Source organism: Variovorax sp. GW821-FHT09D07, from assembly GCF_059416345.1.
This window is the reverse complement of sequence record NZ_JBWKOY010000001.1, coordinates 226,672-336,263: the sequence shown is the minus strand read 5'-3', so window position 1 is coordinate 336,263 and position 109,592 is coordinate 226,672. Positions and strand designations below refer to the sequence as shown.

At 67.9% G+C, this 109,592-nt stretch carries 107 protein-coding genes and 2 tRNA genes (2 of these 109 only partly in view); 46 read left to right on the top strand and 63 right to left on the bottom strand.

The window, feature by feature from the left end:
- A protein-coding gene (gene kce, locus AC07OX_RS01565; protein WP_495262556.1) for a 3,5-dioxohexanoate:acetyl-CoA acetone transferase crosses the window boundary here: on the bottom strand, nt 1–852 show its 5' portion. Its footprint begins 81 nt before the window's first position; only the first 852 of its 933 coding nucleotides appear in the window; it begins with the start codon at nt 850–852; the stop codon falls past the left edge of the window.
- 47 nt (nt 853–899) lie between these two features.
- On the bottom strand, nt 900–1,682 hold the full coding sequence (locus tag AC07OX_RS01560; protein WP_495262555.1) for an SDR family oxidoreductase: 783 nt from the start codon (nt 1,680–1,682) through the stop codon (nt 900–902).
- Between the two features lie 99 nt (nt 1,683–1,781).
- Here AC07OX_RS01560 and AC07OX_RS01555 point away from each other — a divergent pair, with 99 nt between their 5' ends.
- The gene (locus AC07OX_RS01555) at nt 1,782–2,543 is read left to right on the top strand and encodes a GntR family transcriptional regulator (protein WP_495262554.1); all 762 of its coding nucleotides are present in this window, start codon (nt 1,782–1,784) and stop codon (nt 2,541–2,543) included.
- A 3-nt stretch (nt 2,544–2,546) separates the two neighbouring features.
- On the opposite strand, the gene msbA is transcribed toward AC07OX_RS01555, so the two are convergent.
- A complete protein-coding gene (gene msbA / locus AC07OX_RS01550; RefSeq protein ID WP_159271700.1) occupies nt 2,547–4,331 on the bottom strand; it encodes a lipid A export permease/ATP-binding protein MsbA in 1,785 nt (594 codons plus the stop codon).
- A 163-nt stretch (nt 4,332–4,494) separates the two neighbouring features.
- Here msbA and tolB point away from each other — a divergent pair, with 163 nt between their 5' ends.
- The 5 genes from tolB (at nt 4,495) to AC07OX_RS01525 (ending at nt 8,144) form a co-directional block, all read left to right on the top strand.
- Entirely contained in the window at nt 4,495–5,811 is a 1,317-nt protein-coding gene (tolB, locus tag AC07OX_RS01545; RefSeq protein ID WP_095745431.1) for a Tol-Pal system beta propeller repeat protein TolB, read from the top strand.
- A 36-nt stretch (nt 5,812–5,847) separates the two neighbouring features.
- Nucleotides 5,848–6,366 (top strand): peptidoglycan-associated lipoprotein Pal, encoded by a 519-nt coding sequence (pal, locus tag AC07OX_RS01540; protein ID WP_062470142.1) that lies wholly within the window; start codon nt 5,848–5,850, stop codon nt 6,364–6,366.
- Nucleotides 6,366–7,118 (top strand): tol-pal system protein YbgF, encoded by a 753-nt coding sequence (gene ybgF, locus AC07OX_RS01535; protein WP_062470144.1) that lies wholly within the window; start codon nt 6,366–6,368, stop codon nt 7,116–7,118. Before pal ends, ybgF begins: the two co-directional genes overlap by 1 nt.
- An 80-nt stretch (nt 7,119–7,198) precedes the next feature.
- Nucleotides 7,199–8,017: a tRNA threonylcarbamoyladenosine dehydratase gene (locus AC07OX_RS01530; RefSeq protein WP_235926844.1), complete on the top strand. Its 819-nt coding sequence runs from the start codon at nt 7,199–7,201 to the stop codon at nt 8,015–8,017.
- A 51-nt stretch (nt 8,018–8,068) separates the two neighbouring features.
- Nucleotides 8,069–8,144: transfer RNA gene (locus AC07OX_RS01525), tRNA-Lys, on the top strand.
- 79 nt (nt 8,145–8,223) lie between these two features.
- Here the strand turns inward: AC07OX_RS01525 and AC07OX_RS01520 are convergent.
- Both AC07OX_RS01520 and AC07OX_RS01515 read right to left on the bottom strand, forming a co-directional pair.
- Complete coding sequence (locus AC07OX_RS01520) at nt 8,224–9,081, bottom strand: type 1 glutamine amidotransferase domain-containing protein (protein WP_495262553.1); 858 nt, start codon at nt 9,079–9,081, stop codon at nt 8,224–8,226.
- Nucleotides 9,082–9,096: 15 nt separating this feature from the next.
- Nucleotides 9,097–9,804 (bottom strand): type 1 glutamine amidotransferase domain-containing protein, encoded by a 708-nt coding sequence (locus AC07OX_RS01515; RefSeq protein WP_495262552.1) that lies wholly within the window; start codon nt 9,802–9,804, stop codon nt 9,097–9,099.
- Nucleotides 9,805–9,926: 122 nt separating this feature from the next.
- Here AC07OX_RS01515 and AC07OX_RS01510 point away from each other — a divergent pair, with 122 nt between their 5' ends.
- A complete protein-coding gene (locus tag AC07OX_RS01510; protein ID WP_495262551.1) occupies nt 9,927–10,829 on the top strand; it encodes a LysR family transcriptional regulator in 903 nt (300 codons plus the stop codon).
- A gap of 15 nt (nt 10,830–10,844) precedes the next feature.
- Here AC07OX_RS01510 and AC07OX_RS01505 read toward each other — a convergent pair whose 3' ends face one another.
- The 3 genes from AC07OX_RS01505 to AC07OX_RS01495 all read right to left on the bottom strand — a co-directional run bounded on the left by AC07OX_RS01505 (nt 10,845) and on the right by AC07OX_RS01495 (nt 13,511).
- Nucleotides 10,845–11,909, bottom strand: a complete 1,065-nt coding sequence (locus AC07OX_RS01505; protein ID WP_095948642.1) for an asparaginase — start codon at nt 11,907–11,909, stop codon at nt 10,845–10,847.
- Nucleotides 11,910–12,011: 102 nt separating this feature from the next.
- Nucleotides 12,012–12,245, bottom strand: coding sequence for a hypothetical protein (locus AC07OX_RS01500; protein ID WP_095948641.1), 234 nt, complete (start codon nt 12,243–12,245; stop codon nt 12,012–12,014).
- A gap of 540 nt (nt 12,246–12,785) precedes the next feature.
- Nucleotides 12,786–13,511 carry a helix-turn-helix domain-containing protein gene (locus tag AC07OX_RS01495; RefSeq protein ID WP_083259139.1) on the bottom strand — a complete coding sequence of 242 codons (726 nt, stop codon included), beginning with the start codon at nt 13,509–13,511 and terminating at the stop codon, nt 12,786–12,788.
- A gap of 70 nt (nt 13,512–13,581) precedes the next feature.
- Here AC07OX_RS01495 and AC07OX_RS01490 point away from each other — a divergent pair, with 70 nt between their 5' ends.
- Entirely contained in the window at nt 13,582–13,812 is a 231-nt protein-coding gene (locus AC07OX_RS01490; RefSeq protein WP_062470169.1) for a helix-turn-helix domain-containing protein, read from the top strand.
- Between the two features lie 28 nt (nt 13,813–13,840).
- On the opposite strand, the gene AC07OX_RS01485 is transcribed toward AC07OX_RS01490, so the two are convergent.
- The 11 genes from AC07OX_RS01485 to AC07OX_RS01435 all read right to left on the bottom strand — a co-directional run bounded on the left by AC07OX_RS01485 (nt 13,841) and on the right by AC07OX_RS01435 (nt 27,280).
- Nucleotides 13,841–14,353 carry a hypothetical protein gene (locus tag AC07OX_RS01485; protein WP_139701662.1) on the bottom strand — a complete coding sequence of 171 codons (513 nt, stop codon included), beginning with the start codon at nt 14,351–14,353 and terminating at the stop codon, nt 13,841–13,843.
- A 90-nt stretch (nt 14,354–14,443) separates the two neighbouring features.
- Nucleotides 14,444–16,450, bottom strand: coding sequence for an ABC-F family ATP-binding cassette domain-containing protein (locus tag AC07OX_RS01480; RefSeq protein ID WP_495262550.1), 2,007 nt, complete (start codon nt 16,448–16,450; stop codon nt 14,444–14,446).
- 141 nt (nt 16,451–16,591) lie between these two features.
- On the bottom strand, nt 16,592–17,473 hold the full coding sequence (gene prmB / locus AC07OX_RS01475; protein ID WP_495262549.1) for a 50S ribosomal protein L3 N(5)-glutamine methyltransferase: 882 nt from the start codon (nt 17,471–17,473) through the stop codon (nt 16,592–16,594).
- Nucleotides 17,470–18,657 (bottom strand): succinyl-diaminopimelate desuccinylase, encoded by a 1,188-nt coding sequence (gene dapE, locus AC07OX_RS01470; protein ID WP_495262548.1) that lies wholly within the window; start codon nt 18,655–18,657, stop codon nt 17,470–17,472. The genes prmB and dapE overlap by 4 nt, the downstream gene beginning before the upstream one ends.
- Before the next feature lie 25 nt (nt 18,658–18,682).
- Nucleotides 18,683–19,831 carry a PilT/PilU family type 4a pilus ATPase gene (locus AC07OX_RS01465; RefSeq protein ID WP_062470184.1) on the bottom strand — a complete coding sequence of 383 codons (1,149 nt, stop codon included), beginning with the start codon at nt 19,829–19,831 and terminating at the stop codon, nt 18,683–18,685.
- Nucleotides 19,832–19,919: 88 nt separating this feature from the next.
- Nucleotides 19,920–20,753 carry a 2,3,4,5-tetrahydropyridine-2,6-dicarboxylate N-succinyltransferase gene (gene dapD, locus AC07OX_RS01460; protein ID WP_095745420.1) on the bottom strand — a complete coding sequence of 278 codons (834 nt, stop codon included), beginning with the start codon at nt 20,751–20,753 and terminating at the stop codon, nt 19,920–19,922.
- A 49-nt stretch (nt 20,754–20,802) separates the two neighbouring features.
- Nucleotides 20,803–22,014: a succinyldiaminopimelate transaminase gene (gene dapC, locus AC07OX_RS01455; RefSeq protein WP_495262547.1), complete on the bottom strand. Its 1,212-nt coding sequence runs from the start codon at nt 22,012–22,014 to the stop codon at nt 20,803–20,805.
- Nucleotides 22,015–22,072: 58 nt separating this feature from the next.
- The gene (locus AC07OX_RS01450; RefSeq protein ID WP_495262546.1) at nt 22,073–23,068 is read right to left on the bottom strand and encodes a DUF3829 domain-containing protein; all 996 of its coding nucleotides are present in this window, start codon (nt 23,066–23,068) and stop codon (nt 22,073–22,075) included.
- Nucleotides 23,069–23,189: 121 nt separating this feature from the next.
- Entirely contained in the window at nt 23,190–23,837 is a 648-nt protein-coding gene (locus AC07OX_RS01445; RefSeq protein WP_495262545.1) for a LysE family translocator, read from the bottom strand.
- 31 nt (nt 23,838–23,868) lie between these two features.
- A complete protein-coding gene (gene argA / locus AC07OX_RS01440) occupies nt 23,869–25,215 on the bottom strand; it encodes an amino-acid N-acetyltransferase (protein ID WP_062470199.1) in 1,347 nt (448 codons plus the stop codon).
- A gap of 43 nt (nt 25,216–25,258) precedes the next feature.
- On the bottom strand, nt 25,259–27,280 hold the full coding sequence (locus AC07OX_RS01435; protein ID WP_495262544.1) for an AAA family ATPase: 2,022 nt from the start codon (nt 27,278–27,280) through the stop codon (nt 25,259–25,261).
- Between the two features lie 352 nt (nt 27,281–27,632).
- Here AC07OX_RS01435 and hrpA point away from each other — a divergent pair, with 352 nt between their 5' ends.
- A complete protein-coding gene (gene hrpA, locus AC07OX_RS01430; RefSeq protein WP_495262576.1) occupies nt 27,633–31,598 on the top strand; it encodes an ATP-dependent RNA helicase HrpA in 3,966 nt (1,321 codons plus the stop codon).
- A 46-nt stretch (nt 31,599–31,644) separates the two neighbouring features.
- On the opposite strand, the gene AC07OX_RS01425 is transcribed toward hrpA, so the two are convergent.
- From AC07OX_RS01425 to lptF, 8 genes are all read right to left on the bottom strand, one after another.
- The gene (locus AC07OX_RS01425) at nt 31,645–31,803 is read right to left on the bottom strand and encodes a DUF3309 family protein (protein WP_070060790.1); all 159 of its coding nucleotides are present in this window, start codon (nt 31,801–31,803) and stop codon (nt 31,645–31,647) included.
- A gap of 99 nt (nt 31,804–31,902) precedes the next feature.
- Nucleotides 31,903–32,352, bottom strand: coding sequence for a DUF3592 domain-containing protein (locus tag AC07OX_RS01420; protein ID WP_495262543.1), 450 nt, complete (start codon nt 32,350–32,352; stop codon nt 31,903–31,905).
- Nucleotides 32,353–32,363: 11 nt separating this feature from the next.
- A complete protein-coding gene (locus AC07OX_RS01415) occupies nt 32,364–32,738 on the bottom strand; it encodes a rard protein (RefSeq protein WP_495262542.1) in 375 nt (124 codons plus the stop codon).
- Nucleotides 32,739–32,766: 28 nt separating this feature from the next.
- The gene (locus tag AC07OX_RS01410; protein ID WP_095745413.1) at nt 32,767–33,948 is read right to left on the bottom strand and encodes a pyridoxal phosphate-dependent aminotransferase; all 1,182 of its coding nucleotides are present in this window, start codon (nt 33,946–33,948) and stop codon (nt 32,767–32,769) included.
- Between the two features lie 31 nt (nt 33,949–33,979).
- Entirely contained in the window at nt 33,980–34,921 is a 942-nt protein-coding gene (locus AC07OX_RS01405; protein WP_062470216.1) for a CysB family HTH-type transcriptional regulator, read from the bottom strand.
- A gap of 63 nt (nt 34,922–34,984) precedes the next feature.
- Nucleotides 34,985–35,356, bottom strand: coding sequence for a sirohydrochlorin chelatase (locus AC07OX_RS01400; protein ID WP_307588461.1), 372 nt, complete (start codon nt 35,354–35,356; stop codon nt 34,985–34,987).
- A complete protein-coding gene (lptG, locus tag AC07OX_RS01395) occupies nt 35,353–36,459 on the bottom strand; it encodes an LPS export ABC transporter permease LptG (protein ID WP_062470221.1) in 1,107 nt (368 codons plus the stop codon). The genes AC07OX_RS01400 and lptG overlap by 4 nt, the downstream gene beginning before the upstream one ends.
- Nucleotides 36,456–37,601 (bottom strand): LPS export ABC transporter permease LptF, encoded by a 1,146-nt coding sequence (lptF, locus tag AC07OX_RS01390; protein WP_062470224.1) that lies wholly within the window; start codon nt 37,599–37,601, stop codon nt 36,456–36,458. The genes lptG and lptF overlap by 4 nt, the downstream gene beginning before the upstream one ends.
- Before the next feature lie 21 nt (nt 37,602–37,622).
- Here lptF and AC07OX_RS01385 point away from each other — a divergent pair, with 21 nt between their 5' ends.
- The 4 genes from AC07OX_RS01385 (at nt 37,623) to AC07OX_RS01370 (ending at nt 41,392) form a co-directional block, all read left to right on the top strand.
- Nucleotides 37,623–39,182, top strand: a complete 1,560-nt coding sequence (locus AC07OX_RS01385; protein WP_495262541.1) for a leucyl aminopeptidase — start codon at nt 37,623–37,625, stop codon at nt 39,180–39,182.
- Nucleotides 39,179–39,622, top strand: a complete 444-nt coding sequence (locus AC07OX_RS01380; RefSeq protein WP_095948627.1) for a DNA polymerase III subunit chi — start codon at nt 39,179–39,181, stop codon at nt 39,620–39,622. Before AC07OX_RS01385 ends, AC07OX_RS01380 begins: the two co-directional genes overlap by 4 nt.
- Nucleotides 39,622–40,050 carry a hypothetical protein gene (locus AC07OX_RS01375; protein WP_139701649.1) on the top strand — a complete coding sequence of 143 codons (429 nt, stop codon included), beginning with the start codon at nt 39,622–39,624 and terminating at the stop codon, nt 40,048–40,050. Before AC07OX_RS01380 ends, AC07OX_RS01375 begins: the two co-directional genes overlap by 1 nt.
- A gap of 136 nt (nt 40,051–40,186) precedes the next feature.
- Entirely contained in the window at nt 40,187–41,392 is a 1,206-nt protein-coding gene (locus tag AC07OX_RS01370) for a branched-chain amino acid ABC transporter substrate-binding protein (RefSeq protein WP_062470234.1), read from the top strand.
- A gap of 104 nt (nt 41,393–41,496) precedes the next feature.
- Here AC07OX_RS01370 and AC07OX_RS01365 read toward each other — a convergent pair whose 3' ends face one another.
- On the bottom strand, nt 41,497–41,886 hold the full coding sequence (locus AC07OX_RS01365; protein ID WP_070060783.1) for a response regulator: 390 nt from the start codon (nt 41,884–41,886) through the stop codon (nt 41,497–41,499).
- A 103-nt stretch (nt 41,887–41,989) separates the two neighbouring features.
- A complete protein-coding gene (locus tag AC07OX_RS01360; protein WP_070060782.1) occupies nt 41,990–42,355 on the bottom strand; it encodes a hypothetical protein in 366 nt (121 codons plus the stop codon).
- Nucleotides 42,356–42,583: 228 nt separating this feature from the next.
- Between AC07OX_RS01360 and AC07OX_RS01355 the strand changes: the two genes are divergently transcribed.
- Nucleotides 42,584–43,822, top strand: coding sequence for an EAL domain-containing response regulator (locus tag AC07OX_RS01355; RefSeq protein ID WP_495262540.1), 1,239 nt, complete (start codon nt 42,584–42,586; stop codon nt 43,820–43,822).
- Between the two features lie 7 nt (nt 43,823–43,829).
- On the opposite strand, the gene AC07OX_RS01350 is transcribed toward AC07OX_RS01355, so the two are convergent.
- Both AC07OX_RS01350 and AC07OX_RS01345 read right to left on the bottom strand, forming a co-directional pair.
- Nucleotides 43,830–46,862, bottom strand: coding sequence for an ATP-binding protein (locus tag AC07OX_RS01350; RefSeq protein ID WP_495262539.1), 3,033 nt, complete (start codon nt 46,860–46,862; stop codon nt 43,830–43,832).
- Between the two features lie 29 nt (nt 46,863–46,891).
- Nucleotides 46,892–47,170, bottom strand: coding sequence for a hypothetical protein (locus AC07OX_RS01345; RefSeq protein WP_495263366.1), 279 nt, complete (start codon nt 47,168–47,170; stop codon nt 46,892–46,894).
- A gap of 172 nt (nt 47,171–47,342) precedes the next feature.
- Between AC07OX_RS01345 and AC07OX_RS01340 the strand changes: the two genes are divergently transcribed.
- From AC07OX_RS01340 to AC07OX_RS01330, 3 genes are all read left to right on the top strand, one after another.
- Nucleotides 47,343–47,495, top strand: a complete 153-nt coding sequence (locus tag AC07OX_RS01340) for a hypothetical protein (protein ID WP_495262538.1) — start codon at nt 47,343–47,345, stop codon at nt 47,493–47,495.
- 73 nt (nt 47,496–47,568) lie between these two features.
- On the top strand, nt 47,569–47,967 hold the full coding sequence (locus AC07OX_RS01335; RefSeq protein ID WP_495262537.1) for a helix-turn-helix domain-containing protein: 399 nt from the start codon (nt 47,569–47,571) through the stop codon (nt 47,965–47,967).
- Nucleotides 47,968–48,087: 120 nt separating this feature from the next.
- Nucleotides 48,088–48,765, top strand: a complete 678-nt coding sequence (locus tag AC07OX_RS01330) for a response regulator (protein WP_070060780.1) — start codon at nt 48,088–48,090, stop codon at nt 48,763–48,765.
- A gap of 13 nt (nt 48,766–48,778) precedes the next feature.
- On the opposite strand, the gene AC07OX_RS01325 is transcribed toward AC07OX_RS01330, so the two are convergent.
- The 5 genes from AC07OX_RS01325 to AC07OX_RS01305 all read right to left on the bottom strand — a co-directional run bounded on the left by AC07OX_RS01325 (nt 48,779) and on the right by AC07OX_RS01305 (nt 54,494).
- Nucleotides 48,779–49,486 carry a response regulator gene (locus AC07OX_RS01325; protein ID WP_062470253.1) on the bottom strand — a complete coding sequence of 236 codons (708 nt, stop codon included), beginning with the start codon at nt 49,484–49,486 and terminating at the stop codon, nt 48,779–48,781.
- 311 nt (nt 49,487–49,797) lie between these two features.
- A complete protein-coding gene (locus tag AC07OX_RS01320) occupies nt 49,798–52,827 on the bottom strand; it encodes a hybrid sensor histidine kinase/response regulator (protein WP_495262536.1) in 3,030 nt (1,009 codons plus the stop codon).
- Nucleotides 52,828–52,953: 126 nt separating this feature from the next.
- Nucleotides 52,954–53,044: transfer RNA gene (locus AC07OX_RS01315), tRNA-Ser, on the bottom strand.
- A 35-nt stretch (nt 53,045–53,079) separates the two neighbouring features.
- Nucleotides 53,080–54,009: an SPFH domain-containing protein gene (locus tag AC07OX_RS01310; RefSeq protein ID WP_056580537.1), complete on the bottom strand. Its 930-nt coding sequence runs from the start codon at nt 54,007–54,009 to the stop codon at nt 53,080–53,082.
- A 59-nt stretch (nt 54,010–54,068) separates the two neighbouring features.
- Nucleotides 54,069–54,494, bottom strand: coding sequence for an NfeD family protein (locus AC07OX_RS01305; protein WP_495262535.1), 426 nt, complete (start codon nt 54,492–54,494; stop codon nt 54,069–54,071).
- Nucleotides 54,495–54,710: 216 nt separating this feature from the next.
- On the opposite strand from AC07OX_RS01305, the gene AC07OX_RS01300 reads away from it, so the two are divergent.
- Nucleotides 54,711–57,011: an Orn/Lys/Arg family decarboxylase gene (locus tag AC07OX_RS01300; protein WP_495262534.1), complete on the top strand. Its 2,301-nt coding sequence runs from the start codon at nt 54,711–54,713 to the stop codon at nt 57,009–57,011.
- Nucleotides 57,012–57,143: 132 nt separating this feature from the next.
- On the opposite strand, the gene AC07OX_RS01295 is transcribed toward AC07OX_RS01300, so the two are convergent.
- Both AC07OX_RS01295 and fabI read right to left on the bottom strand, forming a co-directional pair.
- Complete coding sequence (locus AC07OX_RS01295) at nt 57,144–57,992, bottom strand: DNA ligase (protein WP_495262533.1); 849 nt, start codon at nt 57,990–57,992, stop codon at nt 57,144–57,146.
- A gap of 31 nt (nt 57,993–58,023) precedes the next feature.
- Entirely contained in the window at nt 58,024–58,806 is a 783-nt protein-coding gene (gene fabI / locus AC07OX_RS01290) for an enoyl-ACP reductase FabI (RefSeq protein ID WP_495262532.1), read from the bottom strand.
- Between the two features lie 37 nt (nt 58,807–58,843).
- Here fabI and AC07OX_RS01285 point away from each other — a divergent pair, with 37 nt between their 5' ends.
- The 12 genes from AC07OX_RS01285 to AC07OX_RS01230 all read left to right on the top strand — a co-directional run bounded on the left by AC07OX_RS01285 (nt 58,844) and on the right by AC07OX_RS01230 (nt 75,061).
- Entirely contained in the window at nt 58,844–60,676 is a 1,833-nt protein-coding gene (locus AC07OX_RS01285; RefSeq protein WP_495262531.1) for an extracellular solute-binding protein, read from the top strand.
- Nucleotides 60,677–60,692: 16 nt separating this feature from the next.
- Complete coding sequence (locus AC07OX_RS01280; RefSeq protein ID WP_062479827.1) at nt 60,693–61,706, top strand: microcin C ABC transporter permease YejB; 1,014 nt, start codon at nt 60,693–60,695, stop codon at nt 61,704–61,706.
- Nucleotides 61,699–62,742, top strand: a complete 1,044-nt coding sequence (locus tag AC07OX_RS01275) for an ABC transporter permease (RefSeq protein WP_495262530.1) — start codon at nt 61,699–61,701, stop codon at nt 62,740–62,742. Before AC07OX_RS01280 ends, AC07OX_RS01275 begins: the two co-directional genes overlap by 8 nt.
- A gap of 5 nt (nt 62,743–62,747) precedes the next feature.
- Nucleotides 62,748–64,382, top strand: a complete 1,635-nt coding sequence (locus tag AC07OX_RS01270) for an ABC transporter ATP-binding protein (RefSeq protein ID WP_495262529.1) — start codon at nt 62,748–62,750, stop codon at nt 64,380–64,382.
- Between the two features lie 19 nt (nt 64,383–64,401).
- A complete protein-coding gene (locus tag AC07OX_RS01265; RefSeq protein WP_307693528.1) occupies nt 64,402–65,610 on the top strand; it encodes a YbfB/YjiJ family MFS transporter in 1,209 nt (402 codons plus the stop codon).
- A 187-nt stretch (nt 65,611–65,797) separates the two neighbouring features.
- A complete protein-coding gene (gene rimP, locus AC07OX_RS01260) occupies nt 65,798–66,427 on the top strand; it encodes a ribosome maturation factor RimP (RefSeq protein WP_495262528.1) in 630 nt (209 codons plus the stop codon).
- A 17-nt stretch (nt 66,428–66,444) separates the two neighbouring features.
- On the top strand, nt 66,445–67,929 hold the full coding sequence (gene nusA, locus AC07OX_RS01255) for a transcription termination factor NusA (RefSeq protein WP_062479821.1): 1,485 nt from the start codon (nt 66,445–66,447) through the stop codon (nt 67,927–67,929).
- Nucleotides 67,930–67,952: 23 nt separating this feature from the next.
- Complete coding sequence (infB, locus tag AC07OX_RS01250; RefSeq protein ID WP_495262527.1) at nt 67,953–70,940, top strand: translation initiation factor IF-2; 2,988 nt, start codon at nt 67,953–67,955, stop codon at nt 70,938–70,940.
- Nucleotides 70,941–70,961: 21 nt separating this feature from the next.
- Entirely contained in the window at nt 70,962–71,333 is a 372-nt protein-coding gene (rbfA, locus tag AC07OX_RS01245) for a 30S ribosome-binding factor RbfA (protein WP_070060772.1), read from the top strand.
- Nucleotides 71,334–71,335: 2 nt separating this feature from the next.
- On the top strand, nt 71,336–72,292 hold the full coding sequence (gene truB / locus AC07OX_RS01240) for a tRNA pseudouridine(55) synthase TruB (RefSeq protein WP_492726914.1): 957 nt from the start codon (nt 71,336–71,338) through the stop codon (nt 72,290–72,292).
- Complete coding sequence (typA, locus tag AC07OX_RS01235) at nt 72,289–74,124, top strand: translational GTPase TypA (RefSeq protein ID WP_062479817.1); 1,836 nt, start codon at nt 72,289–72,291, stop codon at nt 74,122–74,124. The genes truB and typA overlap by 4 nt, the downstream gene beginning before the upstream one ends.
- A 19-nt stretch (nt 74,125–74,143) precedes the next feature.
- Nucleotides 74,144–75,061, top strand: a complete 918-nt coding sequence (locus AC07OX_RS01230) for a DMT family transporter (RefSeq protein WP_495262526.1) — start codon at nt 74,144–74,146, stop codon at nt 75,059–75,061.
- A gap of 13 nt (nt 75,062–75,074) precedes the next feature.
- Here the strand turns inward: AC07OX_RS01230 and AC07OX_RS01225 are convergent, their stop codons facing one another.
- The 6 genes from AC07OX_RS01225 to smpB all read right to left on the bottom strand — a co-directional run bounded on the left by AC07OX_RS01225 (nt 75,075) and on the right by smpB (nt 78,650).
- The gene (locus AC07OX_RS01225; RefSeq protein WP_495262525.1) at nt 75,075–75,752 is read right to left on the bottom strand and encodes a hypothetical protein; all 678 of its coding nucleotides are present in this window, start codon (nt 75,750–75,752) and stop codon (nt 75,075–75,077) included.
- 100 nt (nt 75,753–75,852) lie between these two features.
- A complete protein-coding gene (locus AC07OX_RS01220; protein ID WP_062479812.1) occupies nt 75,853–76,248 on the bottom strand; it encodes a COG4315 family predicted lipoprotein in 396 nt (131 codons plus the stop codon).
- Between the two features lie 77 nt (nt 76,249–76,325).
- Nucleotides 76,326–77,150, bottom strand: coding sequence for an anti-sigma factor family protein (locus AC07OX_RS01215; protein ID WP_495262524.1), 825 nt, complete (start codon nt 77,148–77,150; stop codon nt 76,326–76,328).
- A gap of 16 nt (nt 77,151–77,166) precedes the next feature.
- Nucleotides 77,167–77,673 carry a sigma-70 family RNA polymerase sigma factor gene (locus AC07OX_RS01210; protein ID WP_495262523.1) on the bottom strand — a complete coding sequence of 169 codons (507 nt, stop codon included), beginning with the start codon at nt 77,671–77,673 and terminating at the stop codon, nt 77,167–77,169.
- Between the two features lie 24 nt (nt 77,674–77,697).
- Nucleotides 77,698–78,078 (bottom strand): COG4315 family predicted lipoprotein, encoded by a 381-nt coding sequence (locus tag AC07OX_RS01205; protein ID WP_495262522.1) that lies wholly within the window; start codon nt 78,076–78,078, stop codon nt 77,698–77,700.
- Between the two features lie 95 nt (nt 78,079–78,173).
- Nucleotides 78,174–78,650 carry an SsrA-binding protein SmpB gene (gene smpB, locus AC07OX_RS01200; RefSeq protein WP_062477854.1) on the bottom strand — a complete coding sequence of 159 codons (477 nt, stop codon included), beginning with the start codon at nt 78,648–78,650 and terminating at the stop codon, nt 78,174–78,176.
- A gap of 62 nt (nt 78,651–78,712) precedes the next feature.
- Here smpB and AC07OX_RS01195 point away from each other — a divergent pair, with 62 nt between their 5' ends.
- Both AC07OX_RS01195 and AC07OX_RS01190 read left to right on the top strand, forming a co-directional pair.
- On the top strand, nt 78,713–79,159 hold the full coding sequence (locus AC07OX_RS01195) for a type II toxin-antitoxin system RatA family toxin (RefSeq protein WP_062477851.1): 447 nt from the start codon (nt 78,713–78,715) through the stop codon (nt 79,157–79,159).
- Nucleotides 79,159–79,506 carry an RnfH family protein gene (locus tag AC07OX_RS01190; protein WP_062477848.1) on the top strand — a complete coding sequence of 116 codons (348 nt, stop codon included), beginning with the start codon at nt 79,159–79,161 and terminating at the stop codon, nt 79,504–79,506. Before AC07OX_RS01195 ends, AC07OX_RS01190 begins: the two co-directional genes overlap by 1 nt.
- Before the next feature lie 18 nt (nt 79,507–79,524).
- On the opposite strand, the gene AC07OX_RS01185 is transcribed toward AC07OX_RS01190, so the two are convergent.
- Nucleotides 79,525–80,043, bottom strand: a complete 519-nt coding sequence (locus tag AC07OX_RS01185) for a DUF4124 domain-containing protein (RefSeq protein WP_495262521.1) — start codon at nt 80,041–80,043, stop codon at nt 79,525–79,527.
- A 128-nt stretch (nt 80,044–80,171) separates the two neighbouring features.
- Between AC07OX_RS01185 and guaB the strand changes: the two genes are divergently transcribed.
- The 4 genes from guaB to guaA all read left to right on the top strand — a co-directional run bounded on the left by guaB (nt 80,172) and on the right by guaA (nt 84,029).
- Nucleotides 80,172–81,641, top strand: a complete 1,470-nt coding sequence (guaB, locus tag AC07OX_RS01180; RefSeq protein WP_062477841.1) for an IMP dehydrogenase — start codon at nt 80,172–80,174, stop codon at nt 81,639–81,641.
- A gap of 77 nt (nt 81,642–81,718) precedes the next feature.
- The gene (locus tag AC07OX_RS01175) at nt 81,719–81,967 is read left to right on the top strand and encodes a type II toxin-antitoxin system Phd/YefM family antitoxin (RefSeq protein WP_070060762.1); all 249 of its coding nucleotides are present in this window, start codon (nt 81,719–81,721) and stop codon (nt 81,965–81,967) included.
- Nucleotides 81,964–82,398: a type II toxin-antitoxin system VapC family toxin gene (locus AC07OX_RS01170; RefSeq protein WP_070060761.1), complete on the top strand. Its 435-nt coding sequence runs from the start codon at nt 81,964–81,966 to the stop codon at nt 82,396–82,398. The genes AC07OX_RS01175 and AC07OX_RS01170 overlap by 4 nt, the downstream gene beginning before the upstream one ends.
- Nucleotides 82,399–82,409: 11 nt before the next feature.
- Nucleotides 82,410–84,029 (top strand): glutamine-hydrolyzing GMP synthase, encoded by a 1,620-nt coding sequence (gene guaA / locus AC07OX_RS01165; protein ID WP_159276901.1) that lies wholly within the window; start codon nt 82,410–82,412, stop codon nt 84,027–84,029.
- Between the two features lie 61 nt (nt 84,030–84,090).
- Here the strand turns inward: guaA and AC07OX_RS01160 are convergent, their stop codons facing one another.
- Entirely contained in the window at nt 84,091–84,702 is a 612-nt protein-coding gene (locus AC07OX_RS01160) for a porin family protein (RefSeq protein ID WP_495262520.1), read from the bottom strand.
- A 335-nt stretch (nt 84,703–85,037) separates the two neighbouring features.
- Here AC07OX_RS01160 and AC07OX_RS01155 point away from each other — a divergent pair, with 335 nt between their 5' ends.
- Nucleotides 85,038–85,493 (top strand): 2'-5' RNA ligase family protein, encoded by a 456-nt coding sequence (locus AC07OX_RS01155; RefSeq protein ID WP_495262519.1) that lies wholly within the window; start codon nt 85,038–85,040, stop codon nt 85,491–85,493.
- On the opposite strand, the gene AC07OX_RS01150 is transcribed toward AC07OX_RS01155, so the two are convergent.
- Complete coding sequence (locus tag AC07OX_RS01150) at nt 85,490–86,410, bottom strand: LysR family transcriptional regulator (RefSeq protein ID WP_062477812.1); 921 nt, start codon at nt 86,408–86,410, stop codon at nt 85,490–85,492. The genes AC07OX_RS01155 and AC07OX_RS01150 overlap by 4 nt on opposite strands.
- Before the next feature lie 133 nt (nt 86,411–86,543).
- Between AC07OX_RS01150 and AC07OX_RS01145 the strand changes: the two genes are divergently transcribed.
- From AC07OX_RS01145 to AC07OX_RS01115, 7 genes are all read left to right on the top strand, one after another.
- Complete coding sequence (locus AC07OX_RS01145; protein ID WP_495262518.1) at nt 86,544–87,533, top strand: 2Fe-2S iron-sulfur cluster-binding protein; 990 nt, start codon at nt 86,544–86,546, stop codon at nt 87,531–87,533.
- A gap of 28 nt (nt 87,534–87,561) precedes the next feature.
- The gene (locus tag AC07OX_RS01140; RefSeq protein WP_495262517.1) at nt 87,562–88,821 is read left to right on the top strand and encodes an aromatic ring-hydroxylating dioxygenase subunit alpha; all 1,260 of its coding nucleotides are present in this window, start codon (nt 87,562–87,564) and stop codon (nt 88,819–88,821) included.
- Nucleotides 88,818–89,300: an aromatic-ring-hydroxylating dioxygenase subunit beta gene (locus AC07OX_RS01135; protein WP_095745369.1), complete on the top strand. Its 483-nt coding sequence runs from the start codon at nt 88,818–88,820 to the stop codon at nt 89,298–89,300. Before AC07OX_RS01140 ends, AC07OX_RS01135 begins: the two co-directional genes overlap by 4 nt.
- A gap of 9 nt (nt 89,301–89,309) precedes the next feature.
- Nucleotides 89,310–89,678, top strand: a complete 369-nt coding sequence (locus AC07OX_RS01130; protein ID WP_495262516.1) for a chorismate mutase — start codon at nt 89,310–89,312, stop codon at nt 89,676–89,678.
- Nucleotides 89,675–90,640, top strand: a complete 966-nt coding sequence (locus tag AC07OX_RS01125) for a Bug family tripartite tricarboxylate transporter substrate binding protein (RefSeq protein WP_495262515.1) — start codon at nt 89,675–89,677, stop codon at nt 90,638–90,640. Before AC07OX_RS01130 ends, AC07OX_RS01125 begins: the two co-directional genes overlap by 4 nt.
- Nucleotides 90,641–90,656: 16 nt before the next feature.
- Nucleotides 90,657–90,977, top strand: coding sequence for a non-heme iron oxygenase ferredoxin subunit (locus AC07OX_RS01120; protein ID WP_056580656.1), 321 nt, complete (start codon nt 90,657–90,659; stop codon nt 90,975–90,977).
- An 86-nt stretch (nt 90,978–91,063) separates the two neighbouring features.
- Entirely contained in the window at nt 91,064–91,555 is a 492-nt protein-coding gene (locus AC07OX_RS01115) for a RidA family protein (RefSeq protein WP_495262514.1), read from the top strand.
- A gap of 1 nt (nt 91,556) precedes the next feature.
- Here the strand turns inward: AC07OX_RS01115 and AC07OX_RS01110 are convergent, their stop codons facing one another.
- From AC07OX_RS01110 to AC07OX_RS01040, 15 genes are all read right to left on the bottom strand, one after another.
- Nucleotides 91,557–92,066, bottom strand: a complete 510-nt coding sequence (locus tag AC07OX_RS01110) for a DinB family protein (RefSeq protein WP_495262513.1) — start codon at nt 92,064–92,066, stop codon at nt 91,557–91,559.
- Between the two features lie 71 nt (nt 92,067–92,137).
- The gene (locus AC07OX_RS01105; RefSeq protein WP_354342060.1) at nt 92,138–93,418 is read right to left on the bottom strand and encodes an amidohydrolase family protein; all 1,281 of its coding nucleotides are present in this window, start codon (nt 93,416–93,418) and stop codon (nt 92,138–92,140) included.
- A gap of 28 nt (nt 93,419–93,446) precedes the next feature.
- Nucleotides 93,447–93,911 (bottom strand): hypothetical protein, encoded by a 465-nt coding sequence (locus AC07OX_RS01100; protein ID WP_495262512.1) that lies wholly within the window; start codon nt 93,909–93,911, stop codon nt 93,447–93,449.
- 7 nt (nt 93,912–93,918) lie between these two features.
- Nucleotides 93,919–94,842 (bottom strand): ABC transporter permease, encoded by a 924-nt coding sequence (locus AC07OX_RS01095; protein WP_495262511.1) that lies wholly within the window; start codon nt 94,840–94,842, stop codon nt 93,919–93,921.
- A complete protein-coding gene (locus tag AC07OX_RS01090) occupies nt 94,839–95,903 on the bottom strand; it encodes an ABC transporter permease (protein ID WP_495262575.1) in 1,065 nt (354 codons plus the stop codon). The genes AC07OX_RS01095 and AC07OX_RS01090 overlap by 4 nt, the downstream gene beginning before the upstream one ends.
- Nucleotides 95,903–97,492 carry an ABC transporter ATP-binding protein gene (locus AC07OX_RS01085; RefSeq protein ID WP_495262510.1) on the bottom strand — a complete coding sequence of 530 codons (1,590 nt, stop codon included), beginning with the start codon at nt 97,490–97,492 and terminating at the stop codon, nt 95,903–95,905. The genes AC07OX_RS01090 and AC07OX_RS01085 overlap by 1 nt, the downstream gene beginning before the upstream one ends.
- Complete coding sequence (locus AC07OX_RS01080) at nt 97,489–98,235, bottom strand: alpha/beta fold hydrolase (protein WP_495262509.1); 747 nt, start codon at nt 98,233–98,235, stop codon at nt 97,489–97,491. Before AC07OX_RS01080 ends, AC07OX_RS01085 begins: the two co-directional genes overlap by 4 nt.
- A complete protein-coding gene (locus AC07OX_RS01075) occupies nt 98,226–99,197 on the bottom strand; it encodes a 5'-methylthioadenosine/S-adenosylhomocysteine nucleosidase (protein WP_217493452.1) in 972 nt (323 codons plus the stop codon). The genes AC07OX_RS01080 and AC07OX_RS01075 overlap by 10 nt, the downstream gene beginning before the upstream one ends.
- On the bottom strand, nt 99,197–102,016 hold the full coding sequence (locus AC07OX_RS01070; RefSeq protein WP_495262508.1) for a polysaccharide deacetylase family protein: 2,820 nt from the start codon (nt 102,014–102,016) through the stop codon (nt 99,197–99,199). The genes AC07OX_RS01075 and AC07OX_RS01070 overlap by 1 nt, the downstream gene beginning before the upstream one ends.
- Nucleotides 102,017–102,049: 33 nt before the next feature.
- Complete coding sequence (locus AC07OX_RS01065) at nt 102,050–103,051, bottom strand: BMP family protein (protein ID WP_495262507.1); 1,002 nt, start codon at nt 103,049–103,051, stop codon at nt 102,050–102,052.
- Between the two features lie 184 nt (nt 103,052–103,235).
- A complete protein-coding gene (gene upp, locus AC07OX_RS01060; protein ID WP_062477764.1) occupies nt 103,236–103,865 on the bottom strand; it encodes a uracil phosphoribosyltransferase in 630 nt (209 codons plus the stop codon).
- 50 nt (nt 103,866–103,915) lie between these two features.
- On the bottom strand, nt 103,916–105,313 hold the full coding sequence (locus tag AC07OX_RS01055; RefSeq protein WP_495262506.1) for a URC4/urg3 family protein: 1,398 nt from the start codon (nt 105,311–105,313) through the stop codon (nt 103,916–103,918).
- Entirely contained in the window at nt 105,310–106,635 is a 1,326-nt protein-coding gene (locus AC07OX_RS01050) for a GTP cyclohydrolase II (protein ID WP_062477758.1), read from the bottom strand. The genes AC07OX_RS01055 and AC07OX_RS01050 overlap by 4 nt, the downstream gene beginning before the upstream one ends.
- An 82-nt stretch (nt 106,636–106,717) precedes the next feature.
- Nucleotides 106,718–107,185 carry a DUF6152 family protein gene (locus AC07OX_RS01045; protein WP_495262505.1) on the bottom strand — a complete coding sequence of 156 codons (468 nt, stop codon included), beginning with the start codon at nt 107,183–107,185 and terminating at the stop codon, nt 106,718–106,720.
- A 14-nt stretch (nt 107,186–107,199) separates the two neighbouring features.
- A complete protein-coding gene (locus tag AC07OX_RS01040; protein WP_495262504.1) occupies nt 107,200–107,619 on the bottom strand; it encodes a hypothetical protein in 420 nt (139 codons plus the stop codon).
- Between the two features lie 86 nt (nt 107,620–107,705).
- On the opposite strand from AC07OX_RS01040, the gene AC07OX_RS01035 reads away from it, so the two are divergent.
- Both AC07OX_RS01035 and AC07OX_RS01030 read left to right on the top strand, forming a co-directional pair.
- Complete coding sequence (locus tag AC07OX_RS01035; RefSeq protein WP_062477750.1) at nt 107,706–108,290, top strand: sigma-70 family RNA polymerase sigma factor; 585 nt, start codon at nt 107,706–107,708, stop codon at nt 108,288–108,290.
- A complete protein-coding gene (locus AC07OX_RS01030) occupies nt 108,287–108,928 on the top strand; it encodes an NrsF family protein (RefSeq protein WP_495262503.1) in 642 nt (213 codons plus the stop codon). Before AC07OX_RS01035 ends, AC07OX_RS01030 begins: the two co-directional genes overlap by 4 nt.
- Before the next feature lie 10 nt (nt 108,929–108,938).
- Here the strand turns inward: AC07OX_RS01030 and AC07OX_RS01025 are convergent, their stop codons facing one another.
- Nucleotides 108,939–109,592, bottom strand: the 3' portion of a protein-coding gene (locus tag AC07OX_RS01025; protein WP_495262502.1) for a helicase HerA-like C-terminal domain-containing protein. Its footprint extends 858 nt past the window's final position; the window shows 654 of its 1,512 coding nt (coding positions 859–1,512); the start codon falls outside the window, past its right edge — the gene reads right to left on this strand; it ends in the stop codon at nt 108,939–108,941.

Genomic DNA, 109,592 nt, shown 5'->3' with positions numbered 1-109,592 from the left:
CTCCAGCACGGCGCGGATGCGCAGCACCTGTTCGGCGCTTGACGCGGCGAGCCGGCCCGGGCCGATCCACAGCGAGTCTTCTAGCCCGACGCGCACGTGCGCGCCCATGGCCGCGCCGATGGTGGCCAGCGGCAGCTGGTTGCGGCCGGTGCCGAGGATCGACCACTCGAAGCGGTCGCCGAACAGCCGCGCGGCGGTGCGTCGCATGTGCATCAGGTCCTCGGGATCGGCACCGATGCCGCCCAGGATGCCGAAGACCGTCTGCACGAAGACCGGCGCCTGCACCAGCCCGCGGTCCAGGAAGTGCCGCAGGTTGTTGAGGTGGCTCACGTCGTAGCACTCGAACTCGAAGCGCGTGCCGTTGGCGTTGCCGAGCTTGAGGATGTTCTCGATGTCGGCGAAGGTGTTCTTGAAGATCAGGTTGCGGCTGTTCTCCAGGTGCTCGCGCTCCCATTCATGCGCGAAGGACTTGAAGCGCTCCAGCATCGGAAAGAGGCCGAAGTTCATCGAGCCCATGTTGAGCGAGGCGAGCTCGGGCTTGAAGGTGGTGGCCGGGCGCATGCGCTCTTCGACGCTCATGTGCGGGCTGCCGCCGGTCGTGATGTTGATCACCGCATCGGTTGCAGCCTTGATCTTCGAGAGGAAGGGGCGGAACAGGTCCGGGTCCTGCGACGGGCGGCCGTCCTTCGGGTCGCGCGCATGCAAGTGCAGGATCGCGGCGCCGGCGCGGGCGGCTTCGATCGAAGCTTGCGCAATCTCGTCGGCCGTCACGGGAAGGTGCGGCGACATGCTGGGCGTGTGGATGGCGCCCGTGGGAGCGCAGGTGATGATGGCTTTGGGGCGTTGGGCCATGAGGTGTCCGGAAAGAAGAAGAGGGAAAGAAAGGGCGTGCGAGCGGATCAGCTCAGTGCTTGCGTGTGGCCGTCCACCACGAGCTCCTGGCCCGTGACGCTGGCGGCCAGGTCGCTCGCGGCGAACAGCACCATGTTGGCGATGTCCGCGGCCGTCACCATGCGGCCCAGTGCGGCCTGCGCGGTGTAGGCACGCGTCACTTCGTCGAGCGGCTTGCCCAGCGCCTCGGCCTTGGCGGCGATCACCGCGCGGATGCGCGGACCGTCGACCGCGCCTGGCAGGATCGCGTTGACGCGGATGCCGTCGGCCCCGAGCTCGAGTGCCAGCGTTTTCGTGAAGCCGATGACGGCCCACTTCGAGGCGGAGTAGGGCGAGCGCCCCGGCATGCCCAGGTGCCCGGCGGCCGAGGACAGGTTGATGATGGCGGGCAGGCGGCCCTTGCGCAGGCGCGGCACGGCCAGTCGCACGCAGAGGAACTGGCCGGTGACGTTGACGGCCATCGTGCGTTCCCAGTCGGCGAGCGAGACGGTCTCGACCGGGCCGGTGGGGCCGGCCACGCCGGCGTTGTTCACCAGCACGTCGAGGCCACCGAGTTCGCGGTCGACGGCCTCGAAGAGGCGGGCCACGTCGTCCTCGTTGGACACGTCGGCAACGCAGCGGCCCACCTCGGGCAGTTCACGCGCGAGCTGGTCGAGGCTGGCAGCCTGCACATCGCAGACGAAGACCCTGGCGCCCGCCGCGGCGAAGCTGCGCACGATGTCCAGGCCGATGCCGTTGGCACCGGCGGTGACGAGCACGCGCCGGCCGGCGAGGGAGTTGTTGTTCCACATGCTGAAGAGATCCTTGAGGTCGATTTCGGAATGATGGGGATCGTATATCTGTGATCACAGATAATTCATAGGGAATACCCCGGCCATATACTTCGACGCATGAGCCTCACCGATCTCGTCACCCCCCTGAAGCGCCAGACGCTCAGCGCCAACGTCTACGACCAGTTGCGCGACCTCGTGATGAGCGGGCAGATGATGCCGGGCGAGCAGATTTCATTGCGCAGCGCGGCCGAGGCGCTGGGCGTGAGCGTGATGCCGGTGCGCGAGGCGATGCAGCGCCTGGTGGCCGAGCAGGCGCTCGAACTCACGCCCAGCCGCACCTTGCGCGTGCCCCGGATGACGGCGGCGCAGTTCAAGGAAATCACCACCATCCGCACCAACCTCGAAGGCCTGGCCACGGAGCTGGCGGCCTCGGCGTCGGGCGCGGTGGCGCTGCGCGACATCACGCGCTGGCACGACGAGTTCGCGGCCGAGATGGATGCGGCCAGCCCGGACGGCTCGAAGCTCGTCACCTTCAACAAGGAGTTCCACTTCGCGGTCTACGCCGCCGCCGACATGCCGGTGTTGCTGCAGATGATCGAGGCGCTGTGGCTGCGCATCGGCCCCATCCTCAACTACGACCTGCGGGCCGGCTCGCGCCGCGTGGGGGACAAGGTGGCGATGTCGCACCATGCGGCGCTGCTGGCCGCGCTGAAGCGCCGCGATGGTGCCAAGGCCCGTGCCGCGCTGCAGGGCGACATCGAAAGCGCGGCGGAGTTCATCCTGTCGACGGGCGTGCTCGTGTCCGATGGCACGCTGCCGCCGCAGAACGCCGCACCAGCGGCGAAGAAGGCGCGCAGCGCGGCGGGCACCGCGCGCTGACGGTCAGAGCGTCGGGTCCTGCCCCGGCGCCGCGCTGCGCACCGCCAGCGTCTGCAGCCGCGCATAGAGTCCGTCGCGCGCCATGAGCTGTTCGTGGCTGCCTTGCTCGGCGATGCGGCCTTGCTCCATCACGATGATGCGGTCGGCGTGCTGGATGGTCGACAGGCGGTGCGCCACGATCAGCGTGGTGCGGCCTTGCATCAGGCGCTGCAGGGCGTCCTGCACCAGCCGTTCCGATTCGGTGTCCAGCGCCGATGTGGCTTCGTCGAGCAGCAGCACGGGCGCGTTCTTGTACAGCGCGCGGGCAATCGCCAGCCGCTGGCGCTGGCCGCCCGACAGCTGCGTGGCGTTGTGGCCCAGCACAGTGTCGATGCCCTGCGGCAGGGTTTCGACGTGCGTGCTCAGGTTGGCCGCCTCGAGGCAGGACTGCACGCGCGCGATGTCGATGTCGCCGCCCAGCGCCACGTTGGCGGCGAGTGTGTCGTTGAGCATCACCACGTCCTGGCTCACCATCGCGAACTGGGCGCGCAGGCTCTTGAGCTGCCACTCGCTGGTGTCGTGGCCGTCGAGCAGCACCTGGCCGCCGCTGGGCTGCACGAAACGCGGCAGCAGGTTGACCAGCGTGGTCTTGCCCGAGCCCGAGGGGCCGACGAAGGCCACCACCTGGCCTGGCTCGATGACGAGGTTCACGCCGTCGAGCGCGCGTTGTTCGTCGTCGCCGCGGTAGCTGACCTGCACGTTGCGCAGCTCGATGTGGCCTTGGGCGTGCGCGATGCTGAAGGCGCCCTGCGATTCGGGCGCGACCTCGTCGATGAGGATCAAGCCGCGCTCCAGCGCTGCGAGGCCGCGCGTGATCGGCCCGGCCACTTCTGCGAGGCGGCGGATCGGCGCGATCAGCATCAGCATGGCCGTGATGTAGGCGACGAAGCCGCCCACCGTGAAGCCCTGCTTGCCGCTTTGCCACAGCGCGATCATCACCACCACCGACAGCGCCAGCGAAGCCATCATCTGCGTCAGCGGCGTGGTGGCGGCCTGGGCGATGGTCGATTTCACGGCCAGGCGGTTCAGGCGCTGGCTCAGTTGTTCGAAGCGGCGCTCCTGCGCCTGCTCGGCGCCGTGCAGGCGTACCACGCGGTGGGCCAGCACGTTTTCCTCGACCACGTAGGCCAGCTCGTCGGTGGCTTGCTGGCCTTGCTGCGTGAGCTTGTACAGGCGCTTGGAGAACACCTTCATGATCCAGGAGATGCTGGGCACCAGGAAGGCGACGATGAGCGTGAGCTTCCAGTTCAGGTAGACCAGGTAGCCCAGCAGCGCGATGAGCGTGAAGCCGTCGCGCGACAGCCCGAGCAGCGCCTGCACCAGCAGCATGGCGCCGGTCTGCACCTCGTACACCACCGTGTTCGACAGCGCGCTGGCCGACTGCCGCGCGAACAGCGCCAGCTCGGCGCCGAGCAGTCGCTCGAACAGCACGCGGCGCAGCTTCTGCATGCCTTCGTTGGCGATGCGCGAGAGCGCGTACTGCGAAATGAATTGGGCGATGCCGCGCACCGCGAACAGCAGCAGCACGGCGGCCGGAATGAACCACAGCGGCATCTCGCCGCGCGTGAAGCCCCGGTCGAGCAGCGGCTTGAGCAGGGCGGCCATGAGCGGCTCGGTGAGTGCGGCCAGCAGGGCGCCGATCAGCCCCACGGCCCACCATTGGCGCGAACTGCCGAACCAGGTCATGAGTCGCGCCAGCCGGCGCATGAGGGGAGGGCGGGCGCTCTCGCTGCCGGGGGATGCTTGCATATGGCGGCGGATTTTACGGGGCCGCTCCGACCGCCTTTTTGAGGGGCTGTAGGACCATTTCGCCGGATAAACGTTTTGTGACGGCGGGTTCAACCCAGTGTGTAACATGTGGCCCGTGAAACGCCGGGGAGAAACTTTTTACCCGGAAACCTCTCCGAACCGCATGAACAAGCCGTTGCCAGATCTTTCCCCAACTCCTTCTTCATCGTTGATTGCACGCCGCAGCCTCATCGCGGCCCTTGCTGCCTCTCCCATGCTTCCCGCCATGGCCCAGTTCCGGGTCGAGGTGTCGGGCGTGGGGCTGACGCAGTTGCCGATCGCGCTCGTGCCTTTCCGGGGGCAGGACGCCTCCCCCCAGAAGATTTCCGACATCGTCCAGGCCGACCTCGAACGCAGCGGCCAGTTCCGCGGCGTCGATGCCTCGGGCCAGGCGCTGGACGAGTCCTCGCGCCCCGACCTCGCCCTGTGGCGCCAGCGCACCGCTGACTCGCTCGTGGTGGGCAGCGTCAGCCGGCTGGGCGACGGCCGCTATGACGTGCGCTTTCGCCTGTGGGACGTCGTGAAAGACCGCGACCTCGGCGGCCAGAGCTACACCGTGCCGCAGGGCGACCTGCGCCTGGCGGCCCACCGCATCGCCGACTACGTGTACGAGAAGCTGACCGGCGAGAAGGGCATCTTCTCGACCCGCATCGCCTACGTCACCAAGGGTGGCAGCCGCTATTCGCTGTGGGTGGCCGATGCCGACGGCGAGAACGCGCAGGCTGCGCTCGCCAGCCCCGAGCCGATCATCTCGCCCTGCTGGTCGTCCAACGGCCAGCAGTTGGCGTATGTGTCCTTCGAGTCGCGCAAGCCCGTGGTCTACGTGCACAACGTGGCCAGCGGCCAGCGCCGGCTGCTCGCCAACTTCAAGGGCTCCAACAGCGCCCCGGCTTGGGCACCCGACGGCGGCTCGCTGGCCGTCACGCTCAGCCGCGATGGCGGCTCGCAGCTGTACACCATCCCGGCCAGCGGCGGCGAACCGCGCCGCCTGACCCAGAGCTCGAGCATCGACACCGAGCCCGTGTACTCGGCCGACGGCAGCACGATCTACTTCGTGAGCGACCGCGGCGGCGCGCCCCAGATCTACAAGATGAGCGCCAGCGGTGGCAACCCGACGCGGGTCACCTTCAGCGGCACCTACAACATTTCTCCATCTGTCAGCGGCGATGGCCGGTGGTTGGCCTACATCTCGCGGGTCGGCGGTGCGTTCAAACTCCACGTGATGGAGTTGGCCAGCGGCAATGTCGCCGCGATCACCGACACCACGGCCGACGAGAGCCCGAGCTTCGCACCCAACAGCAAGCTGATCGTCTATGCCACGCACCTGCAGGGCCGCGAGGCGCTCATGACGACCACGCTGGACGGAAAGATCAAGGCCCGCCTCGCGGGTCAGGCGGGAGACATCCGTGAACCGGACTGGGGTCCGTTTCAGAAGCAATAAGCATTGACCAGATAAATTTACTTGAGGAGTTCGCAAATGTTGAAACGTACGATCTATTCGCTCGCCATCGTGGCGCTCATCGCCGGTTGCTCGTCGGGCACCAAGCTCAACGAAACGCCGGTCACCGACCGCAGCGGCACGGCCGGCGGCCAGCAAGGCGGCGCAACCGCCGTGGCCCCGGTGACCATCGACCCGAACGCCAACACGGCGCAAGGTCCGGTCGGCGTGGCACGCATCGTGTACTTCGACTACGACAGCTACACGGTCAAGCCCGAGTTCCAGTCGGTGATCGACGGCCACGCGCGCTTCCTCAAGGGCGCCACGCAACGTCGCATCTCGATCGAAGGCCACACCGACGAGCGCGGCGGCCGCGAGTACAACCTGGCCCTCGGCCAGAAGCGTTCCGAAGCCGTGCGCCGCGCGCTCACGCTGCTGGGCGTGAACGACAGCCAGATCGAAGCCGTGAGCTTCGGCAAGGAAAAGCCCGCGGCCCAAGGCTCGGGTGAAGAAGTGTGGGCGCAGAACCGCCGCGCTGAAATCCGCTACACCCGGTGATGCAACCACGTGCCCTGTGGCGAGGCGCGGCCCTCGCCGCCGCCTTGTTCTGCGCGTCGGCCGGCTCGCAGGCGGCGCTGTTCGAGGACGACGAGGCGCGCCGCGCCATCCTCGACCTGCGCCAGCGCGTCGAAGCCATGCGCCAGCAGACCGACCAGCGTCTGGCCGACGAAAACGGCCAGCTGCGTCGCAGCCTGCTCGACCTGCAAAGCCAGATCGAGCAGATGCGCGGCGAACTGGCACGCATGACCGGCCAGAACGAACAGCTCACGCGCACGCTGAGCGAAATGCAGTCGCGCCAGACCACCATCGACGACAAGCTCAAGCAGAACGAGCCTTCCAAGGTCTCGATCGACGGGCGCGAGTTCAATGCCGATCCGAAGGAAAAGGCCGACTTCGAAGCCGCCCTGGGCGTCTTCCGCTCGGGCCAGTTCGCACAGGCCCAGACCGCCTTCGCCGAGTTCGTGAAGCGCTACCCGCAAAGCGGCTACAACGCGTCCGCGCTGTTCTGGCTCGGCAATGCGCAGTACGCCACGCGCAACTACAACGAAGCCATCGCCAATTTCCGCTCGATGCTCTCGCTCGCGCCCGACCATGCCAAGGCGCCCGAAGCCGTGCTGTCGATCGCGAACTGCCAGATCGAACTGAAGGACACGCGCGCCGCACGCCGCACGCTGGAAGACCTGACCAAGGCCTACCCGCAGTCGGAAGCCGCACAGGCGGGCCGCGAGCGTCTGTCGCGCCTGCGTTGACGCAATGACCGTTTCGACGGAGTATTCCGCTTGAGAGTGCTTCGATGACGCCTTCGGCTGAAGAAGCCTCGTCCCTCCCCATGGCCGCCGCGGATGTCCTCACCGACACCGCGGCGCCTGACTTTGCGCGCCGCTTCGGCGGCCTCGAGCGCCTGTACGGCGTGGCCGGTGCCGCGCGCATCCGTCACGCGCATGTGCTCGTCGTCGGCATCGGCGGCGTGGGCTCGTGGGCGGTGGAGGCGCTGGCGCGCAGCGGGGTGGGGCGACTGACGCTCATCGACCTCGACCACGTGTCGGAGTCGAACATCAACCGCCAGATCCACGCGCTCGACTCGACCGTCGGGCAGGCCAAGGTCGAGGCCATGCGCGAGCGCATCGCGCAGATCAACCCCGACTGCCAGGTGCTCGCCATCGACGAGTTCGTCGAGCCCGACAACTGGGCGTCGCTGCTCGAGACCGCGCAGGCCGCCCACGGGCCGGTCCATGCCGTCATCGACGCCTGCGACCAGGTGAAGGCCAAGCTCGCCATGGCCGCCTGGGCGCGCACCGTGTCGCGCAGCACCGCGTTCATCACGGTCGGTGCGGCGGGTGGCAAGCGGCAGGCGCACAAGGTCGACATCGACGACCTGTCGCTCGTCACCCACGACCCGTTGCTGGCCCAGCTTCGCCAGCGGCTGCGCAAACTGCACGGCGCGCCGCGCGAAGGTCGCAAGATCGGCCTGGCCTGCGTGTTCAGCCGCGAGAGCGTGGCACCGCCCGATGCGTCCTGCCAGATCGACGCGGGCGACGGTTCGCTCAACTGCCACGGCTACGGATCGGTGGTCAGCGTGACCGCCACCTTCGGTCAATGTGCGGCAGGGTGGGTGCTTGACGAAATTGCGAGAAACACCACGCTATAATCCAAGGCTTTGCTGGATTCAACGTCGGCAAGAAGCAAGAAAAATGGTTCCGGGACGTTAGCTCAGTTGGTAGAGCAGCGGACTTTTAATCCGTTGGTCACTGGTTCGAATCCAGTACGTCCTACCACCGAGCCATGCGAAACATGAAAAGCCAGCTGTCAACCTGACAGCTGGCTTTTTTCTTGGGTCCGACGCCAGGCAGGCGGTCAGGACGCCGGCTGTTGCCTGAGCCGCTTGAGCAGTTCGCGCCCCACACCGATCGCCGACGCCGGGTTCTGCCCGGTGATGAGTTCGCGGTCCATCACCACGTTCGGCGTGAACGGCGCCTGGTTGCTGCTGTAGGCACCGCCGGCTTGCTGCAGCGCGGTCTGCGGATAGAACTTCATCGTGCCGCCCTGCAGCGCCGCCTTCGCAAGCTCCTCTTCCTGGTTGCTGATCACGGTCATGCGGTAGCCGGCGTAGATCCAGTCGGGGCGTTGCTCGACCGTGCCGCCCGCTGCGAGCCGGTTCGTGAAGCCCTGTGCGTCGGGCAAGGTCGAGAGCAGTGCGATCGGGCCGTGGCACACGAGGGCCGTGGTCTTGTGGCGTGCATGAAAGTCCGCGAGCAGCCGGCCCAGCGCGGGGCTGGTCAGCAGGTCCTGCATGGGCGCATGGCCGCCCGGCACATAGACGGCGTCGAAGCGGGCGTAGCCGATCTGCGCCACGCGCGACAGGCTGATCACCGGCGAGTCCGTGCGCGAGGTGAGCTTCAGTTTGTCGAGCAGCGCCTTGTGCCGCTTGAGGGCGGCTTCGTCGCCATCGAAATACATCTTGTCGACCGACGACGCGTCCACGGTGGGCGCGTTGCCCAGCGGCGTGGCGAAGGTCAACTGGTGACCGGCGTCGAGCAGCAGCTTTACAGGCTGCATCAGCTCGTTCAGATAGAAGCCGGTGGCGAAGACCTTGCCGTCCTTCAGGTCGAGGTGGTCGGCATCCGACAGCACGACCAGCACGTTGGCGGCCTGCGCGCCGAGCGCGGCCATGCCGAGGGCCGCGACGGCGGCGAGTTTGTGGAGAGCGTTCATGGAAGTTCTTTCCTTTCAGTTCTGGCGCAGCAGCAGCTCGCGCATCGCCGCGCCGACACCCGCGGCCGACTGCGGGTTCTGCCCCGTGACGAGCCGGCCGTCGACCACGACCTGCGCCGTCCAGTCGGGCGCCGGGTGGTGGTGCGCACCGCGTTGCACGAGCGTGGTGGCGAGCAGGAAGGGCACGGTCTGCGCGAGGCCGACGGCGCGTTCTTCGTCGTCGGTGAAGGCGCTGAGGTTCTTGCCCGCGACCAGGTAGGCGCCGTTGCCCAGCGTCACGTTGACCAGCGCTGCGGGGCCGTGGCACACCGCGCCCACCACGCCGCCCGCTTCGTAGACCTCGCGGGTCACGCGCGCCGCGTCGGGGCTGGTCGGAAAGTCCCACATCGCGCCGTGTCCGCCGGCAAAGAAGATCGCGCTGTACTTCGAGACGTCGACATCGCCCAGGCGCTGCGTGTGGCGCAGGGCCTCGCGAAAGCCGCTGTCGTTCCAGTAGCGCGCATTGACCGCATCGCCGAGGTCCAGGCCATCGACCGGCGGTTCGCCGCCCTGGATGGACGCGAGTTCGAATGCAATGCCGGCCGCCTCGAGCTCGGCCAGCGGGTGGGTCAGTTCGCCGAGGTAGAAGCCCGTCGGCTCACCGCCGGTGGCGCCCTTGGTGCCATGGCTGGTGAGCACCATCAGGACGGGGCGGATCGACGGGGCGGTGGTGGTGGAAGTCATCTGTAGCTCCTGGAGAAAAGGTGAAGAGGCAGGGCCCTGCGGCCCTCGAGATCGAATGTATTGATTGCCTCTTCGGCGATAAACTGGCCAATCGGGAAAACATTTGTTCTTCAGGAGACAAGATGAGCCGCCGATTCGATCACCTCGGGGATGTGGAAACCTTCGTCACCGTGGTCGAGAAGGGCTCGATGACGGCCGGTGCCGTGGCGCTGGCGACGACGCCCTCGGTGCTCAGCCGCGCGATCACGCGCCTGGAGGCGCGGCTGGGCGTGCAGCTGCTGCGCCGCACGACGCGGCGCCTGAGCCTCACCGAGCAGGGGCGGCTGTACCTGGAGCAGTCGCGTGCGGCCTTCGCGCTCATCGACGATGCCGAGCGCGCGATGCAGGGGCAGGGCGACGAGCTCACCGGCAGCGTGCGCCTGAGCGTGCCCACCACCTACGCCCATCACCGGCTGCCGGCGCTGTTGCAGCCTTTCTGCACCCGCCACCCGCAGGTGCGCGTGGAGCTGAACATCACCAACCGCAACGTCGACCTCGTGGCCGAGGGCTACGACCTCGCGATCCGCATGGGTCCGTTGCCCGACAGCGGCCTGGTCGGGCGCAAGCTCGAGGACGCGCCGATGTGCCTGCTGGCCGCGCCGGACTACATCGCGCGCGCAGGCGTGCCGGCGCGCATCGGCGACCTCGCGCAGCACGCCTGCCTGCCTTTCGTGATGCCCAGCACCGGCCGCGTGGCGCCGTGGATTCTTCAGGAGGACGGGCGCGACGTGGACTGGACGCCGCACGGCAGCCTCCAGGTGTCGGACGATGTGCTGGGCGTGGTTGCGCTCGCGCTGAGCGGGCTCGGGATCTGCCAGACCTACGACTTCATCGCGCGCCCGCTGTTCGTGCAGGGCCGCGCGGTGGAGGTGCTGGCGCCGGCGTGCGGGCGTTCGCGGCCGGTGTCGGTGATTTATGCGCCGCACCGGCGGCTGTCGTCCGCCTCGCGCGCCCTGATCGATGCGTTGGCCGGCGCGCCGGCCTGACGCGGTGCGCGGGGCTCAGCGGTCGAACGCGGCCTGCAGCTCGGCCTTGCCAGTGACGCCGCGGTGCAGCTGGAGCATGAGCAGCAGGCGTGCCTTCTGCGGGCTCAGGTCGCCGGCCATCACCGCGCCGGCCTCGTCGCTGGTCTTGCCGCCACCCACGAAGCCGTAGACCGGGCGCGTGCGGCCGTTGTGCACGCGCGTGGAGACGACCACCGGCACGCCCTTGGACAGCGCGTACTTGAGCGCCTCGAACATCGAGACGTTCATGTTGCCCATGCCCACCGCCTGCACCACGATGCCCTTGGCGCCCTGGTCGACGGCGTAGCGCATGAGCGAGCCGTCGGCGCCGCCGAACATGGCGACGATTTCCACGCGCGGCATCTCTGCGCTGCCGATGTCGATGTGCTGGCGCCGCAGCGGCGAGCGGGTGAAGACGACCTTGTCGTCCCACACCTCGCCCAGGAAGCCGAAGTCGCCCGAATTGAAGGTCTCGACGTTGGCGGTGTGCGTCTTGGTGACGTTGCGTGCCGCGTTGATCTGGTTGTTCATTGCCAGCATCACGCCCTTGCCGCGCGCCTCGGGCGTGGTGGCGATGCGGATGGCGTTGAGCAGGTTGCGCGGGCCGTCGAAGTCGGGCGACGAGGCATTGCGCTGCGCACCGATGAGGATCACCGGCTTGTCGGACTTGACGGTCAGGTCCAGCCAGTAGGCCGTTTCTTCCATGGTGTCGGTGCCGTGCGCAATGACCACGCCGGCCACCTCGGGGCGCGCGAGCGCATCGTCGACGGCCTTGGTCAGGCGCGTCCACCATTTCGCCTCGATGTAGTTGGACGACATGGCCGAGAAGTTGTTGACCTCGATGGTCGCGTACTTGCCGGCATCGGGCACCGTCTGCATCAGGTCGTCGCCCGAGATCGCGGGCACCACGCCCTTGGTGACGGGGTCGATCTTCATCGCGATGGTGCCGCCCGTGGCGATGAACTGCACGACGGGTCGCGCCTGCGTCTGTGCCTGCGCCGACGTGGCCACGGCTGCCAGGCCGATCGTCGCAAGTGCGAGTGTCCTCTTCAGAGTCTTCATGGGTTTCCTTGGCGGTGTGAGGGTGCGCGCCGATGCTACGCGACGGCTGCGCCACACCGTGGACGCCAAGGAAGATGTGCCCCATCGGGCACGCAGGCAGGGCTACGCCGGGGCGTGCCAGTCTTGCGTGGTCTGCGGCGAGAGGTTCACGGCGCCTTCGTTGCAGGGCTGAACCTCCAGGGGATCGCACGGGCTGCTGATCTGGCGCCCGTCGAACTTGATGCGGATGTGCGAATTGCTCGCGCCGGCGACGGTGCCGAGCCGGCCGCCGCAGATGACGCGGGCTCCTCTTTCGAAGCTGACGCCGTAGCGTTCGCGGATGTCCCTGAGACTCATGTGATTCCCTTTGTTCCCTGTGCTGACAGTGAACGAATCGTCTCTTGGGCCTGCGTGGTACTGCGTAGGTCGCATTCCGTTACACCGTGTAGGAAAGAAGAGGGGTTGACGGAAGGCGGACGCCTCGGGGCCACTGGCGCGCAGAAATGAAAAAGCCCTCGCGAGGAGGGCTTTTGTCGGAATGTGGTCGTGAACTCTTACGCGGTCCACGCTACGGCAAAGATTCGTTTGCGGAAGTCATTGTTGTTTTTCTCGTCGCTATGACTTCGACGCGCTGGTATGAGATTCAGCTTGCCTGGCCAGGCAAATGCCCGATCGTTTCGGGCAACCGCGAATTATATACCAGAAAGAATCGACCCCATCAAAAGCCGCCGCCCGGCGCGCAGCGGTGCAGGCAAAAAAACAGCCCGCACGAGGGCGGGCTGGAAGGTGACTTGCTGGAGGAGGGAGGATCAGAGGTGCAAGCCACCGGGAGAAACCTCACTGTGCCCGGCGAATCTGTACGCAACCTGACCTCGCGAAAAGAGGCCCTTTGGGCCTTCAGTCTTCGTCTTCCCACTTGCCGATGACGGTGCCCAGCACGGTGAAGGGCACGCGCACGGCCTCGTGCGCGGGGTTCAGCGGCAGCAGCCAGCGGCGGCCCGCGTCTTCCTTGTAGACCTTGAAGGTGACTTCGCCACGGATGTCGTCGTCCAGCTTGGCGACCACGCGCTCGCCGTCGTCGGGCGTGGTGTGCTGCGGGTCGACGAAGACGATCGATCCGGCCGGGTAGCTCTTCAGGTGCCCGTGCGGCGAGGTCATGCTGTCGCCGCGCACGCGCAGCGCGTAGGTGCCGGCGCTGTGGTGCGCGATGCAGGGAATCCAGCGTTCGGCCAGCGTGGGCCGGGGCGGCGATTCGGCGCCGCGCCATTCGCCGGCCTGCTCCCACGAGATCAGCGGCACGGTGCCGGGCGTCTGCGGCGCGAAGGCCGGGCCGACGGGCGCGATGCGGGTGACGCGGTAGGGGCCGGGCGGCTCGTGGGCGTTGTCGCGTGCCAAGCGTATCTGCACCTCGTCCCACGGGGCGGGGCCGTCGCCGGTGTCGAGCCAGTTGGGGTCGGCGCGGTAGGCGCGTGCCAGGGCGAGCACGCTCATCGACCGGCTGGTGTCGCCACGCTCGATCTTCGAGATGCTCGACTGCTTGACGCCCGAAGCGGCCTCGGCCTGCTTCTGCGTCATCTTGGCGAATTTGCGTGCGGCCAGGGCACGTGAAGCAATAGTCTCCATGGGGTGGAGATTCAAGCGCAGATGAATATTCGTATTGGACTCTAAAATAGGAAAAAAAGGGAGGATCGATATGAAGCCACGCGAATTGGTGCAGGCGCTGCGGGCGCTCGGATTGACGCAAAAGCAGATCCAGGAACGCACGGGCATTCCGCAGCCCACGGTCAGCAAGATCGGGCTGGGGCGGGTGAGCGACGTGATGTCGCGCCACTACGTCGCGCTGCTGGCCGCCTACGAGCAGCGCATGAAGGAAGAGGCGCTGCGGCCGGCCCCGCACTACGGGCCGCCGCCAGCCGGCGACTGAGCCGGCCACTGAGCCGGAAGTGGCCGGATCAGGCCGGCTTGAGCCGTTCGGCGGGCTCGGGCGGCGTCAGGGCCAGCGTGGTGCTCACGCGCACGCAGTCCTTGATGTGCTGTTCGCCCAGCGCGCGCAGCGCGGCATAGCCGAGCGCGGCCGACACGACCTGCCCGGCGATGGGCACGTACTTGGTGGCCTGCTTGGCGGTGAGGCGGATGCCGGCGTGCCGGGCCAGCTTCATGAGCAGCTCGCGCGTGACGAGCCGCCCCACGAGCAAGGCGCCCAGCGTGGTCGCGGCCTTCTGGATGCGCTCGCGCTGGTGCGGCGCGAGCTTTTCGACCTGGGTGACCGAGAGGCCGAACTCGGCGCTGATCTGCGGCACCAGGCGCGACAGCAGCGCCGCGTCGGCCATCCAGTCGACGCCGGGCAGCGGCACGGCGCTGGCGGCGGCGGCCATGAGGGCCTTGCGGCCGATCAGGCGCCGGCTGCGGTGGATGGCCGCGATGAGTTTTTCATCGCCCCGGGCGAGTTCGATCGAAGAAGGCATGCAGCGTGGCTCCTTGGCGGGTTCCCTGAGCGTGCCATGCTACCCGGCCCGCGCCGGTGGAAGCCGGCCGGGCCGTGCGGGCGCAAGGGGTTATGCCGCCAGCGCTTCGAGCTGGTCGGACAGCGCCAGCCAGCGCTCTTCGAGCTGCGCGATCTCGTCGTTGAGCGCCTTCAGCCTCTTGCCGGCATCGGCGATCTCGGCGGGCGGCAGCGGTTCGGCCAGCCGGGCTTCGAGCGTGCTGCGCTCGGTGCTGGCCGCGGCCATGCGCTCGTCGATCTTCGCGATCTCCTTCTTCAGCGGTTTGGCCTGCTCGCTGCGCTGCTGGCGCTCCTGGGCGTCCTGCTTGCGCTGCTCGGGGGTGTTGCTGCTCTTCACTGGCGCTGCAGCAGCAGCGGCGGCCGCAGCAGCCGCCGCCACGGCGTCCGCTTCGCGCACGGCCACCTTGGCCTCTTCGCGCAGGCGCTTGGATTCGTCGAGCAGGTAGCGCTGGTAGTCGTCCAGGTCGCCGTCGAAGTCGGCAACGACACCGCGGCCCACGAGCCAGAACTCGTCGCACACCGAGCGCAGCAGCGCACGGTCGTGGCTCACCAGCATCAGCGTGCCTTCGAACTCGTTGAGCGCCACGGCCAGGGCCTCGCGGGTGGCCAGGTCCAGGTGGTTGGTGGGCTCGTCCAGCAGCAGCAGGTTGGGACGCTGCCAGACCATCATCGCGAGCACGAGGCGGGCCTTTTCGCCGCCGCTCATGGTGCCCACGGGCTGCTTGACCATGTCGCCGCTGAAGTTGAAGCTGCCCAGGAAGCCGCGCAGGGCCTGCTCGCCGGTGGCTTCCTTGGCATTGCTGCCCAGTTCGCGCGCCATGCGCACCATGTGCTCCAGCGGGTTGTCCTGCGGGCGCAGCACGTCGAGTTCCTGCTGCGCGAAGTAGCCGATGTTCAGGCCCTTGCCTTCGGTGACCTGGCCGGCCAGCGCGCCCATTTCGCGCGCGATGGTCTTCACCAGCGTCGACTTGCCCTGGCCGTTGGCGCCCAGGATGCCGATGCGCTGGCCCGCCAGCACCGAGCGGCTCACGCCGCGCAGGATGGTCTTGGGCGCTTCGCCTTCAACCTCGTAGCCGAAGCTGGCGTTGTCGATCGAGAGCATCGGGTTCGGGATGTTGCCCGGCTCCTTGAACTCGAAGGTGAAGTCGGCCTCGGCCAGGAGCGGCGCCACTTTCTCCATGCGCTCCAGCGCCTTGACGCGGCTTTGCGCCTGCTTGGCCTTGCTGGCCTTGGCCTTGAAGCGGTCGATGAACTTCTGCAGGTGGGCGATCTTGTCCTGCTGCTTGCTGAAGGCCACCTGCTGCTGCTCCATCTGCAGCGCGCGCATGTCCTCGAACTTGCTGTAGTTGCCGCCGTAGCGCGTGAGCTGGGCGTTGGCGATGTGCAGCGTGACGTCGGTCACGGCGTCGAGAAACTCGCGGTCGTGGCTGATGACGATCATGGTGCCGGCGTACTTCTGCAGCCAGGCTTCGAGCCAGACGAGTGCGTCCAGGTCCAGGTGGTTGGTCGGTTCGTCGAGCAGCAGCAGGTCGCTCGGGCACATCAGCGCGCGGGCCAGCTGCAGGCGCATGCGCCAGCCGCCCGAGAAGCTGTTGACGGGCTCGTCGAGCTCGTGCGACTTGAAGCCCAGGCCGAGCACCAGCGCCTGCGCGCGCGGCACGGCGTCGTGCTCGCCGGCATCGGCCAGGTCGGTGTAGGCGTGGGCCAGCTCCATGCCGATGTCGGCGTCGTCGGGGTTCTCGGCGTAGGCGGCCTCGATGGCGGCCAGCGTGGCGCGCAGCTCGGTCAGGCGGGTGTCGCCGCCGACCACGAAGTCGGTGGCCGACTCCTCGGTCTCGGGCATGTCCTGCGCGACCTGGGCCATGCGCCACTGCTTGGGAATGTAGAAATCGCCGCCGTCTTCGTGCAGCGTGCCGTTGAACAGCGCGAACAGCGACGACTTGCCGGCGCCGTTGCGTCCCACCAGGCCGACCTTTTCGCCGGGGTTGAGATTGACGGTGGCGCCGTCCAGCAGTTTCTTGGCGCTGCGGCGAAGAATGACGTTTTTGAGAGTAATCATGAAATAGGAACCGTAGGGGGGATTATCCCGTCCGGCCTTCAGCGAGCCGGCGCGAAGGGGCAAAGGCGGACATCACCCGATGAAAGGGGGCACAGCCCGGAGGCTGCGTGCAAGGCGGTGAAGCGGGGGCGGCGGGCGTCGCTAACGCACGCCGGCGCCGGCCAGCAGCGCCGTCCGGGTGACCAGCAACACCTGGTCTTCGCCGGCCGAGGTTTCGAGCCAGACCACCTCGAGCTGCGGAAACGCCGCCTCGAAATAATCGCGCTCGTTGCCGATTTCCAATACCAGCACGGCCTGCTCGCTCATGCGGGCGGGCGCGTCGGCGAACAATTGCCGCACGAAATCCATGCCGTCGGTGCCGCCGGCCAGCGCCAGCTCGGGCTCGGCGCGGTATTCGGCGGGCAGCGCGGCCATGCTGGCGCTGTTCACGTAGGGCGGGTTGCACAGCACGAGGTCGTACGTGCCGGGCACGTTCTTCAGGCCGTCCGATTCGATCAGCGTGACGCGGGCGTCGAGCGCGTGGCGCGTGACGTTGATGGCGGCGACTTCGAGCGCTTCGGTCGACAAGTCGGCGGCATCGACCGTCACATCCGGGTAGGTGAGCGCCGCGAGCACTGCGAGGCTGCCGTTGCCGGTGCACAGGTCGAGCACGCGCTGCGTGTGTTCGCCCAGCCAGTAGTCGATGCTGCCATCGGCGATGAGCTCGGCAATGAAGCTGCGCGGCACGATGGCGCGCTCGTCCACGTAGAAGGGCACGCCCTGCAGCCAGGCTTCTTTCGTGAGGTAGGCGGCGGGCTTGCGCGTGGCGATGCGCTCGTCGATGAGGGCCGCCACCTTGGCGGCGTCGGCCGGCGACACGGGGGTGTCGGCCACGGCGTCGATGTCGTCCAGCGGCTGCTTCAGGCGCCACAGCACGAGCCAGGCGGCTTCGTCGAAGGCGTTGGCGGTGCCATGGCCGAAGGCCACGCCGGCCTCTTCGAGCCGCTTCGCGCCGGCTTCGATGAGTTCGATGACGGTGCTCATCGGGCGCCTTGCGCAAGCGCCGCGTCGAGCCCGCGCAGCGTGCGCAGGTAGATGTTCTTCAGCGTCTCGATCTCGGCCACCTCGATGTGCTCGTCGATCTTGTGGATGCTGGCGTTCACCGGGCCGCACTCGACCACCTGCTTGCAGATCTTGGCGATGAAGCGCGCGTCGCTGGTGCCACCGCTGGTCGACAGCTCGGTGTCCAGGCCGGTTTCTTCGCGGATCGCCGCCTGCACGGCCGTGACGAGCTCGCCCGGCGTGGTCAGGAAGGGCAGGCCGCCGACGGTCCAGGCCAGCGTGCAGTCGACGCCGTGCGCGTCGAGCACGGCGTTCACGCGCTGCTGCAGCGATTCGGGCGTGGACTCTGTCGAGAAGCGGAAGTTGAAGTCGATCACCGCGCTGCCCGGAATGACGTTGCTCGCGCCGGTGCCCGCGTGGAAATTGCTGATCTGCCAGCTGGTCGGCTGGAAGTAGGGGTTGCTCTGCGCGTCCCAGCCACCGGCGGCGTTGATCGCCACCAGTTCGGCCAGCGCGGGCGCCACCGCGTGCACCGGGTTCTTCGCCAGGTGCGGGTAGGCGATGTGGCCCTGCACGCCGTTCACCGTGAGCTTGCCGCTCATGGTGCCGCGGCGGCCGTTCTTGATCATGTCGCCGCAACGCGCGACTGAGGTGGGCTCGCCGACGATGCAGTAGTCGATGGTTTCACCGCGTGCGGCCAGCGCGTTGCAGACGATCACGGTGCCGTCGACGCCCGGGCCTTCCTCGTCGCTGGTCAGCAGCAGCGCCAGCGTGAGGGTCGGGTCGGGCTCGCCCTGCAGGAATTCTTCGATGGAGGTCACGAAGGCCGCGACCGAGGTCTTCATGTCACAGGCGCCGCGGCCGTAGAGCTTGCCGTCGCGATGCGTGGGCGTGAACGGGTGGCTGCTCCACTGGTCGAGCGGGCCGGTGGGCACCACGTCGGTGTGGCCGGCGAAGACCAGCGTCTTCGTGGCCTTGCCGTTGGTGGGGCGGCGCACGGCCCAGAGGTTGGTGACCCGGAAATCGGCCGGGCCGCTCTCGATGGTTTCCAGCGTGAAGCCCAGCGCGGCGAGGCGTTCACCCAGGATCTGTTGGCAACCCGCGTCGTCGGGGGTGACGGAAGGGCGCGAGATCAGTTGTTCGGCGAGCTGGAGCGTACGGGACATCGAGGGAGCGGGGATTAAGGGGCGGTCAGAACTTCACGTCTAGCGTGATGTCGGTGAAAGTCGGTTCGTCGAGCTGGTCGGTCAGGTCGCGATCCTCGGCCTGCTTCTTGGGCGCGTCGCGGTTCTGCAGGCGCCACATCAGGTTGGTGGGCGAGTCGGCGTTGGCCAGGCCTTCTTCGCGGGTCACGCGTTCCTCGGTGATGAGGCGGGCGATGTCTTCCTCGAAGGTCTGCGAGCCTTCGGCCATCGACTGCTCCATGGCTTCCTTGACGCCGGAGAAGTCTCCCTTTTCGATCAGGTCGGCGACCAGCGCGGTGTTCAGCATCACTTCGAGCGCGGGCACACGCCCGCCGGCCGGCGTGCGCAGCAGGCGTTGCGACACCACGGCGCGCAGCGCCGAGCCCAGGTCGCCCAGCAGGGTGGGGCGCACCTCGACCGGGAAGAAGCTCAGGATGCGGTTCAGCGCGCGGTAGCTGTTGTTGGCGTGCAGCGTGGCCACGCACAGGTGGCCCGACTGCGCATAGGCGATGGCGGCCGTCATGGTGTCGCGGTCGCGGATTTCGCCGATCTGGATCACGTCGGGCGCCTGGCGCAGCGCGTTTTTCAGGGCCACCTGCAGCGAGGTGGTGTCGCTGCCCACGTCGCGCTGGTTCACCAGCGATTTCTTGTTGGTGTAGGTGAACTCGATCGGCTCCTCGACCGTGAGGATGTGGCCGCTGGCGTGCTCGTTGCGGTAGTCGAGCATCGAGGCCAGCGTGGTCGTCTTGCCGGCGCCGGTGGCGCCCACCATCAGGATCAGCCCACGCTTTTCCATGATGAGCGACTTCAGGATGTCGGGCAGGTTCAGGTCGTCGAAGCTGGGGATGACCGAGGCGATGTGCCGCACCACCACGGCGTAGCTGCCGCGCTGGCGCATGGCGCTGATGCGGTAGTTGCCGGCGCCTTCGAGGGCGACGGCCATGTTGAGTTCGCCCGTGTTTTCCAGTTCCTGGATGCGGGCTTCGGGCACCACTTCCGACAGCAGCGCCAGCGGCGCGGTCGGCGGCAGTACCTGCGCATTGATGGGCAGGCAGTTGCCGTTGATGCGGATCATCACCGGGGAGTGGGCCGAGAGGTAGATGTCGGAGGCCTTGCGCTCGGCCATCAAACGAAGAATCCGTTCCATCATGTTCATCGGTCTCTCTCCTCGGTGCTGTTTTTTCTCAGGGAAGAAGCGAACCGGCCGCGCGCGTTGAAGCAGGCGGCCGGTGGTGGGTGCGTTTTCAGTCGCGCAGCAGGTCGTTCAGGCTGGTCTTCGAACGCGTCTGCGCGTCGACCGTCTTCACGATGACTGCGGCGTAGGTGCTGTAGTCCTGGCCCGACTTGGTCTTCTTGGGCAGGCTGCCGCTGATGACCACGCTGCCGGCGGGCACGCGGCCGTACGAGATCTCGCCGGTGTCGCGGTTGAAGATCGGGGTGCTCTGGCCCAGGTACACGCCCATGCCCAGCACCGAGTTCTCTTCGACGATCACGCCTTCGACGACTTCGGAGCGCGCGCCGATGAAGCAGTTGTCTTCGATGATGGTCGGGTTGGCTTGCAGCGGCTCGAGCACGCCGCCCAGGCCCACGCCGCCCGACAGGTGCACGTTGGCACCGACCTGCGCGCACGAACCGACGGTGGCCCAGGTGTCGACCATGGAGCCTTCGCCCACGTAGGCGCCGATGTTCACGTACGAAGGCATCAGGATCGCGCCCTTGGCGATGAAGCTGCCGCGGCGGGCCACGGCCGGCGGCACGATGCGCACGCCCGATTCCTTCAGCTCGGCGGCCGACAGGTGCGAGAACTTGGTCGGCACCTTGTCGTAGAAGCCCAGCGAGCCGGCCTGGATCTGCTCGTTGTCCTTCAGGCGGAACGACAGCAGCACGGCCTTCTTGATCCACTGGTGCACGGTCCACTGGCCCACGCCCTGGCGGGTGGCGACGCGCAGCTTGCCGTTGTTCAGCTCGGTGATCACGTGCTCGACGGCGTCGCGCACTTCGGCGGGGGCGGCGGTGATCGAGATGTTGGCGCGGTCTTCCCACGCGGCGTCGATGATTTGTTGCAGTTGCTGTGTCATGGAGAGAGTCTCGGGTGAAAAAGGGGCAGGGAAGCGGGGCGACAGGGGGTCAGCGGCGGCCGTCTTTGACGAACCGGACGATGCGCTGGGCGGCCTCGACGCACTCGGCCGTTTCGGCCACCAGCGCCATGCGGATGCGACCGCGGCCCGGGTTGGCGCTGTGGTCGGTGTCGCGCGCCAGATAGCTCCCCGGCAGAACCGTGACATTGTATTGAGCGTAGAGCGCGCGGGCGAAGGCTTCGTCGTCGCCAGCCCACACTTCGGGCACGCCGGCCCAGAGGTAGAAGCTGGCGTCGGGCAGGCGCACGTCGAGCACGGGTTCGAGCAGCGGCGTGACGGCAGCGAACTTGGCGCGGTACTGGGCGCGGTTGTCGACCACGTGCGACTCGTCGCCCCAGGCCGCGATGCTGGCGGCGGCCACGGCGCCGCTCATGGCGCTGCCGTGATACGTGCGGTAGAGCAAAAAGCCCTTGATGAGGGCCGCGTCGCCGGCCACGAAGCCGCTGCGCAGGCCGGGCACGTTGCTGCGCTTGGACAGCGAGGTGAGCGCGATCAGGTTCTTGAAATCGGGGCGGCCGAGCTTCATCGAGGCTTCCAGGCCGCTCAGCGGGGGCTCGTCGCGGAAGTAGATCTCGCTGTAGCACTCGTCGGCGGCGATCACGAAGCCGTGGCGGTCGGACAGCGCGAAGAGCTTCTTCCACTCGTCCAGAGACATCACCGCGCCCGTGGGATTGCCCGGCGAGCAGACGAACACGAGCTGGGTGCGGGCCCAGACGTCGTCCGGCACGCTGTCCCAGTCGACGGCGAAGTTGCGCGAGGGTACGCTGGGCACGTAGTACGGCTCGGCGCCCGAGAGCAGGGCCGCGCCCTCGTAGATTTGATAGAACGGGTTGGGCGACATCACCACCGGCTTCGGGTGGGCGCTGGCGTCGACCACGGTCTGGGCGAGCGAGAACAGCGCCTCGCGCGAGCCGTTGACCGGCAGCACCTGGGTGGCCGGGTCGAGCGTCAGGCTGTAGCGGCGATGCAGCCAATGGGTGAAGGCGGTGCGCAGTTTCAGCTCGCCGGCGGTGGCCGGGTAGGCGGCGAGGGCGCCGAGGCCGGCGCTCAGCGCATCCTTGATGAAGGCCGGCGTGGCGTGCTTGGGCTCGCCGATGCCCAGGCTGATGGGGGCGAATTCGGGAGCGGGCGTGCCGCCCGCGAACAGCTGCTTCAGCCGCTCGAACGGGTACGGCTGCAATTTGGCAAGCAAGGGATTCATGCCCCGGATTATCGGCGACGGGGCGGGCGGCCCGCACGCCCCGTGCCCCTTGGCCCGCTCAGCAAAGCGGGCGGTTGAACTGGCCGATCATGTTGGCGAAATTCTGGTTGTAGCGGTTGGCCGCGTCGACGATGGCCGAGCGGCCCATGCGGGCCATCGCACCGGTTTCCTTGCGCTTGAACACGCCGTCTTTGGCGTCCTTGATCACCGAGCGCGACTGGCCGATGAACTCGTTGATCTGCAGCATACCGCCGCTGCAGCTCTTGCCGTTCTGGGTCGACTGCTCGCTGGTTTTCTTGCTCCAGCCTGCGGCCGAGTCGGCCACCAGCGCCAGCGAGGCCTCGAAGGCGGCCAGCGCCTGCGGGTCGTTGGGCGCGGCGAACAGCGCCATGGCGTCGGCGTGGTTGAGCTTGCCGTGGTAGATCAGGCCGGCGCGGTAGTAGGCGGCGGTGTCCTTGGGCGCCTTCTCGAAGGCTTCCTTGGTGAGCGCTCGGTCGCGGGCGCTCAGGCCCTTGTCGAAGGCCGCTTCGGCCTGCGCGACGGAGGTGAGCGCGGCCAGGTAGTCGGCGCTCATCTGGCGTGCCTTGTCGCCGTTGTCGGCGAGGTAGCCCTTGGAATTGGCGTAGTCGTTCAGCTCGCGGCTCAGGGGCGACAGCACCTTGAGCGCGGCCGAGAAGGCCTTGGCCGATTCGTCGATCTCGGGCAGCGGCGCGGCGATGGCGGCGGCGGCATCGAGCTTCTTGGCCGAGCGGTCGACCAGGATGTCGTTCTGGATGCGCAGGCTGGTGAGCGGCGCCTTGGCCTGCAGCAGCGGCACCTGGCCGGTCACGTAGCTTTCGCGGGCTTCCTGGAACGAGGTGCGCAGGTTGTTCGACACGTCGACGTAGAGGTTGTACTTCTCGACGAGCTGCTGCTGGTCGTTGCCGGCCGGGGCGGCCGGCTTGGCTTCGGCGGAAGCGGGCGGGGCGGTCTTGTCCGCCTTGTCGCCACAGCCCGCGACGAGCGCCGACACGGCGACGAGGGTGGCACCCAGCAGGGTCTGGTAGTTCTTCATTCTTTCATTTCCTCCGTTGAAAAAAACAGCACGGGCAGGCCGCGGGACGGCGGTTTGCCGGAAAAACATCGTGGGGAGGAGCGCCGCTGCCTGAGGACAGCGGTCGAGGGGGCGGGATGGGTCAGACGGCGGTGGCCGCGCTGCGCCGGTAGAAAGCGAGCGAGCCTGCCAGCGCCAGCAGCATGCCGCCGCAGGCGCGGTCGATCCAGCGCGTGGCCGACACCGTGAGCAGCCGGATCGCGCGGGCGCCGACGAAGGCGTAGGCCAGCATCACCGCCATGTCCAGCCCCGCGAAGATCAGCGCAATGATCAGGTACTGCGGCGCCTGCGCGGCGGTCGGGTCGATGAACTGCGGCAGCAGCGCCGAGCAGAAGATGTAGCCCTTGGGGTTGGTCACCGCCACCAGGAACGACTTGAAGAAGATGCGCCGGCTTTCGACCGCAGTGACGGTGGCCGCGGCGTCCGCGCGCGGCAGCTGGAAGCCGCCCTGGGAGCGCAGCATGCGCAGCCCGAGCCAGGCCAGGTAGACCGCGCCGACCCACTTCAGCATCGAGAACCAGAACTCCGAGGCCGCGAGCAACGCGCCCAGGCCGAGCGCCACGGCACCGACCAGCACGAAGTCGGACAGCACCGCGCCGAGCATGCCCGGCAGCGCCCGTCGCACGCCGTGGCGCGAGCCGTTGCTCAGGGCCAGCAGCACCGTGGGGCCGGGCGTGGCGATGGCGGCGAAGGCCACGATGGCGAACAGCAGGGCGGTGGCGAGCGTCATCGGGGCGTCTTTCTTCGGATGGGTTTCTTCTTCAGATCTTCTTGACCAGCACCTGGCTCTTGCGGTCCCAGTTGTACTTGCGCTTGCGCGCCTCGGGCAGCCAGTCGGGGTTGACTTGCTGGAAGCCGCGCTTGAGGAACCAGTGCATCGTGACCGTGGTGAGCACGAAGATGCTCTCCAGGCCCATGGCCTTGGCGCGGTGCTCGATGCGCTTGAGGATGCGTTCGCCGTCGCCCTGCGACTGCGATTGCGGCGACACCGTGAGCGCGGCCATCTCGGCGGTCTTCGCCTCGGGGTACGGGTACAGCGCCGCGCAGCCGAAGATCACGCCGTCGTGCTCGATGACCGTGTAGTGGCCCACGTCGCGCTCGATCTCGGTGCGATCGCGCTTGACCAGCGTGCCGTCGCGTTCGAAGGGTTCGATGAGCTGCAGGATGCCGCCGATGTCGTCCACCGTGGCTTCGCGCAGGCTCTCGAGCTTCTCGTCGATCACCATGGTGCCCACGCCGTCGTGCACGTAGATCTCGAGCAGCAGCGATCCGTCGAGCGCGAACGGCAGGATGTGGTTGCGCTCCACGCCGCCCTTGCAGGCCTTCACGCAGTGCTGCAGGTAGAAGGCGGTGTCGGTCGGCTTCTGCGCGGGCGGCAGCGAGGCCAGCAGCTTCTCGGCGGCGGCCAGCGGCAGTTCGGTGTCGATCGGGTTGTCCTCGCTCTCGGGCAGTTCGCTGTCCACGCGGATGCCCGGCACTTCGGTCAGGAAGATCAGCTTGTCGGCCTGGATCGAGATGGCCACGCTGGTCGCCACTTCTTCCATCGTCAGGTTGAAGGCCTCGCCGGTCGGCGAGAAGCCGAAGGGCGACATCAGTACCATGGCGCCGAAGTCGAGCGTGCGGCGGATGCCGGCCGCGTCCACCTTGCGCACCAGGCCCGAATGCTTGAAGTCCACCCCGTCGACCACGCCCACGGGGCGCGCGGTGATGAAGTTGCCCGAGATCACGCGCACCGTCGAGCCGGCCATGGGCGTGTTGGGCAGGCCCTGGCTGAAGGCGGCCTCGATCTCGTAGCGCAGCTGGCCCGCGGCCTCCTGCGCCGAGTCCAGCGCCACGGCGTCGGTGATGCGGATGCCGTGCGAGTACTTGGCCTCGTGGCCCTTGGCCGCCAGTTGCTCGTTGACCTGCGGTCGGAAGCCGTGCACCAGCACGATCTTGACGCCCATGCTCTGGATCAGGGCCAGGTCCTGCGCGATGTTCTGCAGCTTGCCCGCCGCGATGGCCTCACCCGCGAGCGCGACCACGAAGGTCTTGCCGCGGTGCGTGTGGATGTAGGGCGCGACCGAGCGGAACCAGGGCACGAAGGTGAAATTGAAGACGGTGGACATGGGGCGTGATTGTGCATTCTTGGCAAGGTTTTGGTGCAGCGCGTCATGCCAGGGCGCGCAGCAGCCGGCCGGCCCCGGCCGCGGCGGGCGTGCCGCGGGCCTTGAAGGCCTCGAGCTGGTCGGCGTAGGCGTCCAGCGGCTCCACCGCCGCCTCGGCCGCACCCGCCGGCGCGGCCGGTGCCAGCGGCAGGCCGAGCAGTCCGGCGAGCTCATCCGGTGCGATCGAACCCTGCGCCATCAGCGCATCGACCACTGCCATGAAGGCGGTGGCGTGCGCTTCGAGCAGGCCCAGCGCGCGGGTGTGTTCGCGCGCCAGGATGGCCTCGATCTCGCGGTTGGTGGCTGCCACGTCGGTGTTGAGGTTGTCGTTCGCATCGGTCGTCACGTCGGTGCGGCTCCAGCGGGTGCCGAAGCCCAGGTGGCGCACGTGGCGCGCTGCCGTGGCGGTGGCCTGCATCAGGTCGCGCTCGGCGCCCGTGGTGCAGCCCGATTCGCCGAACACCAGCCGCTCGGCCGCGCGGCCGGCCAGGCTCACGCACACGCTGTCCAGCAGGTTGCGCTTGGACCAGGCCTTGCGCTTCACGTAGCTGTTGTAGCCACCCTCGAACGAGGCCACGTTGATGCGGATCTCCTGCGGCGCGCGGCCGAAGAGCAGGGCGTACACCAGGCCATGGCCGGCCTCGTGCACCGCGAGCAGCGCACGGAAGTCGGCGTTGGCGCGCTGCTTGAGCCGGTTCAGCTCCAGCGCCACCGGGAACTCGCGCCGCGCCAGCCGGAAGCGCGCGACCAGGCGCGGGCCGCCGGGCGTGACCTCGCCGGGGTCGAGCATCAGCCACACGGGCTCGCTGCCGTGCGCGCCCTGTTCGAGCGCCCACAGCGCGGCGTTGACCAACGTCGCGCTCAGGATCGCGTGGATCGACGAGAACAGCGGGCGCGTGCCCTGCGCCGGGAACACGGCGTTGGCGTAGATCTGTTCGTACACGCTCGCGTCGAGCACGAAGCGCACGCCCGAGCTTTCCTGGATCTCGCCCACGTAGCGGTCGCAGATCGACAGGATCAGGCGCACGTAGGTGGCGCGGCTGAACGAGGGGTAGATCACGTGGTTGTTGCCCAGCCGCGCGACCTGCTCGGGCTTGAAGCGTTCGGCCAGCGCCTTCTTCACGTCGATGAGCGAGAGCTTCTTCGTCAGCGCGTGGAAGATGTCGGCGTCGGTGTCGCAGTCTTCCACCCGCTTGGCGGTCTCGGCGTACATCTCGTCGAGGTTGCCCGAGACGAAGACCAGCAGCTTGGAGTAGTCGGTTTCCCAGTTGTCCTGCGAGGCGCGAAAAGCGCGCAGCCGCGCCTGGATCTCGTCGGGCTTCCAGGTCATGATGTCGAGCAGCGACTCGCGCAGCTTCAGGCAGCGCTTGAACTCCTGCGCTTCCCAGGGCGAGAGCTGCAGGCGGCGCTTGCGCTTGGTCTTGCCGGCCTTGGCGCCGTCCTCTTCGTCTTCCTCGTCGTCGTCATCGGTGCGGCGGTCCTGGTCGTACTCGGCCCAGGCCAGTGACGACTCGATCTCGCTGAGCACCGACAGCGACGGCGGCAGGCGGCCGTCCGAAAGCAGCGCCCACACGTCCTGGTAGCGCTCCACGCGCGCTTCCTTGCCGCTGGCGTCCACGGTGCGAAAGCGCTGGAACTCGTCGAGCACGAGGATGCCGGGCGCGCCCTCGGCGATGCCCGACTCGGCCAGCATGGCCGAGATCGAGCCGGCGGTGCGGTGCCCCGAGCCGTGGCTGAAGCCGTCCATCTGCACTTCGATGAAGCGGTCGTAAAAGCCCAGGTGCTGCGCCAGGCGCCGCACGAGCTGCGTCTTGCCGGTGCCGGTCAGGCCCCACAGGCAGATGACGACCGGGCGGCTGATGAGCTGCGGCAGCACGTACCAGGCGCGCAGCGAATCGATCACGCGATCGATGATCTCGTCGATGCCGAACAGCTCGGCCTTCAGCGAATGGGCAATGGCCTGCAGGTGGCGCGTGCGCTCGGCCAGCGTGGTGTGCAGGTCACGGGAAATGTCTTGTTGCGACATGAGGTTCTTTTTTTCTTCGAATGATTCGGGACACGGAAACAGGAATGCGGCCGCTGCTCCACGCGAGATGCGGGGAGGGCGGTGGTGCAGGCGCTGTGCGGGTCAGGCTGGCGCGCTTCGACCGAAGTGAAGCGCGAGCGGTGGGCGTTCAGTTCCGCGAAGGAAGCTGAAGCCGGCGCGCGGGCTTCGTCAGGCCGGGCGGGTCGCCTTGACCCCGCCGCGTGCAAGGACGCGGCTTGCGCAGCGGATGCGCATCGAAAGGGGGGCAAGGAAGGAGGTCATGGCCGCGATCGTAGCGGCGGCATGCGGTAGAGTAAAGAGTCTTTACGAAATTTTCTGCGCCACCTGCTGCATGCGGCCTCGCTGTGGATGCCATGCAACAGCGCCGGGGCCCCGCGATAATTGGCGGTTTGCCCGCCTGCCGCCGCGCGCAACGACCGACGACTGCCTTGCCTTGACGACCCTCACACCTCCCGCCCCCCTGCGCATCGAGTTCCCCGAATCGCTCCCGGTCTCCGGCCGGCGCGAGGAGATCATGGCCGCCATTGCGGCGCACCAGGTTGTGATCGTCTGCGGCGAAACGGGCTCGGGCAAGACCACGCAGCTGCCGAAGATCGCGCTGGCGCTCGGGCGCGGCAAGCTCAATGCCGAACCCGGCAAGGGCCGCCTCATCGGCCACACGCAGCCGCGACGCATTGCCGCCAGCTCGGTCGCCAAGCGCATCGCCGAAGAGCTGAAGACGCCGCTGGGCGACGTGGTCGGCTTCAAGGTGCGCTTTCAGGACCGCCTGAGCCGTGACGCGTCGGTGAAGCTGATGACCGACGGCATCCTGCTGGCCGAGACGCAGACCGATCCGCTGCTCAAGGCCTACGACACGCTCATCATCGACGAGGCCCACGAGCGCTCGCTGAACATCGACTTCCTCCTGGGCTACCTGCGCGAGATTCTTCCGCGCCGGCCCGACCTGAAGGTGATCGTCACCTCGGCCACCATCGATGCCGACCGCTTTGCGCAGCACTTCGCTTCGGCCAAGGGCCCCGCGCCGACGATCATGGTGTCGGGGCGTACCTTCCCGGTCGAGCAGCGCTACCGCCCGTTCGAGGAGTCGCGCGAGCACGACCTGAACGACGCCATTGCCGACGCGGTCGACGAGCTCTGGCGCGATCCGCACAACGCCGGCGACATCCTGATCTTCCTGCCCGGCGAACGCGAGATCCGCGAGGCGGCCGACCACCTGCGCCGCCACGTCAGCCACCAGCCGCTGCTTCGCAGTGCCGAGGTGTTGCCGCTGTTCGCCCGGCTCTCGGGCCCCGAGCAGGACCGCATCTTCGAGAGCCACCACGGCCGCCGCATCGTGCTGGCCACCAATGTGGCCGAGACCTCGCTCACCGTGCCGGGCATCCGCTACGTGATCGACACCGGCACGGCGCGCGTCAAGCGCTACAGCTTCCGCAGCAAGGTCGAGCAGCTGCTGGTCGAGCCGATCAGCCAGGCCGCGGCCAACCAGCGCGCGGGCCGATGCGGGCGCGTGGCGAACGGCATCTGCATCCGCCTGTACGACGAGAAGGACTTCGCGGGCCGCCCGCGCTTCACCGATCCGGAAATCCTGCGCTCTTCGCTCGCGGGCGTGATCCTGCGCATGAAGTCGCTGCGGCTGGGCGACGTGGCGCGCTTCCCGTTCCTCGAAGCGCCGTCGCCTCGCGCGATTGCCGACGGCTACCAGCTGCTCAACGAGTTGGGTGCGGTCGACGATGCCAACGAACTCACCGCCACCGGCGCCGAGCTGGCGAAGCTGCCGCTCGATCCGCGCGTGGGCCGCATGATTCTCGAAGCGCGCACGCGCGGCGCGCTCGAGGAAGTGCTCGTCATCGCCTCCGCACTCAGCGTGCAGGACGTGCGCGACCGCCCGATGGACGCGCAGCAGCAGGCCGATCAGGCGCACTCGAAGTTCGACGACGAGAAGAGCGAATTCAGCGGCTACCTGCGGCTGTGGAAGTGGATTGCTGACGCGCGCGGCGGCCATGGGGACACGCACAAGCTCAGCAACCGCCAGTACGAGCAGCTGCTGCGCCAGAACTTCATCAACATCCGCCGCGTGCGCGAATGGCGCGACATCCATTCGCAGCTGCTCACGGTGGTCACCGAGCACAAGTGGCGCATCAATGCCACGCCGGCCGGCTACGAGCCGCTGCACCTGTCGATGCTCGCGGGCCTGCTCGGCAACGTCGGCTGGAAGCTGGAAGACGACGAGGCCTACCTGGGCGCGCGCGGCATCAAGTTCTACAAGCACCCCGGCGCGCACCTGAAGAAGAAGCCGGGGCGCTGGATCGTCGCGGCCGAACTGGTCGAGACCACGCGCCTGTTCGGGCGCGGCATCGCCAACATCGAGCCGCAGTGGCTCGAACAGGTGGCGGGGCACCTGCTGAAGAAGCAGCTGCTCGACCCGCACTGGGAAAAGAAGGGCGCGCAGGTCTCGGCGCTGGAGCGCGCGACGTTGTACGGCCTCGTGGTGTACAGCGGGCGGCGCGTCGATTTCACCAAGGTCGATCCGGTCTCGGCGCGCGAGATCTTCATCCGCGAAGCGCTGGTCGGCGGTCAGTGGGAAAGCAAGTTCCCCTTCCTCACGGCCAACCGCAAGCTGGTGCGCGAGGTCGAAGGCCTGGAGCACAAGGCGCGCCGGCAGGACGTGCTGGTCGACGACGAACTGATCTTCGCCTTCTACGACGCGCAGCTGCCGGCCGACGTGGCCAGCGGCATCACCTTCGAGAACTGGTACCGCCACGCCTCGAAGGACCAGCCGCGCCTGCTGTACCTCACGCGCGACGAGCTGATGCGCCACCAGGCGGCCGGCATCACGACGCAGTCGTTCCCACCCACGCTGCGCCTGGGCGGTGTTGATTGCGCCGCGAGCTACCTGCACGAACCGGGCGACGCGAAGGACGGCCTCACGGTCAGCGTGCCGCTGTTCGTGCTCAACCAGGTGAACGAAGAGCGTTGCGAATGGCTGGTGACCGGCATGCTCAAGGACAAGATCCAGGCGCTGCTCAAGAGCCTGCCGCAGCGCCCGCGCTCGCGGCTGGTGCCGCTGCCCGAGTCGGCCACGAAGCTGGCGGACGAGCTGTCGGCGCCCGAACTCTTCGGCACCGGCTCGCTCACCGACGTGCTGCTCAAGCGCGTGCGCGACCTGACCAGCATCGATGTGAAGCGTGCCGACTTCAAACTCGACATGCTGGCGCCGCACCTGTTCATGAACCTGCGCATCGTCGACGAGCACGGCCGCCAGCTGGGCATGGGCCGCAACCTCGGCGCGCTGAAAGCCGAGCTGGGCGCGCAGGCGCGTGGCGCGTTCCAGGCGCTCGCGGGGCTCAACGTGAAGGCGTCGCCGGCCCCCAAGGCCGCGCCTGCGAACGGGGCCCAGGCCCCGGCGAAGAACGCCGCGCCCGAGAAGGCCGCACCCACGCTGCCCGCCGGCCAGCGCTACACGAGCTGGACCTTCGGCGAGCTGCCCGAGCTGATGGAAGTGCGGCGCGGTTCGCAGTCGCTCGTCGGCTTCCCGGCGCTGCGCGACGAAGGCGATGCCGTGACCATCGAGGTGTTCGACGAGCCCGCCGTGGCGGCCGCGAAGCACCGCGCCGGCCTGCGCCGCCTGTTCGCGTTGCAGCTGAAGGACGCGCTCAAGTACCTCGAGAAGAACATCCCCGACCTGCAGAAGATGTCGGTCGCCTACATGCCGCTGGGCACGTCGGAAGAACTGCGCACGCAGATCATCGACGTGGCGATCGACCGCGCCTTCCTGCAGGAGCCGCTGCCCACCGACGAGTTCGTCTTCAAGAAGCGGCTCGAAGAAGGGCGCGGGCGGCTCACGCTGATCGCCAACGAAGTGGCGCGGCTCGCGGGCGTCATCCTCGTGGAGTACGCAGCGGCGGCGCGCAAGATCAAGGACACGAAGGTCCAGCCCGAGGCGGTGCAGGACGCAGCGCAGCAGCTGCAGAAGCTCGTGGGCAAGCGCTTCATCGCCGACGCGCCGTGGACACAGCTGCAGCACTTCGCGCGCTACCTCAAGGCCATCGTGCTGCGCCTGGACAAGCTGCGCGCCGACCCCGCGCGCGACACGGCCAAGCTGGCCGAGCTGAAGCCGCAGGAGCAGCGCTACTGGCGCCTCGTGGCCGAGCGCAAGGGCGTGGTGGACGAGCGCATGCTCGAATTCCGCTGGCTGCTCGAGGAGTTGCGCGTGAGCTTCTTCGCGCAGGAGCTGCGCACGCCGCAGCCGGTGAGCGTGAAGCGGCTCGACAAGGCCTGGGCGCAGCTTCAGGCGTAAAAAAAAGCCCGCGACGACGCGGGCTTTTTTCATGATGGCGCGGGCGCTATATGCGGCCCATGAGCACGAGGATCACCAGGATCAGCACCACGAGCCCGAGGCCGCCGCTGGGTCCGTAGCCCCAGGACCGGCTGTAACCCCAGCTCGGCAGCGCGCCGATCAGCAGCAGGATCAGGACGATCAGCAGAATGAACGAGAGGGACATGTTTTTTCTCCTGGGACGTTGTTGTCACGAGCCTCCATGCTCGTCGTCCCGGGGCGCCGCGAGCGCCGGAGAGCCGCCCCTGACGCGGTCAGGACTGTCCTACCGTGGGCGTCGGCGCTTTACCGGTGCGCCTGCCAGCAGGAAGTGCATGGCCACGCCCACCGCCAGGAAGATGGCGCCCAGACCGCCGACGATGGCGGCGCCGCCCCACAGGTCGAAGAAGCCGTCGAGTCGGGCGTCCTGCGGGTTCGCGGGGTTGAAGAACACGCCGACGACTTCGCCCTTGTCGTAGGCCGGCGGGTTGCTGCTGCTCGACGGCGAGAACTCGACGATCGCGCCCGACGGCAGGGTGAAGCGCACCAGCGGGCGCCACGTCGGCGAATTGCTGCGGCTCGAACTTCCCGCGGACTGCAACGCGATCACCTCGCCCTGCGCCTTGCCGGCCGATGCGATGAACTTGGCGGTGTTCTGGTAGAGCAGCCAGCCGCCGAGGAGCATGAGCGCGCCGACGAGCGTGAAGATGCGCGTGATGAGGCGGGTGGGGTTCATTCGGGCGGCTTTCAGTTGCGCATCCACTCGACCGACAAGGTGCCCACCGCAGCCAGCACCAGGCTCGACACCAGGAAGCCCGCGGCCCCCAGCGTGGCCAGCAGGGCCCGTCGCCAGGGGCGCGTGCGAAAGAGATAGACCGGAATGCCCAGCAGCGGAAAGATGCCTGCGAGCAGCGCCGAGCGACCAGGCGCGGGCACGCCGCGCGCGAGGCCGTCGGCCCTGCACCACGTGTAGCACAGCGCCGAGATGAGGAACACATGCGCCACGTCCAGCGCGGTGTAGTCCTTGCCGCGCAGCGGCGGCAGGAACGCGTCGGCGATGCCCACCACGAGGAACGAGAGGGCCAGGGCCAGCAGGATCCAGCGCGGCCGGTTCATCGTCATCGCTGCCCCCGGAGCGTGGCCGCTGGCGTCAGAGCTTCGCGAGGCGGTCGAGCGCGGCGAGCAGCGTCTCGTCCTTCTTGGCGAAGCAGAAGCGCACCACGCGCTGGTCGAAGCCGTCGCCGTAGAAGGCCGACAGCGGAATCGCCGCCACGCCGATCTCGCGCGTGAGCCAGAGGCAGAAGTCGGCCTCCGACAGGTCGCTCACGGCCGAGATGTCCACGCACTGGAAGTAGCTACCTTCGCTGCGCAGCAGCTTGAAGCGGGTCTTCTCGGCCAGGCCGGCCGCGAACAGGTCGCGCTTGCGCTGGTAGAAGGCCGGCAGCTCCAGGTAGGGCTCGGGCCGCGCCATGTACTGCGCGAGCGCGTGCTGCATCGGCGTGTTCACCGTGAACACGTTGAACTGGTGCACCTTGCGAAACTCGGCCATCAGCGGCGCGGGCGCGGCCACGAAGCCGACCTTCCAGCCGGTGACGTGGTAGGTCTTGCCGAAGCTGCTGACAATGAAGCTGCGCGCCGCCAGGCCGGGGAAGCGCGCCACGCTTTCATGGCGTGCGTCGTCGAACACCATGTGTTCGTAGACCTCGTCGCTGATCACGAACACGTCGGTGGGCGCGAGCAGGTCTTCGAGCTGGCGCATCTCGGCCTCGGTCCAGACCGTGGCGCTCGGGTTGTGCGGCGTGTTGATGATGATCGCGCGCGTCTTCGGCGTGAGCGCGGCGGCGATCTTGTCGAAGTCGGGGCGGAAGGTGCCGGGCACGAGCGGCACGCGCACGACCTTGCCGCCGGCCAGGTCGATGTTGGGCACGTAGCTGTCGTAGCAGGGCTCCAGAACGATCACTTCGTCGCCGGGGCGCACGATGGCCAGGATGGCCGTGATGATCGCCTGCGTGGCGCCGGCCGTGACCGTGATCTCGGTTGCGGCGCTGTAGCTGCGGCCGTAGAGCGCCTCGATCTTGGCGGCGATGGCGTCGCGCAGCGACGGAATGCCCGGCATCGGCGGGTACTGGTTGTGGCCGGCCGCCATGGCGGCGGTCACGTCTTCGAGCAGCTTCGGATCGCAGTGGAAATCGGGGAAGCCCTGGCCGAGGTTCACGGCGTTCTTCTCGGCCGCGAGCGTGGACATCACGGTGAAGATGGTGGTGCCGACAGCCGGCAGCTTGGTGGTGATCTCGGGCGTGCGGGGAGAAGACGAAGGGGTGGCGGTGCTCATGGTCGGTCGTCGCGGGGGAAAAAGCGAAAGGTCAGAGTTCGTAGTCTTGTTGGTGGCCGCTGAGGGCCTTCGCGATCAGGTTGCGGTCGAGGCGGTCGGAGAGCAGCTCGGCGAACTTGAAGACGAAGTTGCGCAGGTAGGCGCTGCGCTTGAAGGCAACGCGCGCGATGTTCTGGCCGAACACGTGGCCCATCGGGCGCACCACGAGGTCGGCGTTCGACTCGTCGCGCACGGCCATCTCGGCCACGATGCCGACGCCGAGGCCCAGGCGCACGTAGGTCTTGATCACGTCGGAATCGATGGCCTCGAGTGCGATGCGCGGCGTGAGCTTCTTCTGCGCAAACGCATGGTCGATGCGCGTGCGGCCGGTGAACGACGGGTGGTACGTGATGATCGGCTCGCTCGCGAGGTCTTCGAGCGACACGCGTTCCTTGGCCGCCAGCGGATGGTCCTTGGGCAGCACCAGCACGTGCTGCCATTCGTAGCAGGGCAGCGTGACCAGCTCGGCATAGCCGTCGAGCGATTCGGTGGCGATGCCGATCTCGGCGATCTCGTCGATCACCATGCGCGCCACCTGGTCGGGCGAGCCCTGGTGCAGGCTCACGTTGACCTTCGGGTAGGCCTCGCGCAGGTTGGCCACGGGCACCGGCAGCACATAGCGCGCCTGGGTGTGGGTGGTGGCGATGGAGAGGGTGCCGCTGTCCTGCGCACTGAACTGTTCGCCGATGCGCTTGAGGTTGCCCACCTCGCGCATGATGAGTTCGATGCTGGCGATGACGTGCTGGCCGGGTTCGGTGATGCGCTTCAGGCGCTTGCCGTGGCGGGCGAAGATCTCGACGCCGAGCTCTTCCTCGAGTTCGATGATCGCCTTGGAGACGCCGGGCTGCGAGGTGTGGAGCGCCTTGGCCGCCTCGGTGAGGTTCAGGTTGCGCCGCACGGCTTCCTGAACAAACTTGAACTGGTGCAGATTCATATCAAATTCCGTCTGATTGCGGAATTCATTATGCCTTTGAAGTCTATAAAAATGACCGGGAGTTCAGGATTTGATGGCAATCCGGGCCAGCAAAGCGACCAGTTCGGGCGATTCGCCCACGATCGGGGCCAGCGAGAAGGCCACGTCGGGCCAGCGCTGGCGCAAGGCGTCGAGCTGCAGCGGCAGGTCTTCGCGGGCGTGCTTGCCCATGCCCAGGAACAGCGGCACCACATGCACCGCGGTGGCGCCGTCGGCGATCAGCGCGGCGGCGGCCGTGGGCAGGTCGGGCGCGGCCAGTTCCATGTAGGCGCAACTGACCCGCACCGTGGGGTCGTCTTCGCGCATGCGGGCGGCGACCGCCTCGATGGGCTCGCGCCAGCGCGCGTCGCGCGAGCCGTGCGCGAGCAGCACCGTGCCCGGCACCTGCGTGGTCATCGCCTCAGGACCAGCCAGCTGAAGGCTGTGAGAGACAGCACCGAATAGATCAGCCCCGGCGCGGCCGCCGTGAGCCAGGGCGACCAGTTGCTCAGGTTGCCCAGGTAGCCGAACACGTTGTTCAGCAGGAAGAAGCTGATGCCGATCATCACGCCGCCGAACACGTAGGTCGTGATGCCGGCCTGGCGGAAGTGCAGGTAGGCGAAGGGCAGGGCGAGCACCACCATCACCAGGCACGAGAGTGGATAGAACACCTTGCGCCAGAACTCGATCTCGTAGCGCTGCGCGGTCTGGCCGTTGGCGTTCAGGTGCCGGATGTAGTCGAACAGGTCGATGGTGCTCATGCGATCGGGCCGCAGCAGCGCAACCGACACCATTTCGGCGGTGAGCGAGGTGGGCCAGTCCATCTTCTCGACATGGGTGGTCGTGATGCGGGCCTTGTCGGCGGTGCGGGTTTCGTAGTCCTGCTGCTCGACCTCGGAGAGCACCCACTTCTCGTCGAGGATGCGGGCCGACTTGGCCATGAGCTGCTTGCTCACGTAGCCGTTGCCGTCGAACTCGAAGATGCGCGTGTTCTGCAGCGAGCCGTCGCGCGAAATCGACAGCACATTGACCGCATACGAGGTATCGCCGCGCTTTTCCTTCAGCCAGGCGCCGGTGTTGCCCACCAGCGAATAGGTGCCCTGGTAGCGCGACTTGAGCAGCTGGCCGGTGCGTCCAGACAGCGGCGCGATGTAGTCGCCGATGGCAAAGGTGAGCACGACGAAGCCCAGCCCCAGCAGCAGCAGCGTGCGCAGCGCGCGCCACGGGCCCAGGCCGCTGGTGCGCAGGATGGTGTATTCGGAGCTTTGCGCCAGCCGCGCCATCACGAAGATGCAGCCGATCAGCACCGTGATCGGCAGCAGTTCGTACAGGTGGCTGGGCACCAGCAGCAGCACGTAGATCAGCGCCTGCACCGGGCCATAGGCCAGGCTTTCGGGCTTGCCCACGGACTGCAGCTCGTCGACGAAGTCGAAGAAGAAGAACAGGCTCAGGAAGCCGAGCGTCACGAAGGCCACGGCCTTCAGTGCCTCGACGTAGATCAGTCGGCGGATGGTTTTCACGAGGTCGGGTCGATCCGGGAAGGCGGTACGGCCGGCAGGGCGCCGGCCGTGGCGGCGCTGGCGCGGGCCTGGCGGCGGGCCGACCAGTTGTTGTTGCGCAGCGTGAGCCAGGCCGTGGCGAAGAGGAAGACGCCGCCGTGCAGCAGCAGCATGAAGGAGCCCATGCCGTAGCGGCCCGAGCTGATCCAGCTCTGGCCCAGGTTCAGCAGGTTGTAGTAGACGACGAAGGCGAACAGCGCAAACACCAGGTTGCCGCTGCGCCCCACGCGCGGGTTGACGCTGGACACCGTCAACGCCAGCAGCACGAAGTTGATGGCGGCCAGCAGCATGCCGAAGCGCCAGCCCAGCTCGCCCAGGCTGGCATCGCTGCGGTCGCGCAGCAGCGAGAGCGTGGAGCGCGCGCGCGTGGGCGTGCTGTCGCCGGTGGCGTTCGAGCTGCCGCCGGCGCGCGTGCCGTAGGTCTTGAACTCGCTGATCTTCAGGCCCGATTCCGTGAACAGCGGGCGCTCCAGGCGCTGGCCGTTGCTCAGCAGCAGGAAGCGGTGGTTGTCGATGTCCTCGATGCGGCCGCTGCGCGCCGAGGTGGTGATCTGCAGGCCGCGCTCGACGGCCCAGATGAACACATTGGTGGCGGTGGCGCCGTCGGGCGTGTCCTTGTCAATGAAGAACACGCGCAGCCGGCCCGAGGACTCGCGGAACTCACCCGGCGTGACGCGCTCGATGTCGCTGCGCTGCTCGTACTGCTGGCGCATGCCGATGGTCTGCGAGTTGGCCCAGGGCCAGCCCACCAGCGCCATGGCGGCGATGAGCAGCAGCACAGGCCAGGCGAAGCGGAACAGCGGCTGGACGAAATCGGCCAGGCCGCGCCCGCTGGAGAACCAGATCACCATTTCGCTGTCGCGGTACATGCGCGAGAGCGTGCCGACGATGGCGATGAACAGGCTCAGGCTCAGGATGGTCGGCATGTAGCCGAGCACCGTGTACGCCATCACGAGGAAGACCTCCTGCGGGTTCACGCTGCCCTTGGACGCCAGCCCGAGCGTACGGATGAGCATCATGGTCATCACGATGGTGACCAGGACGACGAGGGTCGCTCCGAAGCTGCGCGACAGCTCCTTGCGTAGGGAAGAATGGAATAACATCGTTCGAGGAAAAAAAGGATTATGGACTTTCAACTCAAGACCCTCACCGTCGCCCAGGCCGCCGCCGAGAAATCCGACCTCCTCATCGTGCTCGTCGGCAGCGCTCTCCCCACCGCCAAAGACCCCGTTTCCGTGCTCGCCGCCAGCGCCCGCAAGGCCGGCGACCTGCCTGACAAGGCCGGCAAGCTGCTCGCGCTGTACCGCCCCGAGACCGTGGTGCCCTCGCGCGTGTTGCTGGCCGCCATCGGCGACGGCAAGGCCGCCTCGGTGCGCAGCGCCGTGAGCGCGGCGGTTGCCGCCGCCAAGGCCAACGGCCCCAAGCGCGTCGTGATCGTCTTCGCGCAGCCGGCCGACGCCGCCGCGGTGGCCGCCGCCGTCACGGCCGCGGCCGATGCCAGCTATGTCTACACCACGACCAAGTCGAAGGCCGAGCCGCGCAGCATCCGCCACCTGACGCTGGGCGTGTCCGAGGCCGCCAGCCCCGCCGTCGCCAAGGCCTTCGACGACGCCCGCGCCACGGTCGCCGGCATCGAGCTGGCCAAGGAATGGGGCAACCGTCCCGCCAACCACGCCACGCCCACGCTGCTGGCCGAAGCCGCCAAGGGGTTGGCGAAGCTGCCGCGCATCAAGTGCGAAGTGCTGGGCCCGAAGGAAGTCGAGAAGCTCGGCATGGGCGCGTTCGCCGCCGTGGCCCAGGGCTCGGCCGAACCGCTGCGCTTCATCGTGCTGCGCTACCAGGGCGGCGCCAAGGACGAGGCCCCCGTGGTGCTCGTGGGCAAGGGCATCACCTTCGACACCGGCGGCGTTTCGCTCAAGCCCGCGGCCGAGATGGACGAGATGAAGTTCGACATGTGCGGCGCGGCCAGCGTGCTCGGCACCTTCCGCGCGCTGGGCGCGATCCAGCCGGCGATCAACGTGGTCGGCCTGATTCCTTCGTGCGAGAACATGAACGACGGCAAGGCCGTCAAGCCCGGCGACGTGGTCACCAGCATGAGCGGGCAGACCATCGAGATCCTGAACACCGACGCCGAAGGCCGGCTGATCCTGTGCGACGCGCTCACGTACGCCAAGCGCTTCGACCCGGCCGCCGTGATCGACATCGCGACGCTCACAGGCGCCTGCGTGGTGGCTCTGGGCGGCGTGCGCAGCGGCCTGTTCGCCAGCGACGAGTCGCTGGCCTCCGCGCTCGAATCGGCCGGCGAGGCCTCGCAGGACCGCTGCTGGCGCCTGCCGCTGGACGACGACTACGCCGAAGGCCTCAAGAGCAACTTCGCCGACGTGGCCAACATCGCCGGGCGTGCCGGCGGCGCGATCACCGCGGCCAAGTTTTTGCAGCGCTTCACGGCCGACTACGCCTGGGCGCACCTGGACATCGCAGGCACGGCCTGGAAGAGCGGGGCGGCCAAGGGCTCGACCGGCCGGCCCGTCGGCCTGCTGGTGTCGTACCTGACGAATCGGGCGGGCAGCAGCAACGCCGCTGCCGCCGCGCCGAAGGCAGGGAAGGCTGCCAAGCCTGTGAAGAAGGCCGCGTCGCCCAAGACCCCGGCCAAGCCGGCCCGAAAGGCCCGGTCCGCGCAGTGACCGACATCGGCTTTCACTACAACGCGCCCGACAAGCTCACCTACGCTTGCCGGCTGGTTCGCAAGGCCGTGAACACACGCGGCCTGCGCGTGGTGGTGGTGGGCGATGCGCGCGCGCTCGACACGGTCGATGCCGCGCTCTGGCAGCTGTCGCCGGTCGACTTCGTCGCGCACTGCCGCGCCGATGCGCCGGCCCATGTGGTGGCGCGCTCGCCCGTGATCCTGTGCGCCGAAGGTTCGGACGCAGCCTCGCTGCCGCACCGCGAGATGCTGGTCAACCTGGGCCTGGAGGTGCCGGCCGGCTTCGAACGCTTCGAACGCATGATCGACATCGTGAGCGACGAGGCCAACGACCGGCAGGTCGGCCGCACCCGCTGGCGCCACTACGCCGACCGGGGCTACACGATCCAGCCGCACGATTTCGCAAGGAGCGCTTCCTGATGGCCAGCACGCTGCGCACGCCACCCCGGTTCGTCCCGACGCTGACGACCGTGCTCGAGATCCCGGCCGAGCCCGTGCCGGTCGCCGAGACGGTGCGACCCACGGGTGCGCCGGTGTCGCAGCCCCCGCCGCCGGACCCTGCGAGCGCCGTGGCGTTGCCGCCGTCGGTGTCGCTCACGCCGGCCGAAATCGTCAGCCTCGAAGAGCAATTGCTGCACCGCGTGCTGCAGCGCGTCGACCTGTCGCTGGAGGAGCGATTGAGCGACGCCGTGTCAGCTGCCGTTCAGCATCAGCTCGACGAAATGGTGCCGCGTCTGCGCGGCGAAATCGAGGCCGTGCTGCGCGCGCTCGTCATCGAATCCATGGCCGCTGAACTCTGTGAAAACACAGGGGAAAACACAGGGTCTACGCCAACTTCCGGCGCATAAATCCTCGGCTAAACTGCGCCGCAGGTCGGAATGGCGTGAGGGTGCCGCTGGTCTGCGGCGCGAAACTTGCGAGGTCTGAACGCCCGGATCGAACGACCGGTTTTTATATCTTTTCATCCAAGTTCTGGAGGTTCTCATGCAATTGAAATGGACTGCGGTCGCACTGGCTGCACTCACGCTCGTGGCTTGCGGCAAGAAGGAAGAAGCTGCTGCTCCGGCGGCACCGGCACCCACGGCTGCGGCTCCGGCCCCTGCTGCGCCTCCTGCTGATGCCCTGGTCGTCAAGATCGGCCACGTCGGCCCGACCAGCGGTCCCATTGCCCACCTCGGCAAGGACAACGAGCTCGGTGCCAAGATGGCCATCGAAGACCTGAATGCAAAGGGCTTCAAGATCGGCGACAAGGTTGCCAAGTTCGTGCTGGTTCCCGAAGACGACGCTGGCGATCCGAAGCAAGGCACCGCCGTCGCCCAGAAGCTGGTCGATGAAAAGGTCAACGGCATCGTCGGTCACCTGAACTCGGGCACCACGATCCCCGCTTCCAAGCTGTACAGCGACGCCGGCATTCCGCAGGTCTCGCCGTCGGCCACCAACCCCAAGTACACCCGCCAGGGCTTCAAGACCACGTTCCGCGTGGTGGCTGACGACACGCAGCTGGGCGGCACGCTCGGCAAGTACGCCGTCGAAACGCTCAAGGGCAAGAACATTGCCGTGATCGACGACCGCACGGCCTACGGCCAGGGCGTTGCCGAAGAGTTCGAGAAGGCTGCCAAGGCTGCCGGCGCGACCATCGTGGGCCACGAGTTCACGACCGACAAGTCGACCGACTTCAACGCCATCCTGACCAAGCTGAAGGCTGCCAAGCCCGACGTGCTGTTCTTCGGCGGCATGGACGCCGTGGGCGGCCCGATGCTCAAGCAGGTCAAGCAGCTCGGCCTGAACGTCAAGTTCATGGGCGGCGACGGCCTGTGCACCGGCGAACTGCCGAAGCTGGCAGGCGACGCCATCGGTGAAGACATGGTGGTCTGCGCCGAAGCCGGCGGTGTCGACGGCGACTTCAAGCAGCCGCTGGAAGACTTCAAGGCCAAGTTCAAGACCAAGAACGGCGTCGAAGTGCAGATCTACGCACCGTACGTGTACGACGCGGTCAACGTGCTGGCCGAAGCCATGGCCAAGGCCGGCTCGTCCGACCCGGAAAAGTACCTGGCTGAAGTCGGCAAGGTGCAATACAAGGGCGTGACCGGCCCGATCGCCTTCGACGAAAAGGGCGACATCAAGAACGGCGCCCTGACGCTCTTCACCTACAAGGGTGGCGTGCGCACGCAGATCGCCGTGGTGCGCTGATCGCATTGCAGCCAACGACCCTTCACTGGGTCGTTCCATGAAAAAAGGGCCTTCGGGCCCTTTTTTCATTCAGGGGTGCGCGCCGCCGTGGCGCGGGCCTGCCTTCAGAGCGCGGCCATGCCCGAGGGACGGTCGGCGTTGCAGTACTCGATGAAGGCGTCCAGGTCGCGCGACTTGTCGAACACCGCGTCGGCGCCCAGTGCCTGGCAGCGCGTGCGGATGTCGGGGGTGACGTAGTTGCTCAGCACCACGACGCGCTGGTGCGGGCCGCGCTCGCGGCAGCCCGACAGCACGCCCAGGCCCGAGCCTTCCTTGAGGAACAGGTCGACGATGAGCAACTGCCAGGCATCGGGGTGGGCGGCGAGCCAGGCGAGGGCGCCCGATTCGGTTTCGGCATAGCCGACGACATGGCCGTTGACGAGGTCCTCGAGGGCCGGGACCAGGTTGTCCCTGATGGTCTTGTTGTCCTCGACGAGGAACGTGATGAGGGCCATGCCGCGGTTTTGATGTGTGAACCAATAGCGTAGCGTGGCGCAAGCGGTCTCCGCGTAGGAGAAGGGAGAACGACGCACGCAAACCGTGCGGAAACAACGGCGATCAGCGCTTGTCCGACGTCGCCTGGGTGCGGATGCGCGCCTTGAGCTGCTCGGCCAGCGCCTGGCTCTCGTCGCGCTCGGCGGTCACTTCGAGGCGCTTCTCGATTTCCTCGCTCAGCGCCGCATTCACTTCAGCCAGTTTCTCGGCCGACTGGGCGAGTTTTTCCTCGAGCTGGCTGGTGTGCTCGATGGCCTGCGCCACCTCGCCGACCTGGACCTCGTCCGGCAGTTCCTGTTCCAGCACGGTGCTCACGACGGCGAGGTTGTCCGAGGCGCGCTGCACATCGGCGGCCACCTGTTCGCTCTTTTTCAGGGTCTTGTCCAGCGAGGTGGTGCCGCGCGTCAAGGTGGGGGAAGGTCCGGCCATCGAGGCTCCTTTGCGGCAGGCGAAGTGGGGTGGAATGTCGGTCGATTCGATTCCGCGCATCGTACCGCCAGATGCGGCCTTGCTCAGGATTGGCAACAGTTGCTGCGTGGCAACAGCGTTCAGCCGAAGTCCTACGGAATCGGCCGCGAGTTTGGGACTGGGCCGATGGGGGATTCTTGCCGCCCCCGGGAAGATGCAGAACATCCTCTTCCCCCTCCAAGGCTCGCCATGATCAGACACGCACTCGTGATCGACCAGGTCGAACGCACCGGCCTCGCGCTGGCCACCTTCATGCGCCACGCCGGCATTCCCCGCGTGGACCTCACGCGCAGCGGCCATGGCTTTGTCGAGGCAGTACAGCACCGGCGCCACGACCTGCTGGTGGTGGACATCGACACGCCCGAGGTGACGGGCCTGCAGATGATCGACGCGGTGGTCGAGGCCGGCAGCCCCGCCGCGCTGGTGCTCATGAGCGCCCAGCCGCCGCGCATCCTGCAGGCCGCAGAAGACTATGCCCGGGCCCGTGGCGCGCGTGTGCTCTCGGCCATCGCCAAGCCGCGCACCATGGTATCGATGGCATCGGCGGCGCAGACGATGGCACGCGGACGGCGCCACCGGGCCGAGCTGCGGCGCGGCATGGCGCCGGCAACAACCGATGCACCGGCCTTCACGGCCGAGGTTCTGCGCGAGGCGCTGGCCACGCGCCAGATCACCGCCCACTTCCAGCCCCGGCACTGCGCGCGCACGGGCGTGCTGCGTGGCGCCGAGCTGCAGCCGGGCTGGTACCGGCCCGACGACACCTGGCTGCCCGCGGCCGACTTCCTGCCGGCCATTGCGCAGGCCGGCCTGCACGAGGCGCTGGTGCAGCGCATGCTCGAGTGCGCCTTCGAACTGCTCGGCTACATGCACAAGGACCACGGCCTGCGCCTGGGCGTGCGCGTGCCCGCGTCGGTGGCCGCCTCGGTGTCCTGGGCGCAGGGCGTGGCCGAACAGGCCGAACGCGCCGGCATCGCCCCCGACCAGCTCGTGCTGGAGATCGCCGAAGACGGCGGCGCGCGCTGCAACGAGGTGCTGGCCGGCGCGGTCGCGCACCTGCGGCTGCGCGGGTTCCACTGCGCCATCGACCGTTTCGGCCAGGGCGACTCGACCCTGAGCCGCTGGTTCAAGGTGCCGTTCAGCGAGCTCCAGATCGACGCGCGCCAATTGGCACAGGCGCGCGAGAACCCGCATGCCTGCCACATCCTGGCGAGCGTGATCGCCATGGCACGCGAACAGCACGCGACGCTGCTCGTGAAGGGCGTCGACGGCGAGCGTGACCTCGCGTTGGCCCGCAGTCTCGGGTGCCACTTCACGCAGGGCGCGCAGCACGCCGCGCCGATGGCCGAGTCGGCCTTCGTGCAGTACACGGCGCTGCTGCGGTATGCGGCGGGGCGCCCGCAGGCGCCGCACAACCCCGACGCGGGTTGAGGCGCGCTCAGGCGGCGCGCCGTGACAGCACCGCTTCGGCGGCTGCCTGCAGTTCCGTCCAATCGGGGGCGATCACCGCCATCGCTTCCTGCTTCACCAGGACGCTGAGCCGGCCGCACATCGCGGCGATGGCCGGCTCGCCGATCATGGCGAAGGCGCCGCGCACCGCATGCAACTCGTCGCCGATGACGCGCCGGTCGCCGGTCGCCAGGGCCTCGCGGACCTGCTGCGCGGAAGACGCCAGCGACGAGACCATCGCGTCGTGCAGGCGCGCGTTCAGGGGCGCGTGCGGCGCTTGCGCAGGCGCGACCGGAGCGCTGGCCACCCGTGACGGCGCGGCCGCGCCCAGCGTCTTGAGGATCGCCTGCTCCAGTGCCGGCAACAGCACCGGCTTGAGCAGCACCCCCGCGAAACCCGCCAGCGAGCATTGCTGGTAGCCCTCCTGTTCCAGGTGCGCCGTGATGGCGACGAGCGGGATCGACGGCATGCGCTCGCGCAGCCGCCGGGCCAGCGTGTAGCCGTCCATGCCGGGCATGTTCAGGTCGGTCAGCACGAGGTCGTAGCGCTGCGTGGCGAACAGGGCCAGCGCGGCCTCGCCGTCGGGCGCCACGTCGGCGGCGACGCCAAGCGCGTCGAGCTGGTCGCTGATGAGCGCGCGGTTGGCCGGATGGTCGTCCACGACCAGCAGGCGCACGGGACGCAAGGGCAGGGCGGCGTGGGCAGCGTTGGTGTCCGGCGGCGCGACGACCTCGGGCGCCAGCGCCACCAGCGGCAAGCTCACCGTGAAGCACGAGCCCGCGCCCGGCTGGCTGCGCACGGCGATCGTGCCGCCCATCTTGCGCGCCAGGCGCTGGCAGATCGACAGCCCCAGCCCCGAGCCGCCGAACTCGCGCGCGGTCGAGGGCGAGGCCTGCATGTAGATGTCGAACAGCTGCGGAATCTGCTCGGGCGGCACGCCCATGCCGGTGTCGGTCACGCGGATCGCCACCGGCGAGGCCTGTCCCGGCGACAGCGGCCCGACCTCCATCGTCACCGTGCCCGCGGCCGTGAACTTGATCGCGTTGCTCAGCAGGTTGACGACGATCTGGCGGATGCGCGTCGGGTCGCCTTCGTAGCCGGCGGCCAGGCCCGGGTGCACCACGCAGTCCAGCCGCAGTCCCTTGGCGTGCGCCGAGGGCTCGAACATCTGCGCGCAAGCCTGCACGATCTCGGGCAGCGCCACGCGCGTGGTTTCGAGCTTGAGGTGGCCCGATTCCATCTTCGACAGGTCGAGGATGTTGTTGACGATCTCGAGCAGGGTGCGCGAGGCCTGGCGCACCGACTGCAGGCGCCGGGCCTGCACCTCGGGCGGCGCGCCCTGGCCGAGCAGCTCGAGGTTGCCCAGCACCGCATTCAGCGGCGTGCGGATCTCGTGGCTCATGGTGGCGATGAACACCGACTTGGCGCGGTTGGCCGCTTCGGCCGCCTCGCGGGCTTCTTCGCGCTTCTTGTCGAGTTCGTTGCGCTCGGTGGTGTCGGCAAAGCTGCACAGCAGGGCGTCCGCGCCCTGGTAGCGCGTGCGCGTGCATTGCAGCAGCAGCTCGCAGGCCTGGCCGTTCTTCAGCGCCAGCGGCATGCCGGCGTCATGCAACGTGCCGCCCTGGGCGCGTTCGCGGTAGAGCGCGGCCATCTGGCGGTGCAGCGGCTCGGGCGGTGCGGTGGCCGCCGCGTAGTGTTCCATCAGGGTGTTCTGCAGCAGCACGCGCTCGTCGTCGAGCGCGATGAGGCAGACGCCGAACGACGAGGTGGCGATGATCGCGCGGTTGAGCTGCTCGCTCTCGAACACCCGCTGCGAGCGGCGGTAGGCGGGCTCCAGCAGCTTGCGCCTGAAGAGCAGCAGCAGGCCCCAGAGTGCGCCCAGCACCACCAGCGTGGCGCCGCCGTAGCGCAGCAGCTGCGGCTTCAGCGTGGCGAAGACCGTGCGCCACGAGTACGCGTACACCAGCGACCAGCCGGTGCCGGCCAGCGGCGTCGAGAGGCTGAACACGCCCGCGCGGTAGGTTTCGCGCGGCAGCGCGGGGCCGGCTTGGCGCAGGCTGTGGGCCAGCGCGGTGGCCATCAGCGCGCCGCCGTCGATGGCGTCGCCCGTGCGGTCGGCCGAGAGCAGCACCTGGCCCTGCGCGTCCACCAGCAGGGCGGCCGTGTCTTGCGGCGTGTGGCGCAGGCGGTCCTGCAGCACGTTCGAGGGCAAGTTGCTCACGAACACCATGAACGGGCGGCCCTGGGCGTCGAAGCCGGGCTGCACCAGCTTGAAGGGCGAGGCCCCCGGTGCGAGCAGGTCAGGCGCCGGCGGCTGCCAGGCCACGCGCCGCTGCGTGCGCCACTGCGCGGCGAGGGCCGGGTTGCCGGCGAGATCGCCGATGTCGTAGCTCAGGCGCGCGATGAGCGCGGCGGTGTCTGGCAGGCCGGTGCGAGCCAGCGCGCCCTGCAGACCGCCTTCGGGCGCGGGCATCAGCGTGAGCAGGCGGTGGTCGGGGGTGTAGGCGTAGGCGCCTAGCGGCGAATTGCGCAGCTGTGCGACGGCGGTGACGCTGTAGGCCTGCATCTCGAGCATGCCCAGGTAGGGCGCGAATTCATGCAGGTCGTGGGTGCGGGCGGTGTCGACCGCGGCGATGGCCGGCGTCAGGTGCGCCCCGGCCTGCAGGACCACGTGGCCCCCGTCGCGCACGAAGGCCTCCAGCGTGCCGGCGGCCGGCGGTGTCTGGCTGTTCCAGAGCAGCTCGGCATTCACCACGCCGCGGCGCATCGCCGCCTGCTTTTCCTCGATGTCGAGCTGCATCTGCGCGCTGTGCGCGGCCAGCGTGGTGCGCAGGTTCGCGAGCGCATTGGCGGCGGCGTTGTACAGCACGAGCCCCGCGGCCAGCACGATCAGCAGCGACAGCAGCGCGCCGCCGCCATAGAGCAGGGCGTGCTGGTAGCGGCGCAGCAGGTCCAGCTCCTGGGCCTGCCGGGAAGGTGTCGGGGCAGGGTGGGCGCTGGCGGGGAGGGCGGGCGGAGACATGGCGGAAAAAATAGCAGAAAAGACGCGAATTAAAAACAATCGACAGGAATGGTAGGGCGAATTGCGCGTGGATTTCCATGAATTCCAGGAGTGCTTCTGTTTATAGGACAAGTCCTATGCAGGCTTTTATTTTTCAGGATTCGGCTGAGCCGATGAGCGAGGGCTTCTGAAATTTCCATCTGTATTTTGCAGTCATAGGTGTCGATGAGAAATAAATCATCTGTTCGGGTGGATTCGATCTCCTGCGAACAGATCGCTGGGTTGGCAAGGCTGCCCTGCAATTCGACAGTGAAGAGCGGCAGGGCCAATGGCCGCGCAATCCTCACGACGAACTGCCAATAGGCAGGCACCGTGCGAGCAATTTTCAGACGGGTCCGATTGGATTTTCGAGGCTGAAAACATAGGATTGAAAAATTACCTTTGTCGCCTCTTTGGCATCTGTGCAAGGGCGCTGGATTGAATATTTTTTAGAGGCCATCGATGATGAATATCTTGTGGATCAAGAAATCGTGGGAATTCCTGCGTGGCAAGCGAATGCAGGCAACCGGCTGCACGCGGCGAAGCGCGTTGTTCGGCGCTTTGGTGCTGGCAAATAAGCCATCGGTCATGGCCCGGACCGACAATTTCTTTTGAGCAGGCGGTCGCATTTGGCCTTGATCAAGATCGCAGGCGGATGGGGCCTCGACCCTTCATGGGGAGCGCGCTCATGCGGATGATCGGACACCGCCTGTCCATGGAGCGCACCAGGCTCGGTCTGAGCGCCGCCGCCTTCGCGGTGCTCGGCGGCGTCGATGCGTCAGTGCAGGAGGCTTTCGAAAAGGGCGCGCGCCATCCCGACGCGGCCTACCTGGCCACCATGGCCGTCATCGGCATCGACGTGCTCTATGTCGTGACCGGCATGCCCACCTGCACCGAAGACCTGTCGGTGAGCCGCGAGGAGGTGTCGCTGCTGCGCGCCTACCGGACCTCGGACGACGCCGGCAAGAAAGCCGCGCATGCAGCACTCCAGGCCATCGCGCAGGCCTTCCCGGGCGACATGCTGTCGGCCTCGGGCGCGCGCGCTTCGCAGCCCGCTGCCGCGGCGCCTCCCACCGAAACGGCCTGAGCCTTTCACCTGCGCGACGCGGCCCGCCCGCGCAGGACCGGCGGGTAAGATGCCCCGGCGCAGCGCCCGGACCCTCGTCCGCCGGCCACGCCGGCAAGCGAAAGGGAAAAAACAATGGCAATGGACCGCTTCGAAATCCGCGTCGTTCTGGCCGACGACCATCCCGGCATGCTGGCCGGGGTCCGGCACGAGCTGGCGTCGGTCGAGACCCTCACGCTGGTGGGCGAGGCGGCCAACTCGACCGGGCTCATGGCGCTGCTGGAGACCACGCCCTGCGACGTGCTGGTGTCCGACTACGCGATGCCGGCCGGCGAGTTCGGCGACGGCGTGCCGCTGTTCAAGCTGGTGAAGCGGCGCTTTCCCGACACGCAGATCGTGGTGATGACCATGCTCGACAACCCGGCGGTGCTGCACTCGCTGGTGTCCAGTGGCATCCGCTGCATCGTGAGCAAGTCGGATGCGGTGGCGCACCTCATCCCCGCCATCCACGCCGCCCGCACCGGCGGCACGTACTACTCGCCGACCATGGACGCCGTGGTGCGCTCCATCGATTGGGAGGTGCGCAGCCGCAACGCCGCGGGCGTGCTGAGCCAGCGCGAGTCGGAGGTGGTGCGGCTGTATGCGTCGGGGCTCACGATCAACGAGATCGCCGAGCAGCTGCACCGCAGCAAGAAGACCATCAGCACGCAAAAGACCAAGGCGATGGAAAAGCTGGGCATCGAGCGCGATGTCGACCTGCTGCGCTACGCGCTCGAAAACGGCCTGACGGCCACGGTGACGGGCGCGCCGCAAGGCTGACCCGCGTGTGGCCTCAGGGCCAGGGCAACGCCGGCAGGCCCGGCGGTGGCGGCGGTGGTGCCGCCGAGGTGCTCATGAGCCCCGTCTCCATGCCGTAGCGCACGAGGTCCATGTCGCGCAGGATGCCGAGCTTGGCCATGGCCGAGCCCTTCTGCGTGCTGATGGTCTTCTTGCTGCGGTGCAGCCGCTCGGCGATTTCTGTCACCGTGAGGCCCGACACGAACATGCGCACCACCTCGAGCTCGCGCTTGGAGAGCATGGCGTGCGGCTGGGTGTCGGTGCGGTGCGGCGCGGTGCGCGCGGCGATCTCCGCCATGCTGGGCGACAGGTAGCGTCCGCTTGCGTAGGCCGCATGCACGGCCGGCAGCAGGTGGCTCACCGAGTCGGCCTTGTTCAGGATGCAGGGCACGCCGATGTCCAGCAGCGAATGGATGATGCCGGGGTTGTCCAGCATGGTCATCACCACGATCTTCAGCCGCGGGTAGCGCTGGCGCACCAGCGCGAACAGCGCGATGCCGTCGCCGTGCAGGCCGCCGGGCATGGCGTAGTCGGACACCAGGATCTGGCAGTCGTGCTGCTTGAGCATCTCCATCATCTCGGTGGAGTCGCGCGCGGCGCCCACGACGGTGACCGCCTGGCTTTCGCGCAGCGTGCTCTCGATGCCGATGCGAACGGCGGGATGGTCGTCCGCGATCAGGACGCGGAGATTGAATGGCTTCATGGCGGACCTGTGGAACACAGAGGGATCGAACCTGCGCGCGCCGCGTGCAGGAAGGGCTGCTGTCGAACGCCCGGCCCCCGGCGTCGGGGACGTCTGAAAAAGGGGCCGGTGGCGGGTGCCTCGGGCGATGCCAGCAGGGGATGACTGGACTTTAGGAGGGCATCGGTCCTGCGTTAAGCGGCCTGATCCGATAGCGGGCCGCCAATGCATAGGACCCGTCCTAATTTGTAAGACGCGGGGCCCGAAGGGCTAGGACCGGGGGCGCCGGCGGATCGGATCGGGTCCGAAAACGGGTTCGGACCCGGGCGGCTTCAGGCCGCGGCCGCGCCCTCGGGGGCCCGGCGTGCGAGCGCCGCGCGCGCCGCCGGTTCGAAGCGCTCGAAGGCCTGCGCCAGTGCGGGCAGGTCGGCGTCGCGCAGCTGCGTTTCCATGGCGACGCAGTCGGCGGCGAGCCCGGCTTCGTGGATCAGTGCGAAGGCGCCGCGCAGCGAATGCAGCCCGGCGCCGAGCGCGGCGCTGTCGCCGGCGTCCAGCGCCGCGCGGATGGCCGCTGCGGTGTCGGTCAGTGACTGCACGAGCGGCTGGTGCACCGACGCGGGCAGGGTGCCTTGCGCGATGTCCTGCCGACGGGCGTTAGGCGATGGAGCGGCCTCGGGATCGCGCAGGGTCAACTGGCGCACCGTGCGTTCGAGCGTGTCCAGCAGGATGGGCTTGATCAGCGCGGTGTCGATGCCCGCCGATTCGCAGCGCTCGCGTTCGCGCACCGCAACGTCGGCCGTGAGCGCCACGATGGGCACGCGCGAGCCCTGCGCGCGCAGCGCGCGTGCCAGCGTGTAGCCGTCCATGCCCGGCATGTTGATGTCGGTGATGATGAGGTCGTGCTGCCGCCGGGCGAACAGGTCGAGCGCCTGCAGGCCGCCCGAGGCCTGGTCGGAGGTGTAGCCCAGTGCCTCGAGCTGCATCTTCACCAGCTCGCGGTTGGCCGGATGGTCGTCCACCACGAGGATGTGCGCCGCCGGTGCGGCCGTGCCGGCGTCGGCCGCCGGCGCTGCGGGCGCGCGCGGGGGCAGGGCGGGCGCGGCAGGCAAGGGCAGCGTGACCAGGAAGGTGCTGCCCTTGCCCGGCGAACTCACCACCTGGATGTCTCCGCCCATGAGCCCGGCCAGCCGGCGGCACAGCGCCAGTCCCAGGCCGGTGCCGCCGAAGCGGCGCGCGATGCTGCTGTCGGCCTGCGTGAAGGGCTCGAACAGCGCCTTCTGCTGCGCCGCCGTCATGCCGATGCCGGTGTCGCTCACGCCGATCACCACCGGCGAGGCCGGGTCGGCGTCGTCCTTCAGGTAGACCTCGAGCAGCACGTCGCCGGTGTCGGTGAACTTGATCGCGTTGCTCAGCAGGTTCATGAGCAGCTGGCGCAGGCGCGTCGGGTCGCCGAGGTGGTGCGGGGCGAGGGCGTCGTCGATCACGCAATCGAGCGCCAGGCGCTTGGCCTGCGCCAGCGGCGTGAAGACCGCGATCACCTGCCGCGCCGTGTCCGCGAGGTCGAAGCGGATCGACTCCAGCCGCATCTGGTCCGACTCGATCTTCGAGAAGTCGAGGATGTCGTTGATGATGCCCAGCAGCGCGGTCGACGACGACGTCACGGCGCCGAGCCGCTCGTTCTGCGCGGCCGACAGCGGCGAGCGCTGCAGCAGCTCAAGGTTGCCCATGATCGCGTTCAGCGGCGTGCGGATCTCGTGGCTCATCATGGCCAGGAAGGCCGACTTCGCATGGTTGGCCTGGTGCGCGGCCTCGCGCGCGCTTTCCAATGCACGCTCGGCGTTCTTGCGCGTCGTGATGTCGGAGAAGTTGCACAGCAGCACGTCGCTGCCCTGGTACTTGGTGCGCACCACGCTCACGAGAAGTTCGGTGACTTCGCCGCCGGCCAGCGTCACGGGCAGTTCCAGGTCGGGCAGCCACTCCGGGGCGCCGGGCGCGTCGTCGTACAGGTGCAGCAGGCGCTGCGGCAGGGGCGGGTCTTGGGGGCGCGCGTTGTCGGTGCAGGCCTGCATCACCTGGTTCTGCAGCAGCACCTCGCCCGAGGGATAGCGCAGCAGCGCCAGGCCCGAGGGCGTGGTCGCGACCATGGTGCGGTTGAGGTTCTCGCTCTCCACGATGCGCTGGGAGCGCGCATAGCCAGGCCGGAACACCTTGCGATCGAGCAAGAGCAGCGCGGCCCAGACGAAGGCGATGAGCAGCAGCATGGCGCCCGCGTAGAGCGCCAGCCGCAGGCCCAGCTCGGACGCGATGGTGCGCCACGAAAAGGCGTAGAGGTAGGTCCAGTTGGCGTCGGCGATCGGGGCGCGCAGCGTGAAGAGGCCGTCGCGGTATTGCAGCGTGGCGCCGTTGGCGGCCAGCGACGGCCGCGAGAGCTGCAGCGCGCGCGCCTGCAGGCCCTCGGTGCCGCTGGGGCCGTGCGTTTCGGCGATCACCCGGCCCGACGGGTCCACGAACATCGAGGCTTCGTCGTGGCGCTCGTTCGACAGGTGCGCGGTGATGATGTCCAGCGGGTAGTCGTTCACCAGCACGACGAAGGGCTTGCCGTCGTGGAAGCCGGGCTGCGCCAGCCGCAGCACCGTCTCGCCGGTGAAGGGGCTCACGGCCGGCGGCAGCCACACGGCCGTGCCGCTGTCGCGCAGGCGGGCGACGACGGCCGGGTCGTTCAGGTCGCCGAGTTCGGGGGGCGCGATGCGCTTGAGGAGGTCTTCGGTGGTGCGCGCGCCGTGGCGCTCGAACAGGTCGGCCGCGGCGGGGGCCGGCACCACGGCCAAAAAGCGCAGGTCGGGCGCATAGAAGTAGCTGGAGTGCAGCGTCAGCGTCTTCGTGTAGGCCGCCGAGCGGTAGCCGACCTCTTCGGCCAGCCCGAGGTACTGCGCGAAGCTGTCGGCCGGGCGCTGCGCCGAGAGGTCGCCCAGCAGCAGCATCGGCGGGAAGTCCTTGTTGCTGGGCAGCACCAGCCGGCCGTCGTGCGCGGCGAAGGCGTCGACCAGCGACTGCGGCGCGCGTGCGCGCCGTTCCCAGGCGCCTTCCTCGTGAAAGATGTTGATCCGCGCGGAGCCCTGGCGCACGAAGAGTTCGAGATGGAGCAGCGCCTTGCGCGCATTGAACTCGGCCTGCCGCTCGGCCACGTAGTCGCGCACCTGCGACGAGAGCATCACGCCGGTGGCGGCCAGCAGCACGAGCGAGGTGACGGCGCCACCCACGTACAGCAGCGCGCGCTGGTAGCGGTTCAGCAGGCTGATCACGCCGCGTGGGGTGGCGCGCGAAGCGCCGAAGCCGAAGAAGCGCGGGAGATCGCTGGGCATCATGGCATCCGTGTGACCGGTGCGGGCAGGAGATGCCTGCCATGGTAGGGCACTGGCGTGCCCCGATGCGGGTTCGCAGGCACCAAAGAAAAACGGGGCACAAGGCCCCGTTGTTCATGACTTCTCTGGCGGAGCAGGCGGGATTCGAACCCGCGGAGGGCTATTAACCCTCACACGCTTTCCAGGCGTGCGACTTAAACCGCTCATCCACCGCTCCTGAGCCCACGATTGTAGCGCGGGTTTTCAGCCGTTTCAGTTCGGGCCGGCGCTTTTCCCGGTTTGGATCATGCGCATGGCCGACGAGATCAGCGCGGCCGTCTCGGTCATGTTGCTCGGCACGATGAGCGTGGTCTTCGAATCGGCGGCCACCTTGCCGTAGGCATCGACGGCGCGCTCGGCCACCTTCAGCTGCACGGCCTGTTCGCCGCCCGGCTGGCGGATGGCCGCGGCCACGCGTTCGATGGCGTCTGCCGTGGCGGTGGCCACGGCCGTGATGGCAGCGGCTTCACCTTGCGCGTTGTTGATCTGCGCCTGCTTCTCGCCCTCGGAGCGGGCAATGAAGGCTTCGCGTTCGCCGGTGGCGATGTTGATCTGTTCCTGGCGACGGCCTTCCGAGGCGGCGATGAGCGCACGCTTGCCGCGTTCGGCGGTGATCTGCGCCTGCATGGCCAAGAGGATTTCCTTGGGCGGCGTCAGGTCCTTGATTTCGTAGCGCAGCACCTTCACGCCCCAGTTGAGCGCGGCCTCGTCGATCGCGGCCACCACCTGGGCGTTGATGACGTCGCGCTCTTCGAAGGTCTTGTCGAGCTCGAGCTTGCCGATCACGCTGCGCAGCGAGGTCTGTGCGAGCTGGGTCACGGCCACGATGTAGTTCGAGGAGCCGTAGCTGGCGCGCATCGGGTCGGTCACCTGGAAGTACAGGATGCCGTCGACCTGCAGCTGCGTGTTGTCGCGCGTGATGCAGATCTGGCTGGGCACGTCGAGCGGGATTTCCTTCAGGCTGTGCTTGTAGGCCACGCGGTCGATGAACGGGATCAGGAAGTTCGGGCCGGGCGTCATGGTGCCGTGGTATTTGCCCAGGCGCTCGCGCACCCATGCGTTCTGCTGCGGCACGAACTTGACCGACTGGCTGATGAAGATGATCGCGATGACCAGGATGATGAGAGGAACGGAAAATTCCATGGTGTGCTTCCTTTTCGAATGCGTTTTTCTGACTGACCGATTGAACTGTTAGAACTCTGCTAGATCTTGTCGACCACGAGGCGACTGCCGACCACCTCGACCACGCGATGCTCGCCGGTGGAGGGCGCATGGCCCGCGCGCAGCACGACGGTCCATTGCGAGCCGCGGTAGCGCACGGTGGCGGTGCCGTCGGGGTTCCAGGCATCGACGTACACGCTCTCGCCGATGTCCAGGTTGAGGTCGCGGTTGGCCTCGCTGGAGGGCTCGGCAGGGCGGTTGCGGCGGATCAGGTACCAGGTCACGACCGCGCCCACGCCGACCACGGCGGCCACCAGCAGCTGCGTGACGAGTCCGAAGCCCAGGTGCGCGGCGATGGCTGCGGCGGCGAAGCCGGCGGCCAGCAGCAGCAGGTACACCGTGCCGGACAACAGCTCGGCCACGATGGCCGCGCCTGCGATCAACCACCAGACGGTGGGATTTCCCATGGCAACTCCTCTCTTCTTTTGTTACTTGGACCTTCGCCATTCTGCGGCATGGCGCGCCATGCGCCTGTGTCGCGTAGGGATATGGCGCCCGCTGGGGCTGCTCGGGCCGGCGTGCCCTGCGGGGCTTGCAGGCGCCCGACGCAATCCGTCATCCGAATTCCGTACACTTCGCGCCTCGCTCATTGCCTGTCTGACTGCCTGTCCGGAGCCCCGCTCATGAAATTCCGCTTTCCCATCGTCATCATCGACGAGGACTTCCGCTCCGAAAACACTTCGGGCCTCGGCATCCGCGCGCTCGCGCAGGCCTTCGAAAGCGAGGGCTTCGAGGTGCTGGGCGTCACGAGCTACGGCGACCTGAGCCAGTTCGCGCAGCAGCAAAGCCGCGCCAGCGCCTTCATCCTGTCGATCGACGACGAAGAGTTCTCGGTCGGCCCCGACCTCGACCCGGCCGTGCTGAGCCTGCGCAGCTTCATCGGCGAGGTGCGTCGCAAGAACGCCGACGTGCCGATCTACATCTACGGCGAGACCAAGACCTCGCGCCACATCCCGAACGACATCCTGCGCGAGCTGCACGGCTTCATCCACATGTTCGAGGACACCCCCGAATTCGTGGCGCGCCACATCATCCGCGAGGCCAAGAGCTACCTCGAAGGCGTGCAGCCACCGTTCTTCAAGGCGCTGATCGACTACGCCGAAGACGGTTCGTACTCGTGGCACTGCCCGGGCCACTCGGGCGGCGTGGCGTTCCTGAAGAGCCCGGTGGGCCAGATGTTCCACCAGTTCTTCGGCGAGAACATGCTGCGCGCCGACGTCTGCAACGCGGTGGAAGAACTGGGCCAGCTGCTCGACCACACCGGCCCGGTGGCGGCCAGCGAGCGCAATGCGGCGCGCATCTTCAATGCCGACCACTGCTTCTTCGTGACCAACGGCACCAGCACCAGCAACAAGATGGTGTGGCACCACACGGTGGCGCCCGACGACGTGGTGGTGGTCGACCGCAACTGCCACAAGTCGATCCTGCACGCGATCATCATGACCGGCGCGATTCCGGTGTTCATGAAGCCCACGCGCAACCACTTCGGCATCATCGGCCCCATTCCGAAGAGCGAGTTCGAGCAGAGCGCCATCAAGGCCAAGATCAAGGCCAACCCGCTGCTGGCCGACGTGGACCCGAACAAGGTCAAGCCGCGCGTGATGACGCTCACGCAGTCGACCTACGACGGCGTGATCTACAACACCGAGACCATCAAGAACATGCTCGACGGCTACGTCGACACGCTGCACTTCGACGAGGCTTGGCTGCCGCACGCCGCCTTCCACCCGTTCTACGGCGCCTACCACGCGATGGGCAAGCGCCGCGTGCGCCCGAAGGAGTCGCTGGTGTTCGCCACGCAGTCGACGCACAAGCTGCTGGCCGGCATCAGCCAGGCCAGCCACGTGCTAGTGCAGGACTCGCAGAACCGCGCGCTCGACCGCGACCTCTTCAACGAGGCCTACCTGATGCACTCGTCGACCAGCCCGCAGTACGCGATCATCGCAAGCTGCGACGTGGCTGCCGCCATGATGGAGCCGCCCGGCGGCACCGCGCTGGTGGAAGAGAGCATCCTGGAAGCGCTCGATTTCCGCCGCGCCATGCGCAAGGTCGAGGAAGAGTTCGGCAAGGACGAGTGGTGGTTCAAGGTCTGGGGCCCCGAGAAGCTCGTCGACGAGGGCATCGGCCGCGCCGAAGACTGGATCATGCACGGCGAGAAGAACGGCAAGCCCAAGAGCAAGAAGTCGCCGCGCAATTGGCACGGCTTCGGCGAGCTGGCCGATGGCTTCAACATGCTCGACCCGATCAAGTCGACCATCGTGACGCCGGGCCTGGACCTGGAAGGCAACTTTGCCGAGACCGGCATCCCCGCCAGCGTGGTGACCAAGTTCCTCGCCGAGCACGGCGTGATCGTGGAGAAGACGGGCCTCTATAGCTTCTTCATCATGTTCACCATCGGCATCACCAAGGGCCGCTGGAACACGCTGCTCACGGCGCTGCAGCAGTTCAAGGACGACTACGCGCGCAACCAGCCGATGTGGCGCATCCTCCCCGAGTTCTGCCAGCAGCACCCGGGCTACGAGCGCCTGGGCCTGCGCGACCTGTGCCAGCACATCCACCAACTGTACGCGCGCTACGACGTGGCCCGCCTCACGACCGAGATGTACTTGAGCGACCTGACGCCGGCCATGAAGCCCAGCGACGCCTTCGCCCACATCGCGCACCGCAAGACCGAGCGCGTGGAGATCGACGAGCTCGAAGGCCGCATCACCACCAGCCTGATCACGCCGTACCCGCCGGGCATTCCGCTCCTGATCCCGGGCGAAGTGTTCAACAAGAAGATCGTCGACTACCTCAAGTTCTCGCGCGAGTTCAACCTGCAGTGCCCGGGCTTCGAGACCGACATCCACGGCCTGGTGGCGCGCATCGACGAGACGGGCAAGAAGCGGTACTACGCGGACTGCGTGCGTCAGTCGGCAAAGTAACCCGTACAGCAAACGGCTTGAGGCCGTTCGTGGAACACCGCGGAACCGGCTTTGCCGGGCCGCTGGTGTTGCCCCCGGCGAGGGGGTTGGCGAAGCGACACGAAGTGCGCGAAGCCTGGGGGAGTGCCTGGTTCAGCCTTCGCGCACGCGCATGAAGCGGGCGAACTTCGGCAACCCGCTCGGGTGCGTGCCGTTGTAGCGGTAGGTCACCAGGCTGCCGATCGGCGGCGGCTGGTCGCGCTCGGCGTCGGTCAGGCCGGTGCCGAGCCGGAAGCGCTGGCCGTCGGGCATCTCGACCATCAACGCGCCGAGCCGGCCGTGGTGCTTGCCCTTGCCAGGCAGGTGCGCGACCACGCGGGCCTCGGCGTCTTCGAAGGGCTTGACCTTGAGCAGGTCGTTGTTGCGCTCGCCGCGGTACATCGACGCGCCCCGGTGCAGCATCAGGCCTTCGCCGCCCATCTTCACGGTCTTGTCGAGCAGCGCCTGCAGGTCCTCGTGCGTGGTCGCGGGCTGCTGCGGCACGGCCATCACCCAGGGCGCGTCGGTGATCGGCAGCAGCTTGCGCAGCGCCGCGAGGCGGGTGTTGAAGTCGCCGCCCTGGGCGGGCAGGTCGAACACCATGAAACGGATCTCGTGCCAGGCGGTGTCGCTGGGCGTCTGGCTGCGCACGGTGGACATCGTGTGGTTGAAGCGGCCACGTCCCGCCCACAGTTCGCCGTCGAGCGGCTGCTTGGGCAGCGAGGCGGTGAACCAGGCCGGCGCCATGACGGGCTCGCCGCCACGGGTCCAGAGCTTCTGGCCGTCCCAGTAGCCGCGCACGCCGTCGAACTTTTCGCTGACCCAGTAGCCCGCGAGCGACATGCCGGGGCGGTACACCTCGGCCAGCATCAGGGCAGGCGCGGCGGCGCGCGCGAACGCGGCGCGACCCGAAAGGGCTGCGCCCAGTCCCGCGAACAGGAGGAGGGTGCGTCGGTTCAACACGGTGGCAGGCGCTGGGAGCCGAGAGGGGAAATTATTCCGCCATGCCTCCGACCACGTTGCTGAAGCCGCCGTCCACGTAGGTGATCTCGGCGGTCACGCCGCTGGCCAGGTCGCTCAGCAGGAAGGCGGCCACGTTGCCGACTTCCTCGATGGTCACGTTGCGGCGGATCGGCGAGGCGTCGGCCACGGCTGTGAGGATCTTGCTGAAGCTCTTGATGCCGCTGGCGGCGAGCGTCTTGATGGGGCCGGCGCTGATGCCGTTCACGCGCATGCCCTTCGGGCCGAGCGAGGCGGCGGTGTAGCGCACCGAGGCTTCGAGCGAGGCCTTGGCCAGGCCCATGGTGTTGTAGTTGGGCAGCGCGCGCTCGGCGCCCAGGTAGGTCAGCGTGAGCAGGGCCGACTTGTCGTTGAGGTAGGGCAGGGCCGCCTTGGCCATGGCCGGGAAGCTGTACGCACTGATGTCGTGCGCGATCTTGAAGCCTTCGCGCGAGAGGCCTTCCAGGAAGTCGCCGGCGATCGATTCGCGCGTGGCGAAGCCGATGCTGTGCACGAAGCCGTCGAAGGTGGACCAGGTCTGGGCGAGGTCCGCGAAGAGCTTGTCGATCTGCGCGTCGTCGCCCACGTCGCAGTCGAAAATCAGTTTCGAGCCGAAGTCTGCGGCATATTCGGTGATACGGTCCTTGAATCGCTCGCCGACATAACTGAAGGCGAGTTCCGCGCCCTGGTCGTGACAGGCCTTGGCAATGCCATATGCAATGGAGCGATTGCTCAACACACCGGTGATCAACAGTTTCTTGCCGGAAAGAAAGCCCATGAAGTTGCCTCGTGAAAATCTTGGGCAGAATTCTCGCATGCGAGGTTGGCTGCTCTGGATGTTGGCGCTCCTGGCGCTGCCCTCGTGGGCGGCGCACGGGCTGGGCATGGGTTACGAGCCCAAGTACCCGGCGTCGTTCACGCATTTCGACTACGTGAACCCCAACGCGCCCAAGGGCGGCGACCTGACCCTGTCGGCCGCCGGCAGCTTCGACAAGCTCAACCCCTTCACCCTGCGCGGCGTGCCCCCGGTGGGCATGGGCTACAGCGCCAACGGCTTCGTGTTCTCCGAGTACGGCCTGCTCTTCGACTCGCTGACCACGCCGAGCGAGGACGAGCCTTTCTCGCAGTACGGCCTGCTGGCCGAAGACATCCAGCTGGCCCCTGACCGCTTGAGCGTCACGTTCCGGCTGAACCCCAAGGCGCGGTTTTCCGACGGCTCGCCGGTGCTGGCGAAAGACGTGAAGTACTCCTTCGATACCCTGCGCAGCAAGGCGGCCGGGCCGACCTTCCGTTCGTACTGGGCCGACATCAAGGAGGCCGTGGTGACGGGCGAGCGCACCATTCGCTTCGACTTCGTGCGCCAGAACGCCGAGCTGCACATGATCATCGGCGGGCTGCCGGTGTTCTCCAGCGCCTGGGGCAAGGGCAAGCCGTTCGACCAGATCGTGACCGAGCCGCCGATCGCGAGCGGGCCGTACGTGGTGGACAGGGTCGATTTCGGCAAGTTCATCTCCTACCGCCGGCGCCCGGACTACTGGGCCGCCAACCTGCCGGTGCGCAAGGGGATGTTCAACTACGACACGGTGTCGTACCAGTATTTCAAGGACTCGCTCGGCGAAGAAGAGTCGCTCAAGGCCGGCGCGCTCGACGCGATGGAAGAGCGCTCGATCATCGCGTGGGTGCGCCGCTACAAGGGCCGCCGCTTCGACTCCGGCGAGCTGGTCAAGGAAGAGATCGCGCATCGCCGCTTCACCGGCATGCAGGGCCTGGCGCCCAACCTGCGGCAGCCGCGCTTCGCCGACATGCGCGTGCGCAGGGCGCTGGCGCTGGCCTTCGACTTCGACTGGCTCAACGCCCACCTGTTCTACAGCCGCCGCGGGCGCACCCAGAGCTACTTCCAGAACAGCGACGACCTCATGGCCCAGCCCGAGGTCAGCCCCGAGGAGCAGGCGCTGATCGACAAGCTCAAGACGCGGCAGCGCTACCTCGACAACACCAAGGGCGAGCTGCCGCGCCCCGACAGCAGCGGCGACACCGCCGAAGGCCTGCGGCGCAATCTCGTGAAGGCGCAGGAGTTGTTGAAGGAGGCCGGCTGGAGCTACCGCGACGGCGCGCTGCGCGACAAGGCCGGCACGCCGTTCGTGATCACCATCGACATCGCCGACCGCAGCTCGGGCGTGGTGCTCGCGCCGTATGCGCGCAACCTCGGCAAGCTGGGCATCCGCCTGGACTACCGCCTGCGCGACCCGAGCCTGCTGAAGAAGAAGCTGGACGACTTCGATTTCGACATGGCCATCAGCCTCGTGGGCGGCTCGTCGAGCCCGGGCAACGAGCTGTACGACGACTTCAGCTCGAAATCGGCGAGCGAGAAGGGCAGCCAGAACCTGAGCGGCATCAGCGACCCGGTGGTCGACGAGATCGTCGAGGTGATCGTCAACAGCCACGACCGCGCCTCGCTCGCGGCGGCCGCGCGGTTGCTGGACCGCTACTTGCTCCACCAGCACTACATGACCCCGATGTACTACGGCAAGCAGTATTTCATTGCCCACAAGCGAAAGCTGCGTCGCCCGGACGCGCCACTGCCGCAGCGCCTGCTGGCGGGGTCGGCGATGCTGACGATGTGGTGGATCGAGCCGAGCGCCAAGTAAGAGAACAAGAACACGCATGGCCGCCTACCTGATCCGACGCCTCCTGCTGATCGTTCCCACGCTGTTCGGCGTGCTGCTGCTCAACTTCGCGATCGTGCAGTTCGTGCCGGGCGGTCCGGCCGAGCAGCTGCTCTCGCAACTCACCAACAAGGAGAACCGCATCTCGGGCGGCCCCACCGGCCGCACGCTCGACGCCAAGCAGGTGGCCGAGATCAAGGCACTCTACGGTTTCGACAAGCCGGCCCCCGAGCGCTTCTGGCAGATGCTCAAGCAGTTCGCCCGCTTCGACCTGGGCAAGAGCTTCTTCCAGAGCAAGGACGTGTGGCAGCTCATCAAGGAGAAGCTGCCGGTGTCGATCAGCCTGGGGCTGTGGACCTTCTTCATCAGCTACCTCATCGCGGTGCCGCTGGGCGTGGCCAAGGCCGTGCGCGCGGGCTCGCGCTTCGACTTCTTCACGACGCTGCTGGTGCTGGTCGGCTACGCCATCCCGGGCTTCGTGCTGGGCGTGGCGCTGCTGGTGATCTTCGGCGGCCAGCTGCAGTGGTTCCCGCTGCGCGGGCTGACCTCGCCGAACTGGGAGTCGCTGAGCTGGGGCGCGCGCATCGTCGACTACCTGTGGCACATCACCTTGCCGGTGACGGCCATGGTGCTGGGCAGCTTCGCGATCACCGCGATGCTCACCAAGAACTCCTTCCTCGAGGAGATCCGCAAGCAGTACGTGCTGACGGCGCGCGCCAAGGGGCTGGCCGAGCGGCAGGTGCTGTGGAAGCACGTGTTCCGCAATGCGCTGATCCCGATCATCACGGGCTTTCCGACGGCGTTCATCGGGGCCTTCTTTTCGGGCGCGCTGCTGATCGAGACGCTGTTCTCGCTCGACGGCATGGGCCTGCTGAGCTACGAGAGCGTGCTGCGGCGCGACTACCCGGTGTTCCTGGGCACGCTGTATCTGTTCACGCTGATCGGACTGGTGACCAAGCTCATTTCCGATCTTTGCTACGTCTGGGTCGATCCGAGGGTGAAGTTTGACTGAAGCCGCCGCCGTGTCCCTGAGCCCCGGGCGCCGTGCCTGGCGCCGTTTCCGCCGCAACCCGCTGGGGTTCTGGAGCCTGGTCGTCTTCTCGACGCTGGTGGTGCTGAGCCTGTTCGCCGACGTGCTCTCCACCGACAAGCCGTTGGTGGTGCGCTACGAGGGCCAGACCTACTTCCCCGTGCTGCGCGACTATTCCGAGAAGACCTTCGGCGGTGATTTCGAAACGCCCGCCGACTACCTCGACCCCTTCATCGAGCAGCGCATCACCCAGGGCGACAACTGGGCACTGTATGCACCCAACCGCTACGGCCCGGCCACGCTCAACTACTTCTCGAAGCCGCCGAACCCCGCCGCGCCTTCGCACGCGAACCTGCTGGGCACCGACGAGCGCGGGCGCGACCTGCTGGCCCAACTGATCTACGGCTTTCGCGTGAGCGTGCTGTTCGCGCTGGCGCTCACGGTGGTCGGCGTGGTGCTGGGCATCGCGACCGGCGCCGTGCAGGGCTTCTTCGGCGGCAAGATCGACCTGACCTTCCAGCGCCTGATCGAGATCTGGAGCGCGATGCCCGAGCTGTACCTGCTGATCATCTTCAGCGCGATCTTCACGCCAAGCGTGTCGCTGCTGCTGATCTTGCTGAGCCTGTTCGGCTGGATGGGCTTGTCGGACTACGTGCGCGCCGAGTTCCTGCGTAATCGCCAGATGGACTACGTGCGCGCCGCGCGCGCGCTTGGCGTGGGCAACCTGCAGATCATGTGGCGCCACATCCTGCCCAACAGCATGGTGCCAGTCGTCACCTTCCTGCCGTTCCGCATGAGCGCGGCCATCCTCGCGCTGACCTCGCTCGACTTCCTCGGCCTGGGCGTTCCGCCCGGCACGCCGTCGCTCGGTGAACTGCTGAGCCAGGGCAAGGGGAACATCGATGCGTGGTGGATCTCGCTGTCCACCTTCTGCGTGCTGGTCGTCACGCTGATGCTGCTGACCTTCATGGGCGACGCGCTGCGCGATGCGCTCGACCCCCGGAAGGCCGACAAATGACGACGATGCGCGACACAACGAAGAACCAGTCCTTGCTCGACGTGAAGGGGCTGCGCGTCGCCTTCGGCGGCAAGCCGGTGGTGCATGGCATCGACCTGCAGATCGCCGCCGGCGAAAAGCTGGCGCTGGTCGGCGAGTCGGGCTCGGGCAAGACGGTCACGGCGCTGTCGCTGCTGCGGCTGGTGCAGAACGCCGACCTTGACGGGGTGGCGACCCTGTCGGGGTCGCAGGCGCAGCGCGGTGCACGCGACCTGCTGTCGATTCCGGAGCGCGAACTGCGCGGCATCCGCGGCAAGGAGATCGCGATGATCTTTCAGGAGCCGATGACCGCGCTCAATGCGCTGTACACCGTGGGCGACCAGATCGCCGAGGTGCTCGAGTTGCACGAAGGGCTGTCGGCCCGCGCCGCGCAAGAGGCCGCTGTGCAGCTGCTGGCCGACACCGGCATTCCCGAACCGGCGCGGCGGGCGAGGTCGTATCCGCACCAGCTCTCGGGCGGGCAGCGCCAGCGCGCCATGATCGCGATGGCCCTGGCCTGCAAGCCGCGCCTGCTGCTGGCGGACGAGCCGACCACGGCGCTCGACGTCACGGTGCGCGCACAGATCCTCGAGCTGCTGGCCGACCTGCAGCGCAAATACGGCATGGCCGTGCTGCTCATCACCCACGACCTGAATCTGGTGCGCCGTTTCGCCGACCGCGTGGCGGTGATGGAGCGCGGCCACATCGTCGAGCACGGTCCGGTGGGCACGGTGTTCGAGGCGCCGCAGCATGCCTACACCCGCAAGCTGATCGACAGCCATCCGGCGCGCGACGTGGCCGAGGCGGCCGCCGATGGCGCGGCGCCGCCGGTGCTCGGGGCCCGGGCGCTGCGCGTGAGCTATCCGGTGTCGCGCCCTGGTTTTGCGGGCTGGTTCCGCAAAGGCGAGTTCGTTGCCGTGCAGGGCGCCGATTTCCGGATTGCGCCGGGCGAGACGCTGGGCGTGGTCGGCGAATCGGGGTCGGGCAAGTCGACGCTGGCGCTGGCCGCGCTCGGCCTGCTCAAGCACCGGGGCGAGCTGCAGGTGACGGGGAAGGGCTGGGCGGTGGACCGCGCCTCCGACCTCGCGCTGCGCCGCACGATGCAGGTGGTGTTCCAGGACCCGTTCTCGTCGCTCTCGCCGCGCATGACGGTGGAGCAGATCGTGGGCGAGGGGCTGCGCGTGCATGCGCCCGAACTCGACGCCGCGGCCCGCCGGGCGCGCGCGCTCACGGCGCTGGCCGACGTGGGGCTGGGCGAGGCGCAGTTTCCCGCGCTGCTCGACCGCTATCCGCACGAGTTCTCGGGCGGGCAACGCCAGCGGCTGGCGATCGCCCGGGCGCTGATCGTCGATCCGCGGCTGCTGGTGCTCGACGAGCCCACCAGCGCGCTCGACGTGACCATCCAGAAGCAGGTGCTCGGCCTGCTGCAGCGGCTGCAGCGCGAGCGGGGGCTGAGCTACCTGCTGATCACCCACGACGTCGAGGTGATCCGCGCGATGGCGCACCAGGTCATCGTGATGAAGGATGGCGCGATCCTCGAATCCGGGCCGGCCCTGCGCGTTCTCGACGCTCCCGAGCATCCCTACACACAGAAGCTGGTGGCTGCGGCGCTGCTGGAATAAAAAACGGAGACGGGTGGAAATGTCGAATATCGGACACGACCGGCGCGGTGCCTGGCGCGCGGCGCTGGCCTGCATGGTCACGCTGGCGGTGGCCATGGGCCTGGGACGCTTCGCCTTCACGCCCATGCTGCCCATCATGCTGAGCGAGGGAAAGCTCGAGCTGGCCGGCGGCGGTTTGCTGGCGTCTCTTAATTACCTGGGCTATTTCTTCGGCGCGGTCAGCTGCGCGGCCATCGGCATCAAGGCGTCGAGCATGGTGCGCGGCGGGCTGCTCGCCACGGCCGCCTTGCTGGTCGGCATGGGGCTGCTGCACAGCTTCGTCGGCTGGGGCGTGCTGCGCGCGGCGGCCGGGGTGATGAGTGCCTGGGTCTTCGTGTTCGCCTCCGGCTGGGGGCTGCGCCGGCTGGCCGAGACGAACGCGCCCACGCTGGCCGGCGTGATCTACACGGGGCCGGGCATCGGGATCGCCATGACCGGGCTGCTGGGCGGGGCGCTGGGCCGCTGGGGTTCGGAAGCGGGCTGGATCGGCCTCGGGCTGCTGGCCGTGGCGCTGATCGCGGTGATCTGGCGGGTGTTCGATGACGGCGAGCGGGCGGGGGCGCCGGCGGGCGGGGCGGTGGCGAGTCCGGCTGTTGCAGCGGGCAGTGCCTCTGGATCGGCGTCAGCCCGAAGCGATGCGATCTGGCTGGTCGCGCTCTATGGGCTGGCAGGCTTTGGTTACATCATTACGGCCACCTTCCTGCCGGTGATCGCCCGGCAGGCGCTGCCGGGATCGCCATGGCCGGATTTCTTCTGGCCGTTGTTCGGCGCGGCCATCATTCCGGGCGCATTGATCGGCGCCCGCGCCCCGGTGCATTGGGACAACCGGCTGCTGCTGGCCGCCGCTTATGCATTGCAGGCGCTCGGCGTCGTTTTTTCAGTGGCTTGGCCGACCATTGCGGGTTTTGCGCTCGGCAGCCTGTTGCTCGGCATGCCTTTCACCGCCATCACGCTTTTCGCCATGCGGGAAGCCCGACGGCTGCGCGGCAATGCCGCGGCCGGGCTGATCGGCTATGCCACGGCGTCCTACGGGGTGGGGCAGATCATCGGGCCGCTGTTTGCGGCGCCTCTGGCCCAGCGCACCGGTTCTTTCGAGCTGCCTTTGCTGGTGGCGGCAGCCGCATTGGCCCTGGGCGCGGTGCTGTTTGCCGTGGTCTGGTCGAAATACCGGCGCCCTGTGGCCGCCTGAATACCGATGTCCTTCATTTATGCACGCGAATAGCATATAATTCGAGGCTCACGACCAAACGGGCGGGTACCAACCGCCCGTTTTTTTTGGTCTATGCATTCTCAAGCAGCAATTATTTGGCGTCGTGGCATCCGTGGTGGGCGGGTGCTGCGGCTTGGGCATTGATTCAGAAGGCGCTTTCAAACACGTGGCATTGCAGCAAACAGTAGAACAAACCGTGGCCGGTCTCGGCTACGACCTGGTCGAGGTCGAGCGCTCGGCCGGTGGATTGCTGCGCGTGACGATTGATTTGCCCTGGACGCCCCCCATCTCTGAAGATGTGGCGGCCGGCGTGCCCGAACCCTTCGTGACGGTGGAAGACTGCGAGAAGGTCACGCGCCAGCTGCAATTCGCGCTGGAAGTCGATGCGGTCGATTACAAGCGGCTCGAGGTCTCCTCGCCCGGTATCGATCGCCCCTTGCGCAATGAACAGGATTTCGAGCGATTCATGGGCGCGGTGATCGACATCACCCTCAAGGCGCCCATGGGCGCTGCCGCGGCGGGCCAGGTGTCGGCCAATCGCAAGAAGTTTCGCGGCACGCTGGAGCGTGCTGAAGGCGGTTCGGGTTGGCAGATCGTCTGGAGCGATGCGCCCGAGACCAAGCCGGGTCAAAAAGTGAGCAAGAAGCGCGCGCCTGCACCGTTGCATGCGCTGGGCTTCGTATTGGACGAGCTGCGCGATGCGCGGCTCGCGCCGATTGTGGATTTCAAGGGCCGCAAGGCCAAAACCCAACCGGGTTTTTCGGATATTGACGACGGAACGAACGTTCCGGACTGAACAAGAGGAGTGGTGGCATGAATCGCGAAATGTTGATGTTGGTGGATGCGATCTCGCGCGAGAAGAACGTCGAGCGCGACGTGGTCTTCGGCGCGGTCGAATCCGCACTGGCGCAAGCCACCAAGAAGCTCCATCAGGGTGACGTGGATATCCGCGTGGCGGTCGATCGCGACAGCGGCGACTACGAAACTTTCCGCCGTTGGCACGTGGTACCCGACGAAGCCGGCCTGCAACTGCCCGACCAGGAGATTCTGCTCTTCGAGGCTCGTGAGGAGATGCCCGACATCGAGGTCGACGAATACATCGAGGAATCCGTCGATTCGGTGCCGATCGGGCGCATCGGTGCCATGGCTGCCAAGCAGGTGATCCTGCAGAAGATCCGCGACGCCGAGCGCGAGATGCTGCTCAACGACTTCATGTCACGCGGCGACAAGATCTTCGTGGGTACCGTCAAGCGTCTGGACAAGGGCGACATCATCGTGGAAGCCGGGCGCGTCGAAGGGCGCCTGCGCCGCAGCGAGATGATCGCCAAGGAAAACCTGCGTAACGGCGACCGCGTGCGGGCCATGATCATGGAGGTCGACCTGACGCTGCGCGGCGCGCCGATCATCCTGTCGCGCTCGGCCCCCGAGTTCATGATCGAGCTGTTCCGCCAGGAAGTGCCCGAGATCGAACAAGGTCTGCTCGAAATCAAGAGCTGCGCCCGCGACCCCGGTTCGCGCGCCAAGATCGCCGTGCTCTCGCACGACAAGCGTGTCGACCCGATCGGCACCTGCGTCGGCGTGCGCGGCACCCGCGTCAACGCCGTCACGAACGAACTCGCCGGCGAGCGCGTGGACATCGTGCTGTGGAGCGAAGACCCGGCCCAGTTCGTGATCGGTGCCCTGGCGCCGGCGAATGTCTCGTCGATCGTGGTCGACGAAGAAAAGCACGCCATGGACGTGGTGGTGGACGAGGAAAACCTCGCGATCGCCATCGGCCGCGGCGGCCAGAACGTGCGCCTGGCTTCCGACCTCACCGGTTGGAAGATCAACATCATGGACGCGAACGAGTCGGCCCAGAAGCAGGCGACCGAGACCGATGCCAGCCGCAAGCTCTTCATGGAAAAGCTCGATGTCGACGAGGAAATCGCCGACATCCTGATTTCGGAAGGTTTCAACAGCCTCGAAGAGGTGGCCTACGTGCCGATCTCCGAGATGCTTGAGATCGAGGCCTTCGACGAAGACACCATCAATGAGCTGCGCGCCCGTGCAAAGGATGCGCTGCTGACCATGGAAATCGCCAAGGAAGAAGGTGTCGAAACCGTCTCGCAGAACCTGCGCGACCTCGAAGGCCTCAATCCCGACCTGATTCCGCAGCTGGCTGAAGCGGGTGTGAACACCCGTGACGACCTGGCCGACCTCGCGGTCGATGAACTCACCGAAATCACCGGCCTGAGCGCCGATGACGCCAAAGCCCTCATCTTGAAAGCCCGCGAACATTGGTTCGCCGGCCAAGAGTGACGGTATGGAGGCACGAAAGCAATATGTCCAGTACCACTGTCGCCGAGTTCGCGAACGAGCTCAAGAAGACTCCCGAAACCTTGCTTGACCAGCTCAAGAGCGCAGGCGTGCCCAAAGCGGCCGCCACCGATGCACTCACGGAGGCCGACAAGCAGCGCTTGCTCGGCTTCCTGAAGGCCAGCCACGGCACGGCCGAGCCCGAGCGCAAGAAGATCACGCTGACCAAGAAGTCGACCAGCGAGATCAAGCAGGCCGACGCCACCGGTCGCGCCCGCACCATCCAGGTCGAAGTGCGCAAGAAGCGCACCTTCATCCAGCGCGATGAAGGCCACCCGGCCACGGCCGAAGGCGCGCAGCAGCAGGCGGCCGAAACGTCCGCCGCACCGGCCGCGCCCCAGATCGACGAAGCCGAACTGGCCCGCCGCGAGGAAGACGCACGCCGCCAGGCCGAGCTGATCCGCCGCCAGGAAGAAGAGCTGGCCGAGAAGCGTCGCCAGCGCGAAGAAACCGAAGCCCGCGAACGCGAGCAGGCCGAAAAGGCCGAGCGCGCCGAACAGGCCGAGCAGGAAGCTGCGCGCATCGCCGCCGAGAAGAAGGCCGCTGAAGCCGCCGCCGCTTCGGCCAAGGAAGCCGCGAAGCAGCCGGTGGCTGCCCCGGCCGCACCGGCTGCCGTGGCTGCCGCTGCTGCTGCTGCAGAGACCGCTGCCGTTGCCGAAAAGCAGGCTGCCGACACCAAGCTGGCCGCACAGAACGCCGCCACGCAGGCCAAGGAAGACGCCAAGGCCAAGGCCGCCGCCGAATCGAAGGCCCGTGCCGACGAAGAAGCCGCCCGCGCCAAGGACCTCGACGAGCGTCGCCGCAAGGCCCTGGCCGAAGCCGAAGCCATCCGCGCCATGATGAACGCACCGGCCCGCGTGCTGGTGCCGCACAAGGCGCCGGAGAAGCCGCAGCCTGAAAAGTCGACGGTCAAGGGCACGCTGCACAAGCCGGCCACGCCGCCGGGCCGCCCGGGCGCCCCTGCGGCCCCTGGCGCCGCAGCGTCGGCCGCCGCCGGTGCCGGCAAGGAAGTCAAGTCCGCCAAGCTCTCGTCGAGCTGGGCCGGCGATCCTGCCAAGAAGAAGGAAATCAAGACCCGCGGCGATGCCAGCGGGGGTGTCAGCCGCGGCAACTGGCGCGGAGGCCCGCGTGGCCGTCGCGGCAACGACCGTGGCGGTCATGACGAGCAGCACGCACCGGCCGCACCGGTCGAGGCGCGCGTGCTCGAAGTGCACGTGCCCGAGACCATCACGGTCGCCGAGCTCGCGCACAAGATGGCCGTGAAGGCGCAGGAAGTCATCAAGCAATTGATGAAGCTGGGCATGATGGCGACCATCAACCAGTCGCTCGACCAGGACACCGCGATGATCATCGTGGAGGAAATGGGCCACAACGCGGTGGTTGCCGCGCTGGACGACCCCGAAGCCTTCACCGACGAGGACGTGTCGGCGCAACAGGCCGAAGCCCTGCCGCGCGCACCGGTCGTGACCGTCATGGGTCACGTCGACCACGGCAAGACCTCGCTGCTGGACTACATCCGCCGCGCCAAGGTCGCCGCGGGCGAAGCCGGCGGTATCACGCAGCATATCGGCGCCTACCATGTGGAAACCGAACGCGGCATGGTGTCGTTCCTCGACACCCCGGGTCACGAGGCGTTCACCGCCATGCGTGCCCGCGGTGCGCAGGCCACCGACATCGTGATCCTGGTGGTGGCGGCCGACGACGGCGTCATGCCCCAGACCAAGGAAGCCATCAAGCACGCGAAGGCGGCGGGTGTGCCGATCGTGGTTGCGATCAACAAGGTGGACAAGCCCGACGCCAACCTGGACCGCGTGAAGCAGGAACTGGTGGCTGAAGAGGTCGTGCCCGAAGAGTACGGCGGCGACGTGCCGTTCGTGCCGGTGTCGGCCAAGACCGGCCAGGGCATCGACGACCTGCTCGAACAGGTGCTGCTGCAGGCCGAAGTGCTGGAACTCAAGGCGCCGGTGGATGCCGCCGCCAAGGGCCTGGTCATCGAAGCGCAGCTCGACAAGGGCCGCGGCCCGGTCGCGACCGTGCTGGTTCAGTCCGGCACGCTCAAGACCGGCGACGTGGTGCTGGCCGGCTCGACCTATGGCCGCGTGCGCGCCATGCTGGACGAAGACGGCAAGGCCACCAAGTCGGCAGGTCCGTCGATCCCGGTCGAAATCCAGGGTCTGACCGAAGTGCCGCAGGCGGGCGACGAGTTCATGGTGATGGCCGACGAGCGCCGTGCGCGCGAAATCGCCACCTACCGCGCGGGCAAGTTCCGCAACACCAAGCTGGCCAAGGCGCAAGCCGCGAACCTGCAGAACATGTTCACCGACCTGTCGGCGGGCGAAGTGCAGACGCTGCGCATCATCATCAAGGCCGACGTGCAGGGTTCGCAGGAAGCCCTGGCTCAGTCGCTGCTCAAGCTGGCGACCGAAGAAGTCAAGGTGCAGATCGTGTACGCCGGCGTCGGCGGCATCAGCGAAAGCGACATCAACCTCGCGATCGCGTCGAAGGCAGTGGTCATCGGCTTCAACGTGCGTGCCGATGCCGGTGCGCGCAAGCTGGCCGAAGGCAATGGCGTTCAGCTGAACTACTACAGCATCATTTACGACGCCGTCGACGAGATCAAGGTCGCGATGTCGGGCATGCTGGCACCGGAGCGCCGCGAAGAGATCATCGGCTCGGCCGAGATCCGCACGGTGTTCGTGGCCTCGAAGATCGGCACCGTGGCCGGCTCGTACGTCACTTCGGGCTCGGTCAACCGCAGCGCGCATTTCCGCCTGCTGCGCGACAACGTGGTGATCTACACCGGCGAAGTCGACTCGATCAAGCGCATGAAGGACGATGTCCGCGAAGTCCGCGAAGGTTTTGAGTGCGGTATCAAGCTCAAGAACTACAACGACATCAAAGAGGGCGATCAGCTCGAATTCTTCGAGATCAAGGAAATCGCCCGGACGCTGTAAGCGTTCGACGCGAGACAGGCCATGCCGAAAAGAAAAGCAGCCGCACCCAACCGCGCGTTCAAGGTCGCCGACCAGATCCAGCGCGATCTGACGGAGCTGATCGCGCGCGAGTTGAAGGACCCGCGTGTGGGCATGGTCACGATCCAGGCGGTCGAGGTCACGCCCGACTATGCGCATGCGAAGGTCTTCTTCAGCCTGCTCACGGGCGACGTGGCCGAGACCACCGAAGCGCTGAACCAGGCCGCAGGCTTCCTGCGCAACGGCCTGTTCAAGCGCCTGCACATCCACACCGTGCCGACGCTGCACTTCCTGTTCGACCGCACCACCGAGCGTGCGGCCGACATGAATGCGCTCATCGCACAGGCCGTTGCTTCGCGCTCGAAAGACGACTAGCGATGAACGCGCCACGCACACGGGTGCAGCGGCGCCCTGTGCATGGGGTGTTGCTGCTCGACAAGCCGCTGGGGTTTTCCAGCAACCAGGCCTTGCAAAAGGCCAAGTGGTTGCTGCGCGCCGAAAAAGCGGGCCACACCGGCACGCTCGATCCGCTCGCCACAGGCGTGCTGCCGCTGTGTTTCGGCGCCGCCACCAAATTCAGCCAACTGCACCTGGACGCCGACAAGACCTACGAGGCAGTCGCGCGCCTGGGCGTCAAGACCGCCACGGGTGACGCCGAAGGCGAGGTGATCGCCGAACGCCCGGTACAGGTCTCATCTGAAGACCTGGCCCGCGTCCAGGCCCAATTCACCGGCCCGATCCGCCAGGTGCCGCCGATGCACAGCGCGCTCAAGAAAGACGGCAAGGCGCTGTACGAGTACGCCCGCGAAGGCATCGAGATCGAGCGCGCACCGCGCGACGTCGTCATTCACCAGCTTGCGCTGACCCAGCTGGATGACACCAGCATTCGCATCGTTGCGAGCGTGAGCAAGGGCACCTACATTCGCACCCTGGGCGAGGACATCGGCGAGGCGCTGGGTTGCGGCGCGCACCTGACCTCGCTGCGCCGCACGGCCACGGGCGGATTCGGGCAGGCGCAGTGCGTCACCATCGAAGCGCTCGAAGCCATGACCGAAGACGAGCGCCTGGCACGCCTGTTGCCTCCCGAAGCGCTGGTCGACGGCCACAGCCGCGTCACGCTCGCGGCCGAAGATGCCGCACGTTTTCTCTCGGGCCTGCGCCGCCGCGGCGGCTGGGCCGATGCCGAGGCGGTGGCCGTGTTCGGCACCGACCCGCAGGCGTTCCTGGGCACCGCCCACGTGAGCGCCGGCGAACTGATCCCGGGGCGCTTGCTGAACCCCATCGAAATTCAGCAAATTCTTTTGAACGCACCACAGACCGAAGCGACACCATGAGTACCAAGCAAATCCGCAATATCGCCATCATTGCCCACGTGGACCATGGCAAGACCACCATGGTCGACCAGCTGCTGCGCCAGTCGGGCACCTTCGCCGAGCACGAGAAGGTCGTCGACACGGTGATGGACAACAACGCGATCGAAAAGGAACGTGGCATCACGATCCTGGCCAAGAACTGCGCCGTGACCTGGGAAGGCACGCACATCAACATCGTCGACACCCCGGGCCACGCGGACTTCGGCGGTGAAGTGGAACGCGCACTGTCGATGGTCGACGGCGTGGTGCTGCTGATCGACGCGCAGGAAGGCCCGATGCCCCAGACGCGCTTCGTGACCAAGAAGGCGCTGGCCCTGGGCCTGAAGCCCATCCTGGTCGTGAACAAGGTCGACAAGCCCGGCGCGAACCCCGACAAGGTGGTCAATGCCGCCTTCGACCTGTTCGACAAGCTCGGCGCGACCGACGAACAGCTCGACTTCCCCGTGGTGTACGCCTCGGGCATCAACGGCTGGTCGTCGCTCGAAGAAGGCGCTCCTGGCGAGCAGTGGGGCCCCGACATGTCGGCCCTGTTCAACACCATCCTGAAGCACGTGCCGTCGCAAAAGGGTGACCCGAATGCACCGCTGCAGCTGCAGATTTCCGCGCTCGACTTCTCGACCTTCGTCGGTCGTATCGGCGTGGGCCGCATCAGCCAGGGCACGCTCAAGCCCATGTCGGACGTGCTGGTCATGGAAGGCCCGGACGGCAAGAGCATCAAGGGCCGCGTCAACCAGGTGCTGACCTTCCAGGGCCTGGACCGCGTGCAATCGACCGAAGCCGGCCCCGGCGAAATCGTGCTGATCAACGGCATCGCCGACATCGGCATCGGCGTCACCGTGACCGACAAGGACAACCCCGCGCCGCTGCCCATGCTCAAGGTCGACGAACCGACCCTGACCATGAACTTCTGCGTGAACACCAGCCCGCTGGCCGGCCGCGAAGGCAAGTTCGTGACCAGCCGCCAGATCTGGGACCGCCTGCAGAAGGAACTGCAGCACAACGTGGCACTTCGCGTGAACGAGACCGACGAAGAAGGCATCTTCGAAGTCATGGGCCGCGGCGAACTGCACCTGACCATCCTCTTGGAAAACATGCGCCGCGAAGGCTATGAGATGGCCGTCTCGAAGCCGCGCGTGGTGTTCCGCACCGTGAACGGCGAGAAGCACGAGCCCATCGAAATGGTCACGGCCGACATCGAAGAAGGCCATCAGGGCGGCGTGATGCAGGCACTTGGCGAGCGCAAGGGCGAACTCGTCAACATGGAACCGGACGGCCGTGGCCGCGTGCGCCTGGAGTACCGCATTCCGGCGCGTGGCCTGATCGGCTTCACGAACGAATTCCTGAACCTGACGCGCGGCTCGGGCCTCATCAGCAACATCTTCGACAGCTATGAGCCACACAAGGGCGACATCGGCGGCCGCAAGAACGGCGTGCTGATCTCGATGGACGACGGTGAAATCTTCACCTACGCCCTGGGCAAGCTGGACGACCGCGGCCGCATGTTCGTGAAGGCGAACGATCCGGTGTACGAAGGCATGATCGTCGGTATCCACAGCCGCGACAACGACTTGGTCGTGAACGCCACGCGCACCAAGCAGCTGACCAACTTCCGCGTGAGCGGCAAGGAAGACGCGATCAAGATCACGCCCCCGATCGACCTCACGCTGGAATACGGCGTCGAGTTCATCGAGGACGACGAGCTGGTCGAAATCACGCCCAAGAGCGTGCGTCTGCGCAAGCGTTTCCTGAAGGAAAACGAGCGCAAGCGCGCCGGCCGCGAAACGGCCGCCTGATCGCCGGCGCCGTCGTTTCATGCGCCTCACGCATGGCGCAGCCGTCGGGCTGATGGTCGCCGTGACCCTGATGTGGGGCACGGCGGGCGTTGTCACGCGGCACCTGGCGCAGGCGCACAGTTTCGAGATCACCTTCTGGCGCAGCCTCTTCACGATGCTGGCGCTGCTGGTGATCTTGCCGCTTTGGCGGGGGTGGGCGGTGTTCTCGCTGCTGCGCCGCGGCGGGCGCTCGCTCTGGATCTCGGGCGTCTGCTGGGCCGTGATGTTCACGGCCTTCATGGTGGCGCTGACCCTCACCTCTACCGCGAGCGTGCTGGTCACGATGTCGCTCGGGCCGCTGTTCACCGCACTGGCCGCGCGTCTCTTCATCGGGCACAAGCTGCCTGCTCGCACCTGGGCGGCCATCGTGGTCGCCGGGCTGGGCATCGGCTGGATGTACGGCACGCAGCTGCTGGGCGGTGGCGGTGGGTCGCTCGTCGGCACGCTGGTGGCGCTGTGCGTGCCGCTGGCCGGCGCGACGCAATGGACCGTGGTCCAGCATGCGCACGCCGAAGGACAGGATGTCGACCTCGTGCCTGCGGTGCTGATCGGCGCGACCCTCTCCGCTCTCGTCACCTTGCCGCTGGCCTGGCCGTTTCATGCCGGCCCCCATGACCTGGGGCTGCTGGCCTTCCTGGGCGTCTTTCAGCTGGCGATTCCCTGCGTGCTCTCGGTGCTGTGCGCGCAGGTGCTCAAGGCGCCCGAGGTGGCGTTGCTGGCGCTGCTCGAGGTGATCTTCGGCATCGCGCTGGCCTGGCTCGGCGCCGGCGAGACGCCCGCGGCCAGCGTGCTGACGGGCGGCGTGCTCGTGATCGGTGCGCTGGTGTTCAACGAGCTGCTCGCGCTGCGCGGGCGCCGCACCACGCTGGCGGACACCGCGTTGCCGGGCGCGCACTGACCTTTCGCCGCCCTCAGCGGCCGAAGAGGTACCAGCCGATCACGATCACGACGGCCACCACGATCATTCCGAAGTTGCGCCAGCTGGCTTGCTGGCTGCGCGCGAACTCTTTGAGCATGTCGGCGGTCTCCTGCTCGTCGGCGGCGACGATCGCCTGGGCTTCGTCGAGGATGCGCCGATGGTCGGCTGCCGTCGCAAAGGCCGGCTCGGCGGCAACACGGGCGCGCAGCGCTTCGAACGGCGCCGTGTCGAGCAGGCCGTCGGTCACCAGCCAGCCCAGCGTGGGGCCCAGGGCGGCGGGCGCGCCGGTCAGGGGCGCAGCACGCAGCGCCAGGTCGCGGGTTTCGGTGTCGATCAGTCCTTCGTTGAACAGCGCGATCACGGCCTCGTGCGTGATGCCGGTCTTGCCGAGGTCCAGCAGGTCGTCCGCGTCGTAGGCGATGTCTTCCGCTTCGGTGAAAGCCGCGACGGCCGGCGAGGCGGCTTCGAGGCGTTCCACAGCCGCATCCAGTTCTTCCTCGGCGATCAGGTTCTTGAGGCGCATCCAGGCCAGCGCATGCGCGGGGCCGGGAATCGGTGGCAGGGCGGGGGCCTCGGGGTGCGCGAGCGCGGCATCGTGCTGCGCGTCGGTGATGAGGCCGTGGGACACAAGCGCGTGGAAGGCATCCGGGTGGGTGTCGGCAAAAGTCATCGGGCCATTCTGCCGTGCACCATGAAAAAAGCCCCGGCAGATGCCGAGGCTTGGGTCGCTGAAAGCGCCGGTTCAGACCGACGTCATCACATCAGCGGCATCAGGGACGGGCGACCTTCCAGGCACCGTTGGCCACGCCGTCACCGGTCTTGTCGCCGGCCTTGGTGTCCTTGGCCCAGTAGTACAGCGGCCAGCCCTTGTAGGCCCACTGCTTCTTGCCGTCTTCACGCACGATGATGGTGTAGCCGCCCATGGGCTTGGCGGCGTCGGCCACGGCGAGCGGCGGCCAGTTGGTGGCGCATTGGCCGTTGCAGGCGGAGGTCCCGGCATTGGCGGTGTCGCGGGCGAAGGTGTAGAGCGTCATGCCGTTCGGGCCGACCAGCACGCCGTCGGCGGTGCGGGTGGGCGTGTCGGGCGCTCCAGCGGTCTTGGTGGACATGCCGCCGCAGCCGGCGAGCAAAGCCGCTGCGAGGATCGAGGCGCTGAGCAATTTCATGCAGTTTCTCCTTCAGTTGAAAAATCAATCGCGAAAACAAGCCAGGTGAATGCGCGAACCGGCAGTTTATGCCGTCGCTACGATAACTCGCGGTAGGCCAGGGTCGCGAGTCTCAGTAGCGCATCGCGCGGCAGGCGACCGGCCACGGCATAGCCGAAACCCCGGTCGACCCAGTAGAAGCTCGGCACGGCGTCGTCCGAGGCGAAACGGAAGGCGGTTTCGCGTGCGGCAGCGGCGTCCGCGGCCTGCGCGTCGAGCGTGCCGATGTACAGCGTGATGCGTTCACCCGCCGCGTCCTCGAACATGAACTGGGCGCGCGCGCCGGTTTCGCCGGGCAGCAGGCGTCCGCCGACCAGCGTGTAGCCGAGCGAGGACAGATCGGGCACCTTGAGCGGGTGGTCGAGGCGCTTGGACAGCCACTGCACCAGGTGCTGCTGCTCGGCGGCGGCCACTTCGACGGGGTGCCGTTTCTCGGGGGTGTAGACGACGTGGGCCACCGAGGCATCGCGCACGAACTCGCGCACGGCCGGTGCGCGCGCCAAGGAGGCCCCGGCCGCCTGGGGCGCGCCCGACCACTGGGCATTGCCGAGCCAGCCGGCCGCGAAGGCGACCAGCAGGCCGGCGGCCATGCCGCCCCAGCGCAGCCAGGGGGTCGAGCGACCGGCCTCGGCACGGCGCCGCTCGAGCACGCCCATCAGCGGCGCAGGCACAGGTTCGTCGAGCAGGCCACCGTGCAGCCGGCGCAAGGCGTCGCGCTGGGCATGCCAGGCCGCCACGCGGGCCGCCACGGCCGGATCGCGCGCCAGCGCATCCTCGACCGCCTCGCGGCGTTCGGGCGGCAATTGGCCGTCGACCCAGGCGTGCAGCTCGTCGTCGGTGGGGGGCAGGGGGGGGCGGTTCATGGCGGGGTGCTTCACGTCACTTGAGGCGGCGCAGTCCGGGGCGGTTGGGCGCGGCGGCGCCGTCCATCAGTTCCTGCAGGCGAAGGCGGGCGCGCGAGAGGCGCGACATCACGGTGCCGATCGGAATGCCGAGCACCTTCGCCACCTCGGCGTAGGACAGGTCTTCGAGCGTCACCAGCAGCAGCACGGCGCGTTGCTCTTCGGGCAGCTGCATCAGGCAGCGCTGCAGGTCGAGGCCCAGGCCCGGATCGACGCCGCCCTGCAGCTGCTCGGGCGCTACATCCTCCAGCGGCACGACTGCATGCGGCGGCGGCCGGCGCCGCACCTGGCTGGCGAAGAGGTTGTGCATGACCGTGAAGAGCCAGGCGCGCAGGTCGGTGCCCACCACCCAGAGCCGCCACTTGCCGCAGGCCCGCTCGAGCGTGTCCTGCACCAGGTCGTCGGCCGCCCAGGCGTTGCCCGTGAGCGCGCGCGCATAGCGGCGCAGGCTCGGGATGTGCTCGACCAGCAGGCGGGCGTCCATGGGCGGGCCGGGGGCCTGTCCGACTCAGGGCTTGGCGGTTTTCCAGGTGCCGTTGACGCCGTCGCCGGTCTTGTCGCCCGGCTTGGTGTCCTTCACCCAGTAGTACAGCGGCCAGCCCTTGGCGGCCCATTGCTTCTTGCCGTCGTCGCGCGTGACGATGGTGAAGTCGCCGCTGGGCTTGTCGCTGTCGGCTGCCATGAAGGGTGGCCAGTTGGTGGCACAGCCGCCGTTGCAGGCCGACTTGCCGCTGCCGGCCGTGTCCTTGTCGAAGGTGTAGAGCGTCATGCCGTTCGCACCGACCAGCGCGCCATCGGCGGCCTTGGGCTGGGCGAACGCGGGGAGGGCGAGCAGGCTGCCGAGCAGTGCGGCGGCGATGCCGATGGAGGACATGCGGATAGGTGACATGGAAAGACTCCTGGGTTGATGGCATCGAGGATCGATGACACCGCACAAACGCCCGCAGAGCGCGTTTTATTCCATGCCGCCCCAAAAAAGAATGATCAGCGGTTGCGGCTCTTCATCGCGCGCTCGACTTCGCGCTTGCCTTCGCGGTCCTTGATGGTGTCGCGCTTGTCGTGCTCGGCCTTGCCCTTGGCGAGCGCGATCTCGCACTTCACCTTGCCGGCCTTCCAGTGCAGGTTCAGCGGCACCAGCGTGTAGCCCTTTTGCTCGACCTTGCCGACGAGGCGCTTGATCTCTTCCTTGTGCAGCAGCAACTTCTTGGTGCGGACCGAATCAGGATTGACGTGCGTCGAGGCGCTCTTGAGCGGGTTGATCTGGCAGCCGACCACGAACAGCTCGCCGTCGCGGATCACCACGTAGCCGTCGGTGAGCTGCACCTTGCCTTCGCGCAGCGACTTGACTTCCCAGCCCTCGAGGACCATGCCGGCCTCGAAGCGTTCTTCGAAGAAATAGTTGTAGGCGGCCTTCTTGTTGTCGGCGATGCGGGAGGAGGTGTCTTGTTTCTTGGTGGCCATGGCTCGAGAAGTTGGGGGCGCATGGCTTCAATACAATCCGTCGCGCACGCTGTGCCGATTCTATGAAAACAGTCCACAAGTCCGTCCTCATCTGGTACAGCGCCGAAGAAATGTACGCGCTCGTCACCGATGTGGCGAAGTACCCGCAGTTCCTGCCCTGGTGCGACAAGTCGCGCGTCATCGAGCAGGACGAGGGCGGCATGACCGCCGAAGTCGGCCTGGCCTTCGCCGGGCTGCACCAGAGTTTCACCACCCGCAACACGCACATCGCAGGCCGCGAGGTGCAGCTGAAGCTGGTCGACGGGCCGTTCTCCAACCTCGACGGCACCTGGAAATTCCACCCCGTGGGCGAGCAGGGCGAACGCGCCTGCCGCGTCGAGCTGCAGATGAGCTACGGCTTCAGCAACTTCGCGCTGCAGGCCCTGGTGGGGCCGGTGTTCGACACCATCGCATCGAGCCTGGTCGAGGCCTTCGTCAAGCGCGCCGAACAGGTCTACGGCGAAGGCTGATGGCCGATCGCCGCATCGAGGTCACGCTGAGCTGTTCGCCGGCGGCGCGCGAGGTGTTCGAGCAGGTCCTGCAGCTCGCGCCCGGCACCGCGGTGGCCGAGGCGGTGAAGGCCAGCGATCTCATGCAGCGCTTTCCCGACCTGGACTGGCGGCATGCCATGACGCCGGGCATCTGGGGCCGGGCGGTGGCGTGGGAGCAGCCGTTGAAGGACGGCGACCGCATCGAGCTGTGCCGTCCGCTCACGGTCGATCCGAAGGTGGCGCGCCGTGAACGCTTCCAGCGGCAAGGCGCGCGCGGCACGGGCCTGTTCGCGAACAAGCGCAAGGGCGGCAAGGACGGCTACTGAGCAGCCGCCGTTGCCGGCTTACTTGCAGTCGGCGTCGATGACCGTTTGAGCGCGCTTTTGCGCGTCGGCGCGTGCGGCGTCGTCCATGAATTCACGCTCGCCCTTGGCATTGACCTTGGCGATGCGGATGCCGCTGTCGATGGTGTTCTTGTTCTCGCGTGCACGGGCGCAGTTGTCGGCCTTGGCCTTGGCGATCTTGGCCGCTTCAGCCGCTTCCTTGGCCTTCTGCTCGGCCTCGGCCTTCTTGGTCTTTTCCTCGAGTTCCTTGTCCACGCCCGTGGGCTTGGGCGGCGGCGCGGCCTTGGGGGCTGCGGCCGTCTCGCTGCTTCCCTCGGGGGCCGGCGTGACCGGGGCGGGCGCACGGGCCGACGGCGAGGGGCCGGCGCGTCGCAGGATGTTCTTCTCGGGGATGTCGGTGGGCGGCGGCTGGTCGCTGAAGACCTTCTTGCCGCTGTTGTCGACCCATTGCCATTGCGCGCTCGCCGAGAGCGGCAGCGCGCACGCGCAACCCAGTACCAGCCAATGCAGGAGATTCATGCGCGGAGTTTAGCTGGGCCTTACTTTTTGCAACATCCGGAATGGGCGGTTTTGCAACGGTCAAAAAGAACCCGCGCCGGCGAAGCGGGCGAGGGCCTCGTTACAATCCGTCTTTTGGAGCCTCACCCATGCGCCTTCTCGGCAAAGCGCTCACCTTCGACGACGTGTTGTTGGTGCCAGCATTCTCCCAAGTCCTGCCCAAGGACACGTCTCTCGCCACCAAGTTCTCCCGCAACATCACGCTGAACCTGCCGCTCGTCTCGGCGGCCATGGACACCGTGACCGAAGCCCGCCTCGCGATCGCCATCGCGCAGGAGGGTGGCATCGGCATCGTGCACAAGAACCTCACCGCGCAGCAGCAGGCCGCCGAAGTGGCCCGCGTCAAGCGCTACGAGTCGGGCGTGCTGCGCGACCCGGTGGTGATCACGCCGACGCACTCCGTGCGCCAGGTGATGGCACTGTCCGACCAGCTCGGCATCTCGGGTTTCCCGGTGATCGACGGCGGCAAGGTCGTCGGCATCGTCACGGGGCGCGACCTGCGCTTCGAGAACCGCTACGACGTGCCCGTCAGCGAAATCATGACGCAGCGCGACCGGCTCATCACCGTGCCCGACGGCACCACGCTGGCCGAAGCCAAGGCGCTGCTGAACAAGCACAAGCTCGAGCGCCTGCTGGTCATCAACGGCGACTGGGAGCTCAAGGGCCTCATCACCGTCAAGGACATCACCAAGCAGACCAGCTTCCCCAATGCCGCACGCGACGCCAATGGCCGCCTGCGCGTGGGCGCGGCGGTCGGCGTGGGTGACGGCACCGAAGAGCGCGTCGAAGCCCTGGTGAAGGCCGGCGTCGACGCCATCGTGGTCGACACCGCCCACGGCCACAGCGCCGGCGTGATCGAGCGCGTGCGCTGGGTCAAGAAGAACTATCCGCAGGTCGACGTCATCGGCGGCAACATCGCCACCGGCGACGCGGCGCGCGCACTGGCCGACGCCGGCGCCGACGCCGTCAAGGTCGGCATCGGCCCGGGCTCCATCTGCACCACCCGCATCGTGGCCGGCGTGGGCGTGCCGCAGATCATGGCGGTCGACAGCGTCGCCACCGCGCTGCAGGGCACGGGCATTCCGCTGATCTCCGACGGCGGCGTGCGCTACTCGGGCGACATCGCCAAGGCGATCGCCGCCGGCGCGAGCACCGTGATGATGGGCAGCATGTTCGCCGGCACCGAAGAGGCACCGGGCGAAATCGTGCTGTACCAGGGTCGCAGCTACAAGAGCTACCGCGGCATGGGCTCCATCGGCGCGATGCAGCAGGGCAGTGCCGACCGGTACTTCCAGGAATCGACCACCGGCAACCCCAACACCGACAAGCTCGTGCCCGAAGGCATCGAAGGCCGCGTGCCCTACAAGGGCTCGATCGTCTCCATCGTCTACCAGATGGCCGGCGGCGTGCGGGCCAGCATGGGCTACTGCGGCTGCGCGACCATCGAGGACATGCAGAACAAGGCCGAGTTCGTCGAGATCACCACGGCCGGCATCCGTGAGAGCCACGTCCACGACGTGCAGATCACGAAGGAAGCCCCGAACTACCGCGCTGAGTAAGCCCAATCTGGCCAGACCTTGAAAGTCAGGCCAGACTCGGCTTAAAATTTGGGCCAGATTCAAATTTTCTGGCCTAAATGCAATCCATCGGCATCGCTGAAGCCAAGAACAACTTCTCGGCCCTGATCGACCTGGTCGAAAAGGGCGAGGAGGTTCGCATCACCCGCCACGGCAAGGAAGTCGTGCGCATGCTGCCGGTGCGCCGCAAACCCGTCATCACCGACGAGCAGATCGCCCGCGAGCTCGGGCAGATCGACGCGCTGCACGCCACCATCCAGCCCGGCCCCACGACCCGCGAGCTCCTGGACCAGGGACGCCAGCCATGACCGCTTTCGTCATGGACGCCTCGGTCACTGCCGCTTGGCTGCTGCCCGACCAGGCCAGCGAACACACCCGCAGGCTCTACGCCGCCATCCGCCGCGACGAGGTCGAGCCGCAGGCGCCCAATGCCTGGCAATGGGAGTGCGCCAACATCCTCGCCAACGGCGTGCGCAGCGGCCGCATCCCGGCATCGGCCGTCGAGGGCTTGTGGAGCGTGCTCGACGCCATCCGCCACCGCGTGGAGCTGCACGACCTCGCGCCGGCCCAGCACAAGGCCGTGCTCGCCGTGGCCATCGACGCGGGCGTCTCGCTCTACGATGCGGGCTACCTCTGGCTCGCCAAATCGCTCAACCTTCCGCTCGCCACCTTCGACGAGCACCTCATCCAAGCGGCGCCGCACGCGGGCGTCAAGCTGTTCGACATTTCAACGCTCTGAGTCCTTTCGCCATGCAACACGACAAGATCCTCATCCTCGACTTCGGCTCGCAAGTCACCCAGCTCATCGCACGCCGCGTGCGCGAAGCGCACGTGCTCAGCGAAGTGCATCCCTGCGACGTGACCGACGAATGGGTGCGCGAATACGCCGCCGACGGCCACCTCAAGGGCGTGATCCTCTCGGGCAGCCACGCCAGCGTGTACGAAGAGACCACCGACAAGTGCCCGCAAGCCGTGTTCGACCTCGGCATTCCCGTGCTCGGCATCTGCTACGGCATGCAGACCATGGCGCACCAACTGGGCGGCAAGGTCGAAGGCGGCCACAAGCGCGAGTTCGGCTTCGCGGCCGTGCGCGCCCATGGCCACACCGCGCTGCTGAAGGACATCGCCGACTTCACCACGCCCGAGGGCTTCGGCATGCTCAACGTGTGGATGAGCCACGGCGACAAGGTCACCGAGCTACCACCCGGCTTCAAGCTCATGGCCAGCACCGACAGCTGCCCCATCGCCGGCATGGCCGACGAGGCGCGCCGCTACTACGCGCTGCAGTTCCATCCTGAAGTCACGCACACCGTGCAGGGCAAGGCCATCATCGACCGCTTCGTGCTCGGCATCTGTGAAGCCAAGCCCGACTGGGTCATGCGTGACCACATCGCAGAAGCGGTGGAAAAGATCCGCGAACAGGTGGGCGATGAAGAAGTCATCCTGGGCCTCTCGGGCGGTGTCGATTCGAGCGTGGCTGCCGCGCTCATCCACCGCGCCATCGGCGACCAGCTCACCTGCGTGTTCGTCGACCACGGCCTGCTGCGCCTGAACGAAGGCGACATGGTCATGGAGATGTTCGAAGGCAAGCTGCACGCGAAGGTCATCCGCGTCGATGCCAGCGACCTGTTCCTGGGCAAGCTCGCCGGCGTGAGCGACCCCGAAGCCAAGCGCAAGATCATCGGCGGCGAGTTCGTCACCGTGTTCAAACAGGAAGCTGCCAAGCTCAAGGCCGGCGACGGCGGCCACAAGGGCGCGACCTTCCTGGCGCAAGGCACCATCTACCCCGACGTCATCGAATCGGGTGGCGCCAAGAGCAAGAAGGCCGTCACCATCAAGAGCCACCACAACGTCGGCGGCCTGCCCGAACAGCTCGGCCTGAAGCTGCTCGAACCGCTGCGTGACCTGTTCAAGGACGAAGTGCGCGAACTCGGCGTGGCCCTGGGCCTGCCGCCCGAGATGGTCTACCGCCATCCGTTCCCCGGCCCAGGTCTGGGCGTGCGCATCCTGGGCGAAGTGAAGAAGGAATACGCCGACCTGCTGCGCCGCGCCGACGCGATCTTCATCGAGGAGCTGCGCAACTTCACCGACGCCGAAACCGGCAAGACCTGGTACGACCTCACGAGCCAGGCTTTCACCGTGTTCCTGCCCGTGAAGAGCGTGGGCGTGATGGGCGACGGCCGCACCTACGACTACGTCGTCGCGCTGCGCGCCGTGCAGACCAGCGACTTCATGACCGCCGACTGGGCCGAGCTGCCGTATGCGCTGCTCAAGAAGGTGTCGGGCCGCATCATCAACGAGGTGCGCGGCATCAACCGCGTGACCTACGACGTGTCGAGCAAGCCGCCGGCGACGATCGAGTGGGAATGAGTTCCTGAAAAGAAGAAAGGCGCCGCAAGGCGCCTTTCTTCTTTGGCGGGTGACCCGATGATCAGAAGCTCGCCTTCAACCCCACCGTGAACATCCCACCCTTCGCCTGCTTCGACAGCTTGCCGAAGTAGTCGTAGTCGGCCGTGATCGCGAGGTTCTGCGTCATGCGGTACTCGGCGCCGACACCGACCATCACGCCCGTGCTGGTGCCCGAGAGGCGTTGGTTGGCCGGGGCCCAGTTGTTGTCGCCGGAGATGCGTCCGCGTGCCACGCCGAGGCGGCCGTTGAGGGCGAAGGCGTCGCCGAGCGGCATGCGGGCGGTGGCGGCGGCGTAGAAGACCTGGCCGGTGCCGGTCTGCAGCCGGGAGCCGCCGTAGGCCGAGCTCCATTGGCTCACGCTGCCGAGGCGGGCGTAGCCGGCTTCCACGCCGAAGTGTTCGGTCAGGCGGTAGCCGCCGTACAGCTTGTAGGACGTGCCGCTCTTGTTGGCCTTCTTGCCGCCCCATGGCACGGGCACGTGGTTCTTCGAGGACGACAGGCTGTAGCTGGAGCGGCCGATGGCGCCGCCGACATACAGCCCGGTGTCCTTGTCGAGACCGGCGGCGAAGGCGCCGACGGAGGCGGTGCCGAGCCAGAGGGCTGCGAGTGCGAGGCGGGCTTGCGTTTTCGTCAAGATGAAATCCTGTTGGTTGATTGATCGATTGAATGAATGCGTGGATGGGCGGCGTGTCGTTGTTCGCCTTGCCGCCACCGTCCGACGATTCTCAAAAACCAAGCTGAAGGCGAGCTTCGCGTTTGCTGAAGGCCTCATGAAGGGCCCTTGCCATGCGCGATGATCGACACATGTCAGCTCAGCTTCTTCTTCCCGGAATCGATCCCCCGCCGCGGCCCCTGCCGCGGCCTCGCGGCACCCAGGCCCCTCGCAAGGCGCCGCTGCCGCACTCGCTTTTCTTCGCACTGCTTCCCACCCCGCAAGACGCCGAAACGATCGCCGCGCTCGGCGCGCGCATGAACTCCCAACACGCCCTGAAGGGCACGGTGGTGGAGGTGCAGCGCCTGCACGTCACGCTGTTCGACCTCGGCAACCACGACCAGGTGCCGGCCGACAAGGTGGCCCAGGCATCGACCGCGGCCGCCGCGGTGTCCGTGCCGGCGCTCGATGTCGTTTTCGAAAAATCCATGAGCTACGCCAAGGGCGCGCTGGTGCTGTGCGCCGACGACGAGGCCAACGTCGCGGCGTTGCGCGCGTTCAGGCAGCGCCTGGGCGAGGCGCTGGCCGATGTCGGCCTGAAGCCCTCGCGCGCGTTCACGCCGCACATGACCATCGCCTATGCGCGGCGCAAGCTCGAAAAGCACGCGCTCGAAGCGCCCGCCCGTTGGTCCGCCCATTCGCTGGTGCTCATCGACAGCCACGTGGGCGAGGGCGCGCACGAGGTGCTGGGCCGCTGGCCCGCCGAGGTCTAAGCGCCGTCCTGATCCGCAAAGGTGTCGAACAGCAGCCCGCGCAGCCACTGGTTGCCCGGGTCGCGGTGCACCTTCGCGTGCCAGAACAGGTTGATCGCGATCTGCGGCAGCGCCACCGGGTGCGGTCGCCACACCAGGCCGAAGGGCTCGGCGATGCTGCGCGCCAGCCGCTCGGGCACGGTCGCGATCATCTCGCTCGACTGCAGGATGTGGCCGATGGCCACGAAGTGCGGCACCTTGAGCCGGATGCGGCGCTGGATGCCCTGCGCTGCCATCACGTCGTCGGCCTTGCCGTGGCCCGTGCCGGCGGCCTGCACCTGCACGTGGTCGGCCGCGCTGAAGTCCTTCAGTGAGACGCTGCGCTTGCGCGCCAGCGGGTGCGTGCCCGCGAACAGGCATACGTAACGCTGCAGGAACAGCCGGCGCTGGAACACGCCCGACTTGAGCTGCGGCAGCAGGCCGATGGCGATGTCGACATGGCCGGCCTCCAGGTCGTCGCGCAGGTGGGTCGCGGTGTTGTTGCGCAGCGTGCTGATGGTCACGCCCGGCGCGGCGGCCGAGAGCGTTTCCATGAGGCGCGGCGTGAAGTAGATCTCGCCGATGTCGGTCATGGCGAGCGTGAAGCTGCGCGTGCTCGTGGCGGGGTCGAACACCACCTGCTGGTTGAGCGCCGTGTGCAGCGCGCCCATGGCGTAGGCCACCGGCTCGGCCAGCTGCAGCGCGAAGGGCGTGGGCTCCATGCCGCGGGCGGTGCGCAGGAAAAGCTCGTCGCCCAGCAGCTTGCGCAGGCGCGCCAGCGCGTTGCTGATGGCGGGTTGCGACAGGCCCAGCGACTCGGCCACGGCCGACACGCGCTTCTCGGCCAGCATGCGGTCGAACACCAGCAGCAGGTTGAGGTCGATGTCCTTGAGTTGCATGGCGCACCTTTATTCATGCCGGTGATACAGCCGATTCACCAGATTCTATTGGTCAATCGGAAGAGGCCGCGCATCATCCGTGCCCAGAGACAAGCCGGCCCTGCCGCCGGCGCGAGAAAAAGAGAGCCCGACGATGGACCTGCACATTCACCCCCTTGCCCGCACCCTCGAGGTCCGCCCCGGCGCGAACCTGCTCGAGGTGCTGCGTGAGCACCAGGTGCCGGTGTCGTACAGCTGCATGTCGGGACGCTGCGGCACCTGCCGCTGCAAGGTGGTGTCGGGCCAGCTGCTCGACGGCGGCCAGGACGCGATCCGGCCCGACGGGCAGGGCGAGCGCTACGTGCTGGCCTGCCAGAGCACGCTGACCGAAAGCTGCACCATCGAGATTCCCGAGCCCGACGAGGTGGTGGTGCACCCGGCGCGCGTGCTCAAGGCCACGGTCACGGGCATCGACGTGCTCACGCACGACATCCGCCGCCTGCGCCTCAAGCCCAACAAGCCGTTGGAGTTCTCGCCGGGCCAGTACGCCCAGCTGCAGTTCGGCCCCGAGTTGGCTCGGCCGTATTCGATGGCCGGGCTGAGCCGCGACGCGGAGCTCGAATTTCATGTGCGCCGCGTGCCGGGCGGCCGCGTCACCGCCCACATCTTCGAGCAGCTGCGCGTGGGCGACACCGTGCGCGTGAGCGGCCCGCTGGGCACCGCCTACCTGCGCACCAAGCACCGCGGGCCGATGCTCTGCGCGGCGGGCGGCACGGGGCTCGCGCCCATCCTGTCGATCGTGCGCGGCGCGGTCGCGGCGGGGCTGACGCAGCCGATCCATCTCTACCTCGGCGTGCGTTCCGACGCCGACGTGTACGGCCTGCCCGAGCTGCGTGAATTGCAGGCGCAGCACCTCGGCCTGAAGGTGCACGTCGTGGTGGTCGCCGGCCCCGCGCGCGACGGCCAGCGGCTGGGCCTCATCACCGACGCGATCCGCGCCGACCTGCCCGCGGGGCTCGACGGCTGGCGCGCCTACCTGTGCGGCTCGCCGCCCATGGTGGAGGCCGCGAGCCGGCTGGTGCAGGCGCACGGCCTGGCGCCCGAGCAGACGCATGCCGATGCCTTCTACCTTCAAGGCACCTGAAGAACCGAACAAGAGAAAAGGAGACCCGATGACCACGCCAGCCGTCTTCCCCATCGAACTGCACTGGGAGAGCGAGAAGACCAGCCGCATTCCCTTCATGGCCTACACCGACGAGGCCCTGCACAAGAAGGAGCTGCAGCGCTTCTTCTACGACAAGCACTGGTGCTATGTCGGCCTGGAGGCCGAGATTCCGAACCCGGGCGACTTCAAGCGCACCGCCATCGGCGAGCGCTCGGTCATCCTGTCGCGCGACGAAGAAGGTGCCATCCACGTGTTTGAGAACGTCTGCGCGCACCGCGGCATGCAGTTCTGCCGCGAGCGCCACGGCAACAAGAAGGAGTTCGTCTGCCCCTACCACCAGTGGAACTACACGCTCAAGGGCGACCTGCAGGGCGTGCCGTTCCGCCGTGGCGTGAAGCAGGACGGCAAGGTGCACGGCGGCATGCCGCCCGACTTCAAGACCGAAGACCACGGCCTGAACAAGCTCAAGGTCGCGTCGCGCGGCGGCGTGGTGTTCGCGTCGTTCGACCACGACATCGAATCGTTCGAAGATTTCCTCGGCCCCGACATCCTCCATTACTTCGACCGCCTGTTCGACGGCCGCAAGCTCACCATCCTGGGCTACAGCCGCCAGCGCATTCCGGGCAACTGGAAGCTCATGCAGGAGAACATCAAGGACCCGTACCACCCCGGCCTGCTGCACACCTGGTTCGTGACCTTCGGGCTCTGGCGCGCCGACAACAAGTCGGAGCTGAAGATGGACGCGCGCGGGCGCCACGCCGCCATGATCTCCACGCGCGGCAGCGCCGGCAAGGCCGCGCAGGTGACGCAGGTGTCGAGCTTCAAGGAAAGCATGCAGCTGAAAGACCCGCGCTTTCTGGACATCGTGCCCGAGCCTTGGTGGGGTGGGCCGACGGCGGTGATGATGACGCTGTTCCCCAGTCTCATCCTGCAGCAGCAGGTCAACAGCGTGTCGACGCGCCACATCCAGCCCGTGGGCCACGACGCCTTCGATTTCGTGTGGACGCATTTCGGCTTCGAGGACGACACGCCCGAGATGACGCAGCGCCGCCTGCGCCAGGCCAACCTGTTCGGGCCAGCCGGCTTCGTGTCGGCCGACGACGGCGAGGTGATCGAGTTCTCGCAGGAGGGCTTCGAGCAGAAGCCCTACCACCGCACGCTGGCCGAGCTCGGCGGGCGCGAGGTGGAGAACACCGACCACATGGTGACCGAGACGCTGATCCGCGGCATGTACCGCTACTGGCGCGAAGTGATGGAGGCCGCATGAGCACGCTCGACACGTCCACCTACCTCGACCTGTCGCGCCTGTATGCGGCGTACGCGCACGCCGTCGATTCGGGCGACTGGGACCTGTGGCCCGCGTTCTTCACCGAGCAGTGCAGCTACCGCCTGCAGCCGCGCGAGAACCACGAACGCGGCCTGCCGCTGGCCACGCTCTCGTTCGAAAGCCGGGGCATGCTCGAAGACCGCGTCTACGGCATCAAGGAGACGCTGTTCCACGACCCGTACTACCAGCGCCACGTGGTGGGCCTGCCGCTGGTGCACCGTGTCGACGACGACGGCACCATCCACAGCGAGGCCAACTACGCGGTGTTCCGCACCAAGCTCGATGGGCCGTCGACCGTGTTCAATGTGGGTCGCTACATCGACAAGGTCGTGCAGACCCCCGAGGGCCTGAAGTTCGCGTCGCGCCTGTGCGTGTTCGACAGCGAAATGATCCCGAACTCCATCATTTACCCCATCTGAAACCGAGCCATGACAGAAAAAGAACCAGAGACCCACGGTGCCCCGTTGCGCCGCTTCACCGACCCGGCCTACGTGCCGCTGTGCGCCAACCTCGCCGAGGTGCGCGAGAACATCGACCGGCTCGACCGCCAGATCGTCGCGCTGCTGGCCGAGCGCGGCCGCTACGTGAAGGACGCCGCGCGCTTCAAGCGCGACGCCTTCCAGGTGTCGGCGCCGCAGCGCCAGCAGGAAGTGATCGACAAGGTGAAGGCGCTCGCCGAGAAGGAGGGCGCCTACCCCGAAGTGGTCGAGGCCGCCTACCGCGCGCTCATCGCGGGCTTCATCGCGCGCGAGCAGCAGGACCACCAGGGCATGGTCGACGTGGAGGTGCAGCCATGACGCGCGCACGCCTCTTCGTTGCCCTCACCGCCGTGGCCATGGCCGCCGCTGCCCATGCGCAGGACTGGCCGCAGCGCCCCGTGCGCATCGTGGTGCCGTTCGCGGCGGGCTCGTCGCCCGACATCCTTGCGCGCATCGTCAACGACAAGCTCGCGGCGCGCATCGGCCAGCCGCTGATCGTCGAGAACAAGCCCGGCGCGGGCGGCAACAGCGGCACCGATTCCGTCTCGAAGGCGCAGCCCGACGGCTACACCTTCCTGCTGTCGGTGAATGCGCCGCTGGTCTACAACACCATCCTCTACAAGAACCTGCCGTACGACCCGTTCAAGGACCTCGTGCCGGTGTCGCTGGCCGCAACCACGCCGAACGTCTGCGCGGTCTCCAACTCGATGGGTGTCGATTCGGTCAAGGGCTGGCTGGCGGCGATGAAGAAGAACCCCGGCAAGTTCAACTTCGCATCGACCGGCAACGGCTCGATCTCGCACCTGGGCGTGGAGCTCATCAAGGCCAAGACGCAGTCGTTCGCGGTGCACATTCCGTACGCGTCGTCGGGCCAGGCCGTCACCGCCATCGTGCAGGGCGACGTGCAGTACGCCTGCCTGCCGCCGGTCACCGTGATGCCCCAGGCCAAGGCCGGGCGTCTCAAGGCGCTGGCCGTCACTTCGGCCGAGCGTTCGGCATTGCTGCCCGACCTGCCGACGTTGCGTGAGTCGGGCCTGCCCGACATCCAGGCCGTGCCGTGGTTCGCCTACATGGCGCCCAAGGGCACGCCGAACGACGTGGTGCAGCGCATGAGCCGCGAGATTGCTGCCGCGCTGAAAGACCCCGACACAGTCAAGCGCCTGCAGACCGCGTACTTCGATCCCGTGGGCAGCACGCCCGAAGGCCTGTCGAAGTTCATGGACGAGGAACTGCGCCGCTGGAAGCCGGTGATCGACCGCGCCGGCCTCAAGCCCGATTGAGCAAAGGGAGCACACGATGAGCACGATGACCTGGGTCGACGCCGCGGCGGTCGACGACGTTCCCGCCGACGACGTGGTCGGCATCGAGGTGCAGGGGCGCGACATCGCGCTGTACGGCACCGACGACGGCATCCACGCCACCGACAACATCTGCACGCACGGCCATGCGCGGCTGTGCGACGGTTTCCTGGAAGGCCACGAGATCGAATGCCCGCTGCACCAGGGCCGCTTCGACGTGCGCAGCGGCAAGGCCATGTGCGCGCCGCTCACCGAAGACCTGCGCACCTACCCGGTGAAGATCGAGGGCGGGCGGGTGTTCCTCGCGTTCGAGGGCTGAACTGTTCTGCCTGTGGTCGGCGTGATCTGTATCGGTTCTCGCCGGACCGGTTGGCGACAATGGCGGCCCGTTTTCCTGGACATCCGATGACAGAACCACACAGCCGCGACCAGATCGCCGACCTGATTGCCACCGAACTGGGCCACCGCTTCGACGGCGAGATCCTGGCCGGCGGCCACTACGTGCCGCTGGTGCGCGACGGCCGCACCGTCTACCTCAGCGGCCAGGTGCCGCGCGTGGGCACCACGGTGGTCGTCACCGGCCGCGTGGGCGATGCCGTGTCGCTCGACACCGCGCGCGAAGGCGCGCAGATCTGCGCGCTGCGCAGCCTCGCGCTGCTGCGCCGCGCACTCGGCTCGCTCGATGCGGTCGAGAAGGTGCTGCGCGTGGGCGTGTTCGTACAGTGCACGGCCGACTTCACGCAGCAGAGCGAGGTGGCCGATGCCGCGTCCGACCTGCTGCACCGCGTGTTCGGCGAGGCCGGCGTGCATGTGCGCACGGCGGTCGGCGTCTATGCGCTGCCGAAGAACGCGACGGTCGAGGTCGAGATGACCGTCGCGACCACCCACGCGGCCTGACCTAGGAGCGTTCGCGGCGCGCGGGTTCGCTGCGGTGCAGGTGCACCGCCAGCGTGTCGCGCGGCGGGCGCACCGCGCATTGGGCCAGCAGCCGGCCGGCTTCGCCCCGGTGGTAGCCGTTGTGCGTCACGACGTGGGCCAGCATTTCTTCGCGCGTCATCCGGCCCTTGTCGCCGTCGGTGAACACGAAGAACAGCGGCTCGGCCAGCAGCGCCGGCGTGAGCGTGTCCAGGTAGGCGAGGTACCAGCGGTCGGACTCGGCCACGGCCGCGCGCAGGTCGGCCAGCGTGGGCGTTTCGGGCGTGTTGTCGTCGGTGAAGCCGTGCGGCGTGCCGGTGAGGTGCCCCGCGAAGATCCGGTTCACCACATGCGCATGGTTGACCACGCGGATCGCGGCATGCCGGGCGTCGGCGTGCTGCACGGGGTCGAGGCTGGCCATGCGGTCCAGCAGCTCGTCGTTGGCCCACGCGTGGTACTGGAACAGCGTGCGCAGCAGGGGTGGGGCGCTCATGTCGGGTGTCCTTGTCATCGGGGAACCCGGATGTTCGCGGCAGGCGCGGCGCCTGTCCACCCGAAACAGGATCAGCGCTCGCCGAGCATCCAGCGCGTGCGGTCGCCGCGCCCCGGCAGGTGCAGCGCGGCGGTGGCCGCGGGCGTCTCGGCCAGCAGCCGGCCCTTGCGGAACACCTTGAGCCGCGTCGCGCGCAGGCGGATGGCCTCGACCGGGTCGCGCGCCTGCAGCAGCACGAAGCTGGCGTCGCAGCCGGCTTCCAGGCCGTAGCCGTCCAGGTGCATCACGCGCGCCGCGCGCGTGGTCACGGCCTCGAAGCACTGGTGGATGCCGGCCTGGCCGGTCATCTGTGCCACGTGCAGGCCCATGTGGGCCACCTCGAGCATGTCGCCCGAGCCCATGCCGTACCACGGGTCCATCACGCAGTCGTGGCCGAAGGCGACGTTCACGCCGGCCGCCAGCAGCTCGGGCACGCGCGTCATGCCGCGGCGCTTGGGATAGCTGTCGTGGCGGCCCTGCAGCGTGATGTTGATGAGCGGGTTCGACACCACGCTCACACCGCTCTCGGCGATCAGCGGCAGCAGCTTGCTCACGTAGTAGTTGTCCATCGAGTGCATCGAGGTGCAGTGCGAGCCCGTCACGCGGCCCTGCAGGCCCAGGCGCAGCGTCTCGGCGGCCAGGGTCTCGATGTGGCGCGAGAGCGGGTCGTCCGACTCGTCGCAGTGCATGTCGACCAGCTTGCCGCGCTCGGCGGCCAGTTCGCACAGCAGCTTCACGCTGGCCGCGCCGTCGGCCATGGTGCGCTCGAAATGCGGAATACCGCCGACCACGTCCACGCCCTTGTCGAGCGCGCGCGTGAGGTTGTCGACGCCGCCCGGCGAGCGCAGCACGCCATCCTGCGGAAAGGCCACCAGCTGCAGGTCGATGTAGGGCGCCACCTGGCGCTTCACCTCGAGCAGCGCATCGACCGCGAGCAGGCTGGGGTCGCTCGTGTCCACGTGCGAGCGGATCGCCAGCAGGCCCTTGGCCACGGCCCAGTCGCAGTAGGCGAGCGCGCGTTCGATGAGCGCATCGGCCGTGAGCAGCGGCTTGAGCTCGCCCCACAGCGCGATGCCTTCGAGCAGCGTGCCGCTCTGGTTGACGCGCGGCTGGCCGTAGCTCAGCGTGGCGTCCATGTGGAAATGCGGGTCGACGAAATGCGGCGCGAGCAGCAGGCCCTGGGCGTCGAGCGTCTCGTGCGCGGGTGCGGCCAGGCCGGGCGTGACCTCGGCGATGCGGCCGTCCTGCACGGCAACCGACATGCCGGTGCGGCCGTCGGGGAGGGTGGCGTTGGTGATGAGAAGGTCGAGCATCGGTGGGGTGTTTTTTTTTGAGGGGCGTTCAGCGCGTGCGCTGCGCGCGGAAGCGGTATTGCCCGGCGGCCGGCCCGACCTCGATGGTCACGCGGCGCAGCTTGTCGTCGTGGCCCGAGTCGGCCTTGGCCGTGACCACGATGCCCCGCGGCGTGGCGCGGCAGGTGAGTTCGCTCAGGGAGATTTCCGCGTGGTCGTTGTCGAGCTCGGCGATGGCGGTCGTGTGCACGGCGTACAGGCTGTAGCTGCGGTCGGCCTCGCCGCGCGCCATCCACTGCACGTAGAGGAACGACTGCGCGAAGGCTTCGGCGTGGATCACGCGGTAGGTGCCGTGGTGGTCGGTGCCCCAGGTGCCGCAGGTCTGCACCCAGGTGACGGCGTCGTGGGTGGCGAAGCGCTCGGGGCCGTAGTCGGCGCCGAGTGCGTGGGCGCCGCCGCCGGCCAGGGCGAGCAGCGCGGTGGCCAGCAGGCGACGGAGGCGGAGCCGCGTCATCGGCATGTCAGCGTTCTCCCTTGCGGTAGGGTTTCATCAGCGCCTGCGGGTAGCTGGCCTTGCGCGCCACCAGCACCAGCGCCAGGATCGACAGCAGGTAGGGCAGCATCAGGTACAGCTGGTAAGGCAGCACGGCATCGCCCGATTGTTGCAGCCGCAGCTGCAGCGCGTCGAAGAAGGCGAACAGCAACGCGCCGAGCAGGGCCTTGCCGGGCCGCCACGAGGCGAACACCACCAGCGCCACGCAGATCCAGCCGCGCCCGTTCACCATGTTGAAGAAGAAGGCGTTGAAAGCCGACAGCGTGAGGAAGGCGCCCGCCACACCCATCAGCGCCGAACCCGCCACGATGGCACCGGTGCGCGTGGCCGCGACCGACACGCCCTGGCTCTCGGCCGCCTGCGGGTTCTCGCCCACCATGCGCAGCGCCAGGCCCAGCGGCGTGCGGTACAGCACCCAGGCCACCGCCGGCACCAGCAGCAGCGCGAACAGCGTGAGCGCGGTCTGCGCGCCGAGGATGGGCACGGGCAGCCAGTCCATCGGCGCGAAGGGCGTGATGGTCGGCGGTGTGTTCACCTTCGGAAAGCTCACGCGGTAGCCGAAGTAGCTCAGCGCCGTGGCCAGCAGCGTGATGCCCAGCCCCGAGACGTGCTGCGACAGCGCGAGCCCGACGGTCAGGAAGGCGTGCAGCAATCCGAACACCATGCCCGTGAGCGCGGCCACGCCGACGCCGGCCCACAGCGGCGCGCCGGCGTACACCGCGAGCCAGCCGGTGAAGGCGCCCGCGACCATGATCCCCTCGATGCCCAGGTTGAGCACGCCCGCACGTTCGCACAGCAGCACGCCCAGCGTGCCCAGGATGAGCGGCGTGGCGATGCGCATCACCGCGACCCAGAAGGCGGGGTTGGAAAGAATGTCGAGCAGGTCGGTCATTTCGTCACCCGCACGCGGTACTGCGTGAGCAGCGTGGCCACCAGCACCGCGATCAGCGAGGCCGCGACGATCACGTCGGCGATGTAGGTCGGCACGCCCACGGCGCGGCTCATGGTGTCGGCGCCGACCAGCACGCCGGCCACGAACACGCCGGCGGCGATCACGCCCAGCGGATGCAGCCCGGCGAGCATCGCGATCACGATGCCCGTGTAGCCGTAGCCCGGCGACATGTCGAGCGTGACGTAGCTCGTGCGGCCCGCCACCTCGATGGCGCCGGCCAGCCCGGCCAGCGCGCCCGAGAGCAGCGCCACCATGACCACGGTGCGCGTCACCGGCACGCCGGCGAAGGCGGCGGCGCGGGCATTGGCGCCCACCGCGCGGATGTCGAAGCCCAGCACCGTGTACTTGAAGATCGCCCACACCATCACCGCGAGCGACACGGCCCACAGCAGCCCGGTGTGCACGCGCGTCTGCGCGATGAGCTTGCCCAGCTCGAGGTCGGATTGCAGCGACACGCTCTGCGGCCAGCCCATCGCCGTCGGGTCTTTCATCGGCCCGTCGAGCAGCGCCGACACGCCCAGCAGCACGATGAAGTTGATGAGCAGCGTGGTCACGACCTCGTCGACGCCGAGCTTGTTCTTCATGAGCGCCGGGCCGAGCAGCATCAAGGCGCCCGCGACCGCAGCGGCCAGCATCATCAACGGGAACAGCACCCACGGCGACAACTCGAAGCCGGTGCCGCCGTGCATGCCGCCCACGGCCACGGCAGCCAGCGCGCCCGCGAACAGCTGCCCCTCGGCGCCGATGTTGAAGAGCCGCGCCTTGAACGCGACCGTGGCGGCCAGGCCGGTGAGGATCAGCGGAATGGCCCGCGTCAGCGTCTCGCTCCATGCGAACACCGAGCCGAAGCCGCCCTGCAGCAGCAGCGCGTAGGTGCGCCCGACCGGCGCGCCGGCCCAGCGCACGAGCAGCGCGCTCACCAGCAGCGTGAACACGACCGCGCCGATGGGGGCCAGCACCAGCGCGGCGCGCGAGCTTTCGTGGCGTCGTTCGAGGCGCATCATGCGGCGGCTCCCGGGCGTTGCGGCGCCGTGGCACCGGCCATCGCCAGGCCGATGGCCTCGCGCGTCCAGGCCGCGGCTGGGCGCGCTTCGCCGAGGTGGCCGCCGTGCATCACGGCCACACGGTCGCCGAGCGCGAGCACTTCGTCGAGGTCGTCGGAAATGACCAGCACCGCCGCGCCGGCATCGCGCGCGGCAATGAGCTGCTGCTGCACGTAGGCGACGGCGCCGATGTCCAGGCCCCAGGTCGGCTGGTGCGCCACGATGAGGCGCGGGGCGCGGTTCGGGTATTTTTTGTTGTCGGTGTCTTGTTCCACTTGCTCAGGCGCCAGCAGCGCCCGCCCCAGGATCAGTTTCTGCATGTTGCCGCCCGAGAGCGAGCGGGCCGGCGACATCAGGCCGGCGCCGCGCACGTCGAAGGCTTTCTCGATGCGCCGGGCGTGCAGCCGCGCGGCGGCGCGCCGGACGATGAACGACCAGCGTGAAAAGACAGGGCTGCGCAGCCGCTCGGACACGGCGTTCTCCCACACCGGCAGGTCGCCGACCACGCCGACCGCGTGCCGGTCTTCGGGGATGCGCGCCACGCCACGCTGCACCAGCCGGGCGGGCGAGGGCGGCAGTGCACGGCCCATGAATTGCGCAGTGCCGGAGACGGTGCGGCGCGTGCCGCTCAGCAGCTCGGCGAGCGCGACCTGGCCGTTGCCCGAGACGCCTGCGATGGCGGTGATTTCGCCGGCGCGCAGCGTGAGCGACACCTCGCGCAGGCGGTCCTGCCCGCCGTCTTTGGTCGATGCGGTGCTCACATGGTCGAGCACGCAGACCGCGTCGCCCACCGATTTGGCGGGCCGGCGTTGCGGCGCCTCGACCGCATGGCCGACCATCCACAGCGCGAGCTGCGCCTGCGTGGTGTCGACCGTGCGCGCCTCGGCCACGAGCTTGCCGCCGCGCAGCACCGCGATGCGCTGCGACACGCGCAGCACCTCGCCGAGCTTGTGGCTGATGAAGATCACCGACAGGCCTTGCGCCACCATCTGCGCGAGCGTGGCGAAGAGCGCTTCGCTCTCCTGCGGCGTGAGCACGGCCGTGGGTTCGTCGAGGATCAGGATGCGCGCCCCGCGGTACAGCGCCTTCAGGATTTCCACGCGCTGGCGCTCGCCGACCGAGAGGCTGCCGATGGTCGCGTCAGGCTGCACCGGCAGGCCGAAGCGCTGGGCCACCTCGAGCAGCCGCGCACGGGCCGCCGCACGGTGCGAGACCGGGCGCCACAGCGGTTCGGTGCCCATCGTCACGTTGTCGAGCACGCTGAGGTTGTCGGCCAGCGTGAAGTGCTGGTGCACCATGCCCACGCCGGCGGCCAGCGCGGCCTTGGGGTTGCCGGGCGGCAGGGGCGAGCCGAAGACTTCGATGCGGCCTTCGTCGGCGACGTAGTGGCCGAACAGGATCGACATCAGCGTCGACTTGCCGGCGCCGTTCTCGCCGAGCAGCGCGAGCACTTCGCCGGCCTGCAAGTCGAGGGAGATGGCGTCGTTGGCCACGAGCGGGCCGAAGCGCTTGGTGATGCCCTGGAGGCGGAGCACGGTGGGGTTCATGAGCAGACAGGTGGCGACGGCAGGTCGCGGCAGAAATTCTCGATGGCCCGGGCGGAGGCGGCGGGCGAGGCCTGCAGCAGGCCGTGGGGGCCGTCGAGCTGCACCAGGTGCAATGCCGACAGCCCGCGCTGAATGGCGGCCACCGCGCGGCGCGGCACCACGCGGTCCTGCAGCGCCTGCAGGTACATCGCCGGCACACGCACCAACGGCAGCTTGTCGCGCACGTCGACGCGCTGCACTTCCTTCATGCGGTGGGTCATGACCGCGACCGACACCTGCTTCAGCGAGGCCTGGAGCATGTCCGACAGGTGCGGCGACGCCGAGCCGCCCAGCAGCAGGTGCCGCATCGGCGCGCGCATGAACTTCGAATGCAGCAGGCGCATCGACAGGTCGAGCAGGCCCGCGCGCATCAGCGCCAGGCCGGGCGCGGGCCGGCGCGCGAAGCTGCAGCACAGGATGAGGCCGCGCAGCCCCGGCGGGCGCGAGGCCGCGAGGGAGATGGCCAGCGGCCCGGAAAACGACTCGCCGAGCAGCACGAAGGGCTGCTGCGTCGGCAGTTGCGCACGCACCAGCGGCTCGAGTTCGTCGTAGCCCAGCACCTGGCGGCCCGGGTAGCGCACGACGTCGATGGCGGCCTGCGGCCCCAGGGCCTGCGCCAGCGGCGCGAAGAGATCGCCGGTGCCGTCCATGCCCGGCAGCAACACAAGACGAGGCAGGCGCCCGGGCGCCACCGTCACTTCCACGCGGCCAGGAAGGCCAGCATGACCTTGGCCGAGTTGTCGGCCGCGATGCTCATGAAGGTGCCCATCTCGTTCTCGCCGTCGCCGCCGCCCGCGAGGTCGCTGAGCGAGCGGAAGGCGATGTAGGGCACGCCGTTGCTGTAGGCGACCATGCCCACGGCGGCGGTTTCCATGTCGAGCACGTTGGCCTGGAAGGTCTTGTAGGTGTATTCGCGGTAGGCCTTGTTGTCCATGAAGGCCTGGCCCGACACGCCGTTGCCGCCCACCACCAGCTGCGGCTTGCGCGGCAGGCACTTGCCCGCGCCGCAGTTCGCCAGGTCGACATTGCGGATGCTGCGCGCCACCTCGAGCATCTTCGGATCGGCCGCGAACCAGAACTTGCGCTCGATGCCGGGCTTGGCGGCCGAACGCACCTCGACCGGGCGCGGGAAGTTCATGCCGAAGTTGGGCAGCGTGGCGTCGGTGATGAAGGGCGGCGCGCTGTACTTGCCGGGCGCGGTCTCGCGCGCCATGAGCACCTCGAGGTACTGGCCCCACTGGGCCGGCACCGTCACGTCGCCCACGTGCAGCGACGGGTTCACGCCGCCCGCGATGCCGCTGAACACGATGCCGCTGATGCGAAAGCGGTTGAGCACGAGCTGCGTGTTCATGGTCGCGTTCGTCATGCTGATGCCCGAGAGGAACAGCACCACGGGCTTGCCTTCGAGCGTGCCGGTTGTGAACTCGACGCCGTTCACGCTGTGTTTGCGGGGGCCCTGCAGGCGCGTGAGCAGCAGCTTGAGCTCGGGCTCGAAGGCCGAGATCACGGCCAGGCGCGGCGTGTCGTCCAGCCGCGTGCTGCTGTTGATGCTCACGACGTCCGACTTGTAGACGCCGACGCAGCCCGTCAGCACGAGGCCGAGCGCGGCGGCCAGGACCGGGCCGCGCAGGCGCTGGAGAAGCGAGGAAGTGTTCGTCATGGTCATCAGGAGTTGGTGGGCGGGAGTGAGGGACGGTGTGCGGCGTCGGGCGTGGCGATCCAGGCTTGCAGCGCGGCGACGCGCGCGTGCTTCGGTGCCAGGCCGACGAAGGTGGTGTAGGCGGCGAGCGCCTTGGCGTCGTTGCCGGCCTGCAGGTAGGCATCGCCCAGGTTCAGGTAGGCGAGGGCGCGGCTGCCGTCCATGTCGATGGCCTGCTCGAACCAGCGCGCGGCCTCGACCGGCTTGCCGCGCTTGAAGTACACGAAGCCCAGGTTGTTGGCCGCGAGCGCAAAGCGCGGCTGCAGCTTCAGCGCCTCGGTGAAGGCGGCTTCGGCTTCGTCGTAGCGGCGCTCGCGGTACAGCTGCAGGCCGCGGTCGTTGGCGCGCTGGGCGGCCACGCGCGGCGTGAGCGGCGCGGCGGCCGGCATGGTCAGCTTGGTGTCGGCGCCTTCGAGGTTCTTCACCACGACCTCGACGGCGGCCGGGCCGGCCTTGGCCGCCTTGGGTGTTGCGGCCGCATGCACGGCCTGCTCGTTGGCCTGATCGATGCGCTTGTTGACCTGGCTGGCAGCGGCGTCGAGCTGCAGGCTGTCGCCGCTGAGGCCTTCGCGCTCGACGGGCAACGCGAACACGAACTCGCCGCCCTCCGAGCCCGGCAGGCTGCCGAAGGCCGGCGTCTGCCGCGCGATGGCCGAGACCGCCGGCGCCACGTAGGCCGCGAGCTCGGTGCCGGTGATGACGTTGTCGCCGTTCAGGTCGGCCTTGCCCGACAGCGCCTGCAGCATCGTCCAGGTGAAGACCGAGTGGCCGCCGGGGCCGTCGTCGGCCACCTGCTGGTCGGCGCCGCCGGCGGTGAGCATCTGGCGGCCGATGCGGCGCGCGTTGTCGGTCAGGAAATTCCTGTTGCCCTGCGACGCGCCGCCGCGCGTGAGGCCCAGGCCCGAGTAGCAGGCGTCCACGAGGAACAGCACGTGCTTGGCCGACAGCGCCTCGGCCACCTCCTGCAACTGCGGCATCGAGATGGCGTCGGAGGGCAGGTTGTCCTGCGTGGCGTCGACCGGCACGATGTAGCCGACGTCGCGCCCGCTCGCGAGCTTGCGGGTGCTGCCATGGCCGGCAAAGAACACGAGCACGCGGTCGTCGCGCTTCACGCGCTTGCCGTCGGTCAGCTTTTCATTCAGGGCGCGCAGGATGTTGGCGCGCGTGGCCTGGTCGTCGTACAGCGCCGTGATGTTCTCGGGCTTGAAGCCGAAGCGTGTGACGAGTATTTGCTCCATCGCCTTGGCGTCGGGCACGGCGTGGTGCAGGCCGGGCCACTTGGCGTACTTGTCGATGCCGATCACCAGCGCGTGGCTTTCGCGGTAGAGCGTGTCGCCCGAGGTGGCGGCCACGCCGTCGTCGGGCGCCGCCTTTTTCGACGCGCTGACGACGAACTTGCCGTCGCGCCAGGTGGCAAAACGGTAGCCGTCGGCCACCAGCTGGTCGAGCACCGTGGGCAGGGCCTGCACGGTGCGGCCCTGGATGTCGTGGAACAGGATGACGCCGCGCTTGGCCTTGTCGACCTCGGCCAGCACGCGGTCGGCGATCGACTTGGGCACGGGGTCGGCCCAGTCCATGGAGTCGACGGTCCACATCATGGAGCGCAGCTTGAGCGCCTCGACCGTGCTCAGCTTGGCTTCGTTGCGCGCGCCGTACGGAAAACGAAAGAGGGTGGACTGCGGCCGGCCGGTGGCATCGAGCAGCGTTTCGGTCTCGCTGGCTTCGACGCGCACCGCGTCGTCCGTCATCTTGGCCATCATGCCGTGGCTGAAGCTGTGGTTGGCGAGCACGTGGCCGGCGGCCAGCACGCGCTTGGCCGCCGCGCCGGTGGCGCTGAGCTGGGCCTTGCCCTGTGCATCGAGCTTGCCCAGGTTGCGCCCGAGCTGGAAGAAGATGGCGGGCGCGTCGTAGCGCTTCAGTATCTCCAGGATCTCGTCGGTGTGCTTGGCGTGCGGGCCGTCGTCGAAGGTGAGCACGACGGTCTTGGCGGGCAGCGAGGTGCCGAAGATCTCGCGTGCGTCCGCGCTGTCCTTTTCCTTGGCGCCGCCCGGCGGCTGCGTATAGGGAACGATGGCGCCGAAGTCTTTCAGGATCTGCTCGCGCGAGTACAGGCCCTGCAGCTTGGCCACGTAGTCGGCCCACTTCTCGCGCTTGGGCTCGATGCCGCGCTGCGCGAAGCGGCCGAACACGTCTTTCAGCTCGCGGTCGTAGGCCTGCTCGATCTCGGCGAGCACGGCCAGGTCTTCGCTGGCGCGCCGGCCGAGCTTGAGCCCGGACAGCGACTGCGCCTGGCTGTAGCGCGTGCTCAGCTCGGACAGGAACTCCTTGAACGCCAGCCGGTCGGCGTCGAACCAGCTGGGCTCGCTCTCGATGCGGTCCAGCAGCGCGTTCAGGCCCGCCACCGCAGCCGGGTCCGTCATGTCCGCGGCCTGGGCGATCAGCGCCTGCTGGCGCTCCTGCATCTCGTGGAACAGCTGCTGCCCGACGGCGCTGACGGCGCGCTTCTCGGCCGCGTCGAGCGCACGTTCGCCGGTCATCAGCACGATCATCTGGCGGTGCGCGGCGAGCAGGGCGTCGGCGCGCGCCTGCAGCGCGGCTGGAATGCCGACCGGTGCCGCGACCACCGGCGGCGCAGCGGCAGCGGGTGCCGAGGCGGCCGATGCGGGCACCTCGACCGCCGGGGCGGTGGCCGGGGCCGCCGGCTCAGGTTGACAGGCGGCGAGCCCGGCGGCCAACGCCGCGATGGCCACGCCATGGATTGCGGTCTGCCATCGCGCACGCTTCATGGGTTCGGGTCTGCTCGCTTGTCTGTCTGCTTGTTACTTGGCGGTGGACTTCGGCTGGGCGTCGTCCACCTTCACGGTGAACTTGCCGGCCAGGATGTCGGTCTGCTTCGCCTTCACCTTGGCCACGACGTCGGCCGGCACCTTCTTCTCGAAGGTGCCCAGTGGCGCGAGCTCGGAGCCCTTGTGCTTCATGTGCGAGTACACGCCGTAGTCTTCGGCGGCAAACTTGCCTTCCTTCACCAGCTTGATGGCGCGGTCGGCCGAGGGCTCGAAGTTCCACAGCGCCGAGGCCACCACCGTGTCGGGGTACTGGGCCTGCGTGTCGATCACGTTGCCGATGGCGAGCTTGCCCTTTTCCTTGGCCGCGTCCGACACGCCGAAGCGCTCGGCGTACATGATGTCGGCGCCCTTGTCGATCATCGCGAAGGCCGCTTCCTTGGCCTTCGGCGGGTCGAACCAGCTGTTGATGAAGCTCACGCTGAACTCCACCTTCGGGTTCGTTTCCTTCGCGCCCGCCATGAACGCGTTCATGAGCCGGTTCACCTCGGGAATCGGGAAGCCGCCGACCATGCCGATGCGGTTGCTCTTGGTCATGCCGCCCGCGACCATGCCGCTGAGGTACGCCGGCTCCTGGATGTAGTTGTCGAACACCGAGAAGTTGGGCGCCTGCGGCTTCAGCGACGAGCCCATGAGGAACGCCACCTTGGGAAAGTCTTTCGCGACCTTGCGCGCCGCCGCTTCCACCCCGAACACCTCGCCCAGGATCAGCTGGTTGCCGCCCGTGGCGTACTCGCGCATCACGCGCTCGTAGTCGGCATTGCTCACGTTCTCGGTCGCCTTGTATTCGATCTCCCCACGCGCCTCGGCCGCCTTCAGCGCCTTGTGGATGCGGCCCACCCATTGCTGCTCGAACGGCACCGTGTACACGGCAGCCACCTTGAGCTTGGCCTGCGCGAGCGCAAGGCCCGGGGCGCCCGCCGCAAGCGCTGCGGCGACGGCGATGGAACGAACGATCAATTGACGGCGTGCTGTCACGGTCTTCTCCTCGATTGAAATAAAAGAACCACCCTGCAATCCCCATGCCCACCAACAGAGCCCGCCCTCGCGGCGGGCTCCCTTCCAGCAAACACCGAGGAACCGGCTCCGCCGGGCCTCAGGTGTTGCCCCCGGTAGGGGGTTGGCGAAGCGACACGAAGTGCGCGAAGCCTGGGGGCGAGCCTTACTTCGTGCCGAAGATGCGGTCGCCGGCGTCGCCGAGGCCGGGCAGGATGTAGCCATGGCTGTCCAGCTCGCGGTCGATCGCGGCGGTGTAGATCGGCACGTCGGGGTGCGCGGTCTGCATCGTCTTCACGCCTTCGGGGCAGGTCAGCAGGCAGACGAACTTGATCGACTTGGGGTTGAGTTCCTTCAGCCGCTCGACCGCGGCCACGGCCGAGTTGCCGGTGGCCAGCATCGGGTCGACCACTATCACGTCGCGGTTCTCCATCTCGCCGGGCATCTTGAAGTAGTACTCGACGGCCGTGAGCGTCTTGGGGTCGCGGTACAGGCCGATGTGGCCGACGCGCGCGCCCGGCACCACCGTGAGCATGCCGTCCAGGATGCCGGTGCCGGCCCGCAGGATCGACACCAGCACCACCTTCTTGCCGTCGATGACCTTGGCCTGCATGGTCTCCAGCGGGGTCTCGACCTCGATGTCCTGCATCGGCATGTCGCGCGTGACCTCGTAGGCCATCAGCATGCTGATTTCGTTCAAGAGCCGGCGAAAGCTGTTGGTGGAGGCGTCCTTGCGGCGCATCAGTGTGAGCTTGTGCTGGACGAGGGGGTGGTCGACGAGGTGGACGTTGCTCATTGGAGTCTTCTTTTGGTGTGCCGTTGCGGAAAACAGGAGAGTCTAAAAGACTAGAAGACGGTGCCGTCGCTCTCGATCTGCAGCGGTGGCGCACCGTTTCGCAAGCGCTGTGCCAGCACCCGGCCTGCGGCCCAGGTGCCGCCTTCGAGCACGCAGGCCAGGGGCAGCTCTTCCTCGGTGCGGTCGAGCACCTTGCGCACGCGCGGGGCGATTTCGTCGAGCAGCGCCACGGTGAGGGCGCGCCATTCGACGATGAACTCGTCGCCGGCCTTCCAGCGGCGGGTGAGAAAGGCCGGCTCGCGCGGCACGATCACGCCGCTGTCGATCAGCAGGCCGCCGTTGCGGTACTCGGGCAGGGCGGTGAGCGCGTCGAGATGCCGCACCTTCACGCCGGCCCACTCGAAGGGCTCGAGCAGCGAGTAGGTGAGCCACTGCGACAGCTTGTGGAACGGCATCCAGCCGTTGGTGAGCCCGGGGCCGGCGACGGCGCTGTGGCGCCAGCAGTCGCCCAGCGCGAAGGCCGGGTCGCCGGAGCCGCCGACGTTGTCGCTGCCGTCGGCCGCCAGGCTGTCGATGGCGTTGGCCGAGGGCCAGATGTGCGAGAGCGTGTCGAGCAGCAGCGACAGGATCTGGTGCGCCGTGATCTCGGCCGTGGGCGGCGAGGCGGCGCCCAGCGGGGCCACGAGCGCGTCGAAAAGGCCGGCGGGCCGGCCGTCGTCGCCGAAGGTCTCGGGCTGCTCGCTCATGGCCTCGCCCAGGCGGCGCAGCAGCACCGCGCGTCCGGCCAGGCCGACCAGCGGATTGACCTCGCTCACCTGGAAGGCGTCGCCCAGGCGCTCGGTCACGAGGCCGCGCAGGCCGGCCGCGTCGGCCTGCAGCGGGTGGTTCGGGTCGGACGAGAAGAGCCCGCTGGTGAACGCATGGAAGCACGCCACGCCCAGGCCTTCGGAGCGCGTGAAGCGCAGGCCGGTGGCCGGTTCGGTGTAGTGCCAGGTCGGGCCGGCACCGGCGTCGAGCAGCACGCTCACCAGCGTGAGGTCGATGTGGGCGCGGGCGCGCTGGCGGGCGTCGAGGCCCTTGCCGAGCAGCGCGTCGAGCTGCAGGCGCCGGTCGACGCCGCCGGCCTCGAAGTGGCGCCAGCGGCTGTGGTACGGGATGGTGTCCCAGGGGTAGCGCTCGCGCGTGACCTCGGCCACGGTGCGCGCCGCGTCTTCGAGCGCGTCGTCGCTGCCGATGCGGAACCACTGCGACTCGCCGCGGCGCGCGCGCGCCAGCAGGGCGCCCGCGCGCTGGCGGATGGCGGTGGTGGTGCGCAGCAAGGTGGCGGCGCCGGCCGGGTGGGCGGTGTCGGGCGCGAACTCGATCGACGGATCGACAGCGCCCGCGCCGCCGGGGCGCAGGCTGCCGGAACCGTCGGCGGGCAGGTCGATGTCGGTGCTTCGGCTCATTCGCTCAATCCCCGGCCCTTGGCCTTTTTCAGTTCCTCTGCGTCCGGCACCGGGCCGGGCGTGAAGTAGCCGGCCGCCATCTTGGCGTCCATCTCGACGCGGGCGTCGGCCGGGATCAGTTCGTCGGGAATGTTCACGCGCTCGCCGATCTCGATGCCCGAGCCGGTGATGGCGTCGAACTTCATGTTGCTCATCGACACGAGGCGGTGGATCTTCTTGATGCCCAGCCAGTGGAAGACGTCGGGCATCAGCTCCTGGAAGCGCATGTCCTGCACGCCGGCCACGCACTCGGTGCGCGCGAAATACTGGTCGGCCGTGTCGCCGCCGACCTGGCGCTTGCGGGCGTTGTAGACCAGGAACTTGGTCACTTCGCCGAGCGCGCGGCCTTCCTTGCGCGAGTAGGCGATGAGGCCCACGCCGCCGCGCTGCGCGCCCTGGATGCATTCCTCGATGGCGTGCGTGAGGTAGGGGCGGCAGGTGCAGATGTCGGAGCCGAACACGTCGGAGCCATTGCACTCGTCGTGGATGCGCGCGGTGAGCTCCACGTCGGGATTGGCCAGGTCGCGCGGGTTGCCGAAGATGTAGAGCGTCTGCCCGCCGATGGGCGGCAGGAACACCTCCAGGTCGGAGCGCGTGACCAGCTCGGGGTACATGCCGCCAGTCTCTTCGAAGAGCGTGCGGCGCAGGTCGGTTTCGGAGCAGCCGAAGCGGCGGGCCACCTCGGGCAGGTACCACACGGGCTCGATGGCCGCCTTGGTCACCATGGCCGCGCCGCCCGTGGTGAGGAAGTGGCCGTCGGCCTTCAGGCGGCCGCTTTGCAGCGCCTCGATCACCTCGGGCAGGATCACGTGGGCCTTGGTGATCGCGATGGTCGGGCGGATGTCGTAGCCGGCCGCGAGTTCGGTGGAGAACACGTCGGCCACCAGCGCGCCCCAGGGGTCGAGCGAGACGATGCGCCCGGGCTCGCTCCACTGCGGATACGGGCCGATGACGTCGGTGGGCGCGGTGTTGGTGAGGTCGGCCTTGTGTTCGCGCTTCAGGGCACCGGCCGCCACGGCGAGCGCGCGGTACACGCTGTACGAGCCGCTGTGCGTGCCGATCACGTTGCGGTGCGCGCGCTTGGTGGTCGTGCCGACCACGGGCCCGCGCTCGGTGGCGGTGGCCGCGCCCCAGTGGATGGGCAGGGCGCCGAAGCCGCCGGCATGCGAGGTCAGGCGGATGTGGCCGGTCGAGGACGAGGGGTGGAGCGGAGGGCTCTGCGCCGGGCTGGCACCGGTCGCGGTCGGCAAGGCGGAAGGGAGCGCGGTACTGTCTGCGGACATTTGAGGCCCTCAAAAAATGCAATGTACCGAGCACTTGTGCGGCTGGCAAGCGAGGGCCCGCGCGGCCTGGCCGCACTGGCTTTCAGGCAGGCGACGAGCGCAGGCCGTAGGTCTTGCCGTGCACGAACAGGTACTCGGCGCGCAGCACCGCGTCGCCTCTCTCTCCCGTGAAGGTGAAGCCGAGCACCGCCACCGGCGTGCCGGGCTTGATCTCCTCGACGCCCCAGGCCTGCAGCCGCGTGAGCGGGGCCAGCTCGATCTGCCACTTGCGGTCGCGCCGCGTCGGCAACTGCGCCTTGGCCAGCAGCGCCGCGCCGTCGACCGTGGCGCTTTGCTTCGGCAGCGGCCGCTGCTTCAGGTCGGGCGGCAGCGCGAGGTTCTCGGGCAGCTCGATCTCCAGCTCGCCGTGCGGGTTGCGCCAGCTCACCTTGGTGGCGCGGCCCTCCAGGTACAGCGGGCGCTCCTGGTCAAAACTGCTCCAGCCGTGGTGGGCCCAGGCGGGCAGGGCCAGTGCGATCGAACCGGTCACGAACATGCGTCGATGCAGCATCGCGTTCTCCTTGGTCAGACATAGGCAATCCAGCGCCCGCAGATGATGACAGCGAGCCAAAACCCCAAAGACAGGAGGCATTGAAACCTGGCGAATCCGCTCTGCCCGCCGAGGTCGCCGCGCAGGTGGAACCAGGCGGCGTTAAGGCCGGCCAGCAGGATCAGCAGCAGCTTGACGCGAAAGGCCGTGTTGTTCAGCAACTCGCCCGGCTGGCTCGCGAACATGGTCAGGCCGGTCAGTGCGCACAGGCCGAAGCCCAGCAGGGCGGGGCGCAGTGTGAGGCGCGCCAGCAGCGGCGCCGGCAGCTCGCGGGCCAGGCCGAGGGCGCGCAGCTCGAACACCAGCAGGCTGCCGAACAACAGCGCGATGCCCACGATGTGCGCCGCCTCCAGCGCCGGGTAGGCCCAGGGGTGCGAGACGAGTCCGGCCAGCATCGGCGCAGCTTAGCCTAAGCCTCGCCCTGGGGGCGCGGCACAATCCCTTGCAATCTTTTTTCACCAGGCTGTAACCGGCCGGCCCGATGGCACGAAACACCGTAGGCAGCAGGACGACACCGAGCGACGCGGAAGCGGCCTTGCGCCGCCTGTTCCTTCGCGGCCTCGATGGCGACGCCGGCGCGTACCGCGAGTTCCTGCAGAAACTGAGCGCGCACCTGCGCGCTTTTCTGGGCAAGCGCCTGTTCGGCTGGCCCGATGAAGTGGAAGACCTCGTCCAGGAATGCCTGCTCGCCATGCACAACCAGCGCCACACCTACCAGAGCGACCAGCCGCTGACGGCCTGGGTGCATGCCATTGCGCGCTACAAGATGATCGACCTGCTGCGCGCCAAGTCGGTCCGCGAAGACCTGCATGACCCGCTGGACGACGACCTGGCCGTGTTCGCCGCGTCGGCCACCGAGGCCAGCGATGCGAAGCGCGACCTCGGCGGGCTGCTGCAGACCCTGCCCGAACGCCAGCGCCTGCCCATCGTGCACGTGAAGATCGAAGGCCTGTCGGTGGCCGAGACGGCCAGCCTCACGGGCATGTCGGAGTCGGCGGTGAAGGTCGGCATCCACCGGGGCCTGAAGGCCCTGGCCGCGAAATTCGGGGGAGGCGCCGCGCCATGAAGACCGACGACCTCGTGAACCTGCTGGCCGCCGGCGAGGTGGCGGTGCCGCGGCGCAGCGCGAGTGGGCGCATCGGGCTGGCGGTGCTGGCCGCGCTGCCGCTGTCCTTCGTGATCCTGTTCGGCGAGTACGGGCTGCGGCCCGACCTGGTGCAGGCGATGTTCTGGCCGATGTTCTGGGTCAAGGTGCTGTTTCCGCTGTGCATCGCGGCGGCGGCCTTTGTGACGGTGCAGCGGCTGGCCCGGCCTGGCGTGCGGATGCGCCACGCGTGGTGGGGCGGGGTGCTGCCCGTGCTGGGGATCTGGGGGCTGGCGGCGTTCGTCTGGTTCTCGGTGCCGATCGAGGAGCGCATGCCCTTGCTGATGGGCCAGTCGTGGCGCATCTGCGCCCTGAGCATCGGCTTCATGGCGCTGCCGGTGTTCGCGGCCACCTTCGTGGCGCTGCGGGGGCTGGCCCCGACGCGGCCCGCGCTGGCCGGGGCCGCGGCCGGCGCACTGGCCGGCGGCGTGGGCGCGTCGGTCTACGCGCTGCACTGCATGGAGCTGACCGCGCCGTTCCTCGCGGTCTGGTACGTGAGCGGGATCGCGGTGCCGGTGCTGCTGGGCGCGGTGCTGGGACCGCGCCTGCTGCGCTGGTAACGGCGCTGCTTCAGCGCTTCTTGCTGCCGAAGATCCCGCCCAGCACGCCGCGCAGGATCTCCTTGCCCACCGACGTGCCCATGGTGCGCACCGCCGACTTGGCCATGGTCTGCACGAGGCCGTCGCGCTTGCCGCCGCGCGGGCCGGTGCTGCCGAAGAGCATGTCGTTGAGCATGCCGCTCATGCCGGACGATTCTTCCGCGGCGGCTCCGCCCTTGGCGCCCGCGGCCGGCGCATCGGGGGCGCTCTCGGCGCGACCCTTGAGCTTTTCGTAGGCCGATTCGCGGTCGACCGTCTTTTCGTACACGCCGGCCACCAGCGAGCCCGCGATCAGCGCCTTGCGCTGCTCGGGCGTGATCGGCCCGAGCTGGCTGCCCGGCGGCAGCACGTACACGCGCTCGGTGATGCTCGGGCGGCCCTTGGCGTCCAGGAAGCTCACCAGCGCCTCGCCCACGGCGAGTTCGGTGATGGCGGTCTCGATGTCCAGGCCGGGCTTCTGGCGCATGGTGCTGGCGGCGGCCTTCACGGCCTTCTGGTCGCGCGGCGTGAAGGCACGCAGCGCGTGCTGCACCCGGTTGCCCAGCTGGGCCAGCACCGAATCGGGAATGTCCAGCGGGTTTTGCGTGACGAAATACACGCCGACGCCCTTGGAGCGCACCAGCCG

What these genes read in the sequence shown, in the direction of transcription:
- AC07OX_RS01100 (WP_495262512.1), bottom strand. Translation starts at nt 93,911, where the DNA reads ATGACGCGGCTCCGCCTCCGTCGCCTGCTGGCCACCGCGCTGCTCGCC.
- AC07OX_RS01360 (WP_070060782.1), bottom strand. Translation starts at nt 42,355, where the DNA reads ATGGCCGGACCTTCCCCCACCTTGACGCGCGGCACCACCTCGCTGGAC.
- pal (WP_062470142.1), top strand. Translation starts at nt 5,848, where the DNA reads ATGTTGAAACGTACGATCTATTCGCTCGCCATCGTGGCGCTCATCGCC.
- typA (WP_062479817.1), top strand. Translation starts at nt 72,289, where the DNA reads ATGAGTACCAAGCAAATCCGCAATATCGCCATCATTGCCCACGTGGAC.
- AC07OX_RS01340 (WP_495262538.1), top strand. Translation starts at nt 47,343, where the DNA reads ATGATGAATATCTTGTGGATCAAGAAATCGTGGGAATTCCTGCGTGGC.
- AC07OX_RS01500 (WP_095948641.1), bottom strand. Translation starts at nt 12,245, where the DNA reads ATGAGTCTCAGGGACATCCGCGAACGCTACGGCGTCAGCTTCGAAAGA.
- AC07OX_RS01140 (WP_495262517.1), top strand. Translation starts at nt 87,562, where the DNA reads ATGACCACGCCAGCCGTCTTCCCCATCGAACTGCACTGGGAGAGCGAG.
- infB (WP_495262527.1), top strand. Translation starts at nt 67,953, where the DNA reads ATGTCCAGTACCACTGTCGCCGAGTTCGCGAACGAGCTCAAGAAGACT.
- AC07OX_RS01045 (WP_495262505.1), bottom strand. Translation starts at nt 107,185, where the DNA reads ATGCTGCATCGACGCATGTTCGTGACCGGTTCGATCGCACTGGCCCTG.
- AC07OX_RS01410 (WP_095745413.1), bottom strand. Translation starts at nt 33,948, where the DNA reads ATGAGCACCGCCACCCCTTCGTCTTCTCCCCGCACGCCCGAGATCACC.
- AC07OX_RS01335 (WP_495262537.1), top strand. Translation starts at nt 47,569, where the DNA reads ATGCGGATGATCGGACACCGCCTGTCCATGGAGCGCACCAGGCTCGGT.
- prmB (WP_495262549.1), bottom strand. Translation starts at nt 17,473, where the DNA reads ATGAGCACCGTCATCGAACTCATCGAAGCCGGCGCGAAGCGGCTCGAA.
- AC07OX_RS01230 (WP_495262526.1), top strand. Translation starts at nt 74,144, where the DNA reads ATGCGCCTCACGCATGGCGCAGCCGTCGGGCTGATGGTCGCCGTGACC.
- AC07OX_RS01515 (WP_495262552.1), bottom strand. Translation starts at nt 9,804, where the DNA reads ATGACTTCCACCACCACCGCCCCGTCGATCCGCCCCGTCCTGATGGTG.
- AC07OX_RS01450 (WP_495262546.1), bottom strand. Translation starts at nt 23,068, where the DNA reads ATGAAGAACTACCAGACCCTGCTGGGTGCCACCCTCGTCGCCGTGTCG.
- AC07OX_RS01375 (WP_139701649.1), top strand. Translation starts at nt 39,622, where the DNA reads ATGGCCAGCACGCTGCGCACGCCACCCCGGTTCGTCCCGACGCTGACG.
- AC07OX_RS01365 (WP_070060783.1), bottom strand. Translation starts at nt 41,886, where the DNA reads ATGGCCCTCATCACGTTCCTCGTCGAGGACAACAAGACCATCAGGGAC.
- dapE (WP_495262548.1), bottom strand. Translation starts at nt 18,657, where the DNA reads ATGTCCCGTACGCTCCAGCTCGCCGAACAACTGATCTCGCGCCCTTCC.
- AC07OX_RS01130 (WP_495262516.1), top strand. Translation starts at nt 89,310, where the DNA reads ATGACAGAAAAAGAACCAGAGACCCACGGTGCCCCGTTGCGCCGCTTC.
- AC07OX_RS01120 (WP_056580656.1), top strand. Translation starts at nt 90,657, where the DNA reads ATGAGCACGATGACCTGGGTCGACGCCGCGGCGGTCGACGACGTTCCC.
- AC07OX_RS01300 (WP_495262534.1), top strand. Translation starts at nt 54,711, where the DNA reads ATGAAATTCCGCTTTCCCATCGTCATCATCGACGAGGACTTCCGCTCC.
- AC07OX_RS01330 (WP_070060780.1), top strand. Translation starts at nt 48,088, where the DNA reads ATGGACCGCTTCGAAATCCGCGTCGTTCTGGCCGACGACCATCCCGGC.
- AC07OX_RS01225 (WP_495262525.1), bottom strand. Translation starts at nt 75,752, where the DNA reads ATGACTTTTGCCGACACCCACCCGGATGCCTTCCACGCGCTTGTGTCC.
- lptF (WP_062470224.1), bottom strand. Translation starts at nt 37,601, where the DNA reads ATGTTATTCCATTCTTCCCTACGCAAGGAGCTGTCGCGCAGCTTCGGA.
- AC07OX_RS01035 (WP_062477750.1), top strand. Translation starts at nt 107,706, where the DNA reads ATGGCACGAAACACCGTAGGCAGCAGGACGACACCGAGCGACGCGGAA.
- AC07OX_RS01505 (WP_095948642.1), bottom strand. Translation starts at nt 11,909, where the DNA reads ATGAAGACTCTGAAGAGGACACTCGCACTTGCGACGATCGGCCTGGCA.
- nusA (WP_062479821.1), top strand. Translation starts at nt 66,445, where the DNA reads ATGAATCGCGAAATGTTGATGTTGGTGGATGCGATCTCGCGCGAGAAG.
- AC07OX_RS01530 (WP_235926844.1), top strand. Translation starts at nt 7,199, where the DNA reads ATGGCCGCCGCGGATGTCCTCACCGACACCGCGGCGCCTGACTTTGCG.
- AC07OX_RS01305 (WP_495262535.1), bottom strand. Translation starts at nt 54,494, where the DNA reads ATGGGAAATCCCACCGTCTGGTGGTTGATCGCAGGCGCGGCCATCGTG.
- AC07OX_RS01485 (WP_139701662.1), bottom strand. Translation starts at nt 14,353, where the DNA reads ATGCCTTCTTCGATCGAACTCGCCCGGGGCGATGAAAAACTCATCGCG.
- AC07OX_RS01400 (WP_307588461.1), bottom strand. Translation starts at nt 35,356, where the DNA reads ATGACCACGCAGGTGCCGGGCACGGTGCTGCTCGCGCACGGCTCGCGC.
- AC07OX_RS01435 (WP_495262544.1), bottom strand. Translation starts at nt 27,280, where the DNA reads ATGTCGCAACAAGACATTTCCCGTGACCTGCACACCACGCTGGCCGAG.
- AC07OX_RS01520 (WP_495262553.1), bottom strand. Translation starts at nt 9,081, where the DNA reads ATGAACGCTCTCCACAAACTCGCCGCCGTCGCGGCCCTCGGCATGGCC.
- fabI (WP_495262532.1), bottom strand. Translation starts at nt 58,806, where the DNA reads ATGGGCTTTCTTTCCGGCAAGAAACTGTTGATCACCGGTGTGTTGAGC.
- AC07OX_RS01070 (WP_495262508.1), bottom strand. Translation starts at nt 102,016, where the DNA reads ATGAAGCGTGCGCGATGGCAGACCGCAATCCATGGCGTGGCCATCGCG.
- AC07OX_RS01190 (WP_062477848.1), top strand. Translation starts at nt 79,159, where the DNA reads ATGGCCGATCGCCGCATCGAGGTCACGCTGAGCTGTTCGCCGGCGGCG.
- AC07OX_RS01090 (WP_495262575.1), bottom strand. Translation starts at nt 95,903, where the DNA reads ATGCGCCTCGAACGACGCCACGAAAGCTCGCGCGCCGCGCTGGTGCTG.
- hrpA (WP_495262576.1), top strand. Translation starts at nt 27,633, where the DNA reads ATGCGGCCTCGCTGTGGATGCCATGCAACAGCGCCGGGGCCCCGCGAT.
- AC07OX_RS01405 (WP_062470216.1), bottom strand. Translation starts at nt 34,921, where the DNA reads ATGAATCTGCACCAGTTCAAGTTTGTTCAGGAAGCCGTGCGGCGCAAC.
- AC07OX_RS01185 (WP_495262521.1), bottom strand. Translation starts at nt 80,043, where the DNA reads ATGAATCTCCTGCATTGGCTGGTACTGGGTTGCGCGTGCGCGCTGCCG.
- AC07OX_RS01265 (WP_307693528.1), top strand. Translation starts at nt 64,402, where the DNA reads ATGTCGAATATCGGACACGACCGGCGCGGTGCCTGGCGCGCGGCGCTG.
- AC07OX_RS01195 (WP_062477851.1), top strand. Translation starts at nt 78,713, where the DNA reads ATGAAAACAGTCCACAAGTCCGTCCTCATCTGGTACAGCGCCGAAGAA.
- AC07OX_RS01310 (WP_056580537.1), bottom strand. Translation starts at nt 54,009, where the DNA reads ATGGAATTTTCCGTTCCTCTCATCATCCTGGTCATCGCGATCATCTTC.
- AC07OX_RS01150 (WP_062477812.1), bottom strand. Translation starts at nt 86,410, where the DNA reads ATGCAACTCAAGGACATCGACCTCAACCTGCTGCTGGTGTTCGACCGC.
- AC07OX_RS01125 (WP_495262515.1), top strand. Translation starts at nt 89,675, where the DNA reads ATGACGCGCGCACGCCTCTTCGTTGCCCTCACCGCCGTGGCCATGGCC.
- AC07OX_RS01075 (WP_217493452.1), bottom strand. Translation starts at nt 99,197, where the DNA reads ATGACCATGACGAACACTTCCTCGCTTCTCCAGCGCCTGCGCGGCCCG.
- AC07OX_RS01385 (WP_495262541.1), top strand. Translation starts at nt 37,623, where the DNA reads ATGGACTTTCAACTCAAGACCCTCACCGTCGCCCAGGCCGCCGCCGAG.
- upp (WP_062477764.1), bottom strand. Translation starts at nt 103,865, where the DNA reads ATGAGCAACGTCCACCTCGTCGACCACCCCCTCGTCCAGCACAAGCTC.
- AC07OX_RS01560 (WP_495262555.1), bottom strand. Translation starts at nt 1,682, where the DNA reads ATGTGGAACAACAACTCCCTCGCCGGCCGGCGCGTGCTCGTCACCGCC.
- AC07OX_RS01205 (WP_495262522.1), bottom strand. Translation starts at nt 78,078, where the DNA reads ATGTCACCTATCCGCATGTCCTCCATCGGCATCGCCGCCGCACTGCTC.
- AC07OX_RS01085 (WP_495262510.1), bottom strand. Translation starts at nt 97,492, where the DNA reads ATGAACCCCACCGTGCTCCGCCTCCAGGGCATCACCAAGCGCTTCGGC.
- AC07OX_RS01320 (WP_495262536.1), bottom strand. Translation starts at nt 52,827, where the DNA reads ATGCCCAGCGATCTCCCGCGCTTCTTCGGCTTCGGCGCTTCGCGCGCC.
- rbfA (WP_070060772.1), top strand. Translation starts at nt 70,962, where the DNA reads ATGCCGAAAAGAAAAGCAGCCGCACCCAACCGCGCGTTCAAGGTCGCC.
- AC07OX_RS01175 (WP_070060762.1), top strand. Translation starts at nt 81,719, where the DNA reads ATGCAATCCATCGGCATCGCTGAAGCCAAGAACAACTTCTCGGCCCTG.
- smpB (WP_062477854.1), bottom strand. Translation starts at nt 78,650, where the DNA reads ATGGCCACCAAGAAACAAGACACCTCCTCCCGCATCGCCGACAACAAG.
- AC07OX_RS01210 (WP_495262523.1), bottom strand. Translation starts at nt 77,673, where the DNA reads ATGGACGCCCGCCTGCTGGTCGAGCACATCCCGAGCCTGCGCCGCTAT.
- AC07OX_RS01420 (WP_495262543.1), bottom strand. Translation starts at nt 32,352, where the DNA reads ATGAACCCCACCCGCCTCATCACGCGCATCTTCACGCTCGTCGGCGCG.
- AC07OX_RS01510 (WP_495262551.1), top strand. Translation starts at nt 9,927, where the DNA reads ATGAGCCGCCGATTCGATCACCTCGGGGATGTGGAAACCTTCGTCACC.
- guaB (WP_062477841.1), top strand. Translation starts at nt 80,172, where the DNA reads ATGCGCCTTCTCGGCAAAGCGCTCACCTTCGACGACGTGTTGTTGGTG.
- AC07OX_RS01105 (WP_354342060.1), bottom strand. Translation starts at nt 93,418, where the DNA reads ATGCTCGACCTTCTCATCACCAACGCCACCCTCCCCGACGGCCGCACC.
- msbA (WP_159271700.1), bottom strand. Translation starts at nt 4,331, where the DNA reads ATGCAAGCATCCCCCGGCAGCGAGAGCGCCCGCCCTCCCCTCATGCGC.
- AC07OX_RS01050 (WP_062477758.1), bottom strand. Translation starts at nt 106,635, where the DNA reads ATGTCCGCAGACAGTACCGCGCTCCCTTCCGCCTTGCCGACCGCGACC.
- ybgF (WP_062470144.1), top strand. Translation starts at nt 6,366, where the DNA reads ATGCAACCACGTGCCCTGTGGCGAGGCGCGGCCCTCGCCGCCGCCTTG.
- AC07OX_RS01495 (WP_083259139.1), bottom strand. Translation starts at nt 13,511, where the DNA reads ATGGAGACTATTGCTTCACGTGCCCTGGCCGCACGCAAATTCGCCAAG.
- AC07OX_RS01350 (WP_495262539.1), bottom strand. Translation starts at nt 46,862, where the DNA reads ATGTCTCCGCCCGCCCTCCCCGCCAGCGCCCACCCTGCCCCGACACCT.
- AC07OX_RS01425 (WP_070060790.1), bottom strand. Translation starts at nt 31,803, where the DNA reads ATGTCCCTCTCGTTCATTCTGCTGATCGTCCTGATCCTGCTGCTGATC.
- AC07OX_RS01285 (WP_495262531.1), top strand. Translation starts at nt 58,844, where the DNA reads ATGCGAGGTTGGCTGCTCTGGATGTTGGCGCTCCTGGCGCTGCCCTCG.
- AC07OX_RS01040 (WP_495262504.1), bottom strand. Translation starts at nt 107,619, where the DNA reads ATGCTGGCCGGACTCGTCTCGCACCCCTGGGCCTACCCGGCGCTGGAG.
- AC07OX_RS01170 (WP_070060761.1), top strand. Translation starts at nt 81,964, where the DNA reads ATGACCGCTTTCGTCATGGACGCCTCGGTCACTGCCGCTTGGCTGCTG.
- tolB (WP_095745431.1), top strand. Translation starts at nt 4,495, where the DNA reads ATGAACAAGCCGTTGCCAGATCTTTCCCCAACTCCTTCTTCATCGTTG.
- AC07OX_RS01095 (WP_495262511.1), bottom strand. Translation starts at nt 94,842, where the DNA reads ATGACCGACCTGCTCGACATTCTTTCCAACCCCGCCTTCTGGGTCGCG.
- AC07OX_RS01135 (WP_095745369.1), top strand. Translation starts at nt 88,818, where the DNA reads ATGAGCACGCTCGACACGTCCACCTACCTCGACCTGTCGCGCCTGTAT.
- guaA (WP_159276901.1), top strand. Translation starts at nt 82,410, where the DNA reads ATGCAACACGACAAGATCCTCATCCTCGACTTCGGCTCGCAAGTCACC.
- dapD (WP_095745420.1), bottom strand. Translation starts at nt 20,753, where the DNA reads ATGACACAGCAACTGCAACAAATCATCGACGCCGCGTGGGAAGACCGC.
- AC07OX_RS01280 (WP_062479827.1), top strand. Translation starts at nt 60,693, where the DNA reads ATGGCCGCCTACCTGATCCGACGCCTCCTGCTGATCGTTCCCACGCTG.
- AC07OX_RS01415 (WP_495262542.1), bottom strand. Translation starts at nt 32,738, where the DNA reads ATGACGATGAACCGGCCGCGCTGGATCCTGCTGGCCCTGGCCCTCTCG.
- AC07OX_RS01030 (WP_495262503.1), top strand. Translation starts at nt 108,287, where the DNA reads ATGAAGACCGACGACCTCGTGAACCTGCTGGCCGCCGGCGAGGTGGCG.
- AC07OX_RS01355 (WP_495262540.1), top strand. Translation starts at nt 42,584, where the DNA reads ATGATCAGACACGCACTCGTGATCGACCAGGTCGAACGCACCGGCCTC.
- AC07OX_RS01555 (WP_495262554.1), top strand. Translation starts at nt 1,782, where the DNA reads ATGAGCCTCACCGATCTCGTCACCCCCCTGAAGCGCCAGACGCTCAGC.
- AC07OX_RS01465 (WP_062470184.1), bottom strand. Translation starts at nt 19,831, where the DNA reads ATGAACATGATGGAACGGATTCTTCGTTTGATGGCCGAGCGCAAGGCC.
- AC07OX_RS01115 (WP_495262514.1), top strand. Translation starts at nt 91,064, where the DNA reads ATGACAGAACCACACAGCCGCGACCAGATCGCCGACCTGATTGCCACC.
- truB (WP_492726914.1), top strand. Translation starts at nt 71,336, where the DNA reads ATGAACGCGCCACGCACACGGGTGCAGCGGCGCCCTGTGCATGGGGTG.
- AC07OX_RS01370 (WP_062470234.1), top strand. Translation starts at nt 40,187, where the DNA reads ATGCAATTGAAATGGACTGCGGTCGCACTGGCTGCACTCACGCTCGTG.
- AC07OX_RS01270 (WP_495262529.1), top strand. Translation starts at nt 62,748, where the DNA reads ATGCGCGACACAACGAAGAACCAGTCCTTGCTCGACGTGAAGGGGCTG.
- AC07OX_RS01145 (WP_495262518.1), top strand. Translation starts at nt 86,544, where the DNA reads ATGGACCTGCACATTCACCCCCTTGCCCGCACCCTCGAGGTCCGCCCC.
- AC07OX_RS01490 (WP_062470169.1), top strand. Translation starts at nt 13,582, where the DNA reads ATGAAGCCACGCGAATTGGTGCAGGCGCTGCGGGCGCTCGGATTGACG.
- AC07OX_RS01325 (WP_062470253.1), bottom strand. Translation starts at nt 49,486, where the DNA reads ATGAAGCCATTCAATCTCCGCGTCCTGATCGCGGACGACCATCCCGCC.
- AC07OX_RS01055 (WP_495262506.1), bottom strand. Translation starts at nt 105,313, where the DNA reads ATGAGCCGAAGCACCGACATCGACCTGCCCGCCGACGGTTCCGGCAGC.
- AC07OX_RS01480 (WP_495262550.1), bottom strand. Translation starts at nt 16,450, where the DNA reads ATGATTACTCTCAAAAACGTCATTCTTCGCCGCAGCGCCAAGAAACTG.
- AC07OX_RS01220 (WP_062479812.1), bottom strand. Translation starts at nt 76,248, where the DNA reads ATGAAATTGCTCAGCGCCTCGATCCTCGCAGCGGCTTTGCTCGCCGGC.
- dapC (WP_495262547.1), bottom strand. Translation starts at nt 22,014, where the DNA reads ATGAATCCCTTGCTTGCCAAATTGCAGCCGTACCCGTTCGAGCGGCTG.
- AC07OX_RS01445 (WP_495262545.1), bottom strand. Translation starts at nt 23,837, where the DNA reads ATGACGCTCGCCACCGCCCTGCTGTTCGCCATCGTGGCCTTCGCCGCC.
- argA (WP_062470199.1), bottom strand. Translation starts at nt 25,215, where the DNA reads ATGTCCACCGTCTTCAATTTCACCTTCGTGCCCTGGTTCCGCTCGGTC.
- AC07OX_RS01155 (WP_495262519.1), top strand. Translation starts at nt 85,038, where the DNA reads ATGAACTCCCAACACGCCCTGAAGGGCACGGTGGTGGAGGTGCAGCGC.
- AC07OX_RS01215 (WP_495262524.1), bottom strand. Translation starts at nt 77,150, where the DNA reads ATGAACCGCCCCCCCCTGCCCCCCACCGACGACGAGCTGCACGCCTGG.
- AC07OX_RS01110 (WP_495262513.1), bottom strand. Translation starts at nt 92,066, where the DNA reads ATGAGCGCCCCACCCCTGCTGCGCACGCTGTTCCAGTACCACGCGTGG.